Genomic DNA, 115,343 nt, shown 5'->3' on the forward strand with positions numbered 1-115,343 from the left:
ACAAACAGTAAAAGAAGCGTTGAAACTGATGAAAGAAAATGACATCTCTCAAATGCCTGTGTTAAAAGAAGGAAAAATTGTAGGTGCTTTGAACGAAAATGATGTGTTGACTTGTTTGTTGGCAAATCCAATGGAAAACAGCGATCAGCAAATTGAAAAAATTATGGTTGATCCTTTCCCTACGGTTGAAGAAACGCTACCTATCAATAAGCTGAATTTGTATATCAATAAAAAATCTCCAGCAGTGATTGCTGTGGACAAAGCAGGAACAAGTCATATTGTTACTAAATATGACATTATTCAAGCAATGAGCTAAGGAGGTTATAGAAAGGCTGCCCCTCAATTGATAGCAGAATTGGAACAGCAAGGATGGTTTGAGGGCAATAAAAAAAAATGAAAATTGGCTACTAATAGCCAATTTTCATTTTTTTTTACCCTTTTCTAGATTCCAAAAACTGAACAACCTGTCCCATAATAGTTCGACTCTCTTTGGACATCAGCTGTTGGTGCAGCAACTCTAAATCTTGTTCAAAGTTGGCAGACATTGCTTGAACCAAACCTCCTTTTAAGGATTTTTTAGTTTGTCGAAAGGCACTCTTTGGTAACTTTAAGTATTGCTGCATCTTTTGTTCTGCTTGTATGAGGGTTTGATCCAGAGGAACTAACTCATCTACTAAGCCAATTTCCAAGGCTTCTTTACCATTCATCAAATAACCTTCTAACAAATACTGATAGGCTTTACGTTGCCCAATCCAAAAGGAATAAAGGTGTAGAATACTCTCTCTAGGAGCAATACCAACGGCCATTTCATTGAGACCAATTTGATACTTATCGCCGATAGCCATGACACGATAATCACAAGCACAAGCCAAAATACAGCCACCAGCTGGACTATGCCCAGTAATAGATGCGATAAGAGGTTTACTAAATGCTAACATCTCTGTTGCCAGCTGCAAAAATGATCCCCAGAAATTTCGGATGCCTTCAGAATCGTAATAATAAACTTCGAGCAAATCTACGCCACCGCTAAAAAAATGAGGCTTACCTGTTAAGATAATCCCTTCGATGGCATCGTCGGCTTCGGTGTTGCGAATTAATTGACGTAATTCGTTAATCATTTCTTGGTTAAGTGCATTGGCTTTGCCACGATCTAATTGAACAACAAGATAGTTGTCTTTGGATTGGATACTAAGTGTATTCATAAAAAATAATTGATTGATTAATGGTGAGTTTGCACAAAGGTGCTAGTTGCAAACGACGATTGATGATATTGGACGATTATAATATAAGAACTATTTCAAATCGATTTTGTCAACTCTACGTTGATGACGTCCACCTTCAAATTCGGTATCTAAAAAAGCACGAACCATATCTAAAGCTATTGGTTCACTAACAAAACGTACAGGAATTGCTAAAACATTTGCATTGTTGTGTTGACGAGCTAGTTCGGCTAGTTCTTCGGTCCAACAAAGTGCAGCACGGATGCCAGCATGCTTGTTTACGGTGATCGCAACTCCATTGCCACTGCCACACATAACAATACCACATTCAGCCTTGCCTGCTTCAATGTCATTGGCGACGGGGTGTACAAAATCTGGATAATCTACGGAGTCCTGCGAGTTGGTTCCTTTGTCGTTAATGGTATATCCACGTTCTTTTAATAGCTTGATAACAGCTTCTTTGTAATCAAAGCCAGCATGGTCGCAACCTAAAGCAATTACTTTTTCCATTTTTATTAGTAATTTTGTGTTATAAAATAGTAGTCCATGAATTAGTTCGCTATGCTCATGAGAACGCAAGCTTGTTTGTTTCGTTTTTTACAAAAAGCAAAGTACTCAAAGTGCCACATAGTAGCAGCGAAGTTAAATCGCATCAGTTTAGCTACGCTGCTACTACATGATTTTAACGAAGTAATGTAAAAGAGAACTATTAAAAAATTTGATACAACAAAAATAAATAAAAAATGAAACTATTAAATTTATTTGCAATTAGCTTATTGTCATTGACTGTATTTATCGCTTGTGGAAATGGAAGTGTTGCATCGGTAGAACAGGTCGAGTTATTGTCGTGCAAGGATTTTGATCAAAAAATCAAAGAAACAGAATCTGTACAGTTGATAGATGTTAGAACTTCTGATGAATTTGCAGGAGGAACAATTGGTTCAGCAATCAATATTGACTTTTTTGGAGAAAATTTTAAAGAAGAAATGGCAAAATTGGATTTAGAGCGTCCTGTATTTGTTTTTTGTGCTAAAGGAGGGCGTAGCGGTAAAGCGAGCGCTATTTGTAAAGAATTAGGGTTTAAAAAGATTTATGACTTGGATGGAGGGTATACTGCATGGAGTCAATATGAAAAATAAATTTCCCATTTTGAAAGAGTTTTTCTATTTGATTAAATTTTAGCACATCTGATGTTAGAGTATAAATCAAGTCGAAAAACTTTTTTTATTCCATTTCTTCGACTGTATTTTCTTGACATAAGAGCACTTTGTCGCCTGCGATCAATTGGGGAATTTTGTTGTTTACAGTAGCAAAAAGTACGGTTGTAGTGTTGTTTTGGGCATATTGATAGACAAAACGAAGGATTTCTTGTGCTGCTTGTACGTCCAAATGTTGAACGGGGGCATCTAATAATAATATAGAAGGGCTATTTAATAAGGCACGAGCAATCAAAACCTGAACATATTCTTTTTTAGTTAATTGGTCTGTTTTTTGCTTTTCTAAAGCTGTAATCTTTAGTAGTTGCAATACTTGGTGAATTCTAGTTGCTCTATTATTGGCATCTGTCCAATCTGTTGCTGTTAATACGAATTCTAGATTTTGATAAACGGATAAATTGGTATTGAGTGGAAATGAATGGCTAACCAAACCTATTTTTCGCCTTAAATAAGGTTGAGTATTTTGGTCAATTTGGTGCACAGGCATTTGGTCTACGACTAGCGTTCCTTGTTGGATGGGCTGTTGAGCGTATATCGTTTCAAGCAGCGCACTCTTGCCACTTCCTGTTTGACCAAGTAGGTACACAAAATCACCTCTTCGAATAGAAATATTAATGTTTTTTAGGACTAATATTTTATTGCGATAGATAGAAATATTACTAAACTGTATGAAATTCTTGGTTTGCATAGAATAAAAATTATGTGTAAATTTAAGCAATATTTTATCTGTTGTTAGGAATTATCAATATAATTCACTTACTTTTGTCTGGGGAATTTTTTCTTTTGAAAAAAAGAAAAACAATAAAACAAACACATAGAAAATTATTCTATTCCCCAATAAAATGATAATAATTCATCTTTGCATAGATTGAAAATGTTCAGCTGAATTTATTGCTTTGATTATCTGTTGGTTATTCTTGCCAAAGAAATTAATTTTAAGCATGAAAAAACAAACTATTAAAGAAAAATGACTTTTTTTATTCCCAATAATTGAGAGATTTCTAAGAAATTTGAGCTCAAACCTTATTTTGCTTAGACATACTAAAGAAAGATATTTTTCGTGAAAAGCAAAAGATCTATTGAGTTTGTTTTGAATGTAAAACAAGAATGCTAACGACTAAAATGAATAACAAAGAAAAAATGCCCAAACAATGAAGTTAAAAGTTTACATAACATTGCTGTTTTGCTGGGTTGCTATGGGGACGAGTTTCGGTCAGGTGTCCAAAACACTTCATCAAACGTTTACGTTGGATGCAGCGGAAAAGGTAAATATTAACGTAGTGGCAAAAAGGGTAGAGATGAAGGAGACAAAAGGTTCTAGAATCTTAGTCGAGACAAAAGTAACTATTTCACTTCCAAATGATCGTCTGCTTGACTTTGTTTGTAATAGCGGTCGCTATGATTTGATTAAAACAACAGATGCTACCACAAGAGAATTGACGATTTCATCTAAAAAAACAAATGATATTTTGATTATAAAAGGCGAAGAATGTGTTGAGGTTTTGGAATATACGATATATATGCCTACGAGTGTTAAATTTGCGAATAACAGCACTTTAGTAGATGGAAAAGAATAAAAGGATATTTCATATAAAATAAAAAAGACTTAATGTATTGATAAACATTAAGTCTTTTTTTTTGTTCCTTACTGTTAATTGAAATGTTAAAGTTTTGAACTTTAGAAATCGTTATACAACAACAAAATCTAAAAAACTAAAATTTAATTTGGAGCCAAGTTTTTATAGCCAAATAAAGAGGAAGACAGAAAGAGACGTATTATTTATATAAATATAGGTAGAGGTAAAACAAAATATTGTGAATATATCTAATATAAAAACAGGCTTGCTTTTTTGATAACATTAAATTATCTTTGTGCTTACGTTGATATTACCCTAAAATCAAAACACGTTTATTCCCAAGTTTTTAACACAAAATGAATTTATTTTTATCATGAAATTTTTTGCTACAATTTTGTTTTCTGTAATAATTTCGAGCAGTTTATTTGCCCAAGCAACGGCATCTGCGAATGAAATGATTTCAGCAGCCAATATTGCAACTATTAACCTAGATTTAGATACAGACAATATAGAAATAAAAGAAACCAAAGGTAGTAGGATCATTATCGAATCTCATATCAAGTTAGCTACTGTGAACAATAGCGCTATGTTGGATTTTTTAGTGAATTCAGGTCGTTATGCTTTAGAAAGCACAACCGATGCTACAACTCAAACTTTGAATATTACTCGTAAGAAGAATATGAATGTATTGTTGGTAAAAGGAGAAGAGTGCAAAGAAATAATAAGTTATATTGTATTGGTACCTGCTAGTGTCAAGGTGGTTAACACAAAGTCACCAACGGCGAGTATTAAATAATAATTTATTAATGTTTCAATAGAAGCCACCTTTGATTTGTCAAGGGTGGCTTTTTTTGATAAAAAAAGCATATTTTACAACAAAAAATAGTTTTCTTTGTTTCATACGTACTATTTAATAATAGGTTTACTATTTTAAAAATTAGCTTTGCTATGGATACACTAAAGGGACATCCCTTAAAGCGTTTTTTTCGGTTGTTGCGACTTGATAAAAAAGACATAATATTTATATATATATATGCTATATTTGAGGGGATCATTAGTTTAACCATTCCTGTAGGGATACAGGCAATTATCAATCTAATTGCTTTAAACCAAGTCTCTTCCTCTTGGATTGTTCTGACGTTTATCGTTGCCTTAGGAACAGGAGTAGCAGGAGCTATGAAATTGATGCAGCATATCATTACGGAGACCATTCAACAAAGAATTTTTACCCGTGCTGCCTTCGACTTTGCATATAGAATGCCTCGTTTACAGATGGAGTCTATCAAAAATGAATACGCTCCCGAACTAGCAAATCGCTTTTTTGATACCTTGTCGATTCAAAAAGGAATCCCAAAGATCTTGGTTGATTTGTCCGCTGCATCTTTGCAAATTGTTTTTGGTCTTATTTTACTTTCCTTATATCATCCTTTCTTTGTCTTCTTCGGATTTATACTATTAATACTAATTGCAATTATTGTTGTTAGTACCTTTTCGCCAGGTTTGTCTTCTAGCTTGTTGGAGTCAAAATATAAATACAAGGTAGCTTATTGGCTCGAAGAGTTGGGACGAACAATGGGATCATTTAAATTGGCTGGACGAACAAAATATCCATTAGAGAAAACAGATGATTTAGTAACAGGATACTTGGATTACCGAAAAAAGCATTTCCGTATTGTCAAAGTACAAATGGTTAGTGTTATCATTTTGAAAACTTTAGCTACCGCAGCATTGTTATCTATTGGTGGTTTGTTGGTAATTAACAATGAGTTGAATATTGGTCAATTTGTAGCTTCAGAAATCGTTATCATTATTATTCTGAATGCATTGGACAAAATTGTAATGGGAATGGAAACAATCTTTGATTTGTTGACAGCTGTTGAAAAAATTGGTTTGGTAACCGATCTTCCTCTAGAAGAAGAAACAGGCTTGGATTTCAAAGAAATTTATTGTCCCAATGGAATGTCTATTAATATCAATAATCTAACTTATGAGACAAAGGAGGACAAACAAAAAATATTAGATCATATTTCTCTAGAGATTAAATCGGGGGAAAGGGTTTGTGTTGTTGGAGCTAGTGCCTCTGGAAAGTCAACTTTGCTGAAGGTAATCATGGGTTTGTATAACAATTTTTCAGGGACAATTTCATACAATGATATCCCCCGAAAAAATATGAATATTGCAAGCTTGCGTTCATACATCGGAGATCATGTTACAGAAGAACACCTTTTTCATGGCACATTAATCAAAAACATTACAATGGGGCGCTCTAATGTTACCATTCAAGATGTTATTGAAGTTTGCAAAAAGATTAGTTTATCTGAGTTTATCAAAAGTCAGCCAGAGGGATTGAATACTATGATTTCATCTGATGGAGAACGTCTGCCTCAGAGCGTTATTAAGAAAATTATTTTGGCACGTTGTATTGTTGATATGCCTAAATTGGTGGTAACGGAACCTTTATTATATAGCATGAGTTCCGATGATACCAAGCGCATTATAGAGATTTTAACAAACAAAGAAAACCCTTGGACATTGATTGCTGTAAGCCGAAGTGCTAAGATGGCAAGAGCTTGTGACCGAGTTGTTGTAATGGATCAAGGGCAAATTATATTTAATGGTTCGTACCAAGCCTTAGAGGCACAACCTTATTTTGATCAGTTATTTGATGATGTTTTAAACTAAAATGAAAGAATGCTAAATATATCAGAAAATACGATAGAGAATAAAGGCTTAGAAAATTATCCTGCATTCGAGAAAGTAACCCAACTGGATACAACACGAAAATTGGCTTATTGGGTGATCGGCTTTTTTGTCATGCTTATTATTATAGTCATGTTGCCTTGGACACAGAATATTTCTGCCAAAGGAAAAGTAACTACCCTACGCCCCGAACATCGCCCACAAAGTGTTTATAGCACGATTGCAGGAAAAATTGAGAAATGGTACGTTCGAGAGGGGGAATCTGTTAAAGCAGGGGATACGTTGGCTTATTTGTCAGAGGTTAAAGCAGATTATTTTGATCCTCAATTATTAGAACGAACAAAAAATCAAGTCAACGCCAAACAAGCTGCCCGAACAGCTTACAATCAAAAATCAGAAGCTTTGTCACAACAATTGGATGCGATGCAAGATGCTTTGAATTTCAAGTTGGAACAAACAGAAAATAAAGTAAAGCAGTATCGGTTAAAAGCTACTTCAGATAGTATGGCGGTTAATGCGGCACAAACAGCTTACCAAATTGCCGTGAAACAGTTTAACCGAACAGATACGCTATACGAACAAGGCATTAAATCAAAAACAGATGTAGAGGATAAACGGAATAAAATGCAAGAGACAGAGGCAAAGTTGATTGCAACACAAAATAAATATTTGAGTACAAAAAATGAATTGCTAAATGCACAAATTGAATTGAGTAGTGTGCGTAGTAATTATGCCGATAAGATGGCAAAGGTGCGTTCTGAACGTTCTAGTGCTTTATCCAGTATTTATGATGCAGAAAGTCAAATTGCCAAGCTCCAAAATCAATATGCTAACTATGAACGTCGTTCGAATTTGTATCATATTATAGCACCACAAGATGGTTATATTACTAAAATCTATCGTAAAGGTATTGGCGAATTAGTGAAGGAAACAGATCCAATGCTAGCAATTATGCCAACGGATTATCAACTTGCGGTCGAAACTTATATTCGACCAATGGACTATCCTTTATTGCAATTGAGCGAAGAGGTTCGTTTTGTTTTTGATGGTTGGCCTGCTTTTGTTTTCTCTGGTTGGCCCAACCAGTCTTATGGTACATTTAGTGGCGAAATTATTGCTATTGATAATGTTGCTAATGAAAATGGTTTGTACCGAATTTTAATTTCTCCAAGCAAGGAACCGAATGCCAAACCCTGGCCAGAAGCCTTGCGAGTAGGAACAGGAGCTAGTACATTGATTATGCTGAATGATGTTCCGTTGTGGTACGAGTTTTGGCGTCAACTGAATGGCTTCCCGCCTGATTTTTATGAGGAAACAAAAACCGAAGAAGTAAAATTAAAAGCCCCTATCAAGCATTTAAAGAAGTGATGAAGCATTCTATTACAAAACCTGTTTTAATAGCGTTAGTACTTTTTTGTAGTACCAATATATTGGTCGGGCAAACGGATTCTTTATTACTAACCTATGAGCAATTTTTACAAGAGATTTATCAAAATCATCCTATTGCAAGACAGATTAACTTGCAGCGAGATCAAGCTGCTCAATATTTAAAAAAGGCAAGAGGAGGCTTTGACCCTAAGGTAGGTGCCAACTGGGATTTTAAAAACTTTGACAAAAAAAATTATTACAATATCCTCAATGCACACTTAAAAGTTCCGATTTGGTCTGATATAGCTCTTGAGGCAGGGTATAATTATGCAAATGGTTATTATCTAAATCCTGAAAACAAACTTCCAGAAGCAGGGCAAGCTTATTTAGGTATCAAAATTCCTTTGTTAAATGGTTTGTGGACGAGTGAGCGTAGAACTACTTTGCAGCAAGCTAAGTTAATGTTGGGGGCAAGCGAGGTAGAAATACAAGCTTTGCTCAATGATTTGTTATACAAAGCAGGAAAAACTTATTGGGATTGGGTGAAAGTGTACAGCGAATTATTGGTTGTCGAAGAATCTTTAAAAAATGCTCAAACGCAATTTGAGGCGACCAAAAGGTCTTTTATAGAGGGGGATAAACCTGCCGTAGATACCTTAAAGTCCTTTATTCAAATCCAAGAACGAGCCGTATTATTAGCCAATAAACGTATTGAAGTGCAGAATGCTGCTCGTCTGGTCTCTGCGTATCTTTGGAGTGACCAACAAGAGCCTCTTGTTTTGCAAGAAGGAATGTATCCTGTGGGGTTGGCACAATTGGCCATGCAACCTTTGGCAGAGAGTTTATTGGAAAATAGTCTAAGCCAACTTCAACAGCATCCTAATATTTTGATGTACGATTTTAAGTTGCAAAATTTGGATTTAGAACGCAAACTGAAAGTGAATAAATTACTACCTAAGTTAGATTTTAAATATAATTTCTTGTCAACAGAGCATGTCGATTTTTTCCCTGTTAGTGCTGCCGCTCCTATCGAAAATTATAAATTAGGATTGAAATTTAGTATGCCTATTTTTATTCGAAAAGAGCGAGCAGACTTAGAGTTGGTCAAGCTAAAACTCAAAGCAACCAGTTATCAACAAGAAGCAAAGCGTAGAGATCTACAAATTAAGGTAGAAAACTATTTCAACGAAGTTCAAAATTTTGCTTTGCAAACAACAACCATTGAAAGCATGGTTCAAAATTACGCTACGTTGTTGGAGGCAGAAAGAATAAAGTTTTCTATTGGAGAATCTTCTGTGTTTATGGTCAATACACGAGAAAATCAATTGCTAGATGCACAACTTAAATTAATCAAACAACAAGTAACTTACCTAAAGTCTAGAACCGCATTTTTCTGGATTACAGCAAATTTAGAACCTAATTAAACTGCTGTGCCTAATTTTTTAACACGTCCAACAAGCCAGAAAAGATACGCTCCAAAAGTGTGAATTCCTTGGTTTGTATGGCAATATGAGCATTCATTTTTTGTTGTTTAGGGATGGAGACCCCATAGTTGGTAACCCAACTTTGCGGAAGTTTTAGCAAGACTTCATACTGATTATCGGTTGGGATAGGAGCAATTTCAACAACTTCTGCTGTTAATATCCCATATTCAGCAGAGGGGTAATTATTAAAAGAAACAGTAGCCTTTTGACCAACAGCAACTTTACCAATGCCATTGGCATCCATTAGTGCTTTTAAAAATGCTTGTTTTTGTGCTGTATTGGGCAAGATTGTTAGCACAGGAATGTCGGGAGATATTTGATTTCCTTCTAATGTTATAGAATTAAACTCTAATACACCAGCAATAGGAGCATAGAGAATATGTTCTTTTTTCCATTTCCCTATAGCTGTTTTGAGTACTTCGTATTTTTTTGAACGTTCGGTTATCAATTTAAAAAAGAAGTCATGCTTTTGTTTTTCAGATTCAGGAATTTGCAGGCTTAATTGTTGGATTTTTATTTGATTAGAAATAAGTGTAGATTCCATTTGATGAAAAGAACGTTTGCTCTGCCAATAAACATTTTCTTTTTGCTCAAACTCTTGTGGACTAATAACGCCATCTTGTAGTAATATTTTGGAGCGTTCCCAATCTTTTCGGATGTTATTTAGCTCTTTTTCGAACACTTCTTTTTGTTTTAATAAGGAGGCATTAAGTGCTTTGTTTTGTTCAATCTCCTTTTTTATAGTTCTTATACGATCAGGTGTAATATCTGTTGTGTAGGCATCTTTAATTTGTTGTTCTAACAGGACTAGCTCTTGGTATGCTGTATTGAGTGTACCTAAGTTGCTTGCTAATAGATATTTAGTGTTAATAGGGGTGTTTTTGTTTTTTAATAAAGTGTCTAATGTTAATACGGCTTCCCAAGCAGCAGATGATTCAAAAATAATTAAAGGAGTATTACATTCAATGGTATCTTTTTCTTGGACTAAAAGTGTGTTGATGGTTTTTGTCTGTTTGGCGAAAACCTCAACTGGTGGACGGTTGATATAAGTCGTAGCTTTTGCTTGTAAGACATCAGGGTAGCTGATTACGGCTGCAATTCCTAGGACAATACTTAAAAAAAGTGAAAGAACAGTAATCCCCCAATAGGTCAACCATCCTAGAGGGTTGCCCATCGCTTGCTCTACCAATGTGAATTCCGTAGTTGGTGTGTTATCTGGCATTTTATATGTTTTTTAATTGGCACCTACTTGTTCCACATCCAATTGGTTTTGGACAAGTTGATAATATTTTCCTTTTTGGTTTAATAATGTTTGGTGCGTACCCTGCTCTACAATTTTGCCATTATCCAAGACAATGATTTGATCCGCATTCATGACGGTGCTTAGTCGATGTGCTACTACAATAACCGTTTTGGAAGCTAAAAATTGGTTTAGTTTTTCCACAATTTCTCGTTCGTTTGTAGCATCCAAAGCGTTGGTTGCTTCGTCTAAAAACAATACATCAGGATTTTTATAGACCGCCCTAGCGATAAGAATACGCTGTTTTTGCCCCTGTGATATGCCACTCCCTTTAGAGCCAATCATTGTATTGTATCCTAACGGAAGCGTAGCAATCAAGTCGCTAATATTGGCAATTTCAATCGCTTGATGTAATTTTTTATAATCAATAGAGGTATCGCTTTCGGCAATATTTTGAGCAATGGTATCTGAAAAAATATACCCATCTTGCATTACAGTGCCACAAAGGCTTCGCCAATAGCGTTTGTCAATAGAGGATAAGGGTGTTTTTGCAACTGATATTTTTCCGTTGATAGGTTCGTAAAATCCTAGTAATAATTTTAGCAAAGTAGTTTTGCCGCTACCACTAGCACCAACAATAGCCGTTGTTTTGCCAGCAGGAATAGTTAAGTTTAATTCTTTTAAAACAGGAGAAGCAATAGGCGTATAACTAAAAGACAATTTTTCTAACTTTAAATCGAATGTTTTGGGCAGTTGTTGTATAGAATGGACTGTTGTTGTATTTTCATCTTTTTCAGCGGTGATTTCATTCATACGTTCCAAGCTGATTTTGGCATCTTGAGCAGCATAGACAAAGCTTATAAACTGTTGGAAAGGAGTGTTTAATTGCCCCACAATATATTGAACAGCAACCATCATTCCCAACGTCATTTCGCCATTAATAACAGCTGATGCAGCAATAAAAGAGATCAATATATCCTTGAGTCTAGAGAAGAGTAGTACTCCAAATTCTTGATATTGTCGCAAGGCCAATGATTTGGTTTGAACACTGAACAATTTGGCTTGTATCTCTACCCATTGCCAACGTCGTTTTCGCTCACTTCCTTGCAACTTAATTTCTTGAACACCATTGATAATTTCATACAATGCTTGTTGATTATCTGAAGCTTGTTGAAACGCCATATAATCTAGCTCTTTGCGCCATTTTAAAAAGCCCCATACCCAAAGCAAATAAAGAATAGAGAAAAATAAAAAAACAACAAAAATAAGGCTGTTGTATAACAGTAGAATACTTGAAAATACAAAAACAGTAACTATTGAGAAGAGCATATTGAGTACTGATCCTGTCAAAAAAGATTCTACTCTATGGTTGTCACTAATTCGTTGGTACAAGTCCCCTACATTTTTAGCATCAAAAAAACCTAAGGGCAAGCGCATCATCTTAGCTAAAAAATCAGCAATCAAATTGACATTTACTCGACGCCCGATATTAAGTACAATCCAAGATTGGATAAAACGAACAAAAACTTGACTAATGGACAAGACTAGTTGAGCAATTAAGACCAACGAAACAAAGCTAATGTTTTGATTATTGACACCAATATCAATTAATGACTGAGTAAGAAAAGGGAACATCAATTGAAAAACCAAGCCAGTCATCATTCCCAAGATAAACTGAAAAATTAACCGCTTATATGGTTTGATATATCCGATCAAATACTTCCAATTAGAAGTATTCTGCATTTCTACATTTTCTGCATAGAAAGCAGGTGTTGTTTCTAAACCCAAAACAATACCCTTTTTATTTTTATTCAACCAACCCTTTTCGAAGAAGGAGCGCTTTAGTTTTAATTTTCCCTCGGCTGGATCCGAAACCCAAATATGTGTTTTAGTGATTTTGTAGACAACAACAAAGTGTTTTTGTTGCCAGTAAGCAATGCAAGGTAGCGGAAACTGCATTAAACCAAGTGTGTCTTTTTCTTTTGCATAATGGAGTTGTACAGCAATGGTGCGATAGCCAATATTTTCTGCTGCTTCGGCAATACCTAACATAGATACCCCCTCTCTAGTAATGTAACTCTGTTCTCTTAAGTATTGTAAAGGTACCGATTTGCCATGCCATTGTGCAATCATTTTGAGGCAGGTTGGTCCACAGTCCATGGCATCTAGCTGTTTGTAAAATGGGAATTTTAGAGGCATAATTGGGAAAATAAGATTGGGTTAGAGTATCGATTGAAGTTGATAGTATTCGATGGCTTTTTCTTTTAGAGGATTGGTGCTCCATTCCTCCCATTCACAAGTTTCGGGATTATAGCCACATTTTAAGGGAGCAGCGTATAAATCATCTGGGTTTTCTAAATAAGCTCGACAATCTGTGCATATATGCCGAAACTCACAGGTCTTACATTTATCAATGTCATCTTTTTTTATGTCCCACATTTTAGTAAATGCTGGGTTTTTAATGACTTCTTCTAAGGTCGTATTGCTAATGTGTCCAAAGGATTGTTGCATCGAGGGGCAGTTTTTGATGTTGCCATCTGTGTCGATAGATATTTTCCGATTAAGACAGGTGTTGTGGTGTTGGGATTCTGTGAAAACAGAAATGTGTGGTTCAAAATAAAAGTAATGTACTGCTCCACAATGACCTTGATCGGTTATAACCTGATTAGTATGTTTGACAAACTGGTGCTCTTCTTTTTTAGGGGTAAATTCTAATGGAACGCTGTGTATAAAAAACCAACGAAATCTTAGATTATTAGCTCGTAACATTTCTAATTTTTTATATGGAAAATGAGTTTCGTAAGGAAGATATACATCTATAGATTCTATAGTAGAGTTCTTACTTACTTCACTAATAGAATACAATAATAAAAAATCAAGAACGTCATAAAATCTGATTTCAAGATGAGGACAATTTATCTCTTTTAGCTGATGAAGAATATTTTTAAAGTTATATGTAGATGTTTCATTATAATCTAAAATAGCATTTGAAATATGATATGGAACATCGAAGTCAAGTGGAATCTCAATCATAAAGTTTTTGTCACTTGAATCTATCTCTAAAACAACATCTAAAAGCTCCAGTTTTTGCAATAAATCTACACTTAGTTTACTTAGTTCTGAATAATCCTTTTTATACTCAAGAAAGGCTGCAAGTTCTAGTGGGATAAACCAAAATTCTTGGTGCTGAAAATCAGATATACAAGCTCTTTGAAGTCCTTTAGTTATCTTACAATTAGTGGCTAGTATTTTCATCTGTAATTATTTGATTTGGATTTAATATTTTAGAAATATTTTTTTTAGGAACATAAATTTCCTTGCCTATGTAATTGTATCTTTGTATTCTTATAGGAGAAATAATTGTAGATTTATGATTTATGTTATCCCTTTTTATATCAAGTGTTTTTGAAAAATAAATATCAGCAGGGAGTATTGTAGTCTCCAGTTTATTTGCTTTTAATAGCCTCTCTAGTTTGATGTTTTTCATTGTAAAAGTTCTAATTTATTAATGCTAAAGCAATTTGTTTTTCAATTTTATAATTATTGATATTTGATAAATAACCGAATTGCCCTATTGGATTTACTTCTAAGAAGTGAAATTTTTTATCTAGCCCATAAATAAGATCAATAGAACCTGTGTCGAGCTTTGCTTTTTTCATAAATGCAGAAACTTTTTTCCCAACATCTAGAGGGAGCTGAAAAGGAATCATCCGATTCATTCGTTCTCTATCATAACATCTATAGTCTACTTGAGTCTTTTTATTTTTTTGAGAAAAAATTGCAAAGCAATATAGTTTTTCCTTTAAATAAAAAACTCTAATCTCATATTGCTTATTTATTTTTTCTTGAAAGATTGTTAAACCAAATTTAGTTGGTAAACCTTCTATATCTGCTTTTGTAATAATAGCAGTATATTCAAAAAAACGTTTTGCATTTCTGGTGTCTTGATACATAAAATTAAGATCCAAACTCTTTGTTATAATCTCATCATGTTCATTGCAGAATGAAAGGGCTTTTTCTTTTGAATCTGTAAAAATTGTATGGGGTATGTCTAGACCTACTTTTTTAGCAAGGTTAAGCGCTAGCATTTTGTTGTACCTGCCAACTCCATTTTGACCAATAGTATTTTTCTCAAACAAAAAATGCGTAATAGCTTCTAAATGTGAAATTGAATGTGCGGATAAAAAATACTGTAGACTTGTTTTAAAATTTTCATATTGCCCAGGATGCTTTACATAGTCTTTTATTCGTATTATTCCCCCACGACAAAACACGGCTTCAATATTTGACAAAGCAAACACTCCATAATTTTTGCTCTCAAATAGAACCTCACCTTTATTATAGTCTATATCTTTTATATTAATCCAATCCCGCTCTTTATGAAATACAATTACTTCCTTACCTAAATAATCTAACCATCGTATTACTCCACGGGTAGATACGTCTTGTTCATGTGTTAGTATAAGTACCATTATTTATTTTTTTTCAAAAAAGAATATTTCTCAATGAATTCTTCGTTTACCCATGGAAGTAATTCATGAGTCCTTATACGAAATCTTGATCCATCAAAAAAAAGACTAATTCCTAACTCTAATCTTCGTTTGATGACTTCATCATAATCTTCCTCTGTGCATTTTTTCTTTGTATAGAGTAAACTCAGATAACATGGATTATCATTTTTATCTTCAATATATTTCCAATAGAACCGATCAAGCATATATCCGTAATAAAAGGGCATTAGGTTTCCATTTTTTACTTCTGATAACAAGATATCTAATGAAGAAATAAAACGTTTTTTATCAAAGTGAACAAGTATGATTGTTACCAAATCACTTCCTATTAAATTAGAACCAGGAAAACCATATTCTTTGGTTATGGCTAATAATTTTTCTTGTATAATTGAATCCTCTAGATCTATACGCTCTTTGCATTCTTTGGTAAAACCACTTTTTCTACATTCTTCCCGAATAGCTTGATCTCTTTTGAGTAATTCATCAACTTGTTTTTGTATATTAAGATATACTTGTTGGTTTGATTTTTTTGAAGGGTCATCTTCTATTGTTCTTAATTCTTTAATAAAGGCTTTCATATCATTAGAAGAGTTAAAAATTGATTTAAAGTCTTTTTGCTCTTTCTCCTTTTCTAAATACCAAGAGCAAAAAGAAACATTTGCTTCAGAGCTCTTTTTTAACCAACAAAGAGCTTTCTTTTTTTTGTTTAAAAAAACGTAAGCCTTTGCTAATAAGTAGGCATCTTTCCACATTGGTTCCTCTAAGCAAAAAGCTTTTTTATACAGGATTTTAGCATTTTTATACTCTTTTTTGTACATCCAATATTCTGCTTCATTGACTAAATTGTGGTAAGAAATATAATCTTGTGCAAAAAGATTATTCAATAAAATCAGTAAAATAGATAGTATCCAATATGTTTTTTTCATTACTTATTCTTGATTTAATGGTCATGACATTTTTTTAGAAAAACACCTAGATTGCAAAATGCAATCTAGGTGGGTAGATAAATTCCCTGTTTAATTTCCAGGCTCTAGACCTGTTGGCGTAGAATCTGCACAATCAAACTCTTGATCTCTAAATCTCCCTCCATCATCTTCTACAGTAACAGCAATAGAGTCAGAACAAGTATTACTGCCTTCTTCATAAGTACAGACATCTTCAATTTGTTTCCCTCCCATTATGTTTTTAAGGTTGTTGACTTTGAATGCTTCAAATTGACCGAATTTACTTTCTTGAATTTTCATAATTAAAATAAAATTTAAAAAAATTTGAGTTATCCCACTTTCCGTAAGTGAGTTGAACGCCTGTGGGGTTTAATTTTGTATGATCAGGACAAAATGGGGTACAGGTATCCCTTATCTATAACTGACAGTAATAGGCAGAGTAATAGATTAAAAACTATTCTGGGCATTGCTTACAGAATGCCTTTTAACTATGCGGGTAAAATCTATTTGTAATTGTAGAGTAGCATTTAGGAATAAAAAGGATTTAGTTGATTAAATTGGATTTAGTTTTAATTTTGCAGACTAAGGGGATGTACAAAATGTAGATCATGAATTAGGAAAAATAGTAGGGGGCTGCTTCAAATGTAGAATATAAAATTTATAAATGCAAATAGTTTTACATTGTTTTAACTTGTTTTACATTGTGTTACGTTTGGATACATTTTGTTTTAAAATTTATTTTGAGAGCATTAAATAATGCAAAAAGTTATAAAAGGAAAAATGCATTTGGTCTAACGAAGGGAACAGTAGAGCAAACGAAAGTAACATTCGAGTTAACGAAGAAAAAGGAGTAAAAAAGTACAGAAAGGTGTTTTTTAAAGAATAGAAAAAGTCTTTGGTAGAAGAAAAAATTAAAGTTTTAGAAGAAAAAATATTAACAATTTTTAACACTAAATCTAATTTTTTAACACGTCCAACAAGCCAGAAAAGATACGCTCCAAAAGTGTGAATTCCTTGGTTTGTATGGCAATATGAGCATTCATTTTTTGTTGTTTAGGGATGGAGACCCCATAGTTGGTAACCCAACTTTGCGGAAGTTTTAGCAAGACTTCATACTGATTATCGGTTGGGATAGGGGCAATTTCAATGACCTCTGCTGTTAATATCCCATATTCAGCAGAGGGGTAATTATTAAAAGAAATAGTAGCCTTTTGACCAACAGCAACTTTACCAATGCCATTGGCATCCATTAGTGCTTTTAAAAATGCTTGTTTTTGTGCTGTATTGGGCAAGATTGTTAGCACAGGAATGTCGGGAGATATTTGATTTCCTTTTTGAAGTTTGTGCTTCATCGAGACAATTCCAAAGGAAGGAGCATAAAGAATGTATTTTTTCTTCCAGTGCTCTACCGCAGTTTTAAGTACTTCCTTTTTTTGTTGAAAATCAACTTCTAAGCGAAAGAAAAAGTCGTGTTGTTGTTTTTTATATTCAGGGATTTGAATTTCTAATTGTTGTATTTTTATTTTATTGGTAATAATAGAAGATTCCATTTGGTGGAATGTACGCTCATTTTGTAGATAAGTATTCTCTTTTTGTTCAAATTCTTGAAGACTAATGACACCATCTTGCAAGAGTTTCTTAGACCGATCCAAATCTTTTTTTATATTCTTTAATTCTTGTGCAAACACTTCCTTTTGTGCGACCAAAGAATTGTTCAATATGTTGTTTTGTTCGATTTCTTTTTGAAGCGTAGAGATGCGTTGATTGGTAATATCGTTTTGGCGAGCATCCTCTAATTGTTTAAATAATAAAGCAGCTTCATGGTAAGTAGAGCTCAAATCCCCCAACTCTTTTGACATAAACGTGGTATCAAAAATAGATCTATTGGTTTGTAGAAGTGTATCTAAATGCAAAACAGCTAGCCAGTCAGCAGTTGATTCAAGAACAAGGATAGGAGTATTGTGTCGAATGGTATCCTTATTTTGAACCAATAAAGTGTGTATTCTACCATTAGTTTGTGTGAATATCTCAATAGGAGGATGATCAATATAAGTAGTAGCTTCTGATTTTAAGACATCAGGATATTTTATCATGGCAGCAATACCAAAAATAACACAAAAGAAGAGTGCAACCACTGTAATACCCCAATGAGTTAACCAGGAGGGAGGGTTTCCCATCGCTTGCTCTATTAATGTAAATTCAGTGGATTTTTGATCTGACATGTTTATTCTATATTTACTCCAACTTGTTCGACATCAAGTTGGTTTTGAACCAATCTATAATATTTTCCTTTTTGGTTTAAGAGGGTTTGATGGGTTCCCTGCTCAACAATTTTTCCTCCATCCAAGACGACGATTTGGTCTGCATTCATGACGGTACTTAGTCGATGCGCTACAACAACAACGGTTTTGGAGGTTAAAAACTGGTTTAAATTTTCTACAATTTGACGTTCATTGGAAGTATCCAAAGCGTTGGTTGCTTCGTCTAAAAACAATACATCAGGATTTTTATAGACCGCCCTAGCAATAAGAATACGCTGTTTTTGCCCCTGTGATATGCCACTCCCTTTAGAGCCAATCATTGTATTGTATCCTAACGGAAGCGTAGCAATCAAGTCGCTAATATTGGCAATTTCAATCGCTTGATGTAATTTTTTATAATCAATAGAGGTATCGCTTTCGGCAATATTTTGAGCAATGGTATCTGAAAAAATATACCCATCTTGCATTACAGTGCCACAAAGGCTTCGCCAATAGCGTTTGTCAATAGAGGATAAGGGTGTTTTTGCAACTGATATTTTTCCGTTGATAGGTTCGTAAAATCCTAGTAATAATTTTAGCAAAGTAGTTTTGCCGCTACCACTAGCACCAACAATAGCCGTTGTTTTGCCAGCAGGAATGGTTAAATTGATATTGTTTAGAACAGGTTTGGAGATAGGTGTATAGCCAAAAGATAAATTCTCTAATACTAAATCAGCCGATGGAGGAAGCTGTTTAATTAAGGACATGTTGGAAACATTTTCTTCCTTTTCAGAAGTAATTTCCCCCATTCGTTCTAAGCTGATTTTAGCATCTTGAGCAGTATAGACAAAACTTATAAATTGCTGAAAAGGAGCATTCAGTTGCCCTACAATATATTGAACGGCAACCATCATACCCAAGGTCATTTCTCCGTTAATGACAGCACTTGCTGCAACAAAAGAAATTAGTATATCCTTGAGTCTTGAAAAAAGTAAAACGCCAAATTCTTGATATTGCCTTAGGGCTAAGGACTTGGTTTGGACATTAAATAATTTGGCTTGCACTTCTATCCATTTCCAACGTCGTTTTCGCTCACTTCCTTGCAACTTAATTTCTTGAACGCCATTGATAATTTCATACAAGGTTTCTTGATTGTTAGAAAACTGCTGAAAAGCCATGTAATCTAATTCTTTGCGCCATTTTAAAAAGCCCCAAATCCAAAGCAGGTAGAGGATAGAAAAAAAGAAGAAAATAGCAAAAATAACTTTATTATAGACAAATAAAACACCCGAAAAAACAGCAACTGTTACTATAGAAAATAACATGTTTAGAAGTGAATTGGTCAAAAAGGTTTCTACTCGATGATTGTCGCTGATTCGTTGGTACAAATCACCAATGTTTTTGCTGTCAAAGAAACCTAAAGGCAATGCCATCATTTTAGTCAGAAAATCGGCAATTAAATTGACATTTACTCGACGTCCTATATTGAGAGCAATCCAAGATTGGATGAACTGAACAAATACCTGACTAACCGATAAAACAAGTTGTGCGATTAAAATCAACCATACAAAACTTATGTTTTGATTGTTAACTCCTACATCTATTAGAGACTGTGTTAAAAAAGGTAGGGTAAGTTGGAAGATTAATCCAATGGTCATGCCCAATACAAACTGAAAAATCAATCGCTTGTATGGTTTGAGATAACTAAAAAGATACCGCCATTTAGATCGGTCTTCTTCTAAATCGTCTTCTTGATAAAAACTAGGAGTTGTTTCGAGCCCCAATACTACCCCTTTTTTTTCGGCAACCAACCAAGAATTTTCAAAGACAGAGCGTTTTAATTTTAGCTTTCCTTCTGCTGGATCAGCTATCCAAACATGTGTTTTTGTGATTTTATAAACAACCACAAAATGTCTTTGCCCCCAGTAAGCAATACAAGGTAAAGGCATTTGTAAGAGCCCAGGAACCGTCCCCTCTTGGTCGTAAGTGAGCTTTAACGCAATGGTACGATAACCAATGCTTTCGGCAGCTTCCGATATGCCTAGTAGAGATACTCCTTCTCTTGTGATATAACACTTTTCTCTCAAATATTGTAATGGAAACGTTTTTCCATGCCATTGAGTAATCATCTTGAGACAGGTCGGGCCGCAGTCCATCGCATCAAGTTGTCTGTAAAATGGAAATTTTAAAGCCATACTAATCAATGGTCTAATTCATACAAGCAAGTGGTATCGTAATGATATTTTCCATCCCTTTGCTGTACTTCTCGTAAATCAAAACAAGTTAATCTAAATGCACAATCTTTGCATCCCTCAATATTAGATTTGGGAATGTTGAATTGATCGTGATCAATGAATTGCACCTTGTCCTTGTCTAAGAGAAGCGTATCTCTAGAGTAGTGGTACAAATTATTTTTCTGAGAAATAAAAATAGCGTTAGGACTACCATACAACATTGGTTGGTAGGGGGTATTGTTTGCATTGGAAGACTCTCTATTAAACACTCTATATCTTGCAAAGTACTTATAAAATTTTTCTAGGGGATAAGCATCCGAAATAAAAATGACAATGCCAAATTGAAAGATATTGTTATTAATCCATGTGACTAGTGTTTGTAGGGAATCTAGGGCTATTGGATTTTTTTCAGGGCAAAAAATACGCACATTGAAATAAGCTATATCATCGTTGAAATACTGGCTCAGAAAATTAAAATTTTGGCTTTGGGGCAGTTGTTGAAGCTTGATGTCAAGAATTTCTTTTTGATAGATATCTAGTTGAGGAGGGATATAACGCGCTAAACTAGCCGTTAAATCAGTGTTATCAGCCAACTGCTTGAGTTGTGTATTGGCAAGGGTTCTAATCTCTCTAGTTTCTAAATTAATTAAGGCACTTTTAGATTTACCTTTAACGATATAAATGGAATCTTCTGTTTTCATATTCTTAAGGCAGTAAAGCACGTTCAGCATATTTAATGCATAAAGCTCTGTTGCTAAATTTAGGTGAATAAAATGCTCTTTTGGGTCTCAATTCGTGGTTGTTTTGAGAATCTTCAAAGTTAATTGCTTTAAACATCAAAGGCAGCTTTCCTTCATTTACTAGATTGGTGTATTTTTCTAAAATTTTTTCTTGTTTCATAATTGATTATTGTAAGATGGGAGCTTCCTTTTTTTGTTTGGACTTGGTGAGTAATAATTGAAAAATGCGCTCGTGTATAGGTATGCTCAGGAACGAACCGTAGTATTCAACAACTCCATCTTGGTTGATTTCTAAAAAAACATAATTGCCATCAGAACGTTTGATAATATCCATGGTACATAAGTCTAATTTGAAATAGCGGCACAACTTGATTACCTTATTTTTTACATTCTGATTTAGGTGATATTCTTCGTTGGTGATTTGTTGGTTTCTATAAGCCAACTTAATGTCTGTGGTAGGGATATCTCCTCCTTTGTAATATTGTTTTACACAATGTAATTCTTCCCCTACCAAAATACACTTAAGTTCATATTTTGATGGAATACGTTCTTGTATGAAGGAAGGAAAAATTAAATCTGAGGAGACGTCATTGGTGTCGTTTAAATCAATAGAAGTTGTCTTGATGCTCATAATCTCTTCTTCCTCTGGAAGGTATCCTAAACCACCTATTGGTTTGGTAATGGTTGCATCGTGCTGGGAAATAAATTGATTGATGTCTTGTATAGAATTAGACAATAACATGGAGGGACATGTTAATCCAAATGCGTTTGCTTTGATTGTTTGAAAGGGCTTGTTTTTGCAGGCAGGGTCATAATCGTTAACAATGGGAATTTCTATATTTCGAGCAAAGTTTAGAATTAAATCCCTTAAGTCATAGACTTCTTTAATCAATTGTTGTAAAGTATAATTGGGAACAATGCCTTTGTAACTGTTGAACAATCTACCTGTTGAAAGAAAATTGTTGCTAATACGTCGTTTCCAGATCAAAGAAAATTCGCTTAGGTGATGAACTTGTTGGTTGACCTTAAATAAAAGATCGTTTTCTCCAATAGTTACTTGTATATCATTAATCCCATTGGGTAACAAATCTTCGAGATTGATTCGAACAACTTCAATGCCATGTTGAATACAATACAATTGTGTTTTTTCAATGAGTGTTTCCGAAAAATGAGTACTTAAAAATAAAAATTTCAAACTAATGCTTTTGAATATAAAAAAAATAAATATATGGTCTATATGTAAAAAAGAAATGTGCTAGTTATGGTCTAGCTTTAGCTAATTAATAATTTTGAAGCCAAGTAAATACTTGCTTTCGGCAATTGATTTATAGTAAAAGCGAATCTTGAGCATCTCTACTGTCATGATGGAAAAGGCTAAGAAGTATTCTTGGTGCCAAGAGAAATCAGATCACAAAAATTATTTAGGTTTGTATGTGATTTTATGTGTTAACTTTTTGGTCAAAGGTAGACTCATTGTAACCAACTAGCAAGTACCAATTGACAGGTGTGCAGGTTGAACTAGCAAGCGTGTCAAATAAATGGATTGTTGTGCATGGTGATTAAGAGTAGTTATTATTAAAACTTGAGGCAGATGAAACATAAAAACTACCTCAAGTTATTCGGTTCTTTTAGGTTTTAAAAAAGCCTGCGATTAACCATTGTCAGAGTGATCAGAACTTCCATTGTCTGCATAGTCCGAATTTCCGTTGTCGTGATGATCTGAATTCCCATTGTCGTGATGATCCGAATCACCGTTGTCGTAAGAGTCAGAAGCGAATTTCATGTTTCCTCCAGTAATTGCGTTCATTTGATCTGATTTGATAACTTCAGCATTTTTGAACAAATCTACTTTTTTCATTGTAATAAGTTTTTGTAAGATAAATGAATTAGAAATCCGTAAAGATTTCATGAATTAAATTGGAACAAAGTTATAGTCCTGTGATTTTGGATTCAAACCTAAAAAAGAGAGCTTTTAAGATTGTCAGTATGTATTAGTGTGTTATACTATGTTCGTATTTAGTTTATTAGTAATTTGTTTTTAGATATGTTTAAAGCCGTTTAGTAATCAAATGGACTCATGGAGCTTTATTCCTCATTTTCAATTCAACAGTAAATAATGTATCTTATGCTTTTTTATAAGATTGTATAAGTATTTTTTTGATGAGAAGAAGTAAACGCATCAATTTATATTACTTTTTAAGTACAAAATTAAATGACCAAAATAGCCATTATGAGTGATTTTAAAATAACAGAAGAAGATCTTAGAAGACTAAATACAAAGGATGGATACAAGAAGTTGTTGAGCTCCAAAGATGTTAATGTTAAAAAGATTTTGAAAACCTTGAAGTATGAAGAGGAGTTAAATGACCTTCAAATTGAGCTGCTCAAAATGCAAGGCTGGGCTGCTGCCAATAATAAACGCATTGCAATTTTATTTGAGGGGCGTGATGCTGCTGGCAAAGGAGGAACCATTCGTCGTTTTGTAGAACATTTGAATCCACGTTCGATTCGCATTGTTGCTTTGCCCAAACCGACTGAAGAAGAACGAGGGCAGTGGTATTTTAGAAGATATATCAACCAATTGCCCAATCCTGGTGAGTTGGTGTTCTTTGATAGAAGTTGGTACAACAGAGCCGTGGTAGAACCTGTGAATGGGTTTTGTACGCCAGAGGAATATGCTTTATTTATGAAACAGGTAATTAGCTATGAACGAATGCTGCAAGAATCAGGAGTTATTTTAATTAAGTTTTGGTTGGATACTAGCAAAGACGAACAAGCGAAGCGTTTTGAAGCAAGAAAAAAAAGTCCTCTCAAACAATGGAAATTCAGTCCAATAGATGAAAGAGCACAAGAGTTGTGGGAAGTATATACGCAGTACAGGGATGCTATGTTTGAGAAAACACATACAGAAGATTGCCCGTGGGTGATTGTACAGGCAGATGACAAAAAAACAGCACGATTGGCTGCTATTCGTTATGTATTAAACAGCTTAGATTATGAAGGGAAATCAGATGAGAATGTTCGCTTAAAACCTGATTCAAAAGCTGTTAAAAAGTATAAGAAGTAATGATGTTTGTACCAAAAAAAACGACAAGTTTTAAAATGCGCTTGTTTGCATTGGTCATGAATTTATTTCCAACCTATCGACGTACTGGTGGAAGGGCAACATTTATAGCTGCTGATTTTTCAGATGTACACATTCGGTTGAAATTGGGTTGGGGAACGAGAAATTATGTAGGAACAATGTTTGGAGGAAGCATGGCTTCTGCGGCAGACCCTATTTATATGATTCAGTTGATGAGGATGTTGGGGAGCGATTATGTTGTTTGGGATAAATCAGCAAATATTCGATTTAGGCGACCTGGCGACCGTACCTTGTACATTCGTTTTTTGATTACCGATGAATTACTACAACGTATCAAAACACGTATTTTAACAGAACAAGAGTTCGACATCGAATTGAGTGCGGATTGGGTAGACAAAGAGGGGACGGTCTATGCAACTGTCGGCAAAGTTTTATACATTGCTAGTAAAGCATTTTACAAAGAAAAACAACGCAATCGAAAAAAAATAAAAGAAAAAAGTTAATTTTTTTTTAGGCTAGTGGACGTTTTAAAATTTGTTACGTTCTATAAACATAGACATCTAATGTTGTTAAAGTTACGTTATAGTTATTGTTCGGCATACTAAATGTATATTTCATTCGTGTCGAACGATAATGACTATATAGAACAAAGATTTAATATAAAATATAAAGAAACATTGCTTTTTGGGTCGTAATGTGTTTTGAGAGACTATCCTGCTACGATAGTCTCTCTATCTTTTTGAGTAAGATTGAATTCATCAATCTATTTTGGGAGGGACTTTTATCATGCCCGTGGGAGTGTCTTCAGAGTTAGTACCCAATACTTTCATTTCTACTCGCTGATTGCGTTGTCTTCCTGCAAGCGTTTTATTGGTAGCAATTGGTTGACGTTTGCCATAACCTTTGTAAGTAACTTGTTGGGGAGGAATCCCTTGATCAATTAAATATTGAGCAACATTTTTGGCACGTTCCATAGACAGTCGATCACAATAGTCGTGTTCAGGCAAGCCATTGGTATGACCACCTATTTCGATAACAATAGATGGATTGTTGCTTAGAAACTTCTGCAAACGAGATAGTTCTTTGGCGGCATGTTTGGTAATATAAGAAGAGTCCGCAGGGAAAAAAGTGTTGTTTAAGCGAAAAATTTGACCCTTTTTTAAATCTTTAGGGTTTAAGTTTTCTTCAAAATTACCACGACGCTGTACCGTTTTGTCGTATCCCACTAATGAAATAATGGAGAAATTATTAACATCGGTATCATTTTTAGCGGTAATAATTCGTTTGTATGCCACTCCTTTCTCTACCAAATAAGTCTTTATTTTATCGGCTTTATCCTTCGTTGGACTACTCAACTTGATGGTCATTTCAGGGTATTTCTCCATAAAAATAACCAAGCGATCTAGTTCAGGTTCTGCTTCAATGGATAAATCAGCTGTGTTGCCTAGAAAGAAAATATTATTGAGCGGAATTGTTTCACCAACTTCAATAGGATGTAGGTACAAGGTGATATACATTTCCGTATAAGCATCAATTTTTCCAATATCAATGCTTTTGCTTACAGGGTAGTACCCTCCTTTAAAAGCTAAAAAGTTGTATTGGTTTTCTGGAGGCAAAACAGCTTGGTATTTACCATCTTTGCTACTTGACAACGCATTTCCTTTTTCCTCATTGGTTTTCCAATCATAATAAATGATTTTTGCTCGAATAGGCTCTTTGGTAACCGCATTAAATACTTTTCCTTTGACCAATAATACAGGTTCTGGGCGAGATTCAATGGGAGGAATAACTTCATAAACATCTTCTGCACCAATGTGTTTTTCTCCTTTGTTAGAAACGAAATAAGCTTTGGTTCCAGATGCGGCAATGCTATAATGCGCTTCCCATTTATTTGAGTTAATTTCAGGACCTAAATTTTGTGGTGTCGACCAATTTTTCCAAGTATCATCCAAGCGTTTAGAGACAAAAATATCCATAGAGCCATATCCGCCATGACCAGAAGAAGCAAAATAAAGTGTTTTGCCATCAGCTGCTAAAAATGGTGTTCCATCTTCATAGGCTGTATTAATCGTTGGGCCTAAGTTTTTGGGTTGAGAAAAATGACCATTAGGTTGCAAAAACGATACGTATAAATCCAAATGGCCATAGGAATCATTGCGTTCAATAGAAAGTAGTAGCAACTGCTTGCTCGCTGCTAAATGGATGCTGTGGATAGGGTTTTGATTGTAATAATTATCAATGATAACATCTTGGGGAACTTCCCACGTACCGTCCTCTTTGCGATGAGAAATAGAAACTCCTTTTCCTTTGGAGGTGCCACTCTGGTTATATGTGTTGCCCAACAATAATGTATTATTATCAGGCGATACCGAAATAACTTGATTGTGATTGTTGTTATTAATTGGAGCTTTCATATGTTCTAGAGGACTCCAAGAGCCATCTTTTTGTTTGTAAGAGACCCAAGCATCGTCTCGTTTGTCCAAGCCCTTGTTTTGGGGGTGCCCTTTTCTAGTAACATATAGACTCTGCCCATCGTGCGCAATGAGCGGGTGTAGTTCTGCATAAGCAGAATTAATATTAGCCCCTAAATTTTTACGTTCATTACCTTGAACCGCATTCTCTACTAGGTTAATGGCTCTATCTTGCTGAATTTTTAAATAATCAATTTTGGCCGAGGTTTTACCCGAAATGACAAAGCCCAACAAATCACCGTAAAATGGAAGAATTTGAGTCGTGAAAGCAACTCTTCCATCCAAATAAAAGCGCATTTTGCCATTGTTCTTGCGAATAGAAATAGTGTGCACTTGATTGTTTTGATAATTGCCCGTCAACGTCCAATCTACAACACGGGTAAATTTACCTTTGTTGCAGGTAACAACCGAAGTCTTTCCTTGATTGCTAATTAAAAAAGCATTGTAATTATTTAAGTCTTTTACGCCCCAAATAATACCATACACACTTTGAGTGGTTTTTAGAAAAGGGGTAATTTTGCTTTCGATATAAAAAGAAGTATCAGGATGTACGGGGATAGATTGCCAGAAATACCAAGCTCCCTGATTTTGTTTGTATTCAATTTTGTATAACCCATCCTCTACAACGGCACTATATTCGGAGGAGCTGCCATGCATCCATTGCAAAAAATTGTTGTCAAACTGTTCTTCAAAAATTAAATTTTTTTGAGCGGAACAAACTGAAACAAATGCCAAACAGAACAGGATCAATATAAGGCGAGTATTCATACGATTTTTAATTAATTTGATATTTGTCAATAATACTTCGTGGCTTTTCTCATTTTTACAAAAAATAAAAAAAAACTAACATTTATTTGATTATCAGTGTTTTAGGGTTTGAGTGGTAGAGTTTTGTCTTATTTGATAATCAAAATAATGCGATTCTTTACGAAGTAATGTGTCAACTTAATCTAGGTTTATTACGATGGACTACGTAGCATTTTTTTGCTAAACTAAACAAACGAGCAGTTTTTAGTTGAAGAGTGGTAAACGTAAAAAGAGATAGATTAAATTGTGCGAAATAGCATACAAGATCGTCTTATTTATCTACTTAATACAATACTTTATGATTAATTCATGGTTAGTTTCTAACATTTTTAACCATAAAAACTGTATTTTTATTGTCTGTCAGGAAGGCAAAGGTACGAATATAATTCAGAATAATTTTCTTTGATTTTTATCTTTTTACTAAAAAATAGAAAAAAAATATAGATAGTTGAATCATTATCAACAAATAAAATAATAGTAAAAGATTGCTCTTGTATAAGGACGATGAAGCCGTATACTTGTGGCATTTGTAACCTACAGCAACCCAATGCTTAATTAATACCCAAACATTAAAGGTGGAAGATATAGGTAAGTTTAGACGGTTTTATAATGATCATATGCACAGCAAGTTGATAGTTTTTGAACGTCAACGAAAACAATTATTAGCTCTGATGTTTTTAGGAGTGATCTTGATGATTTTATTGAGTATCTTTGTGTTAAGTTTGGATATGTTTGCCTTGTCCATTTTTCTATTTGTGCCTTGGTTTTTGTTGTTTCGGGTATATCAACATCGTTCCGATGTCTTTAGGGCTGGTTTTAAGCCTATTGTGGTGCAATCTATTTTAGAATTTATGGATTCAAGGTTGACCTATTATCACAAGGACTATATTAGTAAAGATACGTTTCTGCGCAGTCGTATATTTCCGATGAACCCTGAGTTATATTACGGGGAAGATTATATTATGGGAAAAATCGGTGAAATCTTTTTTGAGATGTGTGAATTGGAATTGTACCACACTGATAAAGTGAAGGGGAAATTAGAAAAATGGTTTGAGGGCATCTTTTTTCATGCCAATTTCAATACGGCATTTAAAGGGCGAATTGTTATGATTCCTCGATCGGATTGGCAACTATTTATTCCTATCATGAAAGAGTACACCAAATATGGAGGCTATGAATTAACGGATACAGGCAATGCTGCATTTGATGAAGAATTTATAGTTTATTTGGATAGAGATATTCATTACAAAGAAATTTTGACCCCTGAACTAATTATTGCCATCAATCAATATCACATAAATAGCGGCAAGAAGGTCTATGCTTCTTTTTATAACAGTCATTTTTATATGGCAATTAACGAGCCTCAAGACTTATTAGAAGCAAGTGTTTGGCATTCCAATTTGAACTTTGAATTGATTGCGGCTTATTATAGAGAGTTATCGCTGTTTACGCAGATTGTTAAAGACTTTGATATCACACATTAAACGTTTTTTTTGATGGTTTTGCTTAAAAGCAATTGAATCTTTGGAGGATGTGCCAGAAGAGCTGCTAGCCCCTATGCATGGGTAATTTGAAAATGAACCAATACATCATTGTTCACTTTCAAATCCCCAAGAATGCTTTTTTAGGTATTTCACTAGACATGCTGATCAATTAAAATCACATTGCCGTCAGGGTCTGTAACGGCAAAACTAGCTGGACCAGTTCCATTTTCATCGGCTTCGTTCTGTATGGCAATTCCTTGTTTTTTTAGATGTTGTTGAATTTCTCGAACATCGTCAAATTGCTCTAAAATATTAGCATCATTATCCCACCCAGGATTAAAGGTAAGAATATTGTTTTCAAACATACCTTGAAATAAACCAATCAAAGATTGTTCGTTTTTCATAATGAGATAATTTCGTTCTATTTTTCCTGCAAAAACCTTGAAGCCAAGCGATTCGTAAAATGCTTGAGAAGCTTTGAGGTCTTTAACACTGAGACTAATAGAGAAGGCACCTAGTTTCATAATTATTCTTTTAGTAGTTTTTCATTTTTTGATGAACGATTGTTCTATCTAAAATACTCATTTTTTCTGAATCATTACTTAAAATGAATGTTATAACTAAATGTCAATTGGATGATATGATTCCCTTCATATAAGTCAGCATTCCGTTGCAAGACTTGGTGCATGTATCCTAATTCTACTTTTCCATTTGTATTAAAGGCATAACCTACCCCTACATACAGCCAATTTTGATTGAACAATTTAGCCGATAAGTTATTGGAATTCAATCCTAGAAAAATTTCATCAAAAGCCTTGACAAAGAGTTTGGATTTTGTGGACTCAAAGACTTTGACGGTATAACTAGCCGTAAGTCGATACCGAAATCGCTGTACAAACTTAAAGCCATCTATATGGTGTTGTTCCTTAGAGTCTTGTATCACTCGATTCACAAAACGATGTTCCAAGCGATAGCGATGGTTAAAACGTAGAGCATTAATCTTGTGTTTTAATTCAAATTGTTCCCAAATATTATGCTCTTTAGTGGGTAGAGGACTTGGAAATTCTCCATAGGGATCGTTCAGTATAAAAGAATAACCAACTGAGCCGATGACAAAATTGGCTATTTTATAATTTAAAGACGGACGTTCTATCATTTGTTGAGGCGCCAATATCCAATTGGAACGCCGCCAATGAAATTCATTAGCCAAGTAGAAGCGGTTGGTGATGAATAGCTTATTGGTCAATGATGTCCATACCGAATGTGTATGAGTAGTCGTAGGCTGATGTTGAGCCCAAGTCGTATGTTGATATAGAATTGTGAATGCTATATAAATGAAGATGCGTTTCATATTTTTGTTTTTTTTGTCTTAAAAGAGAGCTAAATAGGTACTTAAGAGCAGCTTTAATGAAACAATTGAGCTTGAAGGTAAAAGGTGAGTACGCCAGAGAAATAACCAACAATAGCAAGCCAAGCGATTCGCTTCATGTACCAAATGAAATCAATTTTTAGAATTCCCATGATGGCCACACCCGCAGCGGAACCAATAATTAAGGCGCTTCCTCCCGTTCCAGCACAGTATGCCAACAATTCCCAGAAGGAATGATCCATTGGGTAGACATCTAGAGAGTACATACCCATTGCACCTGCAACTAGAGGGACATTATCAACAATAGAAGAAAGTAAGCCAATAAAAATGTTAATCAGGTATATGTTTCCAAAACTAGCATCTAGCAGATGGGCTAATTGTGCTAAGTGTCCTGCGGTTTGCAAGGCAGCAACCGCCAATAGAATGCCCAAGAAAAATAAAACACTAGGGACATCTATTTTGGTTAGAACATTGACGATAGAAATTTTTTCTTTTGTTTGGTCTACTTTTTTGTGATTGAGTATCTCTGTAACCATCCAAAGAACTCCTAAGCCAAATAAAATTCCCATAAATGGAGGCAAATGAGTTAAGGTTTTAAAGATCGGTACAAAGAGCAATAGACTAATACCCAAAAAGAAAATTAACTGTTTTTCAAAATTATTGACGGGGATTGAATGGTGCTTGCCTTCTACTTGTGCTGGTCGAGTAATATGTCCTTTTAGTGTAAAAGAGACAATTGCAAGTGGTGCCAATAAAGCCACTAAACTTGGTAAAAATAATTTTAAGACGATATTCTGAGCAGATACTTGCCCTCCAATCCAAAGCATAATTGTCGTAACATCTCCAATGGGAGACCATGCACCACCTGCATTGGCAGCAATGACAATAATGCCTGCAAAAAACCATAAGTCTTTTCGATCAGCAATTAGTTTTCGAAGCAAAGCAGCCATTACAATAGAAGTTGTTAAATTATCTAATGCAGCAGACAAAAAGAAGGTGAGTATTGACAAAATCCAAATGAGTTTGACTTTTTGTGTTGTTTGGATTTTATCGGTGATAATACTAAACCCTCCGTAACTATCGATCAACTCTACAATGGTCATTGCACCCAATAAAAAAAACAAGATGCTTGAAATTTCGCTGAGATGTTCTGCAAGTTGATGGTTGATATAATGTCCTAATGCTGCATGATTACCAACTTGGTCTATTAAAATGGTATCTGCCCCCAGTACCAAAAATGTCCAACAAAGTACACCAATTAATAGAGCAGGAGCAGATTTGTCAATATGGATATTGTGTTCTAAAGCGATAGCTAGGTAGCCCAAAATGAAAATAATGGCTATTAATAGATACATAGGCTATTTTTTGATAAGTGAAAGAGAACAAAGGGCATAGGCTGTCTGGCATTTTTCTGTGAATAATTGAAAAATGCAATCAACTGTTAGGTAGCCCAATCAACGAATTATTGATGAATCAAGTGCATAGGTAGGCTAGGGTTAGTTTCTGGCGGAGTATTTCTATTTTTGAGTGCCGCCTCAAACAAACCATCAATTTCGCCTGTCACATGTTTACAATTGTATTGTTTGGCTAGATAAACCATACATTCATCTAAGTTTTTGAAGATTTCTTCTTCGTGGATGTATTGGGGAATAATACCAACAATACGAAGTCGTTCTTCCACCTTGTCTTGAAGCCCTGTCAAGTAAACTTCAATACCTTTGTTTTCTAATAATAAAATAGCTTCTTCCAAGACTAGTAGCCCCGTTTCATCCATAAAAGGAACATGATCTAAGCGCATGACAACTACTTCTACTGCATTTATTTGCTCTATTCGAGCCTTAAAGTCATCGGCAAAACCAAAAAACAAAGGACCTTCCAAGTGCTTAATGTAAACATTTTTGGCTAGAGCTTCAGGAAGCCCTTTCTCTTGCAAAATGTCCCCTAACAATCCCGCTTGATTAGATTTTAGAGTAGCATCGGACATATTTTTCATGAACATAATAAAGGAAATCATCGTGCCGATAGCTACGGCATCCAATAAGTTGTCAAAAACTGTTACCAAGAGCGTGACAATAAGAATGATCGCATCGGATTTAGGGACTTTGGGTAATAATTGCAAGCCTTTTAAATCGATAATTCCAATTCCAATAGTTACTAAAATTCCAGCTAAAACAGCCATGGGGATGAATTGAACGTAATGCCCCAATCCTAAAACAATAACCAATAAAGCAAGACCTTTAAAGATGCCCGAAAGATTGGTTCTTCCTCCTGCACGAATATTGGTCACGGTGCCCATTGTAGCGCCTGCACCAGGTATTCCTCCAAATAAAGCAACAATTAAATTCCCCAATCCTTGTCCTTTTAACTCTTTGTTGCCATTATGTTTTGTTTTGGTCAAGCTATCTGCAACAGTTGATGTAAGTAGCGTGTCGATTGTACCTAATGCTGCTAGAGTAATAGCAGGAACCAAAACCAAACTCCAGTGCTGCATTTCTAAGCTAAGGAGTGTGCCAATTTGAAGTGGAGGAACGCCTGAAGGAATGGTGCCTATTCTAGGAACATCCATTGGGAAAATTAACGAAACGGCTGTCATGCCAATCAACGCAATTAAAATACTAGGTATTTTTTTGTTGATAAGTGGAAGGGCATAAATAGCTGCAATTGTTCCTGATCCTAATAATAGAGCAGAAGTATTTAAGTCTGCCAAAGGCGTTCCCAAATTGCTTAATATATTGATCATACCTTTAGGAGAAGCATGTCCCAATAAAGGGAATAATTGAAGGATGATTATTATAATACCAATACCGCCCATAAATCCCGAAATAACAGGATAAGGCATAAATTTTACAAGCTTGGCAATACCTAAAAAACCAAAAATAATTTGAAATATTCCTGCTAAAACAAAGGTTGCCATAATAATAGGCATGGCTAAGGTTAAATCATCGTTTGTCGCAACCAAAGCCCCTGAAACGATTGTCGCTGCTACGACGGTCATTGGACCTGTAGGATCACTGAGAAGTGTTTTGGTTCCTCCGACAAATGCGGCAATAACAGCTAAAACAATAGCCGTATACAGCCCTGCTTCTGCCCCTAAACCTGATTGTATGCCAAATGCTAAGCCCATGGGCAATGCAATAATGGCACCTGTTAAACCGCCTAAAAAATCTCCTTTTATATTGCTAAAATCAAAGTAACCTAAGATCGTTTTTTGTGTTTTATATTGACTCATTTTATTGATTGTTATAAATAGCTCGCTGACAATAGAAACCCTGTACTCTATTGTTTAGAGTATGAGCTACAAGTGTAAATAAAAATACTATAGAAGTATAAACTCCAATCCTCAGGAAGGTTGGTGAGTATCAATGTTTTGTTGTGCTGTTGAGCACCGCTTATTGATAAAAAATAGAGAGGCTAACAATCAATTTTAAGGCAAGCAAATAAGATGTATAAAGGAAGGTGTTTGGGAAAGTTGTTCGTATGTTGGGAAGCGACATCATTTCTACTGTAAATGTTGTGAACAAGGCATTGTTTCCCAAAACAATTGAAAAAAGAAGCTAAAAGAGGAGGATATTCTGAAACCTCTTCCTCTATTTCTGCATCTTCGGAAGTATCTTCTTCTTGATTTTCCTCTTTTTCGTTTTCTTCTTCTTTACGAAACTGCTTTTCTTCGGTATCTTTTGGGCTTTTAGAGTGATTGTTATTTGCTACATAGTGCCCTTCAAGTTGTATGATAACTTGATCTTTAATCTCTTGAGAAGAGAAACTTAGGAGCCCAATTAAGCAACAATAAAACCAAAGAAAATGAAAACGTGGTTTCATAATTAAGTGAAAAAAAGTGAAGGGGAATAGTGGATTATATTCTAATCTTTTTCAAAAGTAGAGGAAGTCTCTGAAGAAAAGAACAGTAAAAGTTATATAAAAATGTGATTTTTGTTACATTTAAATCATTGTTATCCTTTAAATTGATTTAATGCTTTGAATATTAAGAATTTAAATTTTGAGAGTGATAAAATTTTATCTTCCTTGTCCAAAAAAGACCAAGCTTATTTTTTAAGTTTTTCTCAGCCTTTGTTTTTTAAAAAGGGAAAATTAATTTTTTATCAAGATGGAATGCCAACAGGTGTGTTTCTTATAAAAAGTGGGAAGGCAAAAATATACAAAACAGGTACTTATGGAAAAGATCAAATTTTTTACATTTATAAAAAAGGAGACTTATTTGGCTACCATGCCTTGCTTTGTAATGAGAATTATGAAGAATCGTGTGAGGCTATAGAAGACTGCGAGGTGTTGTTTGTTAATAAATATGATTTTAGATTATTGTTAGCAAAAATTCCCCAGATTCAAACATTAATCATTCAAAATATCAGCCACGAATTTGGAGTATTGGTCAATACAATTGCTATTCTTGCGCAAAAAAATTTAAGAGAACGACTAGCCCTTTACCTAGTCGTCTTAAATGAACGTTATCAAAATGAAAATCAGAAACGTACTCAAATTGTGCTTCCAAGAGAGGATTTGGCAAATGTTATAGGAACAACGAGAGAAAGTTTGGGGCGTTTATTAAAAGAGTTTAGAGAGGATAAGTTGATTAAAATTAATAAACGAGCAATAGAGATACTCAATCTAAAGAAAGTACAAGAGATTGCAAATGTAGACCCAGAGTAGGCTATTTGGGGGCTTGTTGTAAAATTTTGATTACTTTTTTTGCTTTGACTTTAAAGGCAATAGAGTTTTTATCCAATTGATCATCAATAACAATGAGCAACTCTTCTTTTAGGTCGGGATATTTTAAAACCATACTAAGAAGAACTTCTAAACTGTAGACTTTTACAGCAACTTTTACCTTAGGATCTAAGACCCACTGAAATAGTTCATCCACAACCAAACCTTCTATTTCTTCAGGAACTCCAGCCAGCCATAACATCTTAGCAATGCTTCGTTTAATACCTGGGAACGTCCACTGATTGCGATGCGTAAAACAGTAAGTGACAATAGGGCGTACTTGAGTTGGTGCTTCTGCCAATAGATGCCCCAACAACCAAGTAAAACGCATACCAATAGGATGTTCGGCATCTAGTATTTCCGTCAACTGAGTTAATTCTATTTGTTCTTTAATCAAATATGCGGTCCATTTTTGTCGGTTAGCATCAGAGCGATCATTAGCAAGGGAGGTTGTTAGGTCTTGTATAAGTTTGGGGTACATCATTTATAACTTTAGAAGTAGATCTGTTTTGATACTAATAAAAAATAAAAAACAAGATACATAATTTTAAACAATCCAAATATCCGATTGATTTACTATTGAAGAATTCTTATCTTTGTGGTAAAAAATAGCATATGAAAATTAGTTTATACGCAGTAGTTGCATGGCTACTATACATCGTTCTATTGGGGACAAGTTCTTGCAACTCTAGTAAAAATGTTGTTAAAACGAAATGGTATTCAGTAGACTCGACCATTGTGGTAGATGGTAAGATAGATGAATGGGAACGCCCTTTGATAGAATCCAATGCCTATACGGGAGTCCAATACAGTACTGGAAATGATGCCCAAAATTTTTACCTCTGTATTCGTATTAACGACAAAACAATTCAGCGTAGAATCATGGGATTAGGCATGTCTGTGTATTTGGACACCCTTGCCAAAAGAAAGGAAAAAATTGGCATTGGTTATCCACTTGCTCTGACACAGGAACAGCTAGAAACGATTTCTTTTCAAGCAGCCAAAGGAAATTTTAAAGTGGATGATCGAGCATTAGATGAAGCATACGCTACTGTTTGCCAAGAATTTGAATTGATTGGGTTTGTTGAAGAAGATCCAGAAGAGCGAATTCGAGTTAGTAACTTGGCATCTAAAGAATTAAAAACAGCAATAGGGTTTGATCATGTGGGGGCTATGTTGTGTGAATTTAAAATTCCACTCAATCAATTGTATTCAGGAAAAATGCAATACAATGAAATTCTTAGTATAGGAATAAAAGTCAATCAGCCAGCCCCTGATGCGGCAGACGATCCAGGGCTTTTTGGTGATCCATCAAGTAATAGCATTACAGGCAACAATCAATTGCAAAACCCATTGTTGCAAGGTGCGAACCCAGGAGGAGGGATGCAACAACCAAGACGAAGCTCCAATTCGAACATTGCGGGTATTTGGGCAAAGGTACAATTGAGTCAACCGAGGTAAGTTTTGGGATTTCTAATATTTTGAATAGCGATTCGTTTTTTCGACAAAAAATTGTAACTTCGCACGGGCTAATAAGCACCAAAAAATCAACAGTTAAATTGCAGTTATTTCGTAAGTAAAAACTCGCTTAAAATTTGAGAAACATGGAAACAAATAAATCAAAAATTATCTATACAAAAACAGACGAAGCGCCTTATTTGGCCACCTTCTCTTTTTTACCAATAATCAAGACATTTACAGATGCTGCTGGGATCGAGGTTGAATTGAGCGACATTTCTCTTGCGGGTAGAATTATAGCTAATTTCCCTGACTTTTTAACTGAAGAACAGCAAATTCCAGATGCACTAGCAGAATTAGGAGAATTGGTTTTAAAACCAGAAGCCAATGTTATCAAATTGCCGAATATTAGTGCTTCTGTACCTCAGTTAAAAGCAGCTATCAAAGAGTTGCAAGATGCGGGCTATGCTTTACCTGATTATCCTGAGGACCCTGCCAATGAAAAAGAAAAAGAAATTCAAAAAAGATATAACAAAATCAAAGGCTCTGCTGTAAATCCTGTTTTGAGAGAAGGAAACTCAGATCGTAGAGCACCAAAACCAGTTAAGAAATACGCAAAAAATAATCCTCATTCTATGGGAGCGTGGGCAGCTGATTCTAAATCACATGTTGCGACGATGAATGGTGGAGATTTTCGTGCCAACGAGCAATCTGTTACCTTATCTGCGGCAACAAAAGTGCGTATTGAGCATGTAGCTGCTGACGGAACAGTAACGACACTAAAAGAAGCTTTCCCAATTTTGGAAGGAGAGGTGATTGATGGAACTATGATGAGCAAAAAAGCATTAATGGCTTTCTTGGAAGAGCAAGTGGCGGATGCTAAAGAGCAAGGAGTTCTATTTTCTTTGCATATGAAAGCTACCATGATGAAGGTGTCAGATCCAATTATTTTTGGTCATGGCGTAAGAGTATTCTTCAAGGATGTATTTGCAAAACATGCTGCTGTTTTAGATGAGTTGGGGGTAGATGTTAACAATGGTTTTGGAGATTTGTTAAATAAAATTCAAAGTTTGCCTGCTGACCAAAAAGCGGCTATAGAAGCTGATATTCAAGCTGCTTATGAGAATGGACCAGATATCGCAATGGTAGATTCTGACAAAGGCATTACCAACTTGCACGTACCTAGTGATGTTATCATCGATGCTTCCATGCCTGCAATGATTCGTACTTCTGGTCGTATGTGGAACAAAGCTGGTGAAACTCAAGATACTAAAGCGGTTATTCCTGACAGTAGTTATGCAGGAATGTACCAAGTTGTAATTGATTTCTGTAAAGAGCATGGTGCTTTTGACCCAACAACAATGGGAACGGTTCCTAATGTTGGCTTGATGGCTCAAAAAGCGGAAGAATATGGTTCTCACGATAAGACATTTGAAATAACGACTGCTGGTAAAGTTCGCGTGGTTGATGCAGATGACAAAACGTTGATTGAGCATGAAGTGGAAGCTGGAGATATTTGGAGAATGTGTCAAGTAAAAGATGCTCCAATTCAAGACTGGGTTAAATTGGCTGTGACTAGAGCTAGAGCTTCTCAAACACCTGCTGTTTTTTGGTTAGATGAAGGTAGAGCACATGATGCAGAGTTGATTAAAAAAGTAAATACTTATTTAAAAGACCACGATACTACTGGTTTGGAGATTCACATTATGTCTCCAATGAAAGCAATGGAATTCTCTTTAGAGCGTATCAAAGCTGGAAAAGATACGATTTCTGTTACTGGAAATGTATTGCGTGATTATAACACAGACTTATTCCCTATTTTGGAATTAGGGACATCTGCCAAAATGTTGTCAATCGTTCCATTGATGAATGGTGGAGGTTTGTTTGAAACTGGAGCAGGAGGATCAGCGCCAAAACACGTACAGCAATTTAACAAAGAGAACCACCTACGTTGGGATTCTTTGGGTGAATTCTTAGCACTAGCTGTTTCTTTGGAGCACTTAGGAAATGCTTTTGATAACGAAAAAGCGTTGGTGCTTGGTGAGGCATTGGATCAAGCGACAGAAAAATTGTTGCTCAACAGAAAATCGCCATCTCGTAAAGTAAATGAGTTGGACAACAGAGGTAGTCATTTCTATTTGGCGTTGTATTGGGCGGAAGCTGTTGCAGCACAAGATAAAGAGGCAGAATTAAAAGCAAGCTTTGCTAAATTGGCAAAAGAATTGGCAGACAATGAAGCTAAAATTGTTGAGGAACTAAACAATGCTCAAGGAGTAGCAATGAATGTAGATGGTTATTACTTCCCTAACGAAGAAAAAGTAGCCCAAGCAATGCGTCCAAGTACTACGTTGAATGCTATTTTAGATAATGCGCTAATTAATGTTTAAGTAGAAGTTTATAATAACATATATACTTAAATTAATAATAAAAGAAGCCATCCCAAATTTTGGGATGGCTTCTGTGTTTTGTGACGAGGTTGAATCATAGACTGTTATTTTAAAAGGTTGATTTTTTGAATAAAATAAATTATCTTTTGACTAATTGCTTTTTATATATGATTGAAAATCAAATGTGTTAAAGTGGGGATTTAACAATTAACTAATATTAAAGCAAGATTTTTTTACGTTTAAAAAGTGTATTTTTGTGCGCTTAAATGATCGCCCTCATCCTTTTTACTGAAAATCATTATATAAAATGAAAACAAAATTACAAGACCTAGCCCTATGTTTGTGCTTAGCCGTTACAGCATTGAGTTTGCAGGCACAAATTGCTTACCATGGATTTGAACAAAATGCTTCTGATACTTGGGGAGCTACTTTCTCAACCCCCGCTTGTACCAATGGTGGAGATATCTGGGATTATTCTACGAACCTAAGCGGAATTGTTCCCTCTGCTGGCACCCAATTTTGGGGAGTACAAGACTTAGATGGTAACTGTGGTAGCTCTGCAGGAGAGACCATTACTTTTGCAGATGTTAATGTTAGTAGTTTTACTGGTGTGACTATTAATTTTGATTACAATATTGTCGGTTATGATGGAGGAGATGATGTGTTTTATACCGTTGTTCTCGATGGTACTCCGCAAACTCAAGTGCAACTAGTTACAGGAGCAACAGGAGGTTTTTCTACAGGTGGATATGTTACGGAAACCATTAATATTCCCAACGGTACCAATACAGTTGGTCTAATTTTATTAGTAGACCAAAATGGTGGAAGCGACCGTGCTGGTTTTGATAACTTTATCCTAGATGGAACGGCAGTTGTTGCCTGTCCACATACTATTACGGGAGTAGCACCAAATTCTGGACCTGTCGGAACAGAAGTAACCATCACAGGAACAGGATTTACAGCTGGTTCAACAGTAACTTTTAATGGAATAGCTGCTAGTGCTGTGCAATTTATAGATGCAACGACTATAATAGCTACTGTTCCCACTGGTTCAACAACAGGAGCTATTGTGGTAAGAGAAGCAGCTTGCAATGTAACGGCTGCGACTAGTTACACTCTTTTAAACCAAAGTGGTGCTTGTAGCTCAGTTTTTAGTGATATTATCATTAGTGAGGTATTTGATAATAATGGTGGCTCTTTGGGGTATGTTGAAATTTATAATGGAACAGGAGCAACGGTAGACTTAACAAATTATCAAATTGACCGTTATGGTGATTTGGCTTCAGGAACCGTTACACATTCGTACAACTTTCCAGCGACAGGAGTAGGATCTTCTATTGCTGATGGACAGGTTTTAGTTGGGCGTATTAATAGTGGCGGCTCTGGGATCGAAGATTTTGATTTTGGAACAACAACAGCAGGTTTTAACGCTAATGATCGTCTAGAATTGATGTTTACCCCTACGAATACTTTAGTCGATGACTTCCACGATGCAGTAATTGGCGGAATCGGTTATGTATACAGAAGAAACAATACGATTACTGGTCCCAATCCTACATTTACAGCATCGGAATGGACTACCGCTACGACTGGCGATGAATCAGACTTAGGTGTTTTTAATGTAGCGGGGGGAACACCAACCATAACAACTCAACCTACTGATATTAGTGGTTGTGGCATTACTTTTTCTGTTAATGCAACAGCAGGTAATGGAGGTGCATTGACCTATCAATGGTTTTTTAATGAAAACGATGGGAGTGCCGTTAATTGGACTGCTGTGAGTGGAGCTGCTTTTCCTGGTACAACTGTAGCGGGCGAAACGAGTAGTACACTATCAATCACAGGAAGTTTGACCAACTATGATGGTTATCAATTTTATTGTCAAGTAACAGAGAATGGAACTTGTAATGTTTTAACAGAGGCTGTACAGTTTACCTTAGCTGCACAGCGCTTTTTCCGTACCGTAGCGAATGGAGATTGGACGAATACTAATACTTGGGAAATGGCTACCTCCGCAGCAGGACCGTGGTCACCAACTTGTGTTTATCCTTTATTTGACAATAGTGACTATATTCATATTTTAAATGGACATACCGTTAATATTGACCAAGATGTCGTTGTGGATGAAGTGGTGATTGAAGCAGGAGGAACGGTTTCTATTAATAACAACCGTTTATTTGCCTTTAATAATGGAACAGGAGTTGATTTGGAGGTGCAAGGAACTTTAATTGATAATGGTAATGGTGGTGGTGATGGTATGGATATGACAACCAATAACGCTACTTGGTTATTAGGTGCAAATGGAGAGTTGATAAAAACGGGTTCTAGTGCCATTGCACAGTATAGAGATAACTATGAAGGCGGTATTGCCACCATTCCTGCCACAGCAACATGGCGTTTCCGTCATAGTGGAAATAGTGGAACAATACCTGTTATTACTGTTGGTATGTTTTATCCTAATTTATATTTAGAGTCTACTAGTGGTAGCCATAGTTTTAATACAGCTGCCGAAGTATTTCAAGGAACGACAGGATTTATGACTGTAAAAGGAAATATGTATATCGGAAACAGTGGAACAGGTGCCGTAGACGTTTTTAATACCAATACCAGTACTACTCTAATGCAAATTTTAGGAGATTTAGTTATTGGAGGAAATGGTAGTACGGGGACTTCAAAAATTGAAAATAACCAAGGAGGAATTATTGGTACAGGTATAGAAGTATATGGAAACCTTCTAATCAATACAAATGGTCAATTGGACTTAGAAGATGGGACAGCCGCAGCAGATGGAATCGTAAGATTGCATGGAAATTGGACGGATTTGAACCCAGGCAATGGTTTTGAAGAAGGAGAAAGTACGATTGAGTTTGTTGGTACCACGAACCAAACAATTAATAAAGCTACCATCAGTGAAAACTTTTATAATGTAATCGTTAACAAGACTAATGGAACACTTCAGAACAATGCTAGTGACATGGTTATTGAAAATGATATGACCTTTACCAACGGTATTGTACTAACAACGGCAGCTTCTTATATTTTATTTGAAACAGCTGCAACAGCAACCAGTGCTTCTACTTTCAGTCATGTCGATGGTCCAGTTATAAAAGAAACAAGTGCGAGTGCTTTGACAACGTTTACTTATCCAACTGGCGATAATGGCGTTTATGGTGCGATAGGCATCGAAACAAGATTTAATACAGGAGAATTGTACATTGCAGAATATTTTTCTGTGGGATATGGTACTTATAATGTTAATACAACGGAATTAGATCATGTAAGTTCATTGGAGTATTGGACATTAGATGAGTTTGTAGGAGGAACGGGTGAAAACTTACGTGTTACATTACACTGGGGACCGCATAGTAACGTAATTTCTCCATCAAGTATTCGAGTGGGGCATTTCTTTACGCAAGCTCCAAGTGTTGTTGATCAATGGGAACGTGAAGGCGCTAGCCCCGTAATTACAGGGACAGCTGCTTCAGGAACAGTTACTTCTGATTATGTAACTTCTTTCAGTCCATTTACATTGGCAGATATAATTGCCCAGACTTCTTTGCCGCTAGAAATGTTGCGTTTTGAAGCAACAAAAGTAGAGCGTACAGCAGTATTAGAGTGGGAAGTTGCCAACGAAAAATCAGGAGATCGTTATTGCCTAGAACGTAGTGCTGATGCTCAAAATTTTGAAACACTAGTTTGTTTTGATGCGACTAGCGACCAAGCAACAGCTTTGTATAGTTATATAGACGAAACGCCATTCACAGGGTACAACTACTACAGAATACATCAAGTTGATTATACAGGAGTGTCGAATTATAGTATTACAAAGGCGTTGCAGTTCAATAAAGATAACATGGGGGTATGGATATATCCTAACCCTGCGAGCGAGCAATTGACAATTGAGTTACCTATCTTAATGAAAGGTACTTATGCAGTTCAAGTAATTGATGCATTGGGACGTACTTTAATTGAATCTAAGATTGCAGAGGGAAATGCTATGAAGGTATTAAATACCGAGATTTTGGCATCAGGGGCTTATGTGTTAAGAATAGAAGCGCCTAATGGAAGTGTTCATACTCGTAAAATCACAATACGACATTAGAAACTTCTGGAAATAACCAGTAGATATAATTTTGCGAGAGCCATTGGTTGAAATCAACAACCAATGGCTCTTTTATATTTTAGGAATACAGGACGATAAAGATATTGTAGCTTACGACGCATTTCGCTTGGACATAGAACTTAGTAGTAGTCCTAAGCCTCCACAAAGTAAGACTAGAATCACAATTAAATCAAAGGCAGACATGTATTGTAGACTAAAATGAGTGTTTGCTATCACGCCAAAAATTAGAGCAGCGAGTGAGCCAACTGTAACAATCCAAGCTAATGGGTTTCGAGCATTAAAAAATAACATTCCAACACCTAACATAAAGACCAGCATAATAGAACCTGAAGTAACGCCAATTCCTCCCACATTAAATAAAGAATAACGACCATGAAACATTGTTCCGATATCGACACGAATAGAATTTAACATCAGATACAAACCTCCAATGAACATAATGAATCCCATAAAAAAACGACCAATATTAGTACCCATAAGTTTTAGTTGTAATAATAATTATAAAATGAATTGTTCAGAGTCATTCTATAATTGCAATAATTTATAAAAAATGATATTGTCTGATAATCAGGTGCTTGTTTTTTTAGTGCTTGAGATTTAGGGCACTAATGACCAATTGTACAATATGATAAGTAGCACAATTTGATGTTATCATAACCAATCGTACAACAATACAAGTATACTAAAAAATTCCTAGACCCTAATTTTTTTAAGATATTCAATTCTTTATTATCTTGTATAGATCAGACAAATGAAAGCAAGCATTGATGCAAGAAAAACACCTTCTTTGACAAATCTCAATTTAATTCAAAAAATATGACCACACAAATAAAATCATTTGAACATTATCAAGAAGTCTATCAGAAAAGTATTGACGCCCCCGAAGCTTTTTGGGAAGAACAAGCTCAATCGTTTACTTGGCGCAAAAAGTGGAAGCAGGTTCTAGATTGGGATTTTAAGAAACCTTCTGTTAAATGGTTTGTTGGTGGCAAGTTAAATATTACAGAGAACTGCCTTGATCGTCATTTGGAAACTAAAGGAAATCAAACAGCGATTATTTGGGAACCCAATGAGCCAGGCGAGGCAACAGTAACCTATACTTATAAAGAACTACATGCAGAAGTATGTCGGTTTGCTAATGTGTTAAAAGCAAATGGGATTACAAAGGGAGATAGAATTTGTTTTTACATGCCTATGGTCGCAGAACTAGCCATAGCAGTGTTGGCTTGTGCTCGAATTGGAGCTGTTCATTCTGTTGTATTTGCAGGGTTTTCGGCTAAGGCATTGGCAGATAGAGTAAAAGATGCGGAAGCAAAAATGATTATTACTTCTGATGGTAATTATCGAGGTGCTAAAAGTATTCCCGTAAAGGCTGTTGTTGATGCGGCATTAGAGCAAGATTGCCATTCTGTAGAACGTGTTATTGTGTATCAACGCACGCATACTGCTGTGGAAATGAAGGAAGGTAGAGACCTATGGTGGCATGAGGAAATGCGTCAACAAGATGCTGTTTGTGAAGCAGTAGAAATGGATGCGGAAGATATGCTATTTATTCTGTATACTTCAGGGTCTACAGGAAAACCCAAAGGGGTGGTGCATACTTGTGGAGGGTATATGTTGTATACAGAATACTCCTTTAGAAATGTTTTTCAGTACCAAGATGGGGATGTTTACTGGTGTACAGCCGATATTGGATGGATTACAGGTCATTCATATATTGTATATGGTCCTCTGTTGGCTGGAGCGACAACAGTCATGTTTGAAGGAGTGCCAACGTATCCTGATGCGGGGCGATTTTGGCAAATTTGTGAAAAGCACCAAGTCAATCAATTTTATACAGCACCAACTGCTATTAGAGCATTGCAGGCAATGGGGGACGAGTATGTTACCAATAGTGATTTGAGTAGTTTGAAAGTATTGGGAACCGTAGGAGAACCCATTAATGATGAAGCATGGCATTGGTATAATGACGTAGTAGGGAAGCAAGCTTGTCCCATTGTGGATACGTGGTGGCAAACAGAAACTGGTGGAATTATGATTTCTGCCTTGGCAGGGCACACGCCCCTAAAACCTTGTTATGCTAGCCTGCCTTTGCCTGGGATTCAGCCTTGTTTGGTAGATCCTAATGGAAAGGAGATCGAGGAGAATGAAGTAGAAGGACTATTGTGTGTAAAGTTTCCTTGGCCTTCTATGATTCGAACGACGTATGGTGACCATGAGCGTTGTCGTCAAGTTTACTTCTCGGCATTTGAAGATAAATATTTTACTGGAGATGGGGCAAGGCGCGATGCCAATGGGTTTTATAGAATTATTGGGCGAGTAGATGATGTGATTAATGTATCTGGACATCGTTTTGGAACCGCAGAAATAGAAGATGCTATTAATGGTCATCTAAATATTGTTGAGTCCGCAGTAGTGGGATATCCGCATGATATCAAAGGGCAAGGAATTTATGCTTATGTCGTTGCCAAAGACCCTATTCAAGATATGGAAGCCTTTAGACAAGAGGTTTTGTTTATTGTTACTAAAGAAATAGGGCCTATTGCCAAGCCAGATAAAATACAAATTGTAGAAGGGCTTCCTAAAACTCGTTCGGGTAAAATTATGCGCCGAATTTTGCGGAAAATAGCTAGTGGCGATACTTCTAATTTGGGCGATACCTCTACCTTATTGAACCCAGATATTGTTCAAACAATTATGGATGGGGCACTGGTCTAGAGTCCAATATTGACTAGGTTATGGCGAGTTGTCTTTCTTTTTGGGGCGGGATAAGTTCTGTCCCAAAAAGAAGACATCAAAACTATATCAATAACTTGCTTAGTTTGATAATAGCCATTTCTAAATATTCGTTTTCGATACTGCCATAACCCAAGCGCAAACCATTGACAGTATAATCAGGATTGTATTTAGAAATATCTGCAATTCGAATACCTTGTTGTTCCAATTGAGCAAGAAGCAGCGACAAGTCAACATCTTGAATAGGACGAATCCAAAATGCTAATCCTCCCGTTGGTAAATCATAAGTAACTTTATTGTGTAAATGCTTGACAAGTAGCTTCTCTACGTATTGTCGTTTATTTTTATAATACCGAATCGCTCTTTTGGTATGTCGTTTAATAGCCCCATCCTTAATTAATTCTACAATTGCTTGTTCCATGATGGTATCATTTTGTATGTCAATGATTTCTCGCAACGAACTTATCTCTTTAATTAAATCAGTATGTCCAACTAGATACCCAATTCTCAACGCAGGAGCTACAATTTTACTGAATGTACCAATGTAAATATAATGGTTGGTATTGGTATAGCTAGCAATGGGTAAAATTGGGCGGTTGCCAAAATGAAATTCATGATCGTAATCATCTTCAATAATTTTGAAATGATATTTTTGAGCCAACTCAATTAGTTGTAACCTTCTTTTTAGGCTTAGTGTAACCGTAGTGGGGTATTGATGGTGCGGCGTCACATAAATAGCTTTGATGTTGGAATATCTTTGGAGTATCTGCTCTATTTCTTGTATGAGAACCCCTTCTTTGTCTACATTAACAGGGAGTACTTGGGCACCTGCTTGTTCAAATGTTCTCCACGCAGGACGATAACCTGGATGCTCTACTAGGACATAATCGTTTGGAGTTAGCAAGCACTGGGCTAATAAATATAAGGCCATTTGGCTGCCTCTAGTAATACAGGTTTCTTCTAATTTAACTTGCATTCCTCGTTTGTGATTAAGCATCTGAACAACCAAAGCTCTAAGTTTAGGATTGCCTTGGCTATCCGTATAGCCCAATAGAGTATGTTTAGATTTTAAACTAAATACTCGTCGATAAGCACTCGCCAATTCCTTTATAGGAGCTATTTTAGTATTGGGAACACCATCGTCAAGAGTGATTATAGGCTTGGTATGGTTGGACGGTACAACCAAAGGAGCCTGTTTAGGGGCTTCTAAATCCATAGAAATATCAGCAACAAAAATCCCAACTCTATCCTTAGAGACCAACCAACCTTCTATAATTAAAATATCAAGTGCTTTTATCAACGTATTTCGATTGACACCAATTATTTGAGCCAATTGTCTAGTACTTGGCAGAATTTCTTGTGGCTTCAATCGACGGTTCTTGATTGCTGCAATAATCGCATCTGCAATTTGCATATAAACAGCTTTGGGAGTTGTTGTTGTCACTTCAATATTAAAATCCCATAATCGCTTCATTGGTCTACTATTTTTTGTGAAAACTGTATCACTAATATAGACCAAAGGTACACTATCTTTGGCAGGTATTAATAACAAAAACACAAAATTATGAATGAAAGTAAAAAGTTTAGTTCCAAGGATTTTCACCAAACGTATGCTCAATTAAAAACAGTTATCCCTGAAAAATTGATTCATAGAGCGGTAGAAAAAGCAGGAGTACACAACCAATTTTCGGAGGAGAGAAAACATCCTGTATTTTTTGTTGACTTGCCAAGTAAGAATATAAGTATTACGATTGGAGGGCTGCTAGGTGATCAAGTGACGAACCTACATCGTCATACTTATGAAACCATGCTGTATGTCGTAGAAGGGGCAGGGTGGACTGAAATTGAAGGTGAAAAAATAGAGTGGAAAGCGGGCGATGCCGTTTATATTCCTTCTTGGGCTTGGCACCGACACGGTAACTTGAGTAGTGAGGTAGCAGCAAAATACATTGCTTGTGAAAATGCTCCGCAGCTTCAAAATTTAGGCTTGGCACTTAGAGAAGAGGAAGGAAGAGATTTTTTTAAAATTCAAAAATAAAAATAATGACAAAGAAAGCGTTTAAAGGGATTATTGCTTATCCGATTACACCTTTTACAGAAAATGAAACCGTTGATATCTCGCTTTTTAAAGAGCAGGTAGAACAACTAATTATTAATAACGCAGATGCAATTGCGCCTCTAGGAAGTACTGGTGTGCTACCTTATTTGGATCGTACAGAAAAACAGTTGATTGTAAAGGCAACTATAGAACAAGTAGCAGGAAGAGTACCTGTGTTGGTTGGTGTTTCTAACTTAACGACCAAAGAGACAATAGAAGATGCGATTTATGCAGAATCTGCGGGAGCACAAGCTGTTATGATTATTCCTATGAGTTATTGGAAGTTGACAGATGATGAAATATATGACCATTATAAAAAAGTGGCTGATCAGGTCAATATACCTATTATGGCATATAATAACCCTGCAACAGGAGGTGTTGATATGTCGCCCCAATTGCTCAAACGTTTATTGGGAATACCAAATGTTACGATGATTAAAGAGAGTACAGGAGATATACAGCGGATGCATTACCTTAAGAAAGAACTAGGAGATCAAGTTGATTTTTTTAATGGTTCTAACCCTTTGGCATTGGGGGCATTTGTTGCAGGGGCAACAGGGTGGTGTACTGCGGCACATAATCTAATTCCTAAATTAAATGTTGCACTATATCAGGCAATACAAAACAATGATTTAAAACAAGCACAAGTTTTGTTTTATAAGCAAGTTGATGTTCTAAAATTTATTGTAGAAAAAGGACTTCCTAGATCTATACAAGCTGGTTTGGAAATATTAGGCAAAAAGGGTGGTCATTTAAGGAGTCCTCTTAATGTATTATCCAATGAGGATAAAGAACAATTGAAGGTATTACTTGAGCATGCTACGATAGAATAGATATTTGTTGAAAGGGTCTAATTAGGAATCTCTAAGTTTTGTAATTACTTAATTTTTAAGAGATTCCTATTTTTATTTGTAAGGAAAATGGATTGAATTATTGGGTAACTGTTACTCACAGTTAATTTGTCTGTTATGTTTTATTAGGAAATTCAACGCTTCAGCCGAGGTAAAGTAAACGACAAAGGTTGGTGAAGGGAGCAACTAAGTGTGAATTCTTTCGTATGTAAAACAGTTATTTATCATTAGATGATTGTATTGGTGCAGTATAAAGACTTTAAAATTTAAAATGACAAAACTTTTCAAACTAGTATTTTTAGCTACGTTTGTATTGGTGGTAAATTATCTCATTACCTTATGGAGTATTGTTACCAATAGTAAGATTATTATGTTGAGTAGGGAGGGTACAAGTACAGAGGCTTGTTGTCATTACTTATTGACACAAATAGGTCTATCAATAGCTTGTTTTGTATTAGTAATTGTTGGTAACCCTAATATCTTGCCTATAAGGCATCACAATACAACGATAAGGGGAGATGGAGAACTGATTTTAGATGATTTAGAACAGCCGAGAAGGGATACATTGACGAAAGCTGAAAGACAGAATATTCAATTTTTGAGAGGAATCAATTTTATTAATATCCTTACTAGCCTTATTTTCTTCTTTTTGCTTTGGTTATGGCAAGATGATACACTTATTATTGTATTAACAATACCTTGGGCAATCGTTCAAGGGGTGTTTAGCTTTATAATATTATTTGTTGTAGCTCGCTAATTTGAAATGTAACAAAAGTTTTTGATTGTTATGATGGCTTATAGAGGAGATTCATATTGAGGGCAATTTATAACAGAACAATAGCAGCGAAGCTAATTTGATTAATAAACAAAGTACATCATGAAAGACAATCAAACACTGAAGTGGCTATTAGGGGGGATGGCTATTTTTTCTATCCTCTACATCTTATTAGCATTTATTATATTAGCACAAGGACATTCTTGGAAGTGGTATGCCCAACTAGTACGAGTCTGTTATGGCATTATTTTGTTTTTGTTAGGAATACGCCTATTGCTTTGTTTTGTCTTTTGGAGTGATTGGGATAAATGGAAGGGGCAATTCAGTGATTGGGAGGCAGGGATGCTTTTGGATGAAAATTGGAAAAAAGAGAATCGAGATAACACTCCGTATGCAGGGCGAAAACTAGATATTTGGATTAGTAGTCTGCATTTGTGTATGGCCTTGTTTTTAATACTTGGTGAGTGGGGGATAGGAGTGGGTTTTGCTAATATTATGGTCATAGGAATCGTTTATGCAGCATTTTTAGCTATCCTAGGATTAGCTCAATTTTCTTAAAAAAAGCGAATATTTGTTAAAATAATAGAATTCTCTTGTTTTTATTTGTAATTAGTCTAAATAGGTATTATGTTTGCAAACGTTTCTATGTAGTTCATTTTTTTAATTGATTTTTAAAGAACTACAAAATCAAATAACAATAAAAAATAGGATGATGAATCCATTAGAAATGAACAATGTTCCCACGACTGTAATACCAAGTTTTGATTGTAAAAACTGCAAAAAGAAATGTTGCAAAAAGTACAAAAAAGGCAAAAAACAATGTAAGCGTTGTCCTAAGTTACCTCAATTGTAAGCACATCGTTGCTTTATTGGGACGTTATTCGTTGGTATAGCCTGTCGCTAAAAAGGAATTTACTATAAAAAGAAATGGCTTTATTGTGCCCATAAATTTTGTTAAATGCCTGTGGGGATTCGGTTAGATTGTTGCGAATGGTTCCTTCCAGTATTTGTGTTTCGAACTCTCCTAATAACTGTACCTGTCTTTTGGTTAGTTTTATTAAATGTTTTCCTGTCGTCCTTGCTTGGGTTGGAATAGGATTATGTTGATAATAATCGCATCTTTTATAAGCCATGTAGTAACCGTCCCCTTTTTTGATAATACTAGTTTGGCTGGCAGGTATGCGCATCTCTTCATGCGTGTTCCCATAATAAGAAGAATAAAAAATCAAGGTGTCCGTACTCTTCATTCGCTCTAAAAATGAAGGATAATTTCTATTAAAAAAGAAACAAGTTAGATCAATGTCTGGCATATTAGTATAGGTATAAAAATAGTATACATTAGAAGCCAAGATGCTGTCAAGAGGCGTAAAAATTATTTTATAATGTCCTTGAGATAGGTTTAACGTTTGTGTTGCAACATAGTCCAATTGCTTGACTAAAGTATCCATTGTTGCCGAGGAGTAGGGAGTAACCGAAACCATTTCATACAATTCAAACTTTCCTTCCATTTTGAGTTGGCTACTAGATATGCAAGATATATCTATCGTCAAATTGATAGAAACTTGTCCCTTTGTATTGTAGCTTGATAAGCCTAGACCTAAAGTCAGCAATAGAATAAACCTTGTTTTCATTTGTTGAGAATGTGCTTTCTGTTAAAATAAATCTTTCCCAAAATAGTCCTCCATTTTTATAGATGCCAGTAAGATCTGTTTCGGTGTACCGCAACTACTAGCCATAGTTTTATAATAACATCCGTTGTTGAAATAGTTCTCTATTATCTCACTGAAATTGGTATTTCTAATTTTCTGATATAGCAAGATTTTGATGCTATTTTTTTAGGTTAAAATAGGTGTTGTTTTTTAATTATTTGATTTTTAATATTTTATAATGGTGGAGGTGTGTGTTGTAGTAGTTTTGTAGTACCTCTATGTAGGGCTTTTGTATAAGGTATAAAATAGGAAAACCTCCAAGTTCGGTCGTTATTTGTAGCAAGAAATGATTGGTAGGCATTAGGCACGACATCATTTTACAATGCTTACAATACCTATTCGAATAGTTGTCTAGTGTTGACAAAATAATCTCTAACTAGACATTTAAAGCATTTAATTATTCAATTACCTTTTAAATTCAAATTATGAAATCATTAAAGATTAATTTCTTATTCGTGAGCTTATTCACAGCTACATTACTATCTATTTTTGTTATTTCTTGTGAAAAAGATTTGCCAGCTCCTGTACAAGATGAAGCGGTTCAAACTATAGAACCTCACATCGAATCGACCATTGTTACATTAGAAAAAGACGACCCGATTCTCAAGTCGTTGCAAGCATCACAAGATGTTCAAAATTACAATACTACAGCAGGACGATTGTTGTGGGAGCAAGCCGCAATGATTACCTACAATAGCGAAGAAACGCTTCCGTTGCTATTAGTACCGATTGACAATGGTGTAGAAGGCGCTTTGTCTATGTTTGTAGCAGCTTACAATGAGACAAAAGGAGAGTTTCATGCTTTTATCAATAATTTTGATTTGCCTTCTAGTACTTCTGTCGAAGAGGGCTATACTGGAACGATAGAGTATAAAACAGTACAGAATGTAATGGCTATGAAAGCAGATTATGAAAAAGGGAAACTAGTCAAAGAGTATCAACCTGATTTGAGTCATGCCAATTATAGAGGGGTGAATATAGATTGCTTTTTGACGTGTATTCGCTTGGCGGGAGCTGCCTCCATCTTGTCAGGTGTACCTGTTGTTTGTGCTTCTTCAGCTTCTTGTTGCTTGGCTGCCCCCGCGCCCGTTAACCCATGTTGTGTGGTATTTGCAGGCTGTATTTTATACCAAGGAGGCGTAGCAGGTGCTTGTGCGTGGAATTGTTGGGAATAGATTTTTCTGACCACTTACTTATGACTAATACTCCGTTGATTTTTTAGTTTTCCTACGAACCCGTAGGCTCACGAAGTAAAAACGTAAAAAAGCATCTTGCATTAGTTTGATTATCAGTCTTTTAGTGTAAAGGTTAATAGAAATGCATTTTGCTGGTAATCAAACTAATACGATTTTTCAACGGAGTAATGTATGACTGGAACAGATAGGTAAATCTAAACTTGCATTGTTTTTTTATATTTTAACTCTTTTAAAACTTTTAAGTATGAAATCACTGAGCATTAATTTTTGGTGCATGAATCTATTTATAATTGTTATAGTATCTTTTTTTACTATTTCTTGTGAAAAAGACATCCCTACAGATCCTCAAGTTGTAACAGAGGCTGCCTCTGCTGACCCTGTTACTAATCGTTATTTGATGCCTAAGGGCTTTGGCGAAAAATCAGAAGCAGAACAAGCAACTATTATAGAAAAACTAAGCATTGAGGAGGTAGCGGAATTGAAAGAAAACCTTAAGGTAGCTTTGTATCTAAAAGAAATTGGAAAGTATGAAGCAATCTATCAAGATTTAAAGGAAGGACAAACGTTTCTAGAGCTAGAATTGGGAGATAATTTGTCTAAAAGAGAAATGAGTGAATTAACCATTTTTACACCATCTTTGACGTCTTTGGATCAAATGTTTAAAGGTAGAATTTGTACTACTTGGTGGCATTACTACACTTGGATGGGATCAGGCTCTGATTGCTTAAACTTAGCTTGTTGCGCTTGTTGTGAGTGGAAGGCTAGATGGAGAAGTTGTTGGACTATATTGGATGGTTCTTATGTAGAAGAAAACAGAAAGTACTGGAATATGTGTTGGTAACTTTTAACAACAGTTCGTTGAAAAACTTTATTAGCTTGATAATTAACAAGTTATAATTTCACTGTGTTTCATGTTAAGAATTTGATTATCAAGCTAATATAAATGTGCTTTTTTATCTTTTTGGTGAAAAAGTAAAAAACTAAGCTTGCGCCCTCATGAGCATAGCGAACTAATCAACGAACTACTATTTTAATAGAGAACTTTTAAATAGTAGGTATAACAAGACTAGTATAGCAGTCTAAAAAAATGAGTCATCCTAGTGTAGAGGATGACTCATCTTTTTTATTTTATGATACTTTTTTGTCTATGTAATTGTATCGTATTAGGCTGTTCTAGCAAAGTCTTTTTGATAGACTAAGACTCCAAAACTCGTAATCATGCTCATTACAAACACCTCTAAAAACAACATAGAAGCAGCTACTAGCGGAATATAAGTAATCCCTGTTTGGCTACTGATTGTTGTCATATTTGTTGTAATAGTTGCCAAACTAAATCCGCTAATTGGTTGTGTAATAAAATAGGCAATTAACATGACAACAGCAGCTGTAATGGAAGCTATAGCTGAAAAAAGAATTCCTTTTTGGAAGAATCTATATTTATTTGTGACGTGATTTTTTAGTTTGGATAGCCCAATAGCTAATGGAAATGCTAAAATAAAGTATTTCAAAAACTTAAAAGCAATTGTATTTGCTGGGTTAAATAGTTCAACTATAATCAAAAAGCCAATCATGGTAACTGCTCCAAAAAGACCTGTATACATGGCTGTTTTTGAAATGTTTATTGTTGACTTTTCTTTGACGGTTATATCGTTATTCATAATTTTATGTATTTTTTGTTAAAAATATAGCCAAACACGAAAAAGGGGACGTGAGAGTTTTAGAGTTTTTTGAAATTTGTGACGTGTTTGTATTAGTATAAACAAGTAAAAAGATAAATTGTTTATAAAGGGTTGATTGTCCTTAAGGATGCATATTCTTTTAAATCTTGAAAAAGGTAACTAAGTGATAGCCGAATAAACCTGTGCTAGTAGGACAAAGGAGTTGCTCATGGAATAATCAACAGAGTATTAAAATTTATTAGCTATCTTTTTCTAGATAAGTAGAAGGACTTTCTATTTTTGCAAAAAGCATTGATGAAAAGATGAACCTAATGATTTTGGTATTGTTTTAAGTGGTAAATAAGAAAAGTAGAAAAATGGAAATACGATTGCTAAAGCGGGAAGAAATAGAAGCCCCAAAATGGAATGGCTGTGTGCATTACGCTGCTAATAGTAAAATTTATGGTTATACTTGGTACCTTGATAATGTAACCAATGATTGGATGGGCTTGGTAGAAGGAGATTATCAATCTGTTTTTCCTTTGGTCTGGAACGATAAGTTGTTTAAAATAAAACAGCTCTACCAACCTTTTTTGTGCCAGCAATTGGGTCTGTTTACGGTTAATATACGTTCCAAAGAGCGCATTCAGAAGTTTTTGGAAGCAATTCCAGAAGACTTTAAGTATTGGGATTTGAGCTTAAACGATGGCAATAGTAATATCTTGAAATTAAAAGAGTACGAGACGATTCAAAAAAAGAATTATCACCTTGATCTTAGCAAGCCATACGATGACTTGTACCAAGCTTATTCCAAAAACGTAAAACGAAATCTCAAAAAGGCATTGAATGAAGGTTTATATTTGACTAGTAATTTAAAACCAGAGACCTTTGTTGCGGAGGTTAAAAAAGCGCAAGAAGCAAAGGGCGTACAACATCCAGAAGCATTGTATCATACTGCTCATCGAATTATTTGGAATTGTTTGCACCGAGGAAAAGGAGTGATTACAGCTGCTTTCAACACCAATAAAGAATTGTGTGCGGCTATTTTTTTTATGTTTGATGGACGTGCTATTATTAATTTGTTAAATGTCAGTACAGCTATTGGTAAAGAAGTGGGTGCAATGGCTTATTTATTGGATGCGACAATTAAGCGAGAAGCAGAAAGTGTTAAGTATATTGATTTTGAAGGCTCCTCTGTTCCTGGAATTGCTCGTTTTTATGAAAGCTTTGGGGCAGAAAATGTCCCTTATTATCAATTGAAAATAAATAAATTGCCTTGGTGGCTAAAGTGGAGGAAGAAATAACGGTTGCGATTTGCTAGTAGAAATCTATAAAATCTACTTGTTTTCTTCAGTTTTTATGACTAAATTGTAGATTAAGAAGGAGTAAATATTTTTAGAGGTATCTTTAAACCTATTTTCACTATTTTTGACAGCATATGCTGGTGCGCTGTAACTATTCTTAGAGAATTACTTTACAATGTGCTAGGCTAAAAAACATACAATGGCAAAGGATTTGGATGATATATTAGATGGAGATGATGACTTGGCATCGTTCTTTAAAGAGGATGAAAATGACGAGGACGATTTAGCCTCTTTGTTTGCAAATGATGAAGACGAAGATGATTTGGCTTCTTTTTTTGAAAACGAAGAAGAGGATGATGATTTAGCCTCTTTTTTTGATGACAATGAAGGAGAGGAGGATGACTTAGCATCGTTCTTTGAGGACGAACCTGAAACGACCAATAGCGAAGATGATTTAGATTTGGCTTCCTTTTTTGATAATGATGAAGAGGATGATGAGGAAGATGACGGAACAGGACTTTTTGGAGAGATCTTAGGAGCTTTATCAAGTAAGCCAGATCCCATTCTTCCATATAAAAAAGAAAAAAGAAAAGCTAAGTTGGATATTACCAAGAACTCAAAAGAGGATCATCGTGATATCAAGCGGTATACTAAGAGTGAATTGCAAGAGCAGTTGAAACGAGACTATAAGTACATGCTTGGCAAGCCCTATATGGTTATTCAACCGGTAACAATATTGGCAGATTACCCTTACAAAAAGAAAAAGAGTAACTCAGACGCTATCAATGATCATAATGTAGAATACGACTATGTGTTGGTGATTGGAAAACTACTAAAATGGCGATCAACAGAAGAATTTAGAGGCAAAGCCTATAAACTAGGCGAAATTATGTACATGAAACGTGGGGTGTATTGGGTTAATGGAAAACAGGTGCGTATGGAACCTCATTTTGCGATTGTGCTACACCGATCTTATAAGAGAATTAAGTCTAAACGGATTCGAGATTTGTTGGCGCCATTAAAGCAACGCCTGCGTGCAGGCAAACCTTTTAGTATTTATAAAGAGTTTCCTATTATTGTAGAAAGAACGGGTGTATTTAGTTAAAAAGTCCTTTTAACATTCCATTAAACGACACTAATGTTGATCAAAGAGCTTATTTGCCAACTTGAAAATGGTTGTGTAGAGTGGCTGTTTTGTAAATCTCAAAAAATATCCCTTATGAATTATTTTACATTTATTGCTGCTGTTTTATGTGCCCTAAGCTGCTCCAAGCAGCAATTGCCAGAAGGGCATTGGCAGGCAAGCCCTTCCGAAAAATCTGAGGCTAAAAATACTAGAATACTGAATGTAAACAGTGCTTCATGGACACATATCTCTAAAGACATTGTTTTATTTGATGGATTGGAACGACTCAATTTTCAAAATAATACATTGGAAGAATTGCCTGAATACATCGATAAGTTGAGCAACCTAAAGCGTTTAAATCTTGCTAGTAATAATTTGGAAGAATTGCCAGCGACACTCAAAAAATTAAATCATTTGGAGCGACTTAATATTAGTGATAATAAATTCTCCAATTTGCCGAAGGCCATTCTAGGTTTATCGAATTTGGAGGTATTGGATCTTAGAAACAACAACTTGAGTGAGTTGCCAAAGGACTTAACAAAGTTAGAAAAGTTAAATGCAATCTATATTGGTGGCAATAATTTCACAGAAGAACAACGAAAAATCTTTAGAAAGTGGCTACCTTACACCAAAATTATATTACGCTCAGAAAAACGAAAGTAAATCATATCGCTGTAAGTTTTTGACCACTTATGTGTACATCTTTCCGACAAAGAAAGACTATCAACTGTAAAGGTGTATGGTTTGCTTGTGTTTCTAACTAACGAATCATCATGAAAGCTTTAACACTTCAAGCACCTAAAACACCGATCACTTGTCAAGAAATGCCTCAACCAACTCCTACAAAGGGGCAAGTACTGGTAAAAATAAAAGCAGCAGCCATCAATCATCGAGATGTTTACATTACACAGGGGTTGTATCCTGGTGTTGTCACACCAATTATACTAGGTTCAGATGGAGCAGGAGAAGTGATTGAAGTTGGAGAGGATGTTTCTTCTTCTTGGTTGAATCAATCCGTGGTTTTGAATCCAAGTATTGGCTGGGATAGTGCTCCCAATGTACAACCCAACAATTATCGTATCTTAGGAATGCCTGACAATGGATGTTTTGCAGAGTATATAGCTGTTGATGTCGATCAAATTAGAAAAGCACCTAGTCATTTGTCTTTTGAACAAGCTGCGGCTTTGCCTTTAGCTGGCTTGACGGCTTATAGAGCTTTGTTTTCTCGTGCTCAATTGCAAAAAGGAGAACGTGTTCTAATCTCTGGAGTAGGTGGAGGAGTGGCTTTGTTTGCTTGTCAATTTGCCATTGCGGCAGGCGCAGAAGTCTATGTGACCTCTGGATCTAAGGAAAAGATTGAAGCAGCCATTGCCTTGGGAGCAAAAGGAGGTGTTTCTTACAAAGAAGAAAATTGGCACAAACTATTGCAAGAAAAAGCAAAAGGAGGCTTTGATGTGATTGTAGATAGTGCAGGAGGAGACGGATTTAAATATTTCTTGGATGTAGCCAATATGGGAGGACGGATTGTATTTTATGGAGGCACAAGAGGTAGTTTTAAAGTGAATCCTCAAAAGGTATTTTGGAAGCAATTGTCTCTTTTGGGGTCTACCATGGGAAACACAAAGGAGTTTGAACAAATGTTAACATTTGTTGCAACCACTCAATTGATTCCAGTGGTAGATAGCACATGGAAATTAGAAGAAGGGGCTAAAGCATTTGATTATATGGATCAAGGAAAACAATTTGGAAAAATTGTTTTCTCAATGGAGGATTAGGAACTAAAATTGCTATTAGATGTCATCGAGAAAAAAAGGCTTATCTTTCTTTCAATTATTTGCCTCAATAGTTAGCAGCACAAAAAATTACTAATAAGGTGGCTACTATGTGGAGTAATATGATTCATAATACAAAAGCAATGTTTAAAAAACTTTACCTCTTATTGGGATATTTATGTGTATTAATGCCAACTATATGGGGGCAAGGACTCCAAAGTTATACATTTGATCCACCTACCTATGAGCAGAAATGCATTCAATATTTTAATGATACAGCAAGTGGTGTCAATAATGTGAATGCCTTTATTCTTGCTAAGATGACAGAGTTGATGTATTTGGAGCGCTTGGATTATCAAATGCGTTATTTAGCCAATGGTTGTGAACCGATTGACACACTACAATCAACCGATTGGTTTCGTTCGCATTGTGCGGTCAAAGATACGAACTTTCAAGAGGTCTATGCAGAGCGGTTTAAGCATTATTTTAATAATCCATTAGAAATAGAGGCACTAGAAGAGTCACAGCGTTTGGATAAACGGTATGATCGGCATACTCGTTTTAAGTTTATTCATAAAATTCATACGCAGAGTGCTCGGTTTATGGGGATTTTTAAGTATAAATCAGGGCTAGATCCTGAATTGATGGTTATTTCAACACCTGAAACGATTTTTATTTTGTTTCGAGGAACAGATGATGTCGGAAAGAATAAATGGGCAGAATGGTTTGGAACTGATTTGAGAATTAATCAAACTCCAGCAGGCGGAGCTCTGGCAGGAACACGAATTCATACTGGGTTTTGGCTAAGTTTTGATTTGATTCGAGATGAATTAATTGCGACGTTGGCACAGTTTAATGCCAAGGATAAAAAAATATGGGTCGCAGGGCATAGTTTGGGAGGGGCGCTTTCTGTGATAACGGGTACGTATTTAAAATCGTATGGTTTGAATGTACAAAATGTGTATGCGTATGCTTGTCCTCGTACAATAGGAAACAAAGCTTTTATTAAAAAAGCCAATGAATTGCTACCCAATAGAATTCAACGATTTGAATATTTTAAAGATCCTATTACGCTGCTTTGGGCGCCTGGGTACAAGTATCATTATGTTGGACAACGCAATTGGTACGATGAAGAAAAATTAGGAAAATTTAAATTGTACAAAAAAGCAAAAGAAAGAGTCGTGGTGACAGGAGGATTTAAAAGATATCCTTATATAGATACCAAAGATAGGAAAAATGCGCGCAGGATTCGACGAAATCAACTGAGTGGAACAATTTGTATTGGAATGGGAATTCTGCATTATCACAATCCTCAATGGTATGTAAAGGCTGCTTATGAACAACTAACAGAAGAAGAAAAAGCTCATTTGCCCCAAATAGATGATAGTTATCCTTATCTTTACTACGGAAGAAAAGATTGTAAATAAATTATTATAATGGAACAGAATATACATATAGATGAAGTAACCATGACTAAATTGGTGCTTCACAAGGTTGGCAACAAATCTCAAGACGAGGGCATCCGTATTGCCAAAAAATTATTTAATCTAACGGATGAATTGTTGGATGTGTTGATGTCTTATTTCCTTAGTGGGTTTAAGTTAGAAGAAAATTATGAATTTAACCATGAGGTAGATTTGAGTATGAACGAAATTTATAATTATTGTTCGTACATTTTTGATGATGTTGAGGCTAATTTTTATGAACAGTCGATTAATATTCTAAAGCATCTATACGATAAGTCGAATCATGTAAAAGTGAAAGGGGGAGAACTCTATATTGCATATTTTCAAGATTGTATTGTCAACGATGAAATGGTAGATGCGATTGGGATTTTTAAAGCCGAAAACAAAGATACCTACCTGAAACTTAAGTTGGACGAAGAGGAGGAATGGACCTTAGATTTTGAAGAAGGGACAGATATTTCTAAACTGGATAAAGGTTGCTTAGTATTTAATACAAGCAAAGAAACAGGTTATCGAGTTGTTTCTATTGACTTAAAAAGTGCCGATGCTAAATATTGGAAAGATGAATTTTTGATGATAACAGAAGTTCAAGACAGTCGCTTTCATACCAAATCTTATCTAGAGATGTGTAAGGAGTTTGGCAAAAAGGCTTTTAAGGAAGAAGATAAACACGAGCGTGTGGATTTTCTAAATCGCTCCAAAGATTATTTTGAGCACTATAAGGAGTTTGATGAAGCGGAGTTTAAAGAAATGATTTTTGAAGATAATTATGAGAAAATAGATGCCTTTGAAGCACACAAACAGGATTTTCAAGAAAAATTAGGAATTGAAGATACAGCCGAAGAACCGTTCTATATTGATAAGCCTGTTGTTAAAAAAGCGAAACGAGGTTTCAAAAACAATATTCAATTGGACACGCAAATGGAAATTAAAATTTTATCTTCTCAAGCGCAAGCCGATGGCTTTTTGGAGCGAGGGTACGATGAAGAAAAGGAAATGAAGTATTATAAGATTTATTTTAATAATGAAAAGTAACCTTTTGGAAAGGCAAGTACATAATTATGATAGCCTACTAATTTTATTAGTGGGCTATTGTATTTCTAAGAATAGGTATGATGCTCTAAGCAGGTCAATAGGTATTCACCAATTAATAACTTGATTGTTGTCATTTTTTTGCGTATAATTGAAGCCGTATTGTAAGAATATGCTACCTTAAAATAAAAAAAGAACCAATGGCAAAAGTTCAAAAAGTATTTGCGTGTACAAGTTGTGGAACTACTTATTCTAAATGGACAGGGCAGTGCAATGCTTGTGAGGAATGGAATACCATCCAAGAAGAAATTGTAGTTAAAGAAAGTGCTAAACAAGAGGCTAAAAATATATGGCGGAAAGGCACCAAAAAAGAAAAACCTAGACCCAAAAAATTAGCACAGATTGAAACAGGTACCACGCAACGCCGAGAGACACATGATGGTGAACTCAACCGTGTGTTAGGGGGAGGTATTGTTGATGGGTCGATGGTGCTAATAGGCGGTGAGCCAGGAATCGGTAAATCTACATTGATGCTGCAATTGGCGCTCTCTTTGGAAGCAAAAATATTGTACATTTCTGGAGAAGAAAGCGAAGAACAAATTAAGATGCGCGCAAACCGCTTGGGGAAAACACCTGAGAATTGCTACATTATGTCAGATACTAGTCTGTCTAATGTGTTGATGCAAGCACAATTGTTGGAACCTGATATTTTAATTATAGATTCTATTCAAACCATTACATCGGCACACATCGAGTCGGCACCAGGAAGCATTTCGCAAGTACGAGAATGTGCTACGGAGTTTCAGCGTTATGCCAAAGAAAGCGGTGTGCCAGTATTTATCATTGGGCACATCACAAAAGAAGGAGCTATTGCAGGACCCAAAGTGTTGGAACACATTGTAGATGTTGTGCTGCAATTTGAAGGCGATCGAAACTACACACATCGCATTTTGCGTACCATTAAGAATCGTTTTGGTTCTACTTCGGAATTAGGAATTTATGAGATGCAAGGGATTGGTTTGAGAGAAGTTTCTAATCCATCAGAATTATTATTATCACAAAAAGAAGAAGACTTAAGCGGTTCGGCTATTGCAGCTACCCTAGAAGGAATTCGACCGATGTTGATAGAAACCCAAGCACTGGTAAGTACGGCTGTTTATAGTTCTCCTCAACGTTCTGCGACAGGCTTTGATTTGCGTCGATTGGGAATGTTGTTGGCTGTATTGGAAAAACGTTGCGGGTTTCAGTTTGTGAGCAATGATATATTCCTCAATATTGCAGGAGGCATCAAAGTGAATGATCCAGCGATAGATTTGGCGATTGTTTGCGCTCTAATTTCCTCTCTAGAGGATGTTTCTTTGCCTAGTAATATTTGTTTTGCAGGAGAAATTGGTTTGTCGGGCGAAATTCGTTCTGTACAACGAGCAGAGCAACGGATTCAGGAAGCCAATCGCCTTGGGTTTGAACAGATATTTGTACCTAGGTTTAATATGAAAGGAATTGATCAAAAGAATTATGATATTGAAATTATACCTGTAGGAAAAGTAGAAGAACTGTATAATATCTTATTTGCATAGAAAATGGAAGAGCTCGTTCAGCGTTTTCGGTTTGTTGTTCCTCAGTCAAAAACAATTCCACAAATGGGAGTAAATGCTTTCTTTGTCGATGGTTTATTAATTGATACAGGACATCGAAATGCACAAAAACAGGTCATGAAGGCGTTTGGTGATTTGCCAATAGAGCAAATTATTTTAACACACCACCACGAAGATCATACAGGCAACCTAGCAGCTTTAAAACAGAAGATAAATGTTCCTATGTATGCACATGCCTATTGTGCCAAGCTGATGGAATCCCCTCCGCCTGTTTGTTTTATAGAGCGAAAAACATGGGGGGCTAATACGGCTGTATCGGGCATTCAACCTGTTGATAAAACCATAGAAACCAATCGATACAAATTTCATATCGTGCATACGCCTGGTCATTCGGAAGATCATATTTGCTTGTATGAACCGAATCAAGGCTGGCTGTTTTCGGGAGATTTGTATGTTCACCATTACATTCGTTATTTTATGGCAACGGAAAGTGTGATAGAGCAAATAGAGTCGCTGAAAAAAGTATTAAAATTAGATGTTCATCGGTATTTTTGTAGCCACAGTTTTAAAGAAGATTCCTTTGTAGAGCGATTTACAAAGAAATTACAGTTTTTGGAAAACTTTTATGGAATAGTAGTTGAGTTGCATCAGAAAGGGTTTAGTCCTTCAAGCATTATGAAAGAAATTAAGATGAAGGAACAGTGGTTGATTCGATTGCTATCTGGGGGCTGGCTGTCTGGTATTAATATGGTACGTTCTGCGATTAGAGATGCTGAAAGAAATAGTTAGGATTGGTGTATCAATTGAGTTAAAAGTTCTATATGTTCCTCAACAGGTGTCTCTATTCGAGCTCGGATACTAGTATTGCCTTCAATTCCTTTTAGGTTTAATTTTCCGTCTATTCTAAGTTTAAAAAACGGTCTAGCAAAATGGGGATAATATTGTAGCTTCCCTTCTTTTCCTAAGTTTTTAATATGGTTGGCATCAAGTGGTCGAGATAAAATAATTTCTTTGATCATGGATCCATCCAAACAATCCTCTACATGGTGCATTTCAAGTATCTTCATAAGTGTAAATATAATTTTTAGTGGTTGTTTGTCATTAAAAGAATTTCTTGAATTGCTTTAATAAAATATTCAATTTCGGCATTGGTTGTAAAGAAAGAGGGACTAACACGGACCGTTCCGTCTTTAGGAGCATTGATAGGCGCATTAACAAGAGGAGCACAGTGCAAACCTGTACGAACGATTATTTGATAGTTTTGTTCTAGCAAATAGCCAATATCAGCTGTTTCTATACCATCTATGGTAAAGGATAGAATGGTTGTTTGTTGTTCGAGAGGAGCGTATATTCGAATTAGAGGATAAGTGGAAAAGGAATCTTTTATAATTTGAATTTGTTTCTGAATTTTTTGACGAATAATATCAAGACCTATTGTTTGAATAAACTGAAGGCCTGCATCAAGAGCAGCAATACCTACTATATTACTAGTGCCTGCCTCGTAGTAAGTTGGACGGTGTGTGGGCTGATATAGGAAATCACTCTGAGCGCCAGTACCACCAACTTTCAACGGTGCTAATGCAATATTTTGTCGAATATAAATGCCACCAATGCCAGAAGTTCCATAAAGTGCTTTGTGTCCAGTGAACGTTAAAATATCAATAAACATATCTTGAACATCAATAGGATAAAGCCCTGCACTTTGAGCAGCATCTACCACAAAAGAGATGTGTTTTGATTTTAAGAAACGCCCAATTGTTTTTAAGTCATTTAAAGTCCCCATTACGTTAGAACAGTGATTAAGGACTAGAGCAACGGTATCTGGTTGTATGTGTTTTTCTATAGAATTGAGCGTAATCCTACCGTACCGATCACTATTGATAATCGTCAAACGAATTTGTTGTTCCCGTTCCATGGTCTTTAAAACTCTCAAGACAGAGTTGTGCTCAAGACTTGTTGTCAATACGTGTTTTCCCGTCCAGTTACTTCCTTTCAGTGCAAGATTAAGGGACTCTGTCGCACTAGAAGTAAAGACAATATCAGAGGGAGAGGGAGCATTAAATAAGGTGGCAAGAGCCTTTCTACAGTTTTGTTGTATAGCCTGTTTGGATTGCGAGAGGTTATTTCTAGAATTATGTAGAGGTGGTTGGATCAATATCTTCGTAACAGCATCGACTACCGAAGGTGGTTTAGGAAAGCTGGTAGCGGCATTATTCAAGTAGACATACTCTTCCATATTGCAATAGTTCATTGAGGAACTTTATTTGATTGATAATTAATGATTTATGAATTTACTGCATTTTGTGTTAAAATTTTAATTATCAAACTAATATAAATATGCTTTTTTATCTTTTTGGTGAAAAAGTAAAAAACTAAGCTTGCCGAGTAGGCTTGTGCTAGTAGCACAAAAGCCCAAGGTCATGAGCGTAGCGAGCTACCACGAAGTAGCACCGTAGGTAACTAAGCTTGCGACCTCATGACCGCAGGGAATAATCAACGAACTACTAATATTGTAGACGTATACTTAAATACTCTGTCTGCTAATCGCCTGCATCCGTTTAAATAAAACAGAGAAAAACCATTAAAACAATAAAATGTAGCAGACAGCGTACTCAAGCAGACCTGTTTTTAAGATTCTTTAGCTTTGGTGACGATGAATTCACCGTAAGCATCACCACACTCAATACCTTTGACTTGTTCACACTCATAGGTTCCAATTGGTTTGCCTTTAGGATCGTAATCACCAGCATAAGCCAATTCCATAAAAGCAGCGCAAACGCCTCTAACCATGTAAGCACTCATCTTAGAGGAATGGCCATAATCTACAATATCAGCTTCATAATAATCATAGGCTCTTACAACCATCTTCTCGTTTGGAATTAGCTCTACAATTTCTGTATTTGCCCAACCCCAAGCGGTGAATACAGCAAAAGCACCATGTAGAATATCTTCTGGAATTTTTTCTAACATTGGTCCAACAACAGCATTCCATTCATCTGAGGTAATAATACCATAACCTGTATGATACCCACATTCATGAGCAGCGTTGTATAATAAATACTCTTTATAGAAACGCATTTCGGGAGATGATTTGGACGATAAGCGTTCGGCAAACGCATTCCAAAAATCAGTAGGAAGTTGGTTGACGGTTACATTAAAACCTTCTATAATACCATTTTCATCTGGCAACATGTCTATTTGAGACATTTGTTGAATGATCTTTTTTCTATCTATAGCCATTTATCTTCGAGTTACTTTAAAAAAAGAGGTGGGGGCACCCATAACAATACTTTGTTCTTCTACTGCTTGAAAGGAATTGGGAGACATGTCTAGGCAAACGGCAAATAATGCCTCAATAAATCCGCCAGAAATGTAATTAATCGGTTTGTCATAAACCCCCCATTTTTTTACCCAACCGCTATCGGTATGAGAGAAGGGAAGTTCGACAGCACCACTAAATTTTCCAATGAATTTGACGTTCATTTTTCCTAATCCCAACAAGGAATAATATTGACTGGCAATAGTGACTTTTTCTTTAATGGTAGAGTGTTCTGGATGTTTGGAAAAGTACTGGATTAATAAGTCTCGAAAACTTTCTCTTGCACATTCTTTTAATAAATCTGTTTCACCAGCATCTAAAGCCAATTGAGTGTATAAGCAAGTATAGTGATGACAGTGCAAAACCGACAAGATACCATTTATATAATGTCTATTGGTTTTTTCATCAAACTGATGATTGTATTGTATGTTATCTTTTATTACAATAGCCATAGTTGTTCTTTATTTAAATTCCTTTTTTATTTCTTCCATAGCATCTTGGAAAGTACCAATAAGTTCTTGGGTATCTTCAATTTCTGCGGCTTTGACACTAGGGGTTCGAGTAATAACTGCAAGTCTGATTTTTGCTTTTAGCCCGCCTAATTTTTGCGCTTCATCATAAAACTGAGTTAATCGTTCTGCCATATAATTCATTTCATTTTGTATCTTAATAAGATGCTTTTAGGTATTGTATTGTGAGAGGAATAGGGATCGTTCAAATACTTGCTAAAGCATATAAGAGATGACTTTAATTAAGATAGATGTTAGAAATAATAAATTGTATCGGATATCTAGAATTGTCATACCAATGAAAGAATGGGGGGAATGACAATTCTAATTATAGTGTAAACATATAAATCTTTCTTCAAAAATTGCACCATATAGGCTGTTATTTATTTATTAAGCAGCGCTTAAACCAGAGGCTATATAGAGTTGGATGATAAATATATCGCTATGTTGTGGTGTAGGAACTGTTATTACACAAATAAGTCCCTGTTTTGTTAGTTCAAAAATAGCGAATTATGGACTAACAATTGATGCTTAATGTTGGTAGTATACACATTTTCATAGATAAAAAAATAGAATGCAATTTCATTTTGAATGAAAAACTATAAGAATGAAGTTTTGACAACAAGGTGCTGTGCAAAATAATAGAACTTAACGTTGTAAATACAATTGAGCACAGCCCTCTGCATCCGAAAGTGCATGATGATGATTGAGCTCAATTCCTTTTCGGGCACAACAAGCACTCAATTTAGCAGGTTTATAGCCTTTAGATCGGTAGATTTTGCAGGTGCATTCCCAACGATAGCCAAGGTCATAATCATCGTAATTCAAACCATAATAAGCCATAGAATTTTTTAGAACACTTCTGTCAAAAGATTCATTATGAGCAACCAACGTTTGACTTTCTATTCGTTTGATAATATCGGGAAACAAATCTAGGAAGTTCGCTTGACCCGCTGTTTCGTGAGGCTGAATGCCATGTACTTGAATTGTTTGCCAAGTGTATAAATTGCCAGGTGGTTGAATGAGAGAGTAATATTTATCGGTAATAATACCATTTTCTACCGTTACAAGTCCGATAGCACAAGCGCTGTATCTGTGATAGGTCGCCGTTTCAAAATCAATAGCTACAAAATTCATAGGATTCATTTTATACAGTTAATAGAGTCATTCACTAATTTTTGTGAATGATTGTTAATAGGGAAATTAGAATGGGGGTTAAGCTTCAAAAATAAATGTACAATCGGGCAAAGCTGTCTCTAGTTCTTGTCTTTCTATATTGGTAAACGCATAAGGTTTGATATGTTTAAAGGTAAACTCTTTTAACCAAGTCATTTCTTTGAGCCATTCCCAGCCATAAATTTGAATTCTAGAAACTCCATCAGGGATCCCTTTGTCATCAATGTCAAAAAGAGATTCATATCCTTCAACAGTAGTAAATTTCGCATCATAAGAAAGGTAACTCAAATCTAAGTAGGTAAGTTTTTTTAAATTTTTGATCGTATTAGGAATGCTAACAGCTGGTTCAATAACCAAGCATTCAAGGGATTGCATTTTGTCAATGTCTTCAGGAATATCAACAGAATAGGCATTGATTTGCAAGAGCTCTAAGTTTGATAATTGCGTAAAGGTTTTAGGAATTTTTAGATAGGGATTGCTTCCCATACCACTAAATAGCGTTAAATACTTTAATTGACGCAGCTCGTGAAGCCATTCGGGAATTTCTGTAACAATCACATCTCCCAAGTCCAAATGCTCCAGTTGTTTCATTTGGCGAATGCAGGAAGGAAAATCATAGGCATAAGTGTCTTGCCCAGACACTTGGCGTTGGGGCGTGCTAAAAATACCTGGAATCCCATAAAGAATCAATTCTTTCAATGCAGGTAGTTGTCCCAACTCATCGGGCAAGTTGCGCAATTCATTGTTGCAAGACAAGTCGAGCCGAACTAAGTTGTGTAGTTGCACAATCTCTTTAGGAATTTCTTTGATATTATTCCAAGAAAGATTGAGTTTGGTAATAAACTGGCAGTTCAACAAAACTTTGGGAAACGTTGTCAGTTTTGATTGTTCTTTATTGATGCCAACACTTCCTTTTAAATTCATAGAAGGATGAAAATGGACGTTACAAAAACTATGAATGTGTGCTTGTTTTAAATCTAGGGCATCTGTAGGAAAGGCTATATTGTCTTCTTCACAATCTTCTCTAAAAATCTCGAGCCAATAGGAGCGATCTTGCTCAAAAGAAGGCAACTCTTGAAGGGCTTTGTAAAATTCATTGATTACTTCCTCACGACAACCCAAGCCTTTTGCTAATTCAAAGGCTAAGGCTCTATTCTCTGGATCTGTGGAGTAAAAAAGCGATCTAATTTTTTCTCTTTGAGTAGGCATAATATTGAATTAGTTAGGAACCGTAATTAATAGCTCAGATTCAAAAATAGCAGCAGGTGAAATGACCTTTTCATCCAAGGGAATTGCGCCCTTATAGCGTTCTTGTAGTTTTCTTTGCACTTCATCGTCGGTTAAGTCAAATGACTCTAAGGTTTGCAATTGACCCAATTCAACCCCAATCGCTTTTTTATAAATTTTCCAGACCAATTCAGAACAATAAATCCTATCATCCGACCATTCAAAATAAAAATCATAATGCTTGCCCATGTATTGCTTGCCAATTGTTTTCATTGAATGCAAAGCTTGTTCATCGAGTATTTGATCGGCATCTTTTAATCGTTTGACAACATATTGCTCTTTTTGACCCCGCTTAATCCAAGTTTTTAGAGGAGTTAATTGAACAGGTTCTATTGCTTCATAGACCCAAAAACTTCCTTCTTTTTGATAAATAATGCCAACGTGACTATAAGGAGAATGCGTTGCCAACTGAATCGCTTTACTTTGTCTAGAATTAGAAGTTTGAAAAATAATATCTCCACTTTGAAAAGCAGGCGCTATTTGATTGGGTTTGCGAGGGGGATAAATGCAATCAGGGGTGGTAGGTTCAGGCGTGCACGCAGTTAAGCTATAGAGGATCAGCAAAGCAAAGAACATTAAGTTCACTCTTGGGAAATTCTTTTTCATAACTATTGGCATTTAGTTTTTAAATAATGGGTACAAGCCATTGCGGTAGAAAAACAACCTTGCAACAAAAAACCACCTGTAGGAGCATCCCAATCTAACATTTCGCCAATAACAAAAATATGAGGATACTTTTGAAGTGAATAATTAGCATTGAGTGCATTCAAAGAAACACCACCTATGGTAGAAATAGCTTCTTCTATGGGGCGTAAAGCTTCTATTGGAATTTTCAAATGTTTGATGGCTTCTATAAATCGTTCAGGAGCCAAGTATTCCTCTTTTGTTGTAAATGCTTTGAGCAAGGCAAATTCTGCCTTGTTTAAATTAAATTCATAAGCATAGTTCTTAGTTTTTAAGCGTTTACCTTTTGTTTTACTCAATAAATTTTGATGAGAGTTATTGGGTTTGAAATCAATAGCTAAAAAAGGAGGCTGTAGGGACTTAAAAGCAGTACGGATGAGTGGTACAATAGGATAGATAGCGTTCCCTTCTAAGCCATAATCTGTAATCAAAGCTTCTCCTTTTAGGGAAGTAGAGCCAAGAGAAACTTGAATATTTTTTAGTGGTGTTCCTGCGTATTTATCCCTAAACGCTGCATCCCACTTAACTTCAAGACCGCAGTTAGAAGCTTCAAAAGGCTGCGTAGAAATTCCCAGTTGTTCAAAGAAAGGCAACCATTTCATATTACTACCAGTAACCGACCAAGATGCACCGCCCAAAGCAAAAATATAAGCATCCGCTTGTGGTGAAAAGGTAGTAGATTGATGTTTTAGAATAGGTAATTGGTGCGCATTAAAACCTATAAATTCATGTTTGCAATGAATTTGGACACCATTATCCAACAGTTTGTCTTTAATTTTTTGCAAAACTTGAATCGGTTTAACCCCTTTTTGAGGAAAAACCCGACCACTACTACCAATAAAAGTAGTTATGCCTAATTTTTCTAGCCATGCACGCATTTTTTGAGTATCAAAAGATTGCAATGCAGATTGCAAAACAGGATGAGGCGTATATTTTTGATATAGGTCGTCCTCTATAGCAGCATTGGTCAAATTAAAACCACCATTGCCCGCTACCAAGAATTTACGACCAATGGTTTTTCCCTTTTCGTAAATATGCACGTCACAAGTAGCACTTAATTGCTCTGCTGCAATTAGCCCTGCTGCACCACCACCAATAATGATAACTTTTTTTGACTGCATCCTAAAATCGTTTGTTTAATAAGGGTCTACATCAATAATTGTTCGAACGGTAGAAAAGCCTTTTTGAGCTTTTAGGTGATTTTGAACATCCCCAATTAACTGTTTGGTATAATTGAGCTGCTCAGAATTTTTTCCTAATTTTATAATAATATCTCTTATATAATAAGTACGAATTCTAGAAATTCCAGGCGTTGCAGGACCTAAAATTCGATCTCCTAATTTTAGTTTTAAGCACTCCGCAAAAAAGCGAGCGGCTTTGTCTACCACATCAGCTTTTTTATGTTTTAATTGAATTTTAATTAAGCGATGAAATGGAGGGTAAGCAAAATCAATTCGTTCTTGCAATTCTCGTTCAAAAAAGTCCTTAAAATTATTTCTTTTAACTTCTTTCAACACGGGATGATCCATTTTATAAGCTTGGATATATACTTTTCCCTTTTTCTTTTTTCGTCCTGCACGACCACTCACTTGCAACAGGAGTTGAAATGCTCGTTCGGTCGCTCTAAAATCAGGGAAGTGCAACATTTGATCGGCACTTAGTACCCCAACCAACCCCACATTATCAAAGTCTAAACCTTTGGTGACCATTTGTGTACCAACCAAGATGTCTACTTCTTTGTTGGCAAAACGATGGATAATTTTTTCATGACCATGTTTGCCTTTTACGGTGTCCCAATCCATGCGAGCAACTTTTACATTAGGGAGGTAAATTTGTAGCTCATCTTCAATTTTTTCGGTTCCAAAACCTTTGATGATTAAACCATGATTGCCACAAGCAGGGCATGACTTAGGTAATTTTCGATGGTGATTGCAATAATGGCAATGTAAATCATTGCTAAACTTATGATAAGTTAAACTAACATCACAATCGACACAGTCTGCCGTCCAACCACAGGTATTACAACTATAAACAGGCGCATAACCTCGGCGATTTTGAAACAAAATTACTTGTTCTTCATTCGCCAACGTTTCTTCAATGGCTTGAAGGAGTTGAGGTGTAAAATGCGATTTCATACGCTTTTTCTTAGTTTCTTCTCCTGCATCTATAATATGAATATCAGGCAAAGTCGCATCCCCAAAACGTTTGTTTAATTCGACCAAGCCATATTTTTTTTGTTGCACATTATAATAGGTCTCTAAGGATGGCGTTGCCGTTCCTAGCAGCGTTTTGGCTTGGTATAAATAAGATAAAAATACAGCGGTATCACGGGCATTGTACCTTGGAGCAGGTTCATTTTGTTTGTAAGATGGGTCGTGTTCTTCGTCAACAATGATTAAACCCAAATTAGAAAAAGGAAGAAACAAAGCAGAGCGAGCCCCTAAAACAATAGGCACTCCATTGAGAGAGTTGTGCCAAATTTCTACGCGTTCGTTGTTATTAAACTTAGAATGATAAACAATAATTTGATCGCCAAAATGTTTTTGCAAGCGTTGTACGATTTGGGCTGTTAGCGCAATTTCAGGCAATAAGTAGAGCACCTGTTGCCCTTTGGCAATCACTTCTTCCATTAATTCGACAAAAACTTGCGTTTTACCACTTCCCGTTACTCCGTGTAGCAGGACAACATTTTTTTCTTCAAAAGCTTCCTTAACTTCTGTTAATGCTTGTTCTTGAGCATTTGATAATTTAAAGTTGCCAATAACTTCCCCTTCGTATTCTCCAAGTCGACTAATTTCTTTTTGGTAGACTTCTAGAATGTTTTTGTCGACTAATTTTTTTAGACCACTAGAATCTATCTTAGCTCGATCATAAAGTGCCGCTTTAGGGACTTCGTCCAACTCCTTGCTCAATTGAATAAATGCCATCAACGTTTCTGCTTGGCGAATAGCACGAGTTCCAATCATTTCAAAGGCATCTCGTAGTTTGGTAGAGTCGCTAAAGTAGGGCTCTGCCAAGCAAACCATATCTATTGTTTTGCTTTTGTATTTATTCTTTAACTCTTCATTGACATGGATCAAGCGCTTTTCCATCAAACTTTTGATATAAGGATAGATGGTTTTTTGGTTAATTAAGGCTTGTGTTTCGGCAATTGTCAACTCAACCCGATTAAATAATGCCTCTAAAATGGTATATTCTTTATCATTGAGGTTGTGGTTGCCAAAGTCATCTTCAGAAAAATCATGCCGTAAGGTAATTTTAGTCTCACTTGCTAGTTTTAAGCCTGCTGGCAACGCCGCATTCATAACTTCCCCCATTGTGGTAGCATAATATTGGCTCATCCATTCCCACAATTTGAACTGCTTTTCTGTAACAACAGCTTCGTCATCCAATACATTTAGAATGGGTTTGGGAATATAATTCTCAGGTTCTGTTTGATGGATTTTGTAGATTAAAGCAGAATATAATTTGCTCTTGCCAAATTGAACTTCTACCCGAAAGCCCACCTGCACTAAATCTTTGAGATGAAGTGGAACACTATAAGTATAGAGTTTTGGCAGAGCAACAGGAACAATTACGCTTACAAATAATCGTTGTGTGCTTGCTTCGTTATCATTTTCCAAAAGATGGAGCAGTTGATCCATATAATATTTGTGCTTTTTGTCTTAAATCTTATTCTGTAGTATAAAGATAGGTATAAAAAGGATGATAAAACAGGTTTTTGCTATTTTTTATTACGCAAAATAATGATTGTGTATCTTATTTGCTTATTTTTTAATAAAAAGAACAAAAAAAAGACAAACTCCAATAGTAGAGTTTGTCTTTTTTAGTGCTTCTCCTTGTAGAGAACGAATGACTAGTGCGTTGTTGCTGTTACTGGTTCTTGAATCCCTTCTACACTAGGTTTGCCTTGGTTGGCTTCTTTTTCTTTTCTTTCTAGACGCATTGATTTGGTTCTAAAACGCTTATTGAAAGGAGCAAAAATATAAGCTTTGAAAATATAGCCCCAGAAATAAGGTTCGTTCAAACTAGGATCAATTTTATGCTCTATTTTTTCGTGTGCTTCTTTTGCCAAACTCCAGTGCATATTGGCATTCATATGATGTACCGTATGATAACCATTATTAAATAAGAACCAATTTAGAGAGAAAATATGCGATGCAGTAATGTTGCGAGAGTGATTGTACTCAGATTCTTCATCAGCATGTACATGTTGTACAAAGTTAAAGACAACTACTGTATACAAAGATGCTTGATGAGGGATAATAACTAGGAAAATAGCTGCTACCCAGTTTAAGTACAAAAAGGTACCTACCCAAGCCAAAAGAACAACAATTTGAGAAATAAAGCGCCAGAATTCACCACGATTTTTGCGGTAACGCTCTTGCAAGAACTCCTTATTGGCAATTGATTGGTAGTAATTACTAACAAATGGATATATTAAAAGTACCCATAGCTCATTGCGTTCTGTAAAACGGTACGTTTTGGTATAATCTGGTTCTTTGTTATTGTGTTTGTGATGGTTGCGGTTGTGTGTTGGAATCCAACCAAATACAGGAGTACCATAAAAAAGAGTAATCCAGTATTCCATTAAACGATTTAAGGGCTCTGACTTAAATATAGATACATGCATCGTATTATGTGCTATTACAGACACAGTTACTGCCATGAATAAATGCCAGATGTATAATCCTGCAAATACTAGTGTGCCTCCTGTCCATAAAATACTATCTGGATTGTTCCACGATACCCACATGAATGCGAATAAACAAGTAGTAATGGTCATAAAGAGGAGGGTCTTCAAATCAGCTTTGTACTTCAACATTTTTAATAAGTTTTGATGATAAATTGCTGCTTTTGTTAAAATAAACAGGAGCAATTTAGTTGAAATAATAACTACAAAACAGTTGTCTTGTATTTATTAAGAACATTTTGACTTTTTAATAAAGTGTTTCTTTGAAGTTGACAAGCAAAACTCTATTAAACAAATAAACACTCCATAAAGTTTAAAAACAAGGCAAAAATACAAAGTTTTATACATATTGTTACTATTCAAACTAATTTTAATAGTACTTAAAAAGTTTAAGTAGTTGATTGTTAGTGATATAAACTTTATTATTATTTGTTTTTGTTTATTTGTATATATATTCAATCAACAGAAAAAGGCCTTTTTTACTCTATTTTTGCTGCTTTTCAACTTCATTTATATTGATGCACAAAACTATACCATCCCCTATAAAACTCCAGTTTTAGAATTATCAAAAGGATAGAAATTATTAAAATGAAGAGTTAATAGATTGCTGGTCAGTGTATTTGATAGGGTTTTGTTTTGAAATAATGTTTTGTTAAGAGAATGCAATTAGAGAGAGGGAATCAGCAGTTCTAGTCATTGCTAGACAATAATTGCTCCTCTTGAATGTCGGTGTTTGTTACTTCGAAATTATCGACCTCAATTTTAAATCCACTAGAATGTTCTACTTGAATATCTTTAAAAACATAACGAACGGCATCAGAGCGAATTGCATTTTTATCAAAGGTGTCTTTGTGGTAAGTTTGTCTAAAGACCATTCTGCCATGGATATTATAGGCAGCTAGTTCAAAAGAATGAATTTTGGAATCTTTCTTATCAATAACGTTTGTATAATTATAAATAGAATCATAAGCACGTTGAGCCCTTTGGTTGGGATTTTGTGTTCCAAAAGAAGGTACAACAACCTCTTTTCCTTCGTTTGTCATCCCTTTGATATTAGTATAAGAGATGAATGCACCATTGCCATAACGACTTCTTATAAAACCCAATGCTCTACTATTGAGAAAACTACCTTGAATATCTTTTAAAACAATTGCTTCTCCTCTTGTTGATATAATTGCTAAATCAAACTCTGTGATAACCACTTGACAAACGGCTATGGTGTCGGGATGTTGACATCCTAATTTGACCAAAGGCGTATTTCTATTCGAATTGGTGGGGCAATCACATGAAGTAGCTGTTTGAGGCAAGGCTAATGCTTGCGAAAAGGAAGGTTTCAGGCGGCGTTTTCGAATTTTTATACTAGGAACATCTTTAAATTTTGATGTTTGTGCGTCTGCAAGTGGCAAGCACAATAACATAGATAGGAGACAGGAGAAATATTTCATAGGAGTATTTATTTGTAGCGTTGCGAATGGTTGATTGCAATTGTCTTAACGGAACTTTAACGAAAGGTTACAAAATAACAGTGTGCTAAGTCTTTTTTATAAAAAAAATATAGGCAGAGGTCAACTTTTTAGTTAGAATTGGAGTTAATTAAGCGGGAATTAAATGCAATTCTAGGGAGTATCGATGAAATAGTGGTATTGGTTTGCTAAAATTGATAACGATGCTAAAGACAAGTAGTTGATAACTGTTTGACTAAACAAACAAAGTAGCCAAGTGAATTTTTTATGGGATATTTTCTAAGTTTTGAATTCATTTTGCTCGCGAGAAAGCATGTTTAATTCTAAGAAAACTAAAAAAATTGGTCAACTACTAAGAATGGATAATAGTTACATTAGCTATCTTTGTATTAGTACTTCGTGGATTTTTTAGCTTTTTTGTAAAAAACTAAAAAAGCATCTTTGCATCAGTTTGATTATCAATTCTTTAAGAAATCAAGCAGCAAAAGTATACTCTATTGATAATCAAACTGATGCGATTTTCCCACGAAGTAATGTGTATAGAATTTTATATTTTTTCGTTCTTAAAAAGAAGTAAACCTATTAAGAAAGAGTAGTATAGATTCATAATGATGTCTTGAAAAATAGTTGTTTATGAATCGCGCTTGTTTTTTAAACTAAAAAACTAAATCAAATTATAAATTAACCCAATATTCCTAAATTTTATCTTATGCAAGCATTTGACACAAAATCATTACCTGCACCACTAAGAGCCATTGTTGTCTTTATGCAACGTCTTTGGTTTGCTTGGTGTTGTTTAGCAACATTACTAATTGGCGTGGTTGCTTTAGTGTGTTACATCTTCATTTTTAATTTCTTGAGTGGAAAGAAGGCTGCCAATGCAGCTTACTTTGTGACCAAGTGGTGGGGAAAAACCTTATTGGCAGCTATGTTGGTACGGGTAACTTCAGAGGGGCTAGAAAAAATTGATCCAGAAGCAGGTGCCTATGTTTTGGTAAGCAATCACTTATCAGTAGTAGATATTCCTATTTGTATGTCAACAGCACCAGTGCCATTTTCCTTTTTAGCCAAACAAGAAGTAGACAAATTGCCGATTGTTGGGTATTTGGCTAGAAATATGCACGTTTATGTAGACCGAAAAAGTAAGGAAAGCCGCAAGCAGACCCTAGAGCGTATGAAAGCGCATATTGATTCTGGTCATTCTATTCATATTTATGCAGAAGGAACACGAAACAAAACGAATGAATTGTTGCAAGATTTTTATGATGGTGCCTTTAAATTGGCAATAGAAACACAACAGCCCATTGTGGCAATGACCATTTGTGATTCAGATAAAGTCTCGACTCCCAAAAAACCTTTTTTAGGTTCTCCTGCGTGGGTGCATTGTATTTGGGATGCTCCAATTTCGACAAAGGGAATGACGGTTGAAAATGACTTAGAACACCTCAAAACGATTGTTAGAGAACGTATCTTACACAATTTAGAACGTTATCATGCGACGTATCACATTTAGATTAAAAAAGCATATTTAGCAAGAAAAATAAGACTAGAAAAATCCACAAGCCATCTAAGAAATGCCAATAAATCGTTAATAACTGAAGTCGCATTCTTTTGACAGGATCTGAAAAGTATAATAAAACAGTCATAGGTTCTTGCATCTTTTTATAAGCATTGTATAAAAAGAGTGCTAAAAAAGGAATTCCTCCAATAATATGCGCAAAATGCAGCCCCGAAATAGCATAAAGATAGTTCGCCCCGTTGCCAATGTTCTCTCCAATTAATGAAGATTTGAAATAAAACCAACCCACCACTTGTGCTCCCATAAATAAAATGGTCAACATCATGGTGACGGTAAGTGCTTTTTGGTACCCTTTGGTGTCATCGTCTTTGTAAGCTCGATTGGCTTTGTTCATAAAATAGCTACTAGCCAATAAAATAAAGGAATTGATAATAAAAATAGGAGGGAGATAGACCCCATCGGCACTATTTTGAGAACGTGTAAAAACATAGCCAATCGAAAATGCCATGAATAACATAGTCAGGCTGATTAGCAATAGGAATAAACCAATTTTTTCAAGTGGAAGTCCAACAGCTGAACGTTCCATGTTAGATTTTTTTGTCATGTTGTGTCCTGCAAGGTATTGTAATGGCACAATAAATTAGTATTGATACAAATAGCATAAAGGATACTGCATGAGTAAGACTCATAAGAGACGCTTTGTAACTATTAACCTATGGAACAGCACCTTTATATTATGGTTCATTAAAACCCATCAATATATTCTAAATCTCCTTCTTCTCCATTGTATTCAGGAATATCTTCCCATTCTTTGGGTTGTGCCAAGGGCTGAATTGTTGGTTGACTTGCTTCTATATTATTGTTTTTAGCAAATTCTGCACGAAGGGTATTGGTAATCGCAGGCAACTCTTGACTCAACTGTGCGTCTAAGAATTTTTTACTGTGTTTGGGACCAATTTTATAATCATAATCCCCATACAAATTGCCCATAATGCGCGCATATATATTAAATAATCCTTGTTGGCGAGCTTTTATAGCTGTTTTATCTGGATTGTATCGTTTAAATTTATTAGCAATTACCTGCCCTGCATTGATTTTTATTTTAAAATCCAAATCATGGTTGAAGCTATATTGTCCTCCAACAACTAAGTTCAAAGCATTGCTTTGAATAAACATAGCAGGCAATATAAATTTACCATGCTCGATTTTAAATTGATTTTTAAGCTTTGTGAAAGCTATATGTTGCAAGTCACGCATTTTGATAAAGGAAGAGAAACCTTCGAGCATTTTTAGATTAATCAACTCACCATTGGTAATTTCAACATCTGCCACCACAAATAAATCTTCGTTTTTGAAGTTGCCTAAAGAATCTAAAAATAAGTTTACTTTGATGAGTGATTTTAGGCGCCCTCTCAAGTGCTCTGCTGTTAAAACATCTTGACCAAAATTATCTAATTGTGCCAAAAATTCTTGGATATCAATATTGTTACAATCTAAGAATAGCTCTAGGCGAGGTTCTTTTTCAAAATAGATTTTACTGTTCAGCTCAAAAAGACCATCCATGGCATCTACTTTGACCCCTTTTAGTTGCATGACACTTTTGTCAAACTCAACGGCTCCATTAAAGTTTTTGGCTAAGACATTGCCATATTGCAGCTCAACAATATTAGTAATAAAGGTTCCTTTTAGGAAGGAGGTACGATAAGCTCTTCGCTCGAAATTTTCTTGTTTGAGTGAATCTTGGTCTTCAACCGCAGCGGCTTCAATTTCTTCGGCGGTATGTCCTCCACCAATGGCTAAAAGCTCGTCTAAATCCATTTTTTGAGAATTAAGAGAGGCTTGAAAGGTTAATTTAGCGTTTTGAGAATTTAAGGAATCAGAAAGCAATACAGGTAAGATATTTTGAAAATCGCCATTAAATACCATATCGCTTTTAGCTGTTTTGAAGGTAAGATTGGTAACGTTAAATGCATTGTTATCCAGCGATAATTCGCCTGTTTCTATATTTGTTGGTACATTATTAACGAGTAAATGTGCTTGATTAAAGTTGACTAAGCCATTTAGTTTGACTCTAGGGATACGATACATAGAGGTCATGTCTTTGAGACGACCATTTAGTGAAAGCTGGGCAATTTCTATCCAGCCACTTCCTTCTGTAACAGTATTACCAAAGAAGCCATAAACGGCATCTAGTGGAATTTTACCATCTAGCCCCATTGTAATTGTTGGGTTTTCCAAACCAACCATTTCCCAACTCAAGTTAATGGGTTGGTTATTTAGATTTGCTTGAAAACCAATGAGCTTCAATTTAGCAGTTTGATCGTCTATTCCATTGCCATTGGTGAAGTGTACATCAAAATTTACATTTTTCATGCTGCCAGCCATATTGGGATGTGTAATTCGACCGTCTTTTAGACCAAATTGGACTTCAACAATGGGAGCAATTCGTTTGGAGGAAATGCCGTTGACTCTAGCGTTGAAGGATAGTTTTCCATAGCTCTCAAATTGCCCTAATGTAGCAGCATATTGCTCTGGAATCAACTGCATCAAAGATCCTAGCAATGCTTTTTTACTGTCAAAAAGAAGATTGTATTCTGTGCCTTTGTCTACTTTTTTGACAGAACCATGCATGTTAAATTGATTGCCTTCGATGTATAGTTTGATATTGTCAAAGGAATAGATTTCCGCAGCCAAATCCAAATCAACAGAGCCATTGTAAGCTAAGTTAGTTCCTTTCATATAGGTCGTTTCACCAATTGTGATATGTTCTGAAAATAATTCAGCATAACTCGTCATGGTGTGCTGATTGGCGTTGACTTCATTATCAATAATAAAATCTCCTGCAAAATCGGCAGAACTAGCTCTAACCTTGATGTCATAGGCAGCCGCTTTGTCTACATAGTGAATGGTAATATTGGATAGTGTGGCATCAGAAATAGATAAATTCAAGTCGGTACTTTCATCTGTTTCTGTTTTTTCTGCTGAGCTTTTGAAAATATCATAGTTGACATGTCCTTTTTCGTCGCTATAGATAAATAAAGAGCCCTCATTGATGGATATGGATGTAAAATTGTAGTCGCCCATCAAAAGTCCTAAAGTACCGCATTGTAGAGAAATACTTTTAACATCCAGTAGTTTTTCCTCTTGCCCTCCTACACCGTCAATTTTAGCATCATTAAGGTAAACTGCGGCTTGTGGAAATTTCCAAATCAAAGACAAACTTGCTTCGCTTACTTGCAAATCTGTTTTCAGTTGCTTATTAAGTGTATTAATAACCATTCCTGCAATTTGTTTTTCAAATATGGCAGCAATAACAATGAGGCTGATGATGGAAATTAAAAATAAACTACCAATTAATTTGAATAAAAACTTGACACGACCTTTTTTGCGTTTTTTTTGAGCTTTTTTTTGTTCGTCTCTTTTCTTGTAATTATCTACAGACATGTTTCAGTTATTTGTTTCTTTTGGATGTGTTTGATGTGTGTGACACGGTACTTAGATTAAAAACAATATCTATTCAATCATTACTCCGTTGGAACTACGAAGTATTATTCAACTAAATTTACAAAAATCTATTCAATAAGCTTGATTTGTGTATATCTAAAACAAAAAAAGCTTCTACTAAAAAGTAGAAGCTTGATGTGGGTAATGAGGGATTCGAACCCCCGACCCCCTCGGTGTAAACGAGGTGCTCTGAACCAACTGAGCTAATCACCCGTAAAGAATTTGGATATAATTTGTAACTAAATACAAACTAACTATTTGAAGTGTTTTATAGTGGGTAATGAGGGATTCGAACCCCCGACCCCCTCGGTGTAAACGAGGTGCTCTGAACCAACTGAGCTAATCACCCTATTTTGTTATCTCTTCTTTTAAGAGCAGCACAAAGATAGGGCATTTTTATAAAACTGCAAATTTTTTCTATTTTTTTTTAAAATAAAATTAAGATTTAAATAAAGTTAGTAGCTAGTGCTGTTGTTTATTGTCTTGGTTTATAATTGTATAGCATATATGAAGGAAGAAAATTAAAGCTTGAATTTTTTTTGTAATTTTTTTGTACCTTACTTAAAAAGTGAATCAAGTATCATTGCACTATGAAAATACAAGCCATTCAAACCATCGCTAAGGTGAATTTTTCGAGATTTAAGCCTCAATCCAACAAAGGTTTTTATGAATCTTACTTCATAAGGGGAAATCATCCTTCTGAAAAAAAAGCCTTTTGGATTCGTTACACTGTATTTGCTCCCAAAGATCGACCCCAAGAAAATATGGGAGAATTGTGGTTTGTTTATTTTGATGGCAATAAAATTTATCCTGCCAAGCAGGAATTCCCAATAGAAATGTGTAAGTTTCCTCGAAAGCATTTTTTTGTAGAATTGGGAGCGAATTTTATCAATAGTGCTCAAGCACAAGGACAGATTGAAGAGATCTCTTGGAAATTGAATTATACGTCAGCGGCAGCCCCTATTTTTTTATTGCCTCAAAACTTATATATAGGTCCATTTCCCAAAGCCAAGTCTATCGTTTCTCAACCTTTTGCTCGGTTTGGTGGATACTTAAAAATGGGCAATCAGAAAATTAATATTGAAAATTGGGTAGGGTCTCAAAACCATAATTGGGGAGAACAACACACCGATTGGTATGCTTGGGGGCAAGTAGCAGGTTTTGATAACAGCCCAGCTACTTTTTTGGAAGTAGTGACTGCTAAACTAAACATAAAAGGAGTGGAGACGCCTTTTTTAACGATCTTAGTATTGCACCACAATGAAAAAAAATATCAATTGAATCAAATCAACCAATGGTTTACGAATAAAGGAAGTTTTGATTATTTTGATTGGACATTTGAATGTCAGACAAAGGAAATTCAATTAAAGGGAAGGATTAAAGCTTCTGCCAATGATTTTGTCGGGTTGCGCTACTTGAATCCTTCTGGAGGAAGCAAAAATTGCCTGAACAGTAAAGTGGCTAGTTGTGAGTTGGAAATACGAGAAACCAATCAGTCTGGCATGCCTCAAGCATTATTTAGCGAGCACAAATGCGCTTTTGAATTATTAACTAACGAAGGACAAGAACATCATGGCATTAAAATCAATTTTTAATTTAAAGAATAAGAAGCAGGATTTGAGGGGCAAATATGTTTTAATTACAGGCGCTGCTCAAGGTATTGGTTTAAAAACAGCCCATCAGTTTGCGGCAGCAGGTAGCCACCTTATTCTAACAGATATCAATGAAGAAAAGCTAGCCTTGGCAAAAGTAACTTTGAGAAAATACAAAGATATTGATGTGCAGGTTTTCAAAGTGGATGTATCGAGTAAAAAAGCTGTTCAAGAAATGGCTGATACGATACGACAACGCATTGGAAGAATTGATATTTTGGTTAATAATGCAGGTATTGGACATCAAGGCTCAATGGAAGATACTAGTTTGAAGACTTGGAAACGATTGATTGATATTAATCTTTGGGGACCATTGTATCATATTTATGCTTTTTTGCCCATGATGAAAGCACAAGGAAGTGGACAAATTGTTAATGTTTCGTCTGGTCAAGCTTTTTTTAGATTGCCAACTTGGGGGGCTTATGCTGCTATTAAATTGGCGATGGGGGCTGTTAGTGAAATATTGCATTATGAACTTCAACAGTACAACATAAAAGTGACAACCGTTTATCCTTATATGGTTAATACAGGATTTTATAAAGATGTGGAAGCTGAAACATTGGGGACAAAGCTGTCTATGAAGCTCCTGCCTCTATATTCTCAAAAACCAGAAACAGTCGCTAAAACTATTTTTAAAGCTGTAGAAAAAGGCAAACGCATAGAAATGGTTAATGTATTGAATAATATGGCAAAAGGACTGCATTTTTTTAACCCCGTATCCAATATTTTTAGCAAAACCGTAAATTTTGCATTGAATAGTTCTAATCGTTCTATCAAAAACTCACCTGTGATGCAGTCAGTCGAAAATTTAGTAAATTTATTGACCAATATATCCTATGGAGCATTGGGAGAGGTAGGTTTTAAAATGGAGGAAGTAATGTCTGGAGAGCACGAGTTTGTAAAAGGAAAACAAGGGAAGTTGCCCATGGAATTTAAAGTGGTATGGGGAACAGAAAATTTAGTTGACTGGGCAAATCCTTTTGGAGAAGACTTTATGTGTAATACACTAAGCGGAACGGTTACGATTGGTGGTTTGTGTGAAAATGCACCTTGTAGAGGACGTCTAGAGTTGAAATATTTTACAGAACAAAAAATACGATACACCTTCTATTTTCAGGCAAATGGAGAGTCGTATGAATTTATTGGAGAAAAAAGAAATATTTATCCTTGGAACTTACCGTTTTCTCATACCTGTTGTTTTGGAGAATTGAGGAAAGTAGGGTCTAATAAAGTGCTTTCCAATTCTATTACTCATTTTCATTGGGATACTCTGCCCGCTTTCTTGGGGAGTTTTGAATTGTTGAGAGATGCTGTCTGATGTTAGATAATTAAATAGCTTTTTATATGGCTGTTGATTAGAATAGTCGGCTATTTTTTTAGTAGCCGACTATTTAATTTATAGTAGTAGTTAGCTTCGCTGCTACTGCGTGATTAGTTAGCTACGCTACTATTGCGTGGTTTTAACGAACTATTGTGATAGAGTGTGGTTAATTTCTATTTACTCTGATGCTGGATTCAACTCAACGTTGTAAAAATCGAACGGAGTAACATCCTCTTTAGGTTTGCCCTCAATTAAATCAAACGTTGATAAATCATTTGGCAGTCGATCAAAATAAACATCATAGGTTAATAAATACAAACAAGGGCTCTTTTCTAAGCGTAAGTTTTCTTTATCATTGATGCTCTCCTTTATTAAATATTGATTTACAAGTACGTTTTGAATAGAACGCATCTTGAATTTTTTAGAACCTGCTAAGATATGGTACTTTTGTTTGCCTTTGTTGTATAAATTAACAAAAGCATAAGTACTCTGTGGGGCATAGTATTGTATCCTAAAAATAGTAGCTGTTTGGGTATGCCATACTCCTTTTAAGAAAAGTTGATTTTGACCAGAAGGAAGGACTTTGTAATTAGGAGTCAATGCATGAGAAGGAGGAATTGTGGTGGCAATTCTTTGGAGAGAAATGGGAACAGGAACTTCATTGAGCGTGCAAATCATTTTTTTTAGTGCATCATCTCTTGTCCAAAGAAAATCCTCTTTATATGCTTTAGAAATAGCCTTTGGAAAATTTTTAGTGCGTATACGGATACCTTTAAATTCAAGATAAGGAGAGGTTTGATCGCTGTAGTTTTTTACCAAAGATTCGCGTAAAATGGCTTCACCGTGAATAAAGTCTTCTCTAAAAAACTGAAATGCGCAACTGATACGAGTCATTGGTATCGTGGCATCTCGAAAAATTAAATCTAGAGGAGTTTCTTTTGTCTGTTTCGAAATGAGTTGCCCGTTTTTTCGGATGTCTTTAATAAGAACAGGGTGACAAATACCAGCAGCTGTTTCACAAGTCCACCCATGATTGCTACTAATTGACTCAAAAAGGTAATGGCCATCAGAAGTCGGTTTCTCAAAACTAACATAGAAGGTGATAAAAGGACCATTATAAATAATACTATCTATGAAGCTATTTTTATGAGAAGCTTTGTAGACAGGGTAAGGGTCTAATCCACTACTGTGCTCGACTAAAGGTTTTGCTTGTTTTTTGGATTGCCCAATGGTGGTAGTTGTACTTAATGTTAATAATAGCAAACAAGCAATTGAGAAGGTTAATTTTTGAGGTAGTAACATGAATGAAATTAGAGTTTTAATAGTTACAAAATTTTCTTTATAATGGTCTTGTTGTATCTGGGAATATCAATCTTATTCTAGAATAATAGCTTGCAAATCTTGAACCAATTTCTGTCCTTCTGCACTCAGTTTTTCTAGATTTTTTCCGTCGTTGGCTTTGGCTAAGGCCATGATAACAAAGTTGTCTGCACAAAGCTCGTCAGGGTGAATATTATACTGTGTGTTTCTACCGACTTGTTCCCAAAAACCAGTGATTTCATCAATAGAATATCCTACATCTTTATTCACAACCGACCATACTCCTGCACGGTTCTTTACTTCAAATAGTTGAAACGTTAAGTAACCGAAAAAAGCATTTAAGTCTGAAGTATACGCTTTGTATCGAGAATAAATGACAGGAATAGCTTCAAACTCACGACCTGTTTCTTTTTCTTTTACCGTAATAGCATATCTTAAATCAACTCCATCAGGATTATATAATACACGTTTTTTCAAAAAATCGGATAAGTTCAACTCAGGTAGTTTTTCAAATCCAATACGTTGATACAAGGCATCTCGTTTGTCTTTATTATAACGAGAATAAATGTGGAAAATTTCGTGAATCATAGTTGATAAAAAAGCATCATTCGCATCTTTTGCCATTGTTAACATAGGAGCAGGAATAATAATAGAATTGTCACGAGTATAATAAACTGAAGGACCGTAATATTTTCCAGCTGTTTTGATCAGAAAAATTTCAGGTAGTTTTAAGTTAGGATTAACTTTGTAAGACAACTCTAATGCTCTATCAAATAGTTTGGTAGCAATTTCTTTTTCTTCTTTGCTAAACTCCTGCAAATCATCTTGTAGCATTTTCTTGTAATCTTCTAAAACCGTAGTTCTAGGATCTTCTTCTCGGTTTTCTTTCATTTGTATGGACATTTCCAAAGGAGCTACTTTTCCAAAGAAATCCTCTTTTTCATCAATGACAATCCATTTGCTAGCTTCCTTTTTACTAAGAAAACGATAGCCTGGGCGTTCGGTTGTGTTAGCGTTGTTGTTTTGTGAAGCGCAGCCCATTATCAATAAGAGAATAGCAAGGTAAAAAACAGATAGGGCAGATGATTTGTGGATGGTCATGTTGTTTGCTTTATTGGTCTAAAAAGAGAAAGAGGGTTACTTTTAAAAAGAGTAAACCATCTATATATTAATCGTATTGAAGTTTATGTAGTTCGTGACTTTTTATAGACTGGCAACTTCACAAAGTGATGTTGTCTAACTTCATTGGTTATAAAATACTTGTTTGCAAATAATAAACAGCCTCTGGTCCTGTACAAAACAGCAAGTCCAAGATGCTTAAGTTAGAAACAAAACCTAATCTATCTTCAAAAACTTGAGGATAAGGGGCCGGTTTGAAAGAAGCATCTGCTGGAGCAGTGTAGTTTTTAGGCAATATGCAATTTCTAAAGTCAAGTACCTCTTTTTGAGGAGTTTTGACAAAGGTTTCAGAAAGGTGGATGTTTGGAGTTATTTGTAAACAATTCAGAACAAGTTCTTGCAAATCTAGACAAAAATCGAATAGAAGTACATAAGGCTTGTGGTACAGAATTTCAAAATCATCTTGGTAATATTCAAAAAATGGACTACTACCATATGCTGTTTTGATACTTCTCCAGTGCAGTGTCTGCCAATTTTTACTATTATCAATTTTTATACTGCGAATATTGGCTTGTTGATGCTTGCCTTTCAACAGAGGAATGCTTAGCGGAATGACGCCATTTGCTGTAGCAATATAACAACGATTCCGAAAAGAACCTTTTCGGTAATTTTCATGCTGTTCTAAGTAAATTGAATCGTGTTTTAAAAATTTGGAATAATACTGAACGGTACCTAAGTACTGAAGTTCCATTAAAATAGCTGTCTGCATACTCATTAAATTAAATAAGTGAATTCCTGAAGGTAAATAATCTAGCCATCAAATAGGTTGTGATTTATTCAAATAAGGCACTTAAATTCCTCAAAGATGGTGTTTTTTATTTAAAATGAAATGCTTCGGATTGTTATTCTGAAGGAGTTGCTCAAAATTGACTTCATATCTTTATCAAAATACTTTTGGAAGGACAAAAAAACAATGCGTAAAAGGCATTTTATCTACCCAGATATGTTATACAAAACGAGATAACTGAATCGACCGTATACAAAATACTTTGAAGGAGAGATGAGGAATTGTAACTCTTGGTTTGATGGGCAAAAAGCTTGTAGTAGGTTCTGTTATAATGTGGAAATGTATCTTTGTATTGCCTTGATTGTTAATGTTTTGTTGTTTTGGGTGTTGGAAATGTATATGGCTGATAATCAATATGGAAGCCATGTTGTCTCAATTAAACAAGTTTTTTGTGCAGTCTATTGATTTTTATACCTAATATTCAAGGGAAGTTTGTATTTTACGATGAATTTGAAGACTTTTTTACAATTCTGTTAGAGAAGCCTTAAATTCTAGAAAAAGAATCCTATTTTTGTCGATGCTAAAGTTTTTAGACTTTATTGCTTGTTAAAGCGATTCAAAGCTTAGGCTAATAAAGCAAAAATATTCCATCTTTATCAATGAATTGGAATAGGGGTATCCCCAAGCTAGATTGTGCAAGAGTGTGTCTACTGAATAAGATAAGAATACATTTTTTTCACAATTTATAAAATGAGCGAATTAATTAGCTTCATTTTAAATCAGGCGAAACGCCTAAAAGTTATAAAAAAGTAGCTTATGAAAAGATTTATATTACTCACGTTGGTTGTATTAAGTATGGGGTTTGCTGCTAATGCACAGCAGGAAGCTATGTTTACAAAATACATGTTTAATCCATTGCCATTTAATCCTGCTGTTACAGGAACAACAGGGGCTTTGGATATGGTTTTGTTGCACAGACATCAATGGTTTGGCTTGCAAGGCGCTCCTTTAACACAACATTTTTCAATTCACTCACCATTAAAGATAGGAAAGGAAAACGAGAATGCTTCTATTGGAGGTTTTTTGGGGCATGATCAAATTGGTGCTACTAGAACTTTCATGGGATATGTCACCTTTAGTTACCGCTTGCGACTGAATAATCCTAAAAAGAAAAATAGGATTATTTATTTAAATATTGGCTTGTCTGGCGGTGTTGGCAATTGGTCGGCAGATTTTTCTAAATTGAATTTAGACGATGCAAACGATCCTTCTTTTCAAAACTTAACACCTAATATTTGGTTGCCCAACTTTGGAGCTGGACTTTATTTGTATTCCAAAATGTGGTACGTAGGAATTTCTGCGCCCAAACTTTGGACGAACAACATGCGTACCCGTACTCAGAACGAAAATACCAACTTGCCCATCTCACAAGAGTATCGTCATTATTACTTGACGTTTGGTGGTGCCATTAAAATTAATGATAATTTTGTGATTCGTCCCTCGTTCTTATTGAAGAATGTTGGACTTTTTGTGGCTAAAAACGCTCAAAATACAGTTGGTGCACCAACAGAGTTTAATGTAGATTTAGGCTTTTTGTTAATGAAGCGTTTTTGGATAGGTGCTTCTTTCCGTTCTTCTGTAGAAGCCGTTATTGGTCAAGGCTCTTCGTTTGATTCGGTTGATTTTTGGATGGGAATGCGTCTCAAAAATGGTATCCGATTTGGTCTAGCGTACGATTATCCACTCAATAGCATGTTAGGACCTGGAATTGGTTCTTATGAGGTTATGTTGGGATATGACCTATTCAAAACAAAAGAACTAGAAGATGGTGGTCGAGTAATTGACCCCCGTTACTTAAACTTCTAACAACAACAAATAACACACTATCACACGATCTAATTCACTATTGTTCTGTTAGTGTCATCAATACTGAAACACGATATAGATCCTTATAACTTTTCTTAATAGAACTATGCGATTCTCAAATTATATACTAACCTTTTCTTTTATACTGGCTTTTTGTCTTAGTGTCAATGCTCAGCGAGCTAAACTCAATCGTGCAGAGCGTTTGATGGGACAGCATAATTACACGGCTGCAATTGACATTTATTTAGGTATTTTGGACAAAGGGAACAATGATGATGCAATCATTGGCATAGCAGAGTGTTATCGACGTGTAGGCAATCCTGATGAAACGGAGTACTGGTATGGCTTGGTATCTAGAATGCCCAATGCTCCTCAAAAATCTTGGTTGTATTATGCACAAGCTTTGCAACGGAATGGAAAATATAATGAAGCTAAAACTTGGGCTGAAAAATATGTGAATCAGATAGAGCCGAACAACACACAAGCGATGTGGTTGATTAAGTCTTGTGAAGAGAATGTAGTTCAGGATTTGAGAGCGTCAGGCAAACTTTATAAAGTAAGTCCTGTTGATGAAGTCAATACAGAAAATGACGAATTTTCACCTGCTTACTTTAAAAATGATTTGGTGTTTGTTTCAGCTAGAGATCGCAAGGCGTATGTAAAACGATTCAATCGCTGGAGTGAAGAAGAGAACAAGCCGTTTACAGAAATTTATACGGTTAAAAGAAACCAAATAGGAGAGCCTGAGGAGTATACGTATAACTATGGTAAAGTAGAAAAGTTTAGCAAAGGCTTGAGCTCTAAATTTCACGATGGACCATTGACCTTTAATGCAGAGTTTAATGAGATTTACTATACACGCTCTAATATGGGCAAATCAGATGATGGCGTCATTCGTTTAAAGGTCTATCAATCAAAAGGAAGTCCAAGCAAATATACAGAGCCTCGTTCATTGCCGTTTAACAGTGATGAATACTCTGTCTTGCACCCTTCGCTTTCTGACGATGGTGAAATGTTGTTCTTTTCGTCAGATATGCCAGGTGGTTTTGGAGGATACGATTTGTATGTGTCTTATTTAGAAGATGGTCGCTGGTCGCCCCCTGTTAACTTGGGACCGACTGTAAATACAGAAGGAAATGAGGTATTCCCTTTTCATCATGAAAGTGGGACCTTGTATTTTGCTTCAAATGGTTTAGTTGGACTGGGAGGACTGGATATTTATAAAACAAAAGAAAATTATGGTGCTTGGACGGACCCTATTAATTTAGGGTATCCTATTAACACCGTAGATGATGATTTTGGTTTTATTATTAACGATGAGCAAACACACGGTTATTTTTCTTCAAACCGAAAAGGAAAAGGTGGGGATGATATTTATACATTTACCAAGTTATCTGTTACTGTTGAAATTAACGTGTTTGATGAAGAAACCAAAATGCCTATTGAAGCTGCGGATGTCTTTACACCTTGTTCCGAAGTACAAAACTTCTTGACCAATCAAGATGGTAAAGTAATCATGGAATTGCCATTAAATAAGGCCTGTGACTTTGCCGCAGAAAAATTAGGGTATCAACCTAATTCGGTACGTCTGTCTTCCAAGAATGAACCTCCTGGAAAGACCTTGTATGTGCAAATTCCATTAAAATTAGAGTGTATTTTTAGCGTATCGGGAACAATTGTAGATGGTTTAACTAATGAACCTGTTGATAGCGCATTGGTTCGTATGCGTTCTTATTGTGGCGGGGAAGAGGACGAACTTTCTGTTTATACTGATGCAGAAGGGAAATACTTGTTTAGAGATGTCCGAGAGGATTGTGATATTCGTGTAACTGTCGAAAAACCTGGCTTTACCAAAGGTTCGGTGACCTTTAAGACAGGAACGGAGTGTGGTCCAGGTGCCGTAGCCAATGGTGTTGTTGATACCAACGGTGCGATTGTTCAGTCGATTCCTTTGTATTGTTATGGTCCTAATTGTGATAATGACACGATAGGAGGTGGAATAACAGATGTAAATATAGATCCTGACTCTGAGAAATGTGTGAAGGATTCTATAGCCCTTCCAGATGGAGGTGTTAGAATAGAATATTGCAACGGAGAGGCTAAAGAAATTGGAGCAGATGATAGGATTGTTGATATAGATAAAGATGGTATAAGAACAGAACGTCCTAGTGTGGGAACAGCAGAGTTGGTTAATATTTATTATGACTTTGATAGAGCGGATATTAGAAGAGATGCTAGAGCAGGTTTGGATGATTTGATAACGATTCTTCAAGCGTATCCAGAAGCTAAAATTAAAATTACTTCTCATACAGATGCACGAGGGAAAAAAGGCTATAATAAGCGTTTGTCAAAACGAAGAGCGGAATCTGTTATTCGTTATTTAATGGATAAAGGAATTGATAAGAGCCGTTTAAGAGCTAAAGGAATGGGAGAGGAAATTATGATTAATGATTGTTATGATGGGGTAGAATGTAATGAAGAGCAACACCAAGAAAACCGTCGTACAGAATTTATGATTATTGAATATGTGCCACCTAAGTTTGGTGACGGGAAATCAAAACGTCCAGCCAATATAAAAACAAACCCTTGTACAAATTGCCCTAGTGCACCTAATGTAGAGGGAGAAGTTGAAAGCATAGAATCATCTACAAATGATTTTTAAGATAGAATTTCATTTAGTATAAAATGACAAAAAGCGTTTAGAGATTCAATCTCTAAACGCTTTTTTATGGTGCCAAACCGAGGTGAAAAAATGGCATAAAGTAGATAAAACTTATAAATCTAACGAAAAAAAATGAACTACACAAGCCCTAAAAACAATAATCTTCTATAGGGTTTTAATTGAAAAAAATCCTTGTTTTTTTGCTTTAAAAGTCGTATCATTAGCTCGTCTAAATTTGTTTAATTAAAAACTAATAGCAAATGACAAAAGAAGATTTTGACTTCAAAGCTTTGAAAGCACTAAAATATAACGATTATAAACGACAGTATTTCAAAGATGCTGTATTGAACAAATCAAAGGGCGGCTTGATTTTGACTATTTTTGATATCGGTACCGCCAAAAAGACTTGTGCCTTTATTCCTTTTCTTAAATATAAAGAAGCAGAAAGTGCCTTTAAAGTTTGGAAAAATCTTAAAGATACTAGTTTAAAAAAATCGGCATGTAAAGTAGCTTTGGGAAAAGTTTCTACGAAAAAAAATAGCGATGGACTACTAGAGGTGACTTTTGACATTTCTAAAGGGTTGAAAAATCCAGCTAAAATAGAAGCAGCTGCTCGCCCACTATTCGACCTTGTCGAGAAAGGATTAAAAGTTGTTGGGACAATAGAAGAAGGAGACAATGTGCCTACCGATGGAACGACTGTAGAGGATACTCCTACCTCAACTCCTGATGATAAACCAGCTCCTGCTCAAATTAAAGAACTTATATTGGGAGTAACAGGAATTCTAAAAGAGGCTTTGCCTAAAGTGATTATTCCGAATATTAAAGCAAAAAAGGTTTCTTCTAAAGATGCTGATACTATCAACGATTTGTTTTCCAAGTTGGAAGACTTGAAAGCTGTTTATGAAAAAGCTGGTTCTGAAATTCAACAGAAGATTGACAAACATTACAACTCTATTCTGAATCAAATTCCAAAATTAACCAAAATTAAAACGGCTATAGATAGTCTTTTGGGGTTAATCGAGGCACAAGAAGATGTCAAAACAGAACAAGGAGATACCGAAGAGGTTAAGCGATTGAAGGAGCTATTGGATTATGCTATGAAAGAAACGGAATCTATTTGGAAAAACTTTAATAAAACAAAGGACGAAATCTCAAATGCTACTTCTCAAATTATTAAAGGAGGAGATGAATTGTTAAACGCATTATTTAATTAGACTTACCCCCAATATTCTAAAGGCCATAGAACGTCTCTGAATATTATGAAATCATAACCATTATGCCAGTAGTAAAATCAAAAGCACTTGAAGAAGGGCAAAAAGAATTGGAACGCCTTAGAGAGTTGAAGCAAGAAATCTTAGGCAAAATGCCTAAAGAGTCTAATTTCTTGACGAAAAAATTGATCAAGTTATTAGAAAAACAATTGGACAAAATTGAGGATAAGATTAAAGAGGCAGAAGAAAAATTAATAGAAGCTACCAATGCCTCGGATTTAGTTAATCCTGAGGTTTTAGGTAAAGTAAAAGATATTGTGGAGGATGTTGCAGAAGGAAAAACGGATGAGGCTATCGATCATGTCAAAGACCTTGCACAAGAAAAAGTAGACGAAATCATTGATGAAAAAGTCAAAGATGAAACACTTGCTAGAACTGCTAAAGACGTGATCGACCGAACAATGGATGGTGATTTTGATGGCGTAGTTGATGTGGTTAAAGATGGTGCTAAAGATAAAGCAGGGGAGGTAATTGATAAGCATGTTAAAAACGAAAAAATAGCCGAAGTTTTAAAAGATGTTGTAGATGGGGCTGTTGATGGTGAATGGGAGAACTTGCTAGAGATTGTCAAAGATGGTGTTGTTGATATTGCAGAGGGTAAATTAGAAGAGTTTATTAATAAGATACTGGATTTGTTTGAAGCTCAAATCAAAATTAAGATTGAGTTTGATATGAAGGAAGAAGCCAAGGCACTTATTCCTAAAGCATTACAAGAAACAAAGAAAAAAGCAGGTCCTCATTGGTCGGTAGAACTAGCCAAGAACCTTAGTATCCGATTGGTTAAGGAATCAGCTATTATTATTAAAGCAGAAATCAAGCGTTTAACCTCTGAAAATGGCTTAAAAATATTGACGCAGATTGCTAAGGATGCCTTAATTGCTACTTTGCAAAGTGGTCTGGCTGGTCGAAAAATCAAAGATATACTGAAAGAGCTGGTACAACAAATTGCGCAGCATCCTGAGTTTAAGAAAATTATCAAGGATTTCAAACGCAAAATGTTGACAATGTTCATCCGAGTAGCAGAAGAAGAGGTTGAGAAAACAGTAGGACCTGTTGTAGATGCATTTTTGCGTGTGCATTCTCCTTGGACAGGAACATTATTAAAAACAGGCAAGCAAACAGCAAAGGTTGGACCATTTTGGGGATGTGTTAGCTTGGCGTTGAGTATACAAGCTGATTTAACAGCCAAATTAAATGCCGAACGAAAAGGCTTAGGAGCAATTGGAAAAGGAGGCTTGTCAGGAAAAGTTTATGCAGGTGTTGGAATTGAAATTGGATTTGATGTTCCTTTGGTAGGGGATGTATCTATAGAAGGAGGTGTACAGGGGGGACCAAGTATTAATGCTTTAGCAAGTCTTAGTTTTAGTTTTAAAAATGCCGTTGTTCATGCCAAAGTAGTTCCTGCTACTTTAAATATTGATATGTCAGCACGTTTGTATTTGGAGACGCCTATACCTAATCGCATTCTAAAATACGTTCCTGCTTATTTGTCTAGCACGTCTGTTGTAGAACAAACAATTTATTATCCATTAGGACGCCTCAATTTGTTGACAGCAACTACACCTGGATATACGTTGACATTTGATATGGTTAATAAAAAATATGCCTATATCGGTGCTTCTGGAAAGTATACAATAGGAATTCACCCTAAGGTGAAAGCTTATTTGAAAGATGTCAAAGAGGCTATTGAAGAAGCTGCTCAATCGGTTGTGGATACCGTCAATCCAACCAATTGGGACTTAAATCCATTTGATGAAGAAGGATGGATTGGTAGCTTGTTCTAAAACGCAAAATTGGCAATAAAAATAGATTAGATAATGGCTCTAAAGTTACAATGTGTAATTTTAGAGCCATTTTATTGATGTTTACAATAGTTTGGCAAGAATAGGTTGGGCTTTTGCTCCCAAATAAGCTACAGACTCTTTTTGCAAATGCTTTTTATAGTTTTCCGCCAACTGAGAGGGGACATTGCTTAAATCCTGTGCTTGCAAAAATAGCACTTCATTTTCCTCTTTGCTAAAGCTAAATCCATCTGCATCTAGCTTAAGTTTTGCGACAAAACTAGGGAAATTATCTAAGGGCAAGAACTCAACTAAAGCACCTGTTGTAGCTTCTTTTTTTATTCTATAAGTTAACAATTCCTCTTTGTTGTCAGAAACTAAAATTGCCCCTTTCTCTGTCAAGACCATAGAAAATGCAGATAATGTATTCTTGACATTTTGTACTTGCTCTTCGGGCCAATCTTCTAACTTTTTACTTTTTAAATCTGAAAATTTCCACAACTTGCCAAATAATTGTTGAAGGACAGGCGAAGCTTCATTTTTAGAAAATTCATTTTCATTCGCTTTTAACGAACGTTCCTTCATTTCTTCAACGAACTCCTGCAAATAAGCATTGATATATTCCTGTGCCAAATCATGATGCCCAACTTTAGCTGCTTTCATAAAACGATAGGCCTTATTAGGGTCTCCTTGTTCATAGAAAACAGTACCTAAGCCATAAAGTGCATCTTTTTGGCGTAAGCCCTTTGTTTTGGCAAGAGTAGTATAAGTGGCTTCGGCTTCTTGATATTTTTTTAATCCTAGTAATGCAGCCCCTTTTAGCAAAGTTGCTCGGTCTGTTAAGCTTTTGTCATTACCTGCCTTTTTTAGCAAGGTTACCACGTCTGTTAGGGCTTCTTCAAATTGAGCTAGTTCAATTTTTGTTTCAATAAGCATTAAGAAAGCTTCCGTTTCTTCTGGGGCTAATTCGATACAAGTTTGTAGAGCCACCAACGCATCTTCTAGTTGAAGGGCGTATAAACAGGCTTGTCCCAACACTCTATAAAACATAGCGTGTTTTTCTTCTACTAATGCTGTTGCTAATGTTAAATGTTCTACAGCTTGGGCAAACTTATTTTGATCCAATAAACTTTGCCCATAGTTGAATTGATGCATGTGGTTATTAGGAGCATTTTCTATAATTTGCTCGTACAACGGAAATGTAGCTTCGACACGACCTAATTCTTTTAGAATATTAATTTTGGATAAAACCCCTACTTCACTAAATTCTTGTTGAGATGCCAAAAATAAATCAATATCAATTAATGCTGCTTCGTGCTGCCCTAGTCCACTCAATGCGTCAGCTCGGTATAAGTAAGCGGATAATTCTTCTGGTTGCACCAAAATAGCTTGATTGATTAGCTCCAAACCTTGTTGGTATTCTTGGTATTGTGTAATTAAGAAACTGGCTTTAGCAATTAAAGCGGTTGGATTTTTGGGGTCGCGTTTCAAGATTTTACCCCAAATTATTTGAGCATCATCAAAGCGTCCTAAAAGCTGTTTTAATTGACCAAATTGAAGTAGATAGTCCAGATTATTCGGTTCAAATTCTAATGCTTTTGCCAAACAAACTTCTGCTTCATCATAACGAGGAATAGACTCTAGTAAAAGGGATTTGGCCAAATAATAATAACCAAAAGCTTCATTAGGATATTCAGAAACAGCCTGTTTGGAAAGCGTTTCGAAGGTGTCGTATTGATAATTTATTACAGCCGTTTCTAAGGCTTCTATGAGTTGAATTTTATCCATTGTTATGGTTTTGAATTAGAGAGAGTCGTATTCTCATTAATTTTTTCCTACAATGAAAGATAGGGAATTTAGTATAAAAAGGGAACTAATAAAGAAGTATTCTTTTGGTAGCTTTGATAACTTTCTAGGTGGCCGTATTTTTTTTGTGCTGCCTTTTGTAGCAAAGGAATTCCACTAACAAAAACTAATAGAAAAATAATCCAAAGGGGACTAATAATTGCTAACCATTCCCATTTCTGTAGAGAAGGTGTAGCGCAAATAAAAATCCCTATCCAACAAAGAATTTCACCTGTATAATTGGGATGTTGTACATACTGCCAGAGTCCAGATTGTATGAATTGTCCATTATTAGTTGGATTTTGACGAAAAGTAAATTTTTGTTGATCGGCAATCGTTTCTATAATAAAACCAAACAACCAAATCAACAGACCTAAAACATGAATTGCTGTTAAAATGATATTAGGGGTTTGGTAAATGATAATAATAGGGATGGATAAAATTAAAACACTACTTGCTTGAAGTAGCCAAAAACCAGCAAAACGAATGAAATCCTGCCGTAATTTATCAAAACGATCGTCTTTATTCATAGCATGGATACGTTTAAATAGATAGCTTCCTAACCGAATGCTCCAACTCATAATCATAAGGAGCAATAAGTGGTGCATCCAGCTATTGGCTCCTTGAAACCACAACACTCCTGTCAAAGAAGCAAAACTAATGCTATAAAATAAGTCGGTAGCTTTATCGCTTTGTTGGGTGTATCCCCAAACGAAACCAATTGTATTGATAATAATAACTGTAAGAATAGATTCCAATAACATAGTTTGACATTTTTATTAGGATAATGATAGGATATTTTTCTATTTAAAATAAGTACTAATAAGACAAAGGCATGATTAAAGATTTTGATACAACATCTACTATTTAAAGCAAAACGCTGTACATTTGAACCAAGTTTTGAACTACGTTAATATCTAAAAAATAGGAAACAATTGTTATGATAAAAAGAATACTTAGTGATTTTGCTAAAGTTCCTTCTCACATTCTTTACCTAATGGGGGCGGTGTTCTTTATACAATTGATAGACGCATCCCTGTTCATATTGTTCAATTTTCATTTAAAAAAATTAGGTTATGTCGATAGTGAAATAGCACATTTAATTTCTTATAAGTATGCTGCGGTTGTCTTATTTGCCTTTCCATTAGGATTATTAATAAAAGGGAGAGAACTACTTAAATTTTTTCGTTTAGCTTCTGTTATTACACCAACATTCATTTTGTCTGTTCTATTCGCTTTGGAATACGGTTATACAAAAATGGTCTATGTATTGGTTTTTTTGTTTGGAATGGGAACAATTTGTATTAGTGTAACAGCAATGCCATTTATTATATTAAATACGCCTAAAGAACGACATTCAGAAGCAGTTACGCTTTATTTTCAAGTATTTAGTGCAACGGCTTTTGTCTCAGGTATGTTGAATTATATTTTAAATTCTATTGCGCCTAATTTTTTTACAGAGGGAACAGTCTTAAAAGTATTTGGTTTGTTAGGCTTTACAAGTGTTTGGTTTGTTTCTAAAATTAAGGTAAAGGAAAATATCTCGAATCGTGTGCCTATTCAAACCTTTTTGCATGCTTATGAGTGGAAGAAAATAGGCATCGCTGTTTTTCCAACTATATTAATTGCAACAGGAGCAGGCTTAACCATTCCATTTATCAATTTATTTTTCTTGGGCGTGCACGGTATTGATTCCAAAGCATTTTCTTTGTTTGGCTCTTTGAGCTTTGTATTGGTAACTATTGTCATGCTATTTGTCCCTGCAATTCGACGAAAATGGGGCTACAATGTAGTTGTCAATGGTTTTCAAACTTTGGCTGTTGGCGCTTTGTTTATTATGGCGTCAACAGAGTGGTATGCCAATTGGGAATGGGCTGCTATGATAGCGGTAGTGGCCTTTTTGATTCGTCAACCATTGATGCAAGTTGCTTCACCTGCGATTACCGAAATGACAATGTATTATGTTGGAGAACGAAATCAAGAAATGATGGGCGCTTTAAATGCATCTATTTGGTCGGGAGCTTGGTTTTTTAGCTCTGTTATTTTTGGTGTTTTGAGAGCTTGGGAAGTTGCTTATGTGAATATTTTTATGATGACAGTCGTTATGTATGGTGTTGCTACCTTGGTGTATTATTGGTTGATCAAAGATTACGAACGTATGAAAAAAGCAGCTCCAGAGCTTTATCAAGAAGACAGTGAGACATCCTAAACTATGTTTTTAAATAGACATAAGCAATGCTAAGCCAAAGGGAATAGCAATGAGAATAAAGCAAACGATAACAATACGAAGCTCTTTTGGAAGCTGTTTTACACCCGGAATGGGCCTTGAAAGAGTGTCTAGAAAATCTACAATCCAGAAATCTTTTGGGTTTTCATTGGCTGTAATAAACCCTCCTTCTATCAAAATTTGAGAAGCTTTTGCATAATCCTTTTTGTGAACCAGCAATTTAGCGCCTCCAGTCGCTCTTGCTTCTATACTGTATACCTGCAAGGTCAATTCATCTCTAGTGACCGTTTCAATACCAGCAGCTTCTAATTGCCTTTTAGCTAAAGACAATGCTGGCAAATCATAAAAATATTGTACGACAATTAAACTCATAAACTAGTATTTAAACCTACTGTTAAAACAAGTTGTAACGAATTATAGTTGGATTCATGTTTTGAAACTAGTAAAGCAAGAAATTACAGCAAAAGAAAATAAACTCAACAGCTTATACTGCGGACAAAAGAGAGCCTAATAGCTCTCTGGTTCTACGTCTTTTCTAATAATAAACTTAACCCCAAGGGTAACTTCAATACTTAGGTTGATAATTTTATAATCTTCACTAAATGTTCTAACAGAAGTAGTTGATCTAAACGGATCTACATATTGCACCTGTGTTCCCCGCCTGAAAAACACTTGTGGCGTTACATCAGGACTTACATTGATTTCAAAAAATAAGCCAAATGGTAATTTAGGAGGTTCCCAGTCAATGCCAGCACCCAACCAAAATCCAAAATTAAGTGGCGTAACACCTTGAGCATCCAAATTATTAACAACATCGTTGGCGACTGTTACATCTAATCGAACCCCTGCTGCATAATAAGGCAAAACACTTGGGCTAAGCCTAAAATTTCCTTTTAATAAGGTAGCTAAAGAAATATTGTGAAAAAGATCGTTGACAACAAAGGTATTGGTGCCAAAGAAACCAGAATTATAAGAAGCCCCTCTTCTGTGGTATCCCAATTGCGCGACAAAACCCAAGCGTCGAGGGGTGTTTTCGCCTTGCCATTTTCCCATTGATTCAAAAACAAGGTCAGCATGATAAGAAATTAAAGCACGTTTACTTTGTTGTGTGCCAACTAACAAGCCTCCTTTTGCTCCAAAACCCATTTGTTGGGCTTGTGTGAAAGAGCAATATAACAAAAGGGCGATTACACTATAAAAATATCGTTTCATTGAGTTGGTATTTTTGTTTTGAGAGATTGGAGGGCAAAATAGGCACGATTCTTTTAAAAAGAAAAAAGAACCTGTTAAATATTAACAGGTTCTAGGTAGATTGTATTTTTTAACTAAAAACAGATCTTTTGATTGGTTTGATAACAGTATAAAGTAGCACTGTATCAATCTCAAAATTGGTTTTAGTCTTTTAAGATTTTTCTAGAAATAACTAGTTTTTGAATTTCTGATGTTCCTTCACCGATAGTACATAGTTTACAGTCACGGAAGAATTTTTCAACTGGAAAATCTTTCGTGAAACCATATCCACCATGAATTTGCACTGCTTCAGTAGCTGCTCTTACACAAGCTTCAGAGGCATAGTACTTGGCCATAGCTGAAATTTTAGTAACAGGCAAATGGTTATTTTTTAGATGTCCTGCTTTGCGAATCAACAACTCAGATGCTTCAATTTCGGTAGCCATATCTGCCAACTTGAAAGAAATTGCTTGGAAGCTAGAAATTGGTTTGCCAAATTGCTCTCGCTCTTTAGAGTATTTCAAGGCAGCATCGTAAGAACCTTTGGCAATTCCCAATGACAAAGCACCAATAGAAATACGCCCACCATCTAGTATTTTCATAGATTGGATAAAACCTTCTCCCTCTTTACCAAGTAATTGGCTTTTGTGTACACGACAGTTGTCAAAGATTAGTTCCGCAGTTTCTGAAGCACGCATCCCCAACTTGTTCTCTTTTTTACCACCAGAAAAACCTTCCATATCACGTTCGATAATAAAGGCACTCATGCCGTGACTATCCAAAGGCTCACCTGTACGAACGATTACAACCCCTACATCACCAGAACGACCATGTGTAATCCAGTTTTTAGTACCATTGATGACATAATAATCACCATCTTTTTTGGCAACACACTGCATTCTTCCTGCGTCAGAACCTGTGTTTGCTTCTGTCAATCCCCAAAAAGCAATGTGCTCACCAGATGCTAATTTAGGCAAGTACTTTTGTTTTTGCTCTTCAGTACCAAACGACAAAATGTGGTTTGTTCCCAAAGAGTTGTGTGCAGCAAGAGACAACCCAATAGAGCTACATACTTTTGTCGTCTCTTCTATAATTGTAATGTATTCTTGATATCCCAAGCCAGAGCCCCCATATTCTTCAGGAACCAAGACTCCCATGAATCCTTGCTCACCCATTTTGTGGAATAAGTCTTTAGGAAAATGTTGCGCTTCATCCCATTCCATTACATGTGGACGGATATGTTTTTCTGCAAAATTACGCGCACTTTCGCGAATCATTTGTAGGTCTTCAGACGTATCTGGAGTCATATAATCTGTATTCATCACAATCAATTTTTATAATACGGACAAAATTAATATTCTTTAATTCGTAGTTTCACCAAATCTAAAACTACAAATAACTGCCTTTTTAGGGCACACAAAAATAACATTTTTTTCCAATTTTTTTAAGGAAAATATTAAAAGGTATGGAGCCGCTTTTTTTTGAGAAAAAAATGCCTTTTTGCTGTTAAAAAAGTGTACATTGTTGCACAGTTTAATCTTTTGAACTACATTTATTCGATTAAGTATTCCCTTAATTGTTCAGAAACCTAATTTATTGGTTAATTTCCTCTATTGTTGAAATATCTTCTTAATATATTATTATTGGTATTGTTGGTCTCTCATACCTCAAAAACCATTATTACATTTGTCAGTTTCAAATGTAATCAAAGATATATTGCTTCAACACTATGTGAAAATAAACAAAAACCTGCTTTAGAGTGTGATGGTAAGTGTTATCTAAAAAAGCAAATAAAAAAACAACAAGAATCAGAAGATAGTCCTTTGTCATTGAAGAAAGTACAATTTTTTGATTTCTTTATACCACAAGAATCAAAACCATTTTCATTCTCATCTTATTATTCGCCTGTTCATGTTGTTCAAATAGCCAAAACCATTTTTTTCGAAGATATGGGCTTGTACGCTAGGCTATGGATAACTAAGGTACTCCGACCGCCTACCTGTTTTTGAATTTTGAGTATTATAACTACATTTTATAACTGATCTATATGCCTTCATATAGGCTTCAGAGGTGCTTTTTATGTCGATTTTATTGGTTCCGAAAATTGGAGAAAGATAAAATCGCCTAACTCCGTCTAATTAAGTGGATTATTGACAAGTAGTACCTTCAAGTATAATGTATGTTTTGAGGTTTATCTTTTGGAATGACGGGTGTTATTATATAATACCATCATGATAGAAAGATAAGTCTAGGAGAACCTATTGTTCTGTGATGCAGAATCGTAGGACGGATTTTTATTATAGGAATAGTTTGTTTAATACTCCGTTGATTTTTTAGTTTTCCTACGAAAAACGTAAAAAAGCATCTTGCATTAGTTTGATTATCAGTCTTTTAGTGTAAAGGTTAATAAAGGTGCATCTTGCTGATAATCAAACTAATACGATTTTTCAACGGAGTAATGTTTGTTAAAACTACATTGTAAAAGTGTGGCTAACTACTATTCAAAACAACTTAAAATTTAAAAAAAAATGAAAAATTTATCATATATTTTATTGGGTTTGACAATACTTTTATTCTCCTTTACTGCTTGCGAAAAAGAGACAAGCAAGTATGGTCAGTTTAGCTTAGAATTTGATAATAAGGTAGGATCAGATGCTGTGACTTTGAGTGCAGCGGGAAGTACAGATTATCCGTTTTCTACTCAGATGAACCAAAAATTTAACCTTCAAACATTGGGATATTATGTTTCTCGTATTGAATTGACAGGTCCGAATGGGGAAACTTATTCTGATGAGGTAACAACAGGAGCTACAGCAGCCGAAGTGAACGGTTTTTATCAAGTATTGGAATCCGATGCTAACTCACAATCGATTACATTAAAAAATGTACCAGTTGGAACATACAACAAAATCACTTTTACATTAGGTGTTGAAGCCGATTATGTACAAGATGGTGCAACAGGAGGTGTTTTAGATCCAGCTAATGGCGGATGGTTGTGGAATTGGGATTCAGGATATATTTTTTATAAAATGGAAGGTACTTCGCCTGCATCTACTAGAGCAGACAACACGTTTAGATTTCACATAGGTGGATGGAAAGAAATTGCAGGTAATGCTAGTTTGACAAATAACGTGAAACGCATAACATTGGACTTTCCTACGAATGCCGAAGTGACGGAAAGTTCAGATTTGGAAGCTCATATCATAATGAACCTTTTAGCTGTATTGGATGGTCATCATGCAGTAGATTTTTCGACTACCAATATGGTGATGAGCCCAGCAGCAGGCGCAGACATTGCCCATAGTTTAGAAGATGCATTTATGGTACACGGCATACACGGGAACTAAATGTCGTTTATCTATTCTAAAAAATCTAGATACCCTATTAGCTACTTGCTAATAGGGTGTGTAGGTTTGTTGTTTGGAATGACAGCTTGTCAAGAAGACAAAATAACTACAGCTAAGGAACCATATAAATTTGTAGCGCCAAGTAATTTTCCTGAGCCTACTTATACTTTTTATAATAACGAAATCACAAAAGAAGGATTTGAGCTAGGAAAGAAGCTGTTCTTTGACCCTATTTTATCTGTAGATGAGAGTACTTCCTGTAGTTCTTGCCACAAACAGTCTTTTTCATTTGCAGATCTTCCATCGAATCCATTTAGTATAGGGATTAGTGGGTTGGTAGGCACTCGAAATGCTCCTAGTTTAGCCAATTTAGCTTTCATGCAAGAGTTCTTTTGGGATGGGGGAGTGACGCACTTAGATTTTGTGCCGATTAATGCAATTGAAAACCCTGTAGAAATGGGAGAAGGCATTGCTGCTGTTATTGCTAAAATTAAAAACGACCCAGAGTATCCTGCTCTTTTTCAAGCTGCTTTTAAGACAACGGAAATTAATATGCCTTTATTGATGGATGCACTAGCGCAATTTATGCTGTTAATGGTATCGAATCATTCTAAATATGATGCTCATCTGCAAGGAGAGGCGAACTTAACCGAACAAGAATTAAAAGGGTTGCGTTTGTTTGATGAGCATTGTGAGCATTGTCACGCTGGAATTTTATTTACCAACCAAGCCTATTTTAACAATGGCATAGATAGTGTTTTTTCAGATTCAGGACGTGCACGAATCTCTGCAAATCCATTGGATATAGGAAAATTCAAAGTTCCTAGTTTGCGAAATGTAGCGGTGACTGCTCCTTATATGCACAATGCAAAATTCTTTACCTTAGAAGAAGTGTTGGAGCATTACAGCGATGGACTTGTTAATTCTGCTACCCTTGCTTCAGAGCTAATACAAGCTAATGGGAATTTGGGAATTCCGCTATCTGCTTCAGAAAAAGAAGCGATAATTGCTTTTTTGAAAACGTTGACGGATCATGAGTTTTTAAACAACCCTATTTTTTTTGAAAAATAAGTAATTGTCCAGAAAAAATTCTATAAAAACGATGTAACTTATTGTTTAAGGTAAAGAACCCTAAAAAAAGGATTTGGACTGTTTGGCAATTTTTGCTGCTTTTAAGAGTCCAAATTCTTTTTTAATTATTAGTTCGCATGAGAATTAAGAATAAGTTTTATAAAGTATCACTTTATTGCGTATTTATTTAATAGAACAGTTGAGCAGCGATTGTTTTCCAATAAAGCCCTCTAATTTATCTCCAATTTGCACTGGACCGACACCTTTAGGAGTTCCTGTAAAGATAACATCACCTCGCAGTAGCATAAAATATTTTGAAATATAAGCAATCAAATCATCAAAGCCTGTCAGCATATCACTGCTAATGCCTTGTTGTACTGTTTCCCCATTTTTAGTGAGAGAAAACTCAATCTCTCCATGTTGGTTTCGAGCTTCTTCGATGGGAATAAAACGACCAATTGCTGCTGAATGGTTCCATGCTTTTGCAATTTCCCAAGGGTGTCCCTTTTTTTTGCAGGCATCTTGTATGTCACGTGCAGTAAAGTCAATGCCTACCGATACTTCCTTGTAATAAGTAGACGCAAATTCTGGTGCAATATGCTTACCGTTTTTACATATTTTGAGTAGGACCTCTACTTCATAATGCAAGTCTTTGGTAAAGTCAGGATAAAACAGTGGATAGCCATCTAGTAGCTGAGCAGTATCTGGTTTTAGAAATAAAAGTGGTGTTTGAGGAACAGGATTGTTGAGTTCTGCGGCATGGGCAGCATAGTTGCGACCAACACAAATAATTTTCATAACGTATGTATGCTAACTTTGTTTTTGATTAAAGTAGATAATTTCATTTTTACAATAAACTAAAAAATATGAACTAAAAGAACTTAACATCAACATAAAATTGATGTTAGCATAAAAAAGATAGATTTTTTATTTGTAAATGCAAAATGGTGTTTATTTGGTTATTGTATTGATTTTTAGGTTTTTGTGTGGTGTTTAGTTGTTTTTTGTAGTTTATTTTGAATTAATTTGATTATATTTTTGATAAAAATAAGCAAAAAAATCACAAAAAAATTTGGAACTACCAAAAAGCTGCTTTATATTTGACCTGTCGTTAGGAGGAAATGCTTCCTAATAATAATTAAGTTCTAAAAAAAAGAACTCACTTAAATAAACACAAAGATTCAAGTAGAGTTTGACCCTAATTGATATTCATAGCTAAGATATTGTAATACAATTAAAGTACCCAGAACACAATACCTAAAAACCCAAAATCCATGAAGCTTGATTAGTTTTTACTCAAAGGGCAATTAGGGTTTCTGAGAAAATCTGAGAGCCTAATCGCCTAAAGAGTAGGGAACTAAACCCAAACCTATTTGAAAAAGAAACAATGCAAGTTGTCTTATCTGTCTGTCTTAAATTTGAAGAGATGCCTTTGTAGGAATACGAAGGTTATCTCTTTTTTTCAGCAGTCAGCATTTTAGTCAACTTATTAAAGATAACCATGCGACGATGTATAGGAGCATCATCCTGCAATTTAAGACCTAAAGACGGATTGATTCCTTTTACTAGTGTGGAAAAGTAACTATAATAGATGATGAAGATTAGAAGTTGGAGATTGGAATTTGTTTCATAAGACCATAACCAACTACTTGAGATAAAAATAGAATTGTCCCAATTTCCCAACTTTCTAATCATCTATTGCCGAATAAAAGTTTAATTATTAGAAAGGTTAGAATAGAGATGCTTACTCCCCAAGTGTCTCTTTTTTTTATTTTTATACATGACCAGAACTTAACCGAGTTTGTTAGGTGTTTTATCCTTGCCTTAAGTGTTTCCCCAAATTCCATTCAATACATTATCCACAATAGTAACTTAGTCTAAACACCTTTCCTTATTCTTCATTTTAGCTATGCTGCTACTATCAATAGTTAGCTTTGCTGCTACTACGTGGTCGTTGAAACCACGAAGTAGCAGCAAAGCTAACTACTAACTATGTGACGTGATTTTTTAGTGGTATATTATTGATTATTAATAAGATGTGTATTTGTTTGCTTTCGCTCTAAAAAGCTAATAATAAAATTAATACTAATGCACAAGTCTATAGAAACCATGTAGTAACAGAAAAATTGATGACTATTAATTAAAAAAATTGGAATTCATATAAAAAAAGTTTACGTTTGTAGTATTAGTTTACGTTTTTGGGAACTTTTATTTGAAAACGTAAGTTTGAGAATGTAAGATTAGAAAAAGTATATGAGTAGAGATTTAGAGAATAAGAAGTGTCAAGCTATTTTGAAAACAGCGAAAGAGTTATTCTGGAAACATGGTGTCAAACGAGTATCTATACAAGAAATTTGTAAGGAAGCAAAAACAAGTAAAATGACCTTTTATAAGTTTTTTGACAACAAAATAGACTTGGCAAAAACAATTTTAGATTTAGTGTTTGAAGAAGGAATACAAGAATACAAAGCCATTATGGAACAAAACATCCCATTTGCTCAAAAAGTAAAGGAGACGTTGTTGGCCAAAGCAAGGAATAGTAAAAATATCAGCCAAGAGTTTATTACAGATATTTATAAAAATAATGACTTAGGTTTGTTGGAATATATCTATGCTAAGGGAGAAGTTATGATGGATTTGGTTTTGGATGATTATGAACAAGCTCAAAAAGAAGGCTACGTACGTCCTGGGATTAAGCGTGAATTTATGCGATATCAATTGCTAAAAATGAGAGAAATGGTGTTGGACGATGCTTTGTTGGTGCATTATGATAGTCCACAAGAATTGACAATGGAATTGACGAATTTCTTTTTTTATGGTTTGTTGGTTCACGAAGATGAATGAGTAGAGAAAGTAAGTGTTCTAGTATTTACTATAAAAGTGGTTAGATCGATTGGGGCGTTAAAATGATCAAAAAATCATTATCTATATTGATAAATTAAACGAAAAAAATGATGAAAAATATTCTATTAATGGGCTTTTTGTGGCTAGGAACCTTTATGGCTAGCTATGGACAATCTGCCAAAGAAATTGTACAAAAAATGGACGACAATGCTTTTGGTGGGCGAATAACGTCTAGCATGAAAATGACCATAGTTCGTCCAACTTGGTCGCGTACAATGGAGTTCAAAAGTTGGGCAGATGGCGCTGATTATTCCTTGATTTTGATTACGGCACCAGCACGTGAAAAAGGAATTACCTACTTGAAACGAGAAAAAGAGATGTGGAATTTTCAACCATCGATTGATCGTACCATTAAAATGCCTCCTTCTATGATGATGCAATCTTGGATGGGATCGGATTTTAAAAACGATGATTTGGTGCGCCAATCTTCTATTGTTAATGATTATCAACATGAATTATTGGGCAAAGAAACTATCGAAGGTAGAGAATGCTATAAGATTGAAATGATTCCCAATGAAGAGGCACCAGTTGTCTGGGGAAAAGTAATTGTTTGGATTGATGCAAAGGATTATCTTAACTTAAAAACGGAACACTACGATGAAGATGGCGAATTGGTGGACACCAATTATGGTCAAAATATTAAGAAAATAGGAGGGCGATTATTGCCTGCTAAAATGGTTCTTATCCCTGCTGATGAGGAAGGTCATAAGACCATATTGGAATATACAAGCCTCGAATTTGACAGTAAATTTGACGATCGGTTCTTTTCTACTCAGAATATGAAACGCGTTCGATAGAACCTATCTATTCATCCTACAAAATGTTAAAAAATGATACTTAAAATTGCGTGGCGGAATATTTGGCGAAATCGAAGAAGGACGCTAATTACAGCAGCGTCTATCTTTTTTGCCGTTTTATTTGCTGTTACTATAGAAGCGATGAATCGAGGTATTTTTGATAAAATGATCAATGATTCTGTTAGTTTCTATACGGGATATGTCCAAGTAACACACAAAGGGTACTGGGACGAACGGTTCTTAGATAATTCTTTTGAGTTATCTCCAGACTTGGTGACGACCATAAAAGCAACTTCTGGGGTGAATGATCTTGCCCCAAGGTTAGAATCTTTTGCCCTAGCTTCTTACAAGAAAATTACAAAAAGTGCTTTGGTGGTAGGAATTGCTCCTCAAAAAGAGGCTGCTTTGACAGGGCTAGACAAACGAGTCGTGACTGGAACTTATTTGACCAAAGAGGATGAAGCCGTTCTTGTTGGAGAAGGTTTGGCAGAAAAACTCAAATTAGGAGTTGGAGATACGATTGTATTGATTAGTCAAGGCTATAGAGGGGTAAATGCAGCAGGGAAGTATCCCATAAAAGGAATCGTTTCGTTTGGAGCGCCAGATATGAGTGCTACGATGGTCTATATGCCTTTAAAAGTAGCACAATGGTTTTATGGAGCACCCAACTTAGTAACGACTGCTGTTTTAGATATTAACGACAAAAATGCTGCCGAGTTGGCATTGAGTAGCCTAATGTCAACACTAGATACAGCTTCTGCTTACGATGTATTGAGTTGGCAAAAAATGATGCCTGAGTTGATGGAAATGAAAGACTTAAAAGAAAGTAGTAATGTGATTACGGTATTCATCCTATATTTTATTGTTTCTTTTGGAATACTAGGAGTCATACTGATGATGACCAAAGAACGCCAACGAGAGTTTGGTGTCTTAATTTCTATCGGCATGAAACGGAGTAAATTGGCACTCATTACATGGATAGAAACGATCTTTTTGGGGCTGTTAGGGGCTTTTGTCGGTATTGCTGTAGCCTATGGATTGATGTATTATTTATCTATTAATCCTATTGTGGTAACAGGAGACATGGCGGAAACTTATGCCAAATTTGGAATCGAGGCAAAATTACCAGCGTCTACAGACGTGGATATTTTTTATACTCAAGGGATTATTGTGTTGTGTATTACAACTGTTTTAGCTCTGTATCCTTGTCTTCAAATTTGGAAAATGAAACCCATTGATGCAATGCGTGCTTGATGCACTGCCTAATAAATGATTATGCTTATAACGATTGTCATGAAACGTAGTTCTTGTTATGATAAAGCGTTTTGATGAATACGCTCTTGCAAATCTATTCGTGATAACCGTTGTTTTAACAAAATAATAATAATATGATTTTCAAAATAGCATGGCGGAACATCTGGCGGAATAAAATTAGAAGTTTTACCGTAATGGGCTCTGTCTTGGTTGGTGTCTGGGCGTTGATATTTATTTTGTCCTTTACGGCAGGGTTTATCAATTCTTACATAAGTGGTGCCATTGAGAATGAAATCTCACACATTCAGTTGCATCATCCTAAATTTATGGATGAAAAAGAGGTGCAGTATACCTTAGAAAATACTCCTTCGATTGTCGCCAATTTAAAAGAAAATTCGACCGTTAAAGCATTTGCTACTAGAACGATTAATAGTGGAATGTTAGCCACAGCGAGAGGGTCTAGAGGGATTCAAATTAGAGGTATAGTGCCAGAAGAAGAAGCCAACTTAACTCGGCTAAATGAAAAATTGGTAGAGGGAAGTTATTTGGATGCTACCAAGAGTAAAAATCCGATTCTTATTAGTAGTCGGCTGGCTGAAAAAATGCAACTTAAGTTAAAATCAAAACCTATTCTGAGCTTTCAACAAAAGGATGGCACAAGTGTTTCTGCGGCGTTTAAAGTAGTTGGAATTTATGAAATTGGAAATGCTATTTTTGAGGAGAGCAACGTTTTGGTTCGGCAAGCTGACCTAAATCGTTTGATGGGGGGAACGCCAATTACGCACGAAGTTGCTTTACTACTAAATGACTTAGATGATTTGGATACTACTAAGCGGGCATTAGCAGCTGCTTTCCCAAATGCTTTGGTGCAAAATTACAAGGAAATATCACCTGATGTTAATTTGTATGAGTCTCAAATGTCTGTCTCAACTTATGCGGTTATTTTTATCGTAATGCTAGCATTAATTTTTGGTATTATCAATACTATGTTAATGGCGGTACTAGAGCGAACAAAAGAATTGGGAATGCTAATGGCGGTAGGGATGAAACGCTTACAGGTGTTTTTGATGATTGTGGTAGAAACTCTCTGCTTAACTATGATTGCTGCACCTGTGGGATTATTTCTAGGGTTTCTAACCGTCAGTTATTACGGCAGCAAGGGGATTGATTTGAGTGCTTATGGAAAAGGAATGGATAAGTTTGGATTGAGCGATCAGGTTTTCTTGACCTTAGATGCTTCATCTTTTATTGCAGTTACGATTGCGGTTGCCATTACCGCTATTTTAGCAGCCTTATATCCAGCTATTAAAGCAACTCGATTAAAACCAATCGAAGCTATGCGTACGGTGTAGCAACGTTGAAAGATACTTATTATCAAATAGTTTAATCACAATAGACGACTTCATCAACCCAATAGGATATGATCTAGTAAGCTAAGTAGTCTATTATAATCAATATAAAATGGAGAACGTAATCAAAGTGCAAGGGGTTACCAAAACATATAATCCAGATACGATTCCTGTTCATGCGTTGAGAGGGGTAGATTTAGAAATAGGACAAGGAGAATTTACGGCATTGGTCGGACCTTCGGGATCGGGAAAAACAACTTTGTTAAATGCAATTGGTGGCTTAGATATTCCTACGAGTGGTCATATTATGGTGAGCAACCAAGATATTGCACAATTGTCCGATAGTGAGATGATTGAGTTTAGAAAACAAAATATTGGCTTTGTCTTTCAAGCTTATAATTTAATTCCTGTATTAACCGCCAAGGAGAACGTGGAATTTGTGATGTTGTTACAAGGTAAATCACAAGAAGAACGAGAGGCAAGGGTCAAAGAACTCTTGAAGGCCGTAGGTTTAGAAGATCAAATTGATCGTAGACCCGCACAATTGTCAGGGGGGCAACAACAACGGGTAGCTGTTGCGCGAGCATTGGCATCCAAGCCGATGTTTGTCTTAGCGGATGAACCGACAGCTAATTTGGATTCCAAGTCAACGGCTGATTTGCTGGATATTATGTCCCAATTAAATCAAGAAGAAAACATTACCTTCTTATTTTCCACACATGATCAGCGTGTTATTGATCGAGCACGTCGTATTGTTACGTTGGAAGATGGGAAAATTATCTCAGACGAAACAGTTGCTTCCTAATGGGTATGTTAAAATATTGGCTTTTTTTAGTAGGGATTATTGCTCTGCCAACGTTTAGTTTTAGTCAAGACACGACCCAGTTAGACCGTGTAATTACGAAAAAGCAACGATCTAAAAAAAAGAAAAAAGATCCCAATGCCCCTAAAAATTGGGCGTTGAATGGCTATCTGAAATATTTGACTTCTGTATATTTTATACATCAGCCTCAAAAAGCGATGTTGCAAGATAATTTGATTCACAATCGTCTAAATTTTAGGTGGTACATCAACGATGCTTTTACATTCAAGGCAGATTTGAGAACCCGTGTGTTCTTTGGAGAATATATTAAGTTACAACCCAATTATGGACAAACAATTGTTCGTGGGGATAGCCTCAAAAATGGCTATTATGATTACTTGTCTTGGGTGTTGTTAGACCAACGAGGTGCCGTTATTCATAGTACATTGGATCGTCTTTATTTTCAATATTCTAAGGGAAATTGGGATATCCGATTAGGACGACAGCGAATCAATTGGGGAATCAATACGATTTGGAATCCGAACGATATTTTTAACACGTACTCTTTTACAGATTTTGATTATGAAGAACGTCCAGGAAGTGATGCTTTACGCATTCAGTACTTTACGGGGGTTGCTTCTAGCATTGAATTTGCTGCCAAAGCTTTTACACGATGGGAAAATGCTACGGCTGCTTTTTTGTGGAAGACCAATAAATGGGAATATGATTTTCAAGTATTGGCTGGAATTGTTGAAGAAAACCTTGTTGTTGGAGGCGGTTGGGCTGGCAATATAAAGGGAGCTGGTTTTAAAGGAGAGTTGTCTTACTTTTACAACATTAACGATACCCTTAGCAATCGGCATAGTTTTACAGGAACAGTGAGTTTTGATTATTTATTCAGCAGCAAAACCTATTTGGTAGCGGGTTTCATGTACAACAGCAATGGCGCTACCAATGCCAATTCTAATGCCTTATTTGCTTATCGTCCATCTGCTAGAAATTTATATCCTTATCGTTATTCTATTTTTGCTACTTTTTCACAACCTATTAAAGAAATTTTTTCGGTAGGAGTGACAGCTGTTTATAGTCCAGGAGAAAGCCATGCCTTGTTTTTAACGCCTAATTTTGCGTATACCATCAATGAAAAGTGGGATATTTCTATTGTTGGACAAATTTCATTAAATCAGTCCAATGGGTATTATGTTAGTCCTGTTCAAGTAGCTTTTTTGAGAATTAAGTTTAGTTTTTAGAGAGCAATGAAGAAAGATCTTATTAAGTTAAATAACTATAAGTTAGAGTATTGCTTGACAGGAAGTAAGCATTCTGAAACCATTCTTTTTGTACATGGATTGGGAGCCAATCAAAGTCAGTTTGAACAACAGCACATTTATTTTAGTGCCCAATACCAAGTTTTATCGATTAGCCTTTGTGGGCATGGCAATTCAACGGTACCTTTAGACATTTTACCAGAAAACTTTTCATTGACTCAATTAAAAAATGATCTTATACAAGTGCTTGATTTATTAAAGATAGCAAAGGTGCATTATGTTGGTAATTCAATGGGAGGAAATGTTGGCTTAGAGTTTTTGAAGGAAAGCCCTAATCGTTTGCTTTCTTTGACGCTATTTGGAACAACAGGGAAGCTCAAAAAGTCAAGGTTTTTGGTCGCTTGTATGAAAATATTGTATCAAATTCTAAGTATACAAATAATAGCGAATTTGTCTCGATTGGCAGGAACCACTAGCTTTTCTCAAGCTAAAATAGCCACTATGATTTCCAAAGCTTCTAAAAAGGCAATTCTTTACTGTCTGCCTCATTTAGCAAATTTTGATTATCTAATGGATATTAAGAATTCTAAAGCACCTACCTTATTATTAGTAGGAGAAAAAGATAAGGAAATAAATGCTTGCCTAGACAGTACAATTGAAGCTTTTCAAGCTAGGGGAAATTTTCAACTAAAGTCTATCAAAGGAGCTGGACATTTTATAAATTTGGATGCTCCAGAGTTATTTAATCGAGAGCTAGAAGCCTTTTTGCAGGGTAGGAAATTATCTTCACCAAAAACGTAAACATGAAAACAATAACAGGAGACTTAATTCAGTTGGCATTAGAAGGAGTCTTTGAGGTAATTGTACACGGATGTAATTGCTATGGTACAATGGGGGCTGGAATTGCCAAAGGTATAAAAAAGCATTTTCCAGAAGCTTATGAAGCTGATTTGAAAACCGAAAAAGGGGCAAAGGATAAATTAGGTACCTTTAGTTTTGCCAATATTGAGGATAAAAACTTGATTGTAGTGAACGCTTATACGCAATATCATTGGAGAGGAACTGGGAGAAAAGTTGACTATGAAGCGGTACGAGCTGTTTTTAAACAGATCAAAAAACAATTTGAGGGAAAAAAGATAGCCTATCCAGCCATTGGAGCGGGGTTGGCAGGTGGAGATTGGAACATTATTGCCACAATTATTAGAGAAGAATTAGAAGGAGAGGATCATACCTTTGTTTTGTATCAAGCTTAATGAGTATAAGTAATCGTTCAGAAAAAAAATCTAAGAATAAGGCTATTTTTTTACCTATAATTTTTATGCCTACTTGCTTATATTATAAAACTATACAGATTTTACTTTTTAAGAATTAAAAGCAGAATCTACTCCAAAAAAGAGCTTATACTCTGTTTTGAAGGGGCATATTGGAGCTTGGGAAATCGGGATGGCTTGTACTAGTAGTACAAAAGAATAAGCCTACGAAGAATACGTCCGCATTTGTCAGTTGTGACGAAGGAACAATCATTTGACAAATGCAGTATTCGAGTAGAGTAAGCCATCCAAGCGTAAATTAAGCCCTTGATTTTGCTTCTTTTATCAAGAAAAGAAGATACAAAAATCTTATTTAAAATTTGTGTACGGTTTAATAACTTAGATTAGAGAAATTAATGAGATAGCTTTAGAAAGCTACCAAAGAATTTTTTCTATACAGTTTGTGACAAAACTAATTTTAATAGAGCATTTTTAAAGCTATCTTTGCAAACAGTCATTGACCTCAAAAAATGCAACAATGTTAGACGCAATTCAACACAAGATCAATTTTAAAACCAAACCACTAGGAGCATTAGGATATTTAGAAACACTCGCAGAGCAAATTTGTGTCGTACAGAATACTTTGTGTCCTCAGTTAATCAAGCCAACGTTATTGGTTTTTGCTGCTGATCATGGCATTGCACAAGATGGTGTAAGTGCTTATCCTGCTGAAGTAACTGCTCAGATGGTGCTCAACTTTTTAAATGGAGGAGCTGCTATTAATGTATTTTGCCGTCAGAATGATATAACGTTTAAAGTGATAGATGCTGGAGTGAATTTTGATTTTGAGGCAGACCCATGCCTTATTGATGCCAAAATTAGTAAGGGAACGAAAAGTTCCTTAACAGGAATGGCAATGTCCCAGAAAGAACTGAACGACTGTTTTACCAAAGCCAATACAATATTGTTAGAGTTGTATGCATCAGGTTGTAATATAGTGGGCTTTGGAGAAATGGGGATAGGAAATACTTCTTCTGCTAGTTTGTTGATGAGTGCTTTGTGCGACTTGCCAATAGAGGACTGTGTAGGTAGAGGCACGGGGCTGGATGATGAACAATTGCAACGAAAAGTGGACATTCTGAAGGCGGTTCAAAAGCATCACCGCAAGCCTCAGGATGCCAAAGAAGCCTTGTGCTTTTTTGGAGGTTATGAAATTGCTCAAATTTGTAGCGCTATGCTAACTGCCTATGAAAAAAATATGCTCATCTTAGTAGATGGTTTTATAGCAACCGCTGCTTTTTTGTGTGCTTATCACATAAACCCCAAAATAAAAGAAAATGCTATTTTTTGTCATCAAAGTGATG

98 protein-coding genes and 2 tRNA genes (2 of these 100 cut by a window edge) are annotated in these 115,343 nt (G+C 35.5%); 48 read left to right on the top strand and 52 right to left on the bottom strand.

All coding sequences use genetic code 11. From position 1 onward, the window contains the following. A protein-coding gene (locus tag CG11_RS22435) for a pyridoxal-phosphate dependent enzyme (protein WP_052599226.1) crosses the window boundary here: on the top strand, positions 1-316 show its 3' portion. 1,049 nt of this gene lie to the left of the window's left edge; the window shows 316 of its 1,365 coding nt (coding positions 1,050-1,365); its start codon lies off the left edge, out of view; its stop codon occupies positions 314-316. Between the two features lie 115 nt (positions 317-431). Here CG11_RS22435 and CG11_RS22440 read toward each other — a convergent pair whose 3' ends face one another. Together CG11_RS22440 and rpiB are read right to left on the bottom strand one after the other, a co-directional pair. Continuing rightward, positions 432-1,202 (bottom strand): enoyl-CoA hydratase/isomerase family protein, encoded by a 771-nt coding sequence (locus CG11_RS22440; protein ID WP_052599099.1) that lies wholly within the window; start codon positions 1,200-1,202, stop codon positions 432-434. Between the two features lie 90 nt (positions 1,203-1,292). Next, positions 1,293-1,730, bottom strand: a complete 438-nt coding sequence (gene rpiB, locus CG11_RS22445; RefSeq protein ID WP_052599100.1) for a ribose 5-phosphate isomerase B — start codon at positions 1,728-1,730, stop codon at positions 1,293-1,295. Between the two features lie 233 nt (positions 1,731-1,963). On the opposite strand from rpiB, the gene CG11_RS22450 reads away from it, so the two are divergent. Continuing rightward, positions 1,964-2,359: a rhodanese-like domain-containing protein gene (locus tag CG11_RS22450; RefSeq protein ID WP_052599101.1), complete on the top strand. Its 396-nt coding sequence runs from the start codon at positions 1,964-1,966 to the stop codon at positions 2,357-2,359. An 85-nt stretch (positions 2,360-2,444) separates the two neighbouring features. Here CG11_RS22450 and CG11_RS22455 read toward each other — a convergent pair whose 3' ends face one another. Next, positions 2,445-3,125, bottom strand: coding sequence for an ATP-binding cassette domain-containing protein (locus CG11_RS22455; protein WP_052599102.1), 681 nt, complete (start codon positions 3,123-3,125; stop codon positions 2,445-2,447). A 463-nt stretch (positions 3,126-3,588) separates the two neighbouring features. Between CG11_RS22455 and CG11_RS22460 the strand changes: the two genes are divergently transcribed. The 5 genes from CG11_RS22460 (at position 3,589) to CG11_RS22480 (ending at position 9,506) form a co-directional block, all read left to right on the top strand. Beyond that, on the top strand, positions 3,589-4,014 hold the full coding sequence (locus CG11_RS22460) for a hypothetical protein (protein ID WP_052599103.1): 426 nt from the start codon (positions 3,589-3,591) through the stop codon (positions 4,012-4,014). Between the two features lie 373 nt (positions 4,015-4,387). Continuing rightward, positions 4,388-4,810: a hypothetical protein gene (locus tag CG11_RS22465; protein ID WP_052599104.1), complete on the top strand. Its 423-nt coding sequence runs from the start codon at positions 4,388-4,390 to the stop codon at positions 4,808-4,810. A gap of 152 nt (positions 4,811-4,962) precedes the next feature. Continuing rightward, complete coding sequence (locus CG11_RS22470) at positions 4,963-6,696, top strand: peptidase domain-containing ABC transporter (RefSeq protein WP_052599105.1); 1,734 nt, start codon at positions 4,963-4,965, stop codon at positions 6,694-6,696. 9 nt (positions 6,697-6,705) lie between these two features. Continuing rightward, the gene (locus tag CG11_RS22475) at positions 6,706-8,082 is read left to right on the top strand and encodes an HlyD family secretion protein (RefSeq protein ID WP_052599106.1); all 1,377 of its coding nucleotides are present in this window, start codon (positions 6,706-6,708) and stop codon (positions 8,080-8,082) included. Beyond that, positions 8,082-9,506 (top strand): TolC family protein, encoded by a 1,425-nt coding sequence (locus CG11_RS22480; protein ID WP_052599107.1) that lies wholly within the window; start codon positions 8,082-8,084, stop codon positions 9,504-9,506. Before CG11_RS22475 ends, CG11_RS22480 begins: the two co-directional genes overlap by 1 nt. 10 nt (positions 9,507-9,516) lie before the next feature. Here CG11_RS22480 and CG11_RS22485 read toward each other — a convergent pair whose 3' ends face one another. The 13 genes from CG11_RS22485 to CG11_RS22545 form a co-directional block, all read right to left on the bottom strand. Beyond that, positions 9,517-10,788, bottom strand: coding sequence for an HlyD family secretion protein (locus CG11_RS22485; RefSeq protein ID WP_052599108.1), 1,272 nt, complete (start codon positions 10,786-10,788; stop codon positions 9,517-9,519). A 12-nt stretch (positions 10,789-10,800) separates the two neighbouring features. After that, the gene (locus CG11_RS22490; protein WP_052599109.1) at positions 10,801-13,005 is read right to left on the bottom strand and encodes a peptidase domain-containing ABC transporter; all 2,205 of its coding nucleotides are present in this window, start codon (positions 13,003-13,005) and stop codon (positions 10,801-10,803) included. Positions 13,006-13,026: 21 nt separating this feature from the next. Continuing rightward, positions 13,027-14,061 (bottom strand): grasp-with-spasm system SPASM domain peptide maturase, encoded by a 1,035-nt coding sequence (gwsS, locus tag CG11_RS22495; RefSeq protein ID WP_052599110.1) that lies wholly within the window; start codon positions 14,059-14,061, stop codon positions 13,027-13,029. Continuing rightward, positions 14,042-14,293: a hypothetical protein gene (locus tag CG11_RS22500; RefSeq protein WP_052599111.1), complete on the bottom strand. Its 252-nt coding sequence runs from the start codon at positions 14,291-14,293 to the stop codon at positions 14,042-14,044. The genes gwsS and CG11_RS22500 overlap by 20 nt, the downstream gene beginning before the upstream one ends. Before the next feature lie 10 nt (positions 14,294-14,303). After that, positions 14,304-15,278 carry a grasp-with-spasm system ATP-grasp peptide maturase gene (gwsG, locus tag CG11_RS22505; protein ID WP_052599112.1) on the bottom strand — a complete coding sequence of 325 codons (975 nt, stop codon included), beginning with the start codon at positions 15,276-15,278 and terminating at the stop codon, positions 14,304-14,306. Further along, positions 15,278-16,243 (bottom strand): hypothetical protein, encoded by a 966-nt coding sequence (locus CG11_RS22510; protein WP_052599113.1) that lies wholly within the window; start codon positions 16,241-16,243, stop codon positions 15,278-15,280. The genes gwsG and CG11_RS22510 overlap by 1 nt, the downstream gene beginning before the upstream one ends. A 90-nt stretch (positions 16,244-16,333) precedes the next feature. Next, on the bottom strand, positions 16,334-16,561 hold the full coding sequence (locus CG11_RS22515; RefSeq protein WP_052599114.1) for a hypothetical protein: 228 nt from the start codon (positions 16,559-16,561) through the stop codon (positions 16,334-16,336). Between the two features lie 656 nt (positions 16,562-17,217). Then, positions 17,218-18,483: an HlyD family secretion protein gene (locus tag CG11_RS22520; RefSeq protein WP_052599115.1), complete on the bottom strand. Its 1,266-nt coding sequence runs from the start codon at positions 18,481-18,483 to the stop codon at positions 17,218-17,220. 2 nt (positions 18,484-18,485) lie between these two features. Next, a complete protein-coding gene (locus tag CG11_RS22525) occupies positions 18,486-20,696 on the bottom strand; it encodes a peptidase domain-containing ABC transporter (RefSeq protein ID WP_052599116.1) in 2,211 nt (736 codons plus the stop codon). A gap of 5 nt (positions 20,697-20,701) precedes the next feature. Beyond that, positions 20,702-21,436, bottom strand: a complete 735-nt coding sequence (locus CG11_RS22530; RefSeq protein WP_052599117.1) for a hypothetical protein — start codon at positions 21,434-21,436, stop codon at positions 20,702-20,704. 4 nt (positions 21,437-21,440) lie between these two features. After that, entirely contained in the window at positions 21,441-21,635 is a 195-nt protein-coding gene (locus CG11_RS22535) for a hypothetical protein (RefSeq protein ID WP_052599118.1), read from the bottom strand. Between the two features lie 6 nt (positions 21,636-21,641). Then, positions 21,642-22,670 carry a RimK family alpha-L-glutamate ligase gene (locus CG11_RS22540; protein WP_052599119.1) on the bottom strand — a complete coding sequence of 343 codons (1,029 nt, stop codon included), beginning with the start codon at positions 22,668-22,670 and terminating at the stop codon, positions 21,642-21,644. Between the two features lie 456 nt (positions 22,671-23,126). Then, positions 23,127-23,333, bottom strand: coding sequence for a hypothetical protein (locus CG11_RS22545; RefSeq protein ID WP_052599120.1), 207 nt, complete (start codon positions 23,331-23,333; stop codon positions 23,127-23,129). A gap of 372 nt (positions 23,334-23,705) precedes the next feature. Here CG11_RS22545 and ppk2 point away from each other — a divergent pair, with 372 nt between their 5' ends. Together ppk2 and CG11_RS22555 are read left to right on the top strand one after the other, a co-directional pair. Next, the gene (ppk2, locus tag CG11_RS22550; RefSeq protein WP_052599227.1) at positions 23,706-24,542 is read left to right on the top strand and encodes a polyphosphate kinase 2; all 837 of its coding nucleotides are present in this window, start codon (positions 23,706-23,708) and stop codon (positions 24,540-24,542) included. Beyond that, positions 24,542-25,063, top strand: coding sequence for a DUF4442 domain-containing protein (locus CG11_RS22555; protein ID WP_063833185.1), 522 nt, complete (start codon positions 24,542-24,544; stop codon positions 25,061-25,063). The genes ppk2 and CG11_RS22555 overlap by 1 nt, the downstream gene beginning before the upstream one ends. 255 nt (positions 25,064-25,318) lie before the next feature. Here CG11_RS22555 and CG11_RS22560 read toward each other — a convergent pair whose 3' ends face one another. Beyond that, entirely contained in the window at positions 25,319-27,799 is a 2,481-nt protein-coding gene (locus CG11_RS22560) for an OmpA family protein (protein WP_052599121.1), read from the bottom strand. Between the two features lie 614 nt (positions 27,800-28,413). Between CG11_RS22560 and CG11_RS22565 the strand changes: the two genes are divergently transcribed. Next, a complete protein-coding gene (locus tag CG11_RS22565; protein ID WP_052599122.1) occupies positions 28,414-29,322 on the top strand; it encodes a DUF3137 domain-containing protein in 909 nt (302 codons plus the stop codon). A 152-nt stretch (positions 29,323-29,474) separates the two neighbouring features. On the opposite strand, the gene CG11_RS22570 is transcribed toward CG11_RS22565, so the two are convergent. From CG11_RS22570 to CG11_RS22590, 5 genes are all read right to left on the bottom strand, one after another. Beyond that, positions 29,475-29,846: a VOC family protein gene (locus CG11_RS22570; protein WP_052599123.1), complete on the bottom strand. Its 372-nt coding sequence runs from the start codon at positions 29,844-29,846 to the stop codon at positions 29,475-29,477. A 74-nt stretch (positions 29,847-29,920) separates the two neighbouring features. After that, positions 29,921-30,673, bottom strand: a complete 753-nt coding sequence (locus CG11_RS22575) for a DUF2490 domain-containing protein (RefSeq protein ID WP_052599124.1) — start codon at positions 30,671-30,673, stop codon at positions 29,921-29,923. 53 nt (positions 30,674-30,726) lie between these two features. Continuing rightward, positions 30,727-32,046 (bottom strand): sodium:proton antiporter NhaD, encoded by a 1,320-nt coding sequence (gene nhaD, locus CG11_RS22580; RefSeq protein WP_052599125.1) that lies wholly within the window; start codon positions 32,044-32,046, stop codon positions 30,727-30,729. A gap of 107 nt (positions 32,047-32,153) precedes the next feature. After that, positions 32,154-33,920, bottom strand: coding sequence for a SulP family inorganic anion transporter (locus CG11_RS22585; protein ID WP_063833186.1), 1,767 nt, complete (start codon positions 33,918-33,920; stop codon positions 32,154-32,156). A gap of 182 nt (positions 33,921-34,102) precedes the next feature. Then, positions 34,103-34,510, bottom strand: coding sequence for a hypothetical protein (locus CG11_RS22590; protein WP_052599126.1), 408 nt, complete (start codon positions 34,508-34,510; stop codon positions 34,103-34,105). 204 nt (positions 34,511-34,714) lie between these two features. On the opposite strand from CG11_RS22590, the gene CG11_RS22595 reads away from it, so the two are divergent. Then, the gene (locus CG11_RS22595) at positions 34,715-35,356 is read left to right on the top strand and encodes a Crp/Fnr family transcriptional regulator (protein WP_156039865.1); all 642 of its coding nucleotides are present in this window, start codon (positions 34,715-34,717) and stop codon (positions 35,354-35,356) included. A 1-nt stretch (position 35,357) separates the two neighbouring features. Here CG11_RS22595 and CG11_RS22600 read toward each other — a convergent pair whose 3' ends face one another. Further along, positions 35,358-35,897, bottom strand: a complete 540-nt coding sequence (locus tag CG11_RS22600) for a hypothetical protein (protein ID WP_156039866.1) — start codon at positions 35,895-35,897, stop codon at positions 35,358-35,360. A gap of 131 nt (positions 35,898-36,028) precedes the next feature. On the opposite strand from CG11_RS22600, the gene CG11_RS22605 reads away from it, so the two are divergent. The 3 genes from CG11_RS22605 (at position 36,029) to CG11_RS22615 (ending at position 43,360) form a co-directional block, all read left to right on the top strand. Continuing rightward, complete coding sequence (locus tag CG11_RS22605; protein ID WP_052599129.1) at positions 36,029-36,874, top strand: hypothetical protein; 846 nt, start codon at positions 36,029-36,031, stop codon at positions 36,872-36,874. Positions 36,875-37,017: 143 nt separating this feature from the next. Then, positions 37,018-39,258 carry an NADP-dependent isocitrate dehydrogenase gene (locus tag CG11_RS22610; protein ID WP_052599130.1) on the top strand — a complete coding sequence of 747 codons (2,241 nt, stop codon included), beginning with the start codon at positions 37,018-37,020 and terminating at the stop codon, positions 39,256-39,258. A 307-nt stretch (positions 39,259-39,565) separates the two neighbouring features. Further along, complete coding sequence (locus tag CG11_RS22615; protein ID WP_052599131.1) at positions 39,566-43,360, top strand: T9SS type A sorting domain-containing protein; 3,795 nt, start codon at positions 39,566-39,568, stop codon at positions 43,358-43,360. A gap of 111 nt (positions 43,361-43,471) precedes the next feature. Here the strand turns inward: CG11_RS22615 and CG11_RS22620 are convergent, their stop codons facing one another. Next, on the bottom strand, positions 43,472-43,858 hold the full coding sequence (locus CG11_RS22620; protein ID WP_052599132.1) for a hypothetical protein: 387 nt from the start codon (positions 43,856-43,858) through the stop codon (positions 43,472-43,474). Between the two features lie 339 nt (positions 43,859-44,197). On the opposite strand from CG11_RS22620, the gene acs reads away from it, so the two are divergent. Further along, the gene (acs, locus tag CG11_RS22625) at positions 44,198-46,099 is read left to right on the top strand and encodes an acetate--CoA ligase (RefSeq protein WP_052599133.1); all 1,902 of its coding nucleotides are present in this window, start codon (positions 44,198-44,200) and stop codon (positions 46,097-46,099) included. An 82-nt stretch (positions 46,100-46,181) separates the two neighbouring features. Here the strand turns inward: acs and CG11_RS22630 are convergent, their stop codons facing one another. Continuing rightward, positions 46,182-47,591 (bottom strand): PLP-dependent aminotransferase family protein, encoded by a 1,410-nt coding sequence (locus CG11_RS22630; protein WP_052599229.1) that lies wholly within the window; start codon positions 47,589-47,591, stop codon positions 46,182-46,184. Between the two features lie 90 nt (positions 47,592-47,681). On the opposite strand from CG11_RS22630, the gene CG11_RS22635 reads away from it, so the two are divergent. The 4 genes from CG11_RS22635 (at position 47,682) to CG11_RS22650 (ending at position 50,399) form a co-directional block, all read left to right on the top strand. After that, a complete protein-coding gene (locus CG11_RS22635) occupies positions 47,682-48,155 on the top strand; it encodes a cupin domain-containing protein (RefSeq protein WP_052599134.1) in 474 nt (157 codons plus the stop codon). Between the two features lie 5 nt (positions 48,156-48,160). Continuing rightward, complete coding sequence (locus CG11_RS22640) at positions 48,161-49,048, top strand: dihydrodipicolinate synthase family protein (RefSeq protein ID WP_052599135.1); 888 nt, start codon at positions 48,161-48,163, stop codon at positions 49,046-49,048. A 289-nt stretch (positions 49,049-49,337) separates the two neighbouring features. Further along, positions 49,338-49,823 (top strand): hypothetical protein, encoded by a 486-nt coding sequence (locus CG11_RS22645; protein WP_052599136.1) that lies wholly within the window; start codon positions 49,338-49,340, stop codon positions 49,821-49,823. Between the two features lie 120 nt (positions 49,824-49,943). Further along, on the top strand, positions 49,944-50,399 hold the full coding sequence (locus tag CG11_RS22650; RefSeq protein ID WP_052599137.1) for a hypothetical protein: 456 nt from the start codon (positions 49,944-49,946) through the stop codon (positions 50,397-50,399). 308 nt (positions 50,400-50,707) lie between these two features. Here CG11_RS22650 and CG11_RS22655 read toward each other — a convergent pair whose 3' ends face one another. Beyond that, the gene (locus CG11_RS22655; RefSeq protein WP_052599138.1) at positions 50,708-51,472 is read right to left on the bottom strand and encodes a hypothetical protein; all 765 of its coding nucleotides are present in this window, start codon (positions 51,470-51,472) and stop codon (positions 50,708-50,710) included. A 503-nt stretch (positions 51,473-51,975) separates the two neighbouring features. On the opposite strand from CG11_RS22655, the gene CG11_RS22660 reads away from it, so the two are divergent. Both CG11_RS22660 and CG11_RS22665 read left to right on the top strand, forming a co-directional pair. Beyond that, positions 51,976-52,725 (top strand): hypothetical protein, encoded by a 750-nt coding sequence (locus CG11_RS22660; RefSeq protein WP_052599139.1) that lies wholly within the window; start codon positions 51,976-51,978, stop codon positions 52,723-52,725. 265 nt (positions 52,726-52,990) lie between these two features. After that, positions 52,991-53,587, top strand: coding sequence for a hypothetical protein (locus CG11_RS22665; protein ID WP_156039867.1), 597 nt, complete (start codon positions 52,991-52,993; stop codon positions 53,585-53,587). Positions 53,588-53,909: 322 nt separating this feature from the next. On the opposite strand, the gene CG11_RS22670 is transcribed toward CG11_RS22665, so the two are convergent. Next, positions 53,910-54,404, bottom strand: a complete 495-nt coding sequence (locus CG11_RS22670; RefSeq protein ID WP_052599141.1) for a hypothetical protein — start codon at positions 54,402-54,404, stop codon at positions 53,910-53,912. Between the two features lie 377 nt (positions 54,405-54,781). Here CG11_RS22670 and CG11_RS22675 point away from each other — a divergent pair, with 377 nt between their 5' ends. From CG11_RS22675 to CG11_RS22710, 8 genes are all read left to right on the top strand, one after another. After that, the gene (locus CG11_RS22675; RefSeq protein WP_052599142.1) at positions 54,782-55,708 is read left to right on the top strand and encodes a hypothetical protein; all 927 of its coding nucleotides are present in this window, start codon (positions 54,782-54,784) and stop codon (positions 55,706-55,708) included. Positions 55,709-55,907: 199 nt separating this feature from the next. Then, on the top strand, positions 55,908-56,813 hold the full coding sequence (locus CG11_RS22680) for a hypothetical protein (protein WP_052599143.1): 906 nt from the start codon (positions 55,908-55,910) through the stop codon (positions 56,811-56,813). Between the two features lie 114 nt (positions 56,814-56,927). Continuing rightward, positions 56,928-57,497: a leucine-rich repeat domain-containing protein gene (locus CG11_RS22685; protein ID WP_197043915.1), complete on the top strand. Its 570-nt coding sequence runs from the start codon at positions 56,928-56,930 to the stop codon at positions 57,495-57,497. Positions 57,498-57,607: 110 nt separating this feature from the next. Then, entirely contained in the window at positions 57,608-58,609 is a 1,002-nt protein-coding gene (locus CG11_RS22690; protein ID WP_052599145.1) for a zinc-binding dehydrogenase, read from the top strand. A 140-nt stretch (positions 58,610-58,749) separates the two neighbouring features. After that, positions 58,750-60,033 carry a lipase family protein gene (locus CG11_RS22695; protein ID WP_063833192.1) on the top strand — a complete coding sequence of 428 codons (1,284 nt, stop codon included), beginning with the start codon at positions 58,750-58,752 and terminating at the stop codon, positions 60,031-60,033. Positions 60,034-60,042: 9 nt separating this feature from the next. Then, the gene (locus CG11_RS22700; RefSeq protein WP_052599147.1) at positions 60,043-61,107 is read left to right on the top strand and encodes a nucleoid-associated protein; all 1,065 of its coding nucleotides are present in this window, start codon (positions 60,043-60,045) and stop codon (positions 61,105-61,107) included. Between the two features lie 197 nt (positions 61,108-61,304). Beyond that, positions 61,305-62,681 (top strand): DNA repair protein RadA, encoded by a 1,377-nt coding sequence (radA, locus tag CG11_RS22705; RefSeq protein WP_052599148.1) that lies wholly within the window; start codon positions 61,305-61,307, stop codon positions 62,679-62,681. Positions 62,682-62,684: 3 nt separating this feature from the next. After that, entirely contained in the window at positions 62,685-63,488 is an 804-nt protein-coding gene (locus tag CG11_RS22710) for an MBL fold metallo-hydrolase (protein WP_052599149.1), read from the top strand. On the opposite strand, the gene CG11_RS22715 is transcribed toward CG11_RS22710, so the two are convergent. The 12 genes from CG11_RS22715 to CG11_RS22770 form a co-directional block, all read right to left on the bottom strand. Beyond that, entirely contained in the window at positions 63,485-63,766 is a 282-nt protein-coding gene (locus tag CG11_RS22715; protein WP_052599150.1) for a hypothetical protein, read from the bottom strand. The genes CG11_RS22710 and CG11_RS22715 overlap by 4 nt on opposite strands. Before the next feature lie 17 nt (positions 63,767-63,783). Continuing rightward, positions 63,784-64,950 (bottom strand): aminotransferase class V-fold PLP-dependent enzyme, encoded by a 1,167-nt coding sequence (locus CG11_RS22720; RefSeq protein WP_052599151.1) that lies wholly within the window; start codon positions 64,948-64,950, stop codon positions 63,784-63,786. 377 nt (positions 64,951-65,327) lie between these two features. Next, positions 65,328-65,939 (bottom strand): hypothetical protein, encoded by a 612-nt coding sequence (locus CG11_RS22725; protein WP_052599152.1) that lies wholly within the window; start codon positions 65,937-65,939, stop codon positions 65,328-65,330. Then, positions 65,940-66,470: a hypothetical protein gene (locus CG11_RS22730; protein ID WP_052599153.1), complete on the bottom strand. Its 531-nt coding sequence runs from the start codon at positions 66,468-66,470 to the stop codon at positions 65,940-65,942. A gap of 9 nt (positions 66,471-66,479) precedes the next feature. Next, positions 66,480-66,662 (bottom strand): hypothetical protein, encoded by a 183-nt coding sequence (locus CG11_RS22735; protein ID WP_156039869.1) that lies wholly within the window; start codon positions 66,660-66,662, stop codon positions 66,480-66,482. A gap of 513 nt (positions 66,663-67,175) precedes the next feature. After that, a complete protein-coding gene (locus tag CG11_RS22740) occupies positions 67,176-67,673 on the bottom strand; it encodes a 3'-5' exonuclease (RefSeq protein WP_052599155.1) in 498 nt (165 codons plus the stop codon). A 69-nt stretch (positions 67,674-67,742) separates the two neighbouring features. After that, positions 67,743-68,912 (bottom strand): leucine-rich repeat domain-containing protein, encoded by a 1,170-nt coding sequence (locus CG11_RS22745; protein ID WP_052599156.1) that lies wholly within the window; start codon positions 68,910-68,912, stop codon positions 67,743-67,745. Positions 68,913-68,921: 9 nt separating this feature from the next. Beyond that, positions 68,922-69,596, bottom strand: coding sequence for a YiiX family permuted papain-like enzyme (locus tag CG11_RS22750; RefSeq protein WP_052599157.1), 675 nt, complete (start codon positions 69,594-69,596; stop codon positions 68,922-68,924). Positions 69,597-69,598: 2 nt separating this feature from the next. After that, positions 69,599-70,795 (bottom strand): TIGR03862 family flavoprotein, encoded by a 1,197-nt coding sequence (locus CG11_RS22755; RefSeq protein ID WP_052599158.1) that lies wholly within the window; start codon positions 70,793-70,795, stop codon positions 69,599-69,601. A 15-nt stretch (positions 70,796-70,810) separates the two neighbouring features. Continuing rightward, the gene (gene priA, locus CG11_RS22760) at positions 70,811-73,318 is read right to left on the bottom strand and encodes a primosomal protein N' (protein WP_052599159.1); all 2,508 of its coding nucleotides are present in this window, start codon (positions 73,316-73,318) and stop codon (positions 70,811-70,813) included. Between the two features lie 212 nt (positions 73,319-73,530). Continuing rightward, positions 73,531-74,499 carry a fatty acid desaturase gene (locus CG11_RS22765; RefSeq protein WP_052599160.1) on the bottom strand — a complete coding sequence of 323 codons (969 nt, stop codon included), beginning with the start codon at positions 74,497-74,499 and terminating at the stop codon, positions 73,531-73,533. Positions 74,500-75,056: 557 nt separating this feature from the next. Continuing rightward, positions 75,057-75,812, bottom strand: a complete 756-nt coding sequence (locus tag CG11_RS22770) for a hypothetical protein (RefSeq protein WP_156039870.1) — start codon at positions 75,810-75,812, stop codon at positions 75,057-75,059. A 727-nt stretch (positions 75,813-76,539) separates the two neighbouring features. Here CG11_RS22770 and CG11_RS22775 point away from each other — a divergent pair. Further along, positions 76,540-77,343: a 1-acyl-sn-glycerol-3-phosphate acyltransferase gene (locus tag CG11_RS22775; protein WP_052599162.1), complete on the top strand. Its 804-nt coding sequence runs from the start codon at positions 76,540-76,542 to the stop codon at positions 77,341-77,343. Between the two features lies 1 nt (position 77,344). Here CG11_RS22775 and CG11_RS22780 read toward each other — a convergent pair whose 3' ends face one another. The 4 genes from CG11_RS22780 to CG11_RS22795 form a co-directional block, all read right to left on the bottom strand. Further along, the gene (locus tag CG11_RS22780) at positions 77,345-77,935 is read right to left on the bottom strand and encodes a cytochrome c oxidase subunit 3 (protein ID WP_231512828.1); all 591 of its coding nucleotides are present in this window, start codon (positions 77,933-77,935) and stop codon (positions 77,345-77,347) included. A 158-nt stretch (positions 77,936-78,093) separates the two neighbouring features. Continuing rightward, positions 78,094-80,793, bottom strand: a complete 2,700-nt coding sequence (locus tag CG11_RS22785) for an AsmA-like C-terminal region-containing protein (RefSeq protein ID WP_052599164.1) — start codon at positions 80,791-80,793, stop codon at positions 78,094-78,096. Between the two features lie 198 nt (positions 80,794-80,991). After that, a tRNA-Val gene (locus CG11_RS22790) sits at positions 80,992-81,066 on the bottom strand. 61 nt (positions 81,067-81,127) lie between these two features. Then, positions 81,128-81,202, bottom strand: a tRNA-Val gene (locus CG11_RS22795). Positions 81,203-81,443: 241 nt separating this feature from the next. Between CG11_RS22795 and CG11_RS22800 the strand changes: the two genes are divergently transcribed. Together CG11_RS22800 and CG11_RS22805 are read left to right on the top strand one after the other, a co-directional pair. Continuing rightward, positions 81,444-82,448, top strand: coding sequence for a hypothetical protein (locus tag CG11_RS22800; protein WP_052599165.1), 1,005 nt, complete (start codon positions 81,444-81,446; stop codon positions 82,446-82,448). Next, positions 82,426-83,823: an SDR family oxidoreductase gene (locus tag CG11_RS22805; protein WP_052599166.1), complete on the top strand. Its 1,398-nt coding sequence runs from the start codon at positions 82,426-82,428 to the stop codon at positions 83,821-83,823. Before CG11_RS22800 ends, CG11_RS22805 begins: the two co-directional genes overlap by 23 nt. A 180-nt stretch (positions 83,824-84,003) precedes the next feature. Here CG11_RS22805 and CG11_RS22810 read toward each other — a convergent pair whose 3' ends face one another. The 3 genes from CG11_RS22810 to CG11_RS22820 form a co-directional block, all read right to left on the bottom strand. Beyond that, the gene (locus CG11_RS22810) at positions 84,004-85,128 is read right to left on the bottom strand and encodes a hypothetical protein (protein WP_052599167.1); all 1,125 of its coding nucleotides are present in this window, start codon (positions 85,126-85,128) and stop codon (positions 84,004-84,006) included. Between the two features lie 72 nt (positions 85,129-85,200). Further along, positions 85,201-86,247, bottom strand: coding sequence for a hypothetical protein (locus CG11_RS22815; RefSeq protein ID WP_052599168.1), 1,047 nt, complete (start codon positions 86,245-86,247; stop codon positions 85,201-85,203). Between the two features lie 148 nt (positions 86,248-86,395). Next, on the bottom strand, positions 86,396-87,034 hold the full coding sequence (locus CG11_RS22820) for a WbqC family protein (protein ID WP_052599230.1): 639 nt from the start codon (positions 87,032-87,034) through the stop codon (positions 86,396-86,398). An 834-nt stretch (positions 87,035-87,868) separates the two neighbouring features. Here CG11_RS22820 and CG11_RS22830 point away from each other — a divergent pair. From CG11_RS22830 to CG11_RS22845, 4 genes are all read left to right on the top strand, one after another. Then, the gene (locus CG11_RS22830) at positions 87,869-88,918 is read left to right on the top strand and encodes a type IX secretion system membrane protein PorP/SprF (RefSeq protein WP_052599170.1); all 1,050 of its coding nucleotides are present in this window, start codon (positions 87,869-87,871) and stop codon (positions 88,916-88,918) included. A gap of 106 nt (positions 88,919-89,024) precedes the next feature. Then, on the top strand, positions 89,025-91,580 hold the full coding sequence (locus CG11_RS22835) for an OmpA family protein (RefSeq protein ID WP_052599171.1): 2,556 nt from the start codon (positions 89,025-89,027) through the stop codon (positions 91,578-91,580). Positions 91,581-91,840: 260 nt separating this feature from the next. Beyond that, positions 91,841-92,797: a hypothetical protein gene (locus CG11_RS22840; protein WP_052599172.1), complete on the top strand. Its 957-nt coding sequence runs from the start codon at positions 91,841-91,843 to the stop codon at positions 92,795-92,797. 62 nt (positions 92,798-92,859) lie between these two features. Beyond that, positions 92,860-94,638, top strand: coding sequence for a hypothetical protein (locus CG11_RS22845; RefSeq protein ID WP_052599173.1), 1,779 nt, complete (start codon positions 92,860-92,862; stop codon positions 94,636-94,638). 81 nt (positions 94,639-94,719) lie between these two features. Here the strand turns inward: CG11_RS22845 and CG11_RS22850 are convergent, their stop codons facing one another. Beyond that, on the bottom strand, positions 94,720-96,423 hold the full coding sequence (locus CG11_RS22850) for a tetratricopeptide repeat protein (protein WP_052599174.1): 1,704 nt from the start codon (positions 96,421-96,423) through the stop codon (positions 94,720-94,722). Positions 96,424-96,491: 68 nt separating this feature from the next. Continuing rightward, the gene (locus CG11_RS22855) at positions 96,492-97,244 is read right to left on the bottom strand and encodes a DUF1295 domain-containing protein (RefSeq protein WP_052599175.1); all 753 of its coding nucleotides are present in this window, start codon (positions 97,242-97,244) and stop codon (positions 96,492-96,494) included. A gap of 176 nt (positions 97,245-97,420) precedes the next feature. Between CG11_RS22855 and CG11_RS22860 the strand changes: the two genes are divergently transcribed. Beyond that, on the top strand, positions 97,421-98,689 hold the full coding sequence (locus CG11_RS22860; protein ID WP_052599176.1) for an MFS transporter: 1,269 nt from the start codon (positions 97,421-97,423) through the stop codon (positions 98,687-98,689). 9 nt (positions 98,690-98,698) lie between these two features. On the opposite strand, the gene CG11_RS22865 is transcribed toward CG11_RS22860, so the two are convergent. From CG11_RS22865 to CG11_RS22875, 3 genes are all read right to left on the bottom strand, one after another. Continuing rightward, the gene (locus tag CG11_RS22865; RefSeq protein ID WP_052599177.1) at positions 98,699-99,079 is read right to left on the bottom strand and encodes a DUF2007 domain-containing protein; all 381 of its coding nucleotides are present in this window, start codon (positions 99,077-99,079) and stop codon (positions 98,699-98,701) included. Positions 99,080-99,214: 135 nt separating this feature from the next. Next, a complete protein-coding gene (locus CG11_RS22870) occupies positions 99,215-99,919 on the bottom strand; it encodes a hypothetical protein (RefSeq protein ID WP_052599178.1) in 705 nt (234 codons plus the stop codon). 182 nt (positions 99,920-100,101) lie between these two features. Continuing rightward, positions 100,102-101,259 (bottom strand): acyl-CoA dehydrogenase family protein, encoded by a 1,158-nt coding sequence (locus tag CG11_RS22875; RefSeq protein ID WP_052599179.1) that lies wholly within the window; start codon positions 101,257-101,259, stop codon positions 100,102-100,104. Between the two features lie 1,206 nt (positions 101,260-102,465). On the opposite strand from CG11_RS22875, the gene CG11_RS22885 reads away from it, so the two are divergent. Continuing rightward, the gene (locus CG11_RS22885; protein WP_052599181.1) at positions 102,466-103,284 is read left to right on the top strand and encodes an MbnP family protein; all 819 of its coding nucleotides are present in this window, start codon (positions 102,466-102,468) and stop codon (positions 103,282-103,284) included. Next, entirely contained in the window at positions 103,285-104,355 is a 1,071-nt protein-coding gene (locus CG11_RS22890; protein WP_197043917.1) for a cytochrome-c peroxidase, read from the top strand. 183 nt (positions 104,356-104,538) lie between these two features. Here the strand turns inward: CG11_RS22890 and CG11_RS22895 are convergent, their stop codons facing one another. Further along, entirely contained in the window at positions 104,539-105,153 is a 615-nt protein-coding gene (locus tag CG11_RS22895; RefSeq protein ID WP_052599182.1) for a fumarylacetoacetate hydrolase family protein, read from the bottom strand. A gap of 1,455 nt (positions 105,154-106,608) precedes the next feature. Here CG11_RS22895 and CG11_RS22905 point away from each other — a divergent pair. From CG11_RS22905 to cobT, 9 genes are all read left to right on the top strand, one after another. Continuing rightward, entirely contained in the window at positions 106,609-107,199 is a 591-nt protein-coding gene (locus CG11_RS22905) for a TetR/AcrR family transcriptional regulator (RefSeq protein ID WP_052599184.1), read from the top strand. 107 nt (positions 107,200-107,306) lie between these two features. Continuing rightward, entirely contained in the window at positions 107,307-108,056 is a 750-nt protein-coding gene (locus CG11_RS22910) for an outer membrane lipoprotein-sorting protein (RefSeq protein ID WP_081909630.1), read from the top strand. Positions 108,057-108,089: 33 nt separating this feature from the next. Further along, a complete protein-coding gene (locus tag CG11_RS22915; protein ID WP_052599186.1) occupies positions 108,090-109,310 on the top strand; it encodes an FtsX-like permease family protein in 1,221 nt (406 codons plus the stop codon). A 134-nt stretch (positions 109,311-109,444) separates the two neighbouring features. Continuing rightward, entirely contained in the window at positions 109,445-110,662 is a 1,218-nt protein-coding gene (locus CG11_RS22920) for an ABC transporter permease (protein ID WP_063833187.1), read from the top strand. Between the two features lie 109 nt (positions 110,663-110,771). Further along, entirely contained in the window at positions 110,772-111,464 is a 693-nt protein-coding gene (locus tag CG11_RS22925) for an ABC transporter ATP-binding protein (protein ID WP_052599188.1), read from the top strand. Further along, positions 111,464-112,711: a hypothetical protein gene (locus CG11_RS22930; RefSeq protein ID WP_052599189.1), complete on the top strand. Its 1,248-nt coding sequence runs from the start codon at positions 111,464-111,466 to the stop codon at positions 112,709-112,711. Before CG11_RS22925 ends, CG11_RS22930 begins: the two co-directional genes overlap by 1 nt. A 6-nt stretch (positions 112,712-112,717) precedes the next feature. Beyond that, the gene (locus tag CG11_RS22935; protein WP_052599190.1) at positions 112,718-113,530 is read left to right on the top strand and encodes an alpha/beta fold hydrolase; all 813 of its coding nucleotides are present in this window, start codon (positions 112,718-112,720) and stop codon (positions 113,528-113,530) included. Between the two features lie 2 nt (positions 113,531-113,532). Continuing rightward, positions 113,533-113,982: a macro domain-containing protein gene (locus CG11_RS22940; protein ID WP_052599191.1), complete on the top strand. Its 450-nt coding sequence runs from the start codon at positions 113,533-113,535 to the stop codon at positions 113,980-113,982. 514 nt (positions 113,983-114,496) lie between these two features. After that, positions 114,497-115,343, top strand: the 5' portion of a protein-coding gene (gene cobT / locus CG11_RS22945) for a nicotinate-nucleotide--dimethylbenzimidazole phosphoribosyltransferase (RefSeq protein WP_255351969.1). The gene runs 176 nt beyond the window's last position; 847 of the gene's 1,023 nt are visible here — the first part of the coding sequence; it begins with the start codon at positions 114,497-114,499; its stop codon lies beyond the right edge, outside the window.

The organism is Aureispira sp. CCB-QB1 (assembly GCF_000724545.1).
In the GTDB taxonomy this organism is placed as follows: domain Bacteria; phylum Bacteroidota; class Bacteroidia; order Chitinophagales; family Saprospiraceae; genus Aureispira.

Coding starts and splice junctions, on each gene's coding strand:
- CG11_RS22615 (WP_052599131.1), top strand. CDS start 39,566: ATGAAAACAAAATTACAAGACCTAGCCCTATGTTTGTGCTTAGCCGTT.
- CG11_RS22500 (WP_052599111.1), bottom strand. CDS start 14,293: ATGAAAAACATCAAACTAGAGAGGCTATTAAAAGCAAATAAACTGGAG.
- CG11_RS22875 (WP_052599179.1), bottom strand. CDS start 101,259: ATGAATACAGATTATATGACTCCAGATACGTCTGAAGACCTACAAATG.
- CG11_RS22770 (WP_156039870.1), bottom strand. CDS start 75,812: ATGAAATATTTCTCCTGTCTCCTATCTATGTTATTGTGCTTGCCACTT.
- CG11_RS22685 (WP_197043915.1), top strand. CDS start 56,928: ATGAATTATTTTACATTTATTGCTGCTGTTTTATGTGCCCTAAGCTGC.
- CG11_RS22895 (WP_052599182.1), bottom strand. CDS start 105,153: ATGAAAATTATTTGTGTTGGTCGCAACTATGCTGCCCATGCCGCAGAA.
- ppk2 (WP_052599227.1), top strand. CDS start 23,706: ATGAGTGATTTTAAAATAACAGAAGAAGATCTTAGAAGACTAAATACA.
- CG11_RS22645 (WP_052599136.1), top strand. CDS start 49,338: ATGACAAAACTTTTCAAACTAGTATTTTTAGCTACGTTTGTATTGGTG.
- CG11_RS22765 (WP_052599160.1), bottom strand. CDS start 74,499: ATGTTGAAGTACAAAGCTGATTTGAAGACCCTCCTCTTTATGACCATT.
- CG11_RS22520 (WP_052599115.1), bottom strand. CDS start 18,483: ATGTCAGATCAAAAATCCACTGAATTTACATTAATAGAGCAAGCGATG.
- CG11_RS22785 (WP_052599164.1), bottom strand. CDS start 80,793: ATGTCTGTAGATAATTACAAGAAAAGAGACGAACAAAAAAAAGCTCAA.
- CG11_RS22835 (WP_052599171.1), top strand. CDS start 89,025: ATGCGATTCTCAAATTATATACTAACCTTTTCTTTTATACTGGCTTTT.
- CG11_RS22800 (WP_052599165.1), top strand. CDS start 81,444: ATGAAAATACAAGCCATTCAAACCATCGCTAAGGTGAATTTTTCGAGA.
- CG11_RS22815 (WP_052599168.1), bottom strand. CDS start 86,247: ATGACCATCCACAAATCATCTGCCCTATCTGTTTTTTACCTTGCTATT.
- CG11_RS22560 (WP_052599121.1), bottom strand. CDS start 27,799: ATGAATACTCGCCTTATATTGATCCTGTTCTGTTTGGCATTTGTTTCA.
- CG11_RS22935 (WP_052599190.1), top strand. CDS start 112,718: ATGAAGAAAGATCTTATTAAGTTAAATAACTATAAGTTAGAGTATTGC.
- CG11_RS22490 (WP_052599109.1), bottom strand. CDS start 13,005: ATGCCTCTAAAATTCCCATTTTACAAACAGCTAGATGCCATGGACTGT.
- CG11_RS22710 (WP_052599149.1), top strand. CDS start 62,685: ATGGAAGAGCTCGTTCAGCGTTTTCGGTTTGTTGTTCCTCAGTCAAAA.
- CG11_RS22640 (WP_052599135.1), top strand. CDS start 48,161: ATGACAAAGAAAGCGTTTAAAGGGATTATTGCTTATCCGATTACACCT.
- CG11_RS22725 (WP_052599152.1), bottom strand. CDS start 65,939: ATGGCTATAGATAGAAAAAAGATCATTCAACAAATGTCTCAAATAGAC.
- CG11_RS22665 (WP_156039867.1), top strand. CDS start 52,991: ATGAAATCACTGAGCATTAATTTTTGGTGCATGAATCTATTTATAATT.
- CG11_RS22650 (WP_052599137.1), top strand. CDS start 49,944: ATGAAAGACAATCAAACACTGAAGTGGCTATTAGGGGGGATGGCTATT.
- CG11_RS22680 (WP_052599143.1), top strand. CDS start 55,908: ATGGCAAAGGATTTGGATGATATATTAGATGGAGATGATGACTTGGCA.
- CG11_RS22460 (WP_052599103.1), top strand. CDS start 3,589: ATGAAGTTAAAAGTTTACATAACATTGCTGTTTTGCTGGGTTGCTATG.
- CG11_RS22870 (WP_052599178.1), bottom strand. CDS start 99,919: ATGAAACGATATTTTTATAGTGTAATCGCCCTTTTGTTATATTGCTCT.
- CG11_RS22585 (WP_063833186.1), bottom strand. CDS start 33,920: ATGAGTCAATATAAAACACAAAAAACGATCTTAGGTTACTTTGATTTT.
- CG11_RS22555 (WP_063833185.1), top strand. CDS start 24,542: ATGATGTTTGTACCAAAAAAAACGACAAGTTTTAAAATGCGCTTGTTT.
- acs (WP_052599133.1), top strand. CDS start 44,198: ATGACCACACAAATAAAATCATTTGAACATTATCAAGAAGTCTATCAG.
- rpiB (WP_052599100.1), bottom strand. CDS start 1,730: ATGGAAAAAGTAATTGCTTTAGGTTGCGACCATGCTGGCTTTGATTAC.
- CG11_RS22755 (WP_052599158.1), bottom strand. CDS start 70,795: ATGCAGTCAAAAAAAGTTATCATTATTGGTGGTGGTGCAGCAGGGCTA.
- CG11_RS22510 (WP_052599113.1), bottom strand. CDS start 16,243: ATGAAAAAAACATATTGGATACTATCTATTTTACTGATTTTATTGAAT.
- CG11_RS22920 (WP_063833187.1), top strand. CDS start 109,445: ATGATTTTCAAAATAGCATGGCGGAACATCTGGCGGAATAAAATTAGA.
- CG11_RS22515 (WP_052599114.1), bottom strand. CDS start 16,561: ATGAAAATTCAAGAAAGTAAATTCGGTCAATTTGAAGCATTCAAAGTC.
- CG11_RS22930 (WP_052599189.1), top strand. CDS start 111,464: ATGGGTATGTTAAAATATTGGCTTTTTTTAGTAGGGATTATTGCTCTG.
- CG11_RS22590 (WP_052599126.1), bottom strand. CDS start 34,510: ATGAAACCACGTTTTCATTTTCTTTGGTTTTATTGTTGCTTAATTGGG.
- CG11_RS22610 (WP_052599130.1), top strand. CDS start 37,018: ATGGAAACAAATAAATCAAAAATTATCTATACAAAAACAGACGAAGCG.
- CG11_RS22885 (WP_052599181.1), top strand. CDS start 102,466: ATGAAAAATTTATCATATATTTTATTGGGTTTGACAATACTTTTATTC.
- CG11_RS22630 (WP_052599229.1), bottom strand. CDS start 47,591: ATGAAGCGATTATGGGATTTTAATATTGAAGTGACAACAACAACTCCC.
- CG11_RS22730 (WP_052599153.1), bottom strand. CDS start 66,470: ATGGCTATTGTAATAAAAGATAACATACAATACAATCATCAGTTTGAT.
- CG11_RS22915 (WP_052599186.1), top strand. CDS start 108,090: ATGATACTTAAAATTGCGTGGCGGAATATTTGGCGAAATCGAAGAAGG.
- CG11_RS22600 (WP_156039866.1), bottom strand. CDS start 35,897: ATGATGTACCCCAAACTTATACAAGACCTAACAACCTCCCTTGCTAAT.
- CG11_RS22820 (WP_052599230.1), bottom strand. CDS start 87,034: ATGCAGACAGCTATTTTAATGGAACTTCAGTACTTAGGTACCGTTCAG.
- CG11_RS22740 (WP_052599155.1), bottom strand. CDS start 67,673: ATGAATCCTATGAATTTTGTAGCTATTGATTTTGAAACGGCGACCTAT.
- CG11_RS22905 (WP_052599184.1), top strand. CDS start 106,609: ATGAGTAGAGATTTAGAGAATAAGAAGTGTCAAGCTATTTTGAAAACA.
- CG11_RS22695 (WP_063833192.1), top strand. CDS start 58,750: ATGTTTAAAAAACTTTACCTCTTATTGGGATATTTATGTGTATTAATG.
- CG11_RS22575 (WP_052599124.1), bottom strand. CDS start 30,673: ATGAAACGCATCTTCATTTATATAGCATTCACAATTCTATATCAACAT.
- CG11_RS22675 (WP_052599142.1), top strand. CDS start 54,782: ATGGAAATACGATTGCTAAAGCGGGAAGAAATAGAAGCCCCAAAATGG.
- CG11_RS22865 (WP_052599177.1), bottom strand. CDS start 99,079: ATGAGTTTAATTGTCGTACAATATTTTTATGATTTGCCAGCATTGTCT.
- CG11_RS22775 (WP_052599162.1), top strand. CDS start 76,540: ATGCAAGCATTTGACACAAAATCATTACCTGCACCACTAAGAGCCATT.
- CG11_RS22605 (WP_052599129.1), top strand. CDS start 36,029: ATGAAAATTAGTTTATACGCAGTAGTTGCATGGCTACTATACATCGTT.
- CG11_RS22475 (WP_052599106.1), top strand. CDS start 6,706: ATGCTAAATATATCAGAAAATACGATAGAGAATAAAGGCTTAGAAAAT.
- CG11_RS22850 (WP_052599174.1), bottom strand. CDS start 96,423: ATGGATAAAATTCAACTCATAGAAGCCTTAGAAACGGCTGTAATAAAT.
- CG11_RS22655 (WP_052599138.1), bottom strand. CDS start 51,472: ATGAAAACAAGGTTTATTCTATTGCTGACTTTAGGTCTAGGCTTATCA.
- CG11_RS22910 (WP_081909630.1), top strand. CDS start 107,307: ATGATGAAAAATATTCTATTAATGGGCTTTTTGTGGCTAGGAACCTTT.
- CG11_RS22925 (WP_052599188.1), top strand. CDS start 110,772: ATGGAGAACGTAATCAAAGTGCAAGGGGTTACCAAAACATATAATCCA.
- CG11_RS22570 (WP_052599123.1), bottom strand. CDS start 29,846: ATGAAACTAGGTGCCTTCTCTATTAGTCTCAGTGTTAAAGACCTCAAA.
- CG11_RS22715 (WP_052599150.1), bottom strand. CDS start 63,766: ATGAAGATACTTGAAATGCACCATGTAGAGGATTGTTTGGATGGATCC.
- CG11_RS22455 (WP_052599102.1), bottom strand. CDS start 3,125: ATGCAAACCAAGAATTTCATACAGTTTAGTAATATTTCTATCTATCGC.
- nhaD (WP_052599125.1), bottom strand. CDS start 32,046: ATGTATCTATTAATAGCCATTATTTTCATTTTGGGCTACCTAGCTATC.
- CG11_RS22890 (WP_197043917.1), top strand. CDS start 103,285: ATGTCGTTTATCTATTCTAAAAAATCTAGATACCCTATTAGCTACTTG.
- CG11_RS22620 (WP_052599132.1), bottom strand. CDS start 43,858: ATGGGTACTAATATTGGTCGTTTTTTTATGGGATTCATTATGTTCATT.
- CG11_RS22465 (WP_052599104.1), top strand. CDS start 4,388: ATGAAATTTTTTGCTACAATTTTGTTTTCTGTAATAATTTCGAGCAGT.
- radA (WP_052599148.1), top strand. CDS start 61,305: ATGGCAAAAGTTCAAAAAGTATTTGCGTGTACAAGTTGTGGAACTACT.
- CG11_RS22860 (WP_052599176.1), top strand. CDS start 97,421: ATGATAAAAAGAATACTTAGTGATTTTGCTAAAGTTCCTTCTCACATT.
- CG11_RS22660 (WP_052599139.1), top strand. CDS start 51,976: ATGAAATCATTAAAGATTAATTTCTTATTCGTGAGCTTATTCACAGCT.
- CG11_RS22535 (WP_052599118.1), bottom strand. CDS start 21,635: ATGAAACAAGAAAAAATTTTAGAAAAATACACCAATCTAGTAAATGAA.
- CG11_RS22845 (WP_052599173.1), top strand. CDS start 92,860: ATGCCAGTAGTAAAATCAAAAGCACTTGAAGAAGGGCAAAAAGAATTG.
- CG11_RS22690 (WP_052599145.1), top strand. CDS start 57,608: ATGAAAGCTTTAACACTTCAAGCACCTAAAACACCGATCACTTGTCAA.
- CG11_RS22745 (WP_052599156.1), bottom strand. CDS start 68,912: ATGCCTACTCAAAGAGAAAAAATTAGATCGCTTTTTTACTCCACAGAT.
- CG11_RS22485 (WP_052599108.1), bottom strand. CDS start 10,788: ATGCCAGATAACACACCAACTACGGAATTCACATTGGTAGAGCAAGCG.
- CG11_RS22750 (WP_052599157.1), bottom strand. CDS start 69,596: ATGAAAAAGAATTTCCCAAGAGTGAACTTAATGTTCTTTGCTTTGCTG.
- CG11_RS22635 (WP_052599134.1), top strand. CDS start 47,682: ATGAATGAAAGTAAAAAGTTTAGTTCCAAGGATTTTCACCAAACGTAT.
- gwsS (WP_052599110.1), bottom strand. CDS start 14,061: ATGAAAATACTAGCCACTAATTGTAAGATAACTAAAGGACTTCAAAGA.
- CG11_RS22735 (WP_156039869.1), bottom strand. CDS start 66,662: ATGGCAGAACGATTAACTCAGTTTTATGATGAAGCGCAAAAATTAGGC.
- CG11_RS22840 (WP_052599172.1), top strand. CDS start 91,841: ATGACAAAAGAAGATTTTGACTTCAAAGCTTTGAAAGCACTAAAATAT.
- CG11_RS22940 (WP_052599191.1), top strand. CDS start 113,533: ATGAAAACAATAACAGGAGACTTAATTCAGTTGGCATTAGAAGGAGTC.
- priA (WP_052599159.1), bottom strand. CDS start 73,318: ATGGATCAACTGCTCCATCTTTTGGAAAATGATAACGAAGCAAGCACA.
- CG11_RS22780 (WP_231512828.1), bottom strand. CDS start 77,935: ATGGAACGTTCAGCTGTTGGACTTCCACTTGAAAAAATTGGTTTATTC.
- gwsG (WP_052599112.1), bottom strand. CDS start 15,278: ATGGTACTTATACTAACACATGAACAAGACGTATCTACCCGTGGAGTA.
- CG11_RS22670 (WP_052599141.1), bottom strand. CDS start 54,404: ATGAATAACGATATAACCGTCAAAGAAAAGTCAACAATAAACATTTCA.
- CG11_RS22480 (WP_052599107.1), top strand. CDS start 8,082: ATGAAGCATTCTATTACAAAACCTGTTTTAATAGCGTTAGTACTTTTT.
- CG11_RS22830 (WP_052599170.1), top strand. CDS start 87,869: ATGAAAAGATTTATATTACTCACGTTGGTTGTATTAAGTATGGGGTTT.
- CG11_RS22810 (WP_052599167.1), bottom strand. CDS start 85,128: ATGTTACTACCTCAAAAATTAACCTTCTCAATTGCTTGTTTGCTATTA.
- CG11_RS22450 (WP_052599101.1), top strand. CDS start 1,964: ATGAAACTATTAAATTTATTTGCAATTAGCTTATTGTCATTGACTGTA.
- CG11_RS22855 (WP_052599175.1), bottom strand. CDS start 97,244: ATGTTATTGGAATCTATTCTTACAGTTATTATTATCAATACAATTGGT.
- CG11_RS22470 (WP_052599105.1), top strand. CDS start 4,963: ATGGATACACTAAAGGGACATCCCTTAAAGCGTTTTTTTCGGTTGTTG.
- CG11_RS22530 (WP_052599117.1), bottom strand. CDS start 21,436: ATGAAAACAGAAGATTCCATTTATATCGTTAAAGGTAAATCTAAAAGT.
- CG11_RS22805 (WP_052599166.1), top strand. CDS start 82,426: ATGGCATTAAAATCAATTTTTAATTTAAAGAATAAGAAGCAGGATTTG.
- CG11_RS22440 (WP_052599099.1), bottom strand. CDS start 1,202: ATGAATACACTTAGTATCCAATCCAAAGACAACTATCTTGTTGTTCAA.
- CG11_RS22700 (WP_052599147.1), top strand. CDS start 60,043: ATGGAACAGAATATACATATAGATGAAGTAACCATGACTAAATTGGTG.
- CG11_RS22720 (WP_052599151.1), bottom strand. CDS start 64,950: ATGAACTATTGCAATATGGAAGAGTATGTCTACTTGAATAATGCCGCT.
- CG11_RS22545 (WP_052599120.1), bottom strand. CDS start 23,333: ATGAAAAAAGTAGATTTGTTCAAAAATGCTGAAGTTATCAAATCAGAT.
- CG11_RS22525 (WP_052599116.1), bottom strand. CDS start 20,696: ATGGCTTTAAAATTTCCATTTTACAGACAACTTGATGCGATGGACTGC.